Genomic DNA, 94,410 nt, shown 5'->3' on the forward strand with positions numbered 1-94,410 from the left:
CAAAACTAAAAGGATTGTCCCCTGTGCAATACAGAGTTCAATCCTTAGTAGCTGCTTAATATATTTGTCTAATTTTTTGGGTTCAGTTCAATTAGTGTGGGCTTTTTTACATAGAATATATTTAATACGGAATTTTACTATGTTCCTTACATATTAAAGTTTTTAGAAAGAATCATATGTAAGCATAATAAGGGAGAAAAGTTGATTTTTTATTTCTAAAAACTGTATATTGAAGAGGAATATTCCTATATACGTAAAGGAGGGCTATAAATGAAACTAATGGAACAACAACTACATGAGTTAGATGGTTTGCGCGTACATATTATTCCGACTGATAAATATAAAACGAATACCTTTGTATTTCGTTTTAAAGCGCCTTTAAATGAGGAGACGGTGACAGAGCGTGCCCTATTGCCATACGTATTGCAAAGTGCGACAGAAAAATTACCTTCTGTAATTCGTCTTCGTCAATATTTAGAAGAATTATACGGATCTTCTTTAGCGGTAGATGTAAGTAAAAAAGGGGAAGACCATATTATCTCCATTTATGTAGACATTGCAAATGAATTTTACTTACATGATGCACCACCGTTATTTGAAAAAGCGCTTTCTATGTTGTCAGATATTGTGTTACATCCAGCAACGGAGGGCAACGGTTTCCTATCTTCTATCGTAGAAAGTGAAAAAAGAGCACTGTTACAGAGAATTGAAGCTACTTATGACGATAAAATGCGTTATGCAAACGAGCGTTTAATTGAAGAAATGTGCAAAGTAGAACCGTATCGTTTAAGTGCAAATGGAAAAAAAGAGAGTGTTATGTCTATTACAAATGAAAGTCTGTATCAATATTATCAAAAGGTGTTAGCGGAAGATGAAATGGATCTATATATTATTGGTGATATTTCAGAAAACGCCGTTGATCTTGTAAGTAAGTATTTTTCTATTTCAGCTCGTCCAGTGAGAGAAAGAAATGTACTCCTTCATAGACGAAATAATGAAGAAAAAGAAGTTGTTGAAAAACAAGAATTAAAACAAAGTAAATTACACATCGGTTATCGTACATTTGTCACATATAAAGATGAAGATTATTTTGCATTGCAATTGTTCAATGGATTGTTTGGTGGCTTTTCTCATTCGAAGTTATTCGTAAATGTGCGTGAAAAAAATAGTTTAGCGTACTATGCAGCATCGCGCTTTGAAAGTCATAAAGGTTTATTATTTGTTATGTCAGGAATTGAAGCGAAAAATTATGAAAAAGCAGTTGAGATTATTAAAGAACAAATGCTTGCGATGCAAAACGGAGAGTTTTCTGAAGAAGAAATACATCAAACAAAAAGTGTCATCCAAAATCAAATATTAGAGGCAATTGATACACCACGTGGCTTTGTAGAAATGCTATATCATGGTATTATTTCAGATCGTACACGTCCAGTTGAAGAATGGCTTACAGGTATAGAAAGTGTGACAAAAGAAGAAATTGTAAAAGTTGCTAAAAATATTGAACTAGATACAATTTACTTTTTACAAGGAACGGAGGGAGAGTAAATGGAGAAAATTGTTTATGAGCAATTAAAAGAAACACTCTATTATGAAAAACTTCCTAACGGATTAGATGTATATGTTTTACCGAAACAAGGATTTAATAAAACATTTGCGACGTTTACGACGAAATATGGTTCTGTAGATAATACATTTGTACCATTAGGGAAAGAAGAAATGATTCGTGTGCCAGATGGGATTGCACATTTTCTTGAGCATAAATTATTTGAAAAAGAAGATCACGATGCTTTCCAATTGTTTAGTAAACAAGGAGCATCGGCAAATGCTTTTACATCCTTCACACGAACAGCTTACCTTTTTTCAGGTACTTCAAACGTAGAACAAAATTTAAATACATTGCTAAACTTCGTACAAGAGCCCTATTTCTCTGAAAAAACGGTTGAAAAAGAGAAGGGGATTATTGGGCAAGAAATTCAAATGTATCAAGATAACCCAGATTGGCGTTTGTACTTTGGGTTAATTGATAGCTTATTTGTAAAACACCCAATTAAAATTGATATTGCGGGGACAATCGAATCTATTAGTAAAATTACGAAAGATTTATTATATGAATGTTATGAAACATTTTATCATCCGAGCAATATGTTATTATTTGTTGTGGGTGCAATTGATCCAGAGAAAACAATGGATTTAGTACGTGAAAATCAAGCGAAAAAAGATTATAAAAACGAGCCAGAAATTGTGCGTTCATTTGAAGAAGAACCAAATGAGGTAAATGAAAAGAAAAAAATTATTTCAATGCCTGTGCAAACGCCGAAATGTTTAGTTGGTATTAAAGCGACTAATTTAAAAGAAAAGGGGCAAGCGCTTTTAAAACAAGAAATTGCGCTTACGTTACTTTTAGATTATTTATTTGGAAAAAGTTCGGTTCATTACGAAGCTTTATATAATGAAGGACTTATTGATGATTCATTCTCGTATGACTATACAGAAGAAAATAACTTCGGTTTTGCAATGGTTGGTGGTGATACGAAACAACCTGATGAATTGGCAGATCGTTTAAAAGATATTTTATTAAAAACAGATTATGATCAATTAGATGCGGCGGCATTAGAACGAGTGAAGAAAAAGAAAATTGGTGGTTTTTTACGCTCTTTAAATTCACCAGAATATATTGCAAATCAATTTACACGATACGCGTTTAATGAATCTAGCCTATTTGATGCATTGACTGTATTAGAAGGACTAACCGTTCAAGACTTACAAGAAGTAGCGGGATTATTGTTATCAGAAGAAAAAATGAGTGTTTGTCAGGTGTTACCGAAAAAATAAAATTTTAAAGATACCCTCATCTTATCATTGAAAAATTGTAAGATGAGGGTATTATTTAGTTGTGTGAAAATTGAAGTTGTAGAGATAAGAGAGGGAATTTATGAAAAAGTATGCGTTAGTAACTGGAGGGAGCGGAGGGATTGGCTCTGCTATTTCGAAACAATTAATTCAAGATGGATATACAGTTTATGTTCATTACAATAACAGTGAAGAAAAGGTATTGGAATTGCAGAAGGCATGGGGAGAAGTTATCCCTGTTCAAGCTAATTTAGCTTCTAGTGATGGAGCAGAACGATTGTGGGGACAAATTGAACATCCTATTGATGTTATTGTATACGCAGCGGGGAAGAGTATTTTTGGATTAGTAACAGATGTAACAAACGATGAATTGGATTATATGGTAGAACTTCAAGTGAAGAACGTATATAAATTACTTTCTATGGCACTTCCGCCTATGATCGGGAGAAGAAGTGGTAATATTGTAATTGTTTCATCTATATGGGGACAAATAGGGGCTTCTTGTGAAGTACTTTATTCAATGGTAAAAGGGGCGCAAAATTCATATGTGAAAGCTTTAGCGAAAGAAGTTTCTTTAAGTGGATTACGTGTGAATGCAGTAGCACCAGGAGCAATTGAAACGGAAATGTTAAGTGTTTTTTCTGAAGAAGATAAAATGGGAATTGCTGAAGATATACCATTAGGTAGAATAGGATTACCAGAAGAAGTAGCGAAAACAGTTTCATTTCTCGTATCACCAGGAGCGTCTTACATAACTGGACAAATTATCGGAGTGAATGGCGGTTGGCACTGCTAAAAAATTCTTACATAAAAAATGAATAGTTGCACAAATTAAGGATGATTTTATTACTCAATAGTGAGGTGCTTAATTATGTCAGTATTAGATAATTTTGATCAGTGGAAGAGCTTTTTAGGAGAACGTTTAGAGCAAGCGCAAGACAAAGGTTTAGATGGCGGTGCGGTATCAGATATGGCATTTCGTGTTGGCGACTATCTTGCTAATGAAGTAGAAGGACGCAATGACCAAGAGAAATTATTAGCTGAGCTTTGGAAAGTTGCTGATGAACAGGAGCAACATACAATTGCAAATTTAATGGTTAAGTTCGTACAACATAAGTAAAAGTAGAGAGGAGATTCTCCTCTCTACTTTTTTTGTATAATAATTACACAGGATAGATTATACATTTAGCTTCCCTATTAGGGTGAAATCATATAATATAGTACGTAGGTGTAAAGTAAGCAAGGGGAGTGATCTTGGATGATTGAATGGTATTTTGAATATGAAATACATAAAAACCGACCTGGCTTGCTTGGTGACGTTTCTTCGTTAATCGGTATGCTCGGCATTAATATTGTCACAATTAATGGTGTAGATAATGCACGACGTGGGTTACTCCTCATGTGTGATAATCAAGAGCAAATCTCTAGACTTGAATCAATTTTAAATACGATGGATAACATAACGGTAACGAAATATCGTCCGCCCAAGCTAAGAGATAAGCTAGCGGTTAGGCATGGTAGGTATATACAACGAGATGCAGATGATAAGAAAACATTTCGATTTGTGCGTGATGAATTAGGCTTACTTGTAGACTTTATGGCAGAAATCATGAAAAAAGAAGGCCATAAACTAATTGGGATACGCGGAATGCCTCGTGTCGGAAAAACAGAATCCATTGTTGCTGCAAGTGTTTGTGCAAATAAAAGGTGGTTATTTGTATCATCTACTCTTATTAAGCAAACTGTTCGCAGTCAATTAATTGAAGATGAGTATAGCGATGACAATATTTTCATCCTAGATGGAATTGTGTCAACGAAGCGTGCTAACGAAAGACATTGGCAGCTCGTTCGTGAAATTATGAGATTGCCTGCAACGAAAGTTGTGGAACATCCTGATGTATTTGTGAGTCAGTCAGAATACACATTGGATGATTTTGATTATATTATCGAGTTGCGTAACGATTATGATGAAGAAATTCAATATAATTTAGTAGATGAAATTGAGCAAGGTACGCAAAATAATTTCTCTATGTTTGACTTTTAAAGAAATATTGAGGTGTTAGTAGTGACGGAATTGGGACAAAAGCTGAAAGAAGCAAGAGAAGCGAAAGGCTTGTCTATTGATCAGCTGCATGAGATTACAAAAATTCAAAAACGCCATTTAGTGGCAATTGAAGAAGGCAATTATGATGTATTGCCAGGAGCTTTTTATGCGCGTGCATTCATTAAACAATACGCAGATGCGGTTGGATTAAATGGAGAGGAACTGCTTGTAGAACATCAGAGTACGATACCACAATCTGAAAAGCGTGAAGTTCCACAAGTATCAACGGGACAAAAAACACAAGAAACAATGCAAAAATCTTCATCATGGCCAATTGCAGATCACATGCCGAAAATCTTAGTTGCGCTGTTAGTTATCGCAGTTGGAGTGGTAATCTGGTTTGTGTTTCAAGCGTTAACTGGAAAAGATGATGAAAAAGTCCCAAGCGCTCAAAGTGAGAAAATTGAAGTTCAAAAAGCGAAAGATTCTCCGTTAGATACGAAGAAAGATGAAGTGAAAGCGGAAGAGCCAAAAAAAGAGGAACCAAAGAAAGAAGAACCAAAGAAAGAGGAGCAACCAGCACAACCAATTGGACAGCAAGAAGTGAAAGTAGTTGGAACAACTGGAAAGGTATCTACTTTGGAAATTCATAATAATAAAACATTAGAACTGGAAATTTCAGCTAAGGGTACAAGTTATGTAGATGTTAAGGATGATGCGGGTAACGAAATTCTAAACACTACAGTACAAAGCGGTCAAACAGAGAAACGCGATGTATCAACATTAAAAGAAGTACGACTTAATATTGGAAGTGCACCGAATGTTGAAATTAAACTGAATGGCCAAGTGCTTGCTTTCCCGCTAGATCCACAAAAAGAATATCACCAAAGATTGGTGATTAAAAACCAAGGGATAGAGCAACCAGCACAATAACAGTCATCGCTTCGATGACTTTTTTTCGATGAACAAATGTTTTTGATATGATGGAGGAATAGCTGTGAATTTACCAAATAAAATTACAATATCTAGAATCTTCTTAATTCCAATTTTTATGGTAATTATGTTAGCGCCCTTTGATTGGGGTTCATACAAAATTGGTGATGTTGATTTGCCAATTCAACATTTAGTGGGGGCACTTATCTTTATCATTGCTTCAGCTACAGATTGGATTGATGGACATTACGCAAGAAAGTATAATCTTGTAACGAATTTAGGGAAGTTTCTTGACCCGTTAGCTGATAAATTGCTTGTTTCGGCAGCACTTATTACATTGGTAGAGATGCAATATGTACCGGCTTGGATTGTTATTGTAATTATCAGTCGTGAGTTTGCTGTAACAGGTTTACGTCTTGTACTTGCTGGAACAGGGGAAGTAGTTGCAGCAAATCAGCTAGGAAAAATTAAGACATGGACACAAATTATTGCGATTGCAGCATATTTATTACACGATGTACCTTTAAATTTAATCCATATTCCAGTTGCGGATATCTTCATATGGATTGCATTAATCTTTACTGTTATTTCAGGATGGGATTATTTCTGGAAAAATAGAGCTGCTTTTGTAAACTCAAAATAGAAGTTTATGGGGGAATTGGGATGAATGCTGAGATTATTGCGGTTGGAACTGAATTATTACTTGGACAAATTGCAAATACAAACGCCCAGTTTTTATCTGAAAAGTTAGCTTCAATCGGAATTAACGTGTACTATCATACTGTTGTTGGTGATAATAATAAGCGACTGCAAAAGGCGATTGCAGCTGCGGAAGAACGTGCTGATATACTTATTTTTACAGGTGGATTAGGACCGACAAAAGATGATTTAACGAAAGAAACGATAGCTGCTAGTTTAGATGAAGAGCTTGTGTATGATGAAAAGGCATTAGCCTTAATAAGTAATTACTTTAAGCGTACAGGCCGTGAATTTACGGAGAATAATAAAAAGCAAGCGCTCGTTTTAAATGGAGCAACAGTATTTGCAAATAACCACGGTATGGCGCCAGGTATGGGGGTAAATAAGAACGGAAAAGTTTATATTTTATTACCAGGGCCGCCAAAAGAAATGAAACCAATGTATGTAAGTTATGTAGAGCCTTTTTTACGTAATTTTACAACAGGAGAAAACATTTATTCTCGTGTGCTTCGTTTCTTTGGTATTGGGGAGTCCCAATTGGAGGTGAAAGTGCAAGATTTAATTGATGGACAAACAAACCCAACAATTGCCCCATTAGCAAATGATGGAGAAGTGACATTACGTTTAACCGCTAAGCATGAAAATGTTAGGGAAGCGGAGAAACTAATTCAACATGTGGAAGATTTGATTTTAGAAAGAGTAGGAGAATTTTTCTACGGATATGACCAAGAATTTTTGCATTATAAGGCAATCGAGTTATTGAAGAGAAAAGGGTTAACTTTAGCGTGTGCAGAAAGTTTAACAGGTGGTCTTTTTGGAAATCAAGTAACTGAAAACGCTGGTGTTTCTTCTGTATTTAAAGGCGGTGTCATTTGTTATCATAATGATGTGAAGCAACATGTTTTACGTGTGCCTGAAGAAGTATTGCATACTGATGGTGCAGTTAGTAAAGAATGTGCTCGTTATCTTGCTGAAAATGTTAAGGATGTACTAAAAGCGGATATCGGAATTAGTTTCACTGGGGTAGCAGGGCCAGATGCTTCAGAACAGAAAGAACCAGGAACAGTATTTGTTGGGCTTTCGATTAAGGATGAACCAACTGTAGTCTTTCCTCTTAATTTAAGCGGAAGTCGTCAACAAATTAGAGAACGAACAGCAAAATATGGATTTTATCATTTATATAAAAAGCTAGAAGAGATATAAGTTTCTTCTAGTTTTTTTTTTACGGTTAAATTTAGATATTATTTGATAGAAAATAAAAAAATCGAATAAATGTTCGATTTTTGTTGGCAAATTGAATTGAAAATAGGTATAATAAGATTAGCAATTCAGTTAAGGAGGAATTTTGAATGAGTGATCGTCAAGCGGCGTTAGATATGGCGTTAAAACAAATAGAGAAGCAATTCGGTAAAGGTTCAATTATGAAATTAGGAGAACAAGCAGAGCGTAGAGTTTCTACGGTTTCTAGTGGTTCTTTAGCACTTGATGTGGCACTAGGAGTAGGCGGATATCCACGTGGCCGTATTATCGAAATTTACGGACCTGAAAGTTCAGGTAAAACGACAGTTTCATTACATGCAATTGCAGAAGTACAACGTCAAGGTGGACAAGCAGCATTCATCGATGCGGAGCACGCAATGGATCCTGTATATGCACAAAAATTAGGCGTTAACATAGATGAATTACTATTATCACAGCCTGATACAGGGGAACAAGGATTAGAAATCGCGGAAGCACTTGTACGAAGTGGTGCGGTTGACATTATCGTAATTGACTCTGTAGCAGCTCTTGTACCGAAAGCAGAGATTGAAGGCGACATGGGTGACTCACACGTAGGTTTACAAGCACGTTTAATGTCACAAGCACTTCGTAAGCTTTCAGGAGCAATCAACAAATCAAAAACAATTGCAATCTTTATTAACCAAATTCGTGAAAAAGTTGGGGTTATGTTCGGAAATCAACTACAAGTTGCTTAATCGAAAAGATTAAGGAGTTTACCATGGGTTTCCCTTGCTAGTGATAGCATGTTAAAAAACCTTGTGAACCTTATTGCCTAAGGGTGTAACTATCCATATAGTTGCTAACGGTGAAGCCCACCATTATTTAGGGTAATACCGTGCCAAGCTCCATAGTGATATGGGGAAGGTGTAGAGACTACCGAAAAGGACTTTTAGTTAACTGAGTAGGGTACGGCAGATGATAGGCTACTGCTGGAAGTGCAAGGCTCTCTGTAAAGAGATGAAGAGATAGTCCGGACTATAGAGATGGAAAATCTATAGATAGTGCCAGAAACAACTCCAGGTGGTCGTGCGTTGAAATTCTATTCAACTGTCCGTCTTGAAGTGCGTCGTGCGGAGCAATTAAAGCAAGGTAACGACATCGTTGGTAATAAAACAAAAGTAAAAGTAGTAAAAAATAAAGTAGCACCACCATTCCGTGTTGCGGAAGTTGATATTATGTACGGAGAAGGTATTTCAAGAGAAGGTGAAATCTTGGATATGGCTTCTGAGCTTGATATTGTTCAAAAGAGCGGTGCTTGGTATTCTTATAATGAAGAACGCCTAGGACAAGGTCGTGAAAATTCGAAGCAGTTCTTAAAAGAAAATACAGATTTAAGAGAAGAAATTGCCTTCTTTATTCGTGAGCATCACGGAATTAGTGAAGATTCTGGTGCTGAGGGCGCAGAAGATTCAACTCTTCTTGATTAAAAAAATAAAAGACACGGCCTCGGGTCTTTTATTTTTTTATCTACTATTAAGGAGCATAATACTATAGATAAAAATATTTTTTTACTTCAAATGGGTTGTGTAAAGAGGGATATTTTAATATTTTAAGGAAAAGAAATGGGAATTACTAAGGTTTTCCAGTATAGTAGGCTCCTTACTTTTTAAATTTAGGTCACATTCAAGGCTGAAGGTAAAGAAAGTAAAAGTAGACAACGCTTGACAATGAAAATTACGATAGATACAATGAGAATGTATATTTTTTCTTATATACAATATACTCTTCTCAAGAAGAGAAGTAATATTCGGAGTAAGGTTTAAATCTTACCGAAATAATAATATGACATTTTAATTGTGAAATGAAGAAAGTCCCTTAAAAAAGCGGGACAACGGTCTTTGCTGTATGTTGTAATTCAATGTACATGCCGACAGTCTTTTTTCATTCATAGCAAGGGGAGGTGAAATCATGACGAGTACAGTTTGGATACTCATCTCCATTTTGCTTGCAACAGTCGGTGCAGTTGTTGGCTTTTTTGTTCGAAAGTCTATTGCTGAAGCGAAGATTAATGGTGCGGCTAATGAAGCGAGACGTATTTTAGACGAAGCGAATCGTGATGCTGAAGCACTTAAGAAAGAAGCGCTTTTAGAAGCAAAGGATGAAATTCATACACTTCGTACAGAAGCTGAATTAGAAATTCGTGACCGTAGAAGCGAATTACAAAAACAAGAAAATCGTTTAATGCAAAAAGAAGAGAACCTTGATCGTAAAGACGAAACGCTCGATAAACGTGAGCAACAGTTAGAGAAGAAAGAGGAATCTCTTGTAGCGAGACAACAACAGATTGAAGAGTTGGAAAGCAAAGTGGGAAAGTTAGTTCAAAAGCAACAAACAGAATTAGAGCGCATTTCCAATCTGACACGCGAACAAGCGAAAGCAATTATTCTTGGTAAAGTAGAAAGTGAAGTTTCTCATGAAATCGCTGTTATGGTAAAAGAAAGTGAAGTTCGCGCGAAAGAAGAAGCGGATAAGAAAGCAAAAGAGATTTTATCTCTTGCAATGCAAAGATGTGCAGCTGATCATGTTGCTGAAACAACCGTTTCGGTTGTAAATCTTCCAAATGACGAAATGAAGGGACGTATTATCGGGCGTGAAGGTCGTAATATTCGTACGTTAGAAACGTTAACGGGTATTGACTTAATTATCGATGATACACCAGAGGCGGTAATCCTTTCTGGATTCGACCCAATTCGTCGTGAAACAGCTCGTATCGCTCTTGATAAATTAGTACAGGACGGACGTATTCACCCAGCGCGTATTGAAGAAATGGTCGAAAAATCAAGACGTGAAGTGGACGAGTATATTCGCGAAGTCGGAGAGCAAACAACGTTTGAAGTGGGTGTTCACGGATTACACCCAGATTTAATTAAAATTTTAGGTCGTTTAAAATACCGTACAAGTTATGGTCAAAACGTCTTAAAACACTCTATGGAAGTTGCATATTTAACTGGACTTATGGCAGCAGAGCTTGGCGAGGATGAAAAACTAGCAAGACGTGCTGGTCTATTACATGATATCGGAAAAGCGATTGACCATGAAGTAGAAGGTAGCCACGTTGAAATTGGTGTTGAACTCGCAACGAAATACAAAGAGCATCCTGTAGTTATAAACAGTATCGCATCTCACCATGGTGACACAGAACCAACTTCTATCATTGCAGTTTTAGTTGCAGCAGCAGATGCTTTATCAGCTGCAAGACCGGGAGCTCGTAGTGAAACACTTGAAAACTATATTCGTCGTCTTGAAAAGTTAGAAGAGATTTCAGAGTCTTATGAAGGCGTTGAAAAATCATTTGCAATTCAAGCAGGACGTGAAGTTCGTATTTTGGTAAAACCAGATACAATCGATGACTTAGAAGCTCATCGTTTAGCTCGTGAAATCCGAAAACGTATTGAAAATGAACTGGATTACCCAGGACATATTAAAGTAACTGTTATTCGTGAAACACGTGCAGTGGAATACGCAAAATAAAGTGGTGAAACACCACTTTATTTTTTTGTGTTGGAATTGGATAAAATAAAGACAGTTAGTTATATAGCATAAAAGTGAAACAAACTTATAATAAAGATATTATAAGGAATTTACTTGATGCTATAGCAATAAAAAATGCAGTACATAGAAAGGGTAAGACCTATGAGAATATTATTTGTTGGGGATGTAGTAGGATCTCCTGGTAGAGGTATGATTCAACAATACGTACCGGCATTAAAGAAAAAATATACACCTACAGTAACAATCATTAATGGAGAAAATGCAGCAGGTGGCCGTGGGATTACAGAAAAAATATATCGAAACTTTTTAGAGTGTGGGGCGCAGGCAGTTACACTTGGAAACCACGCTTGGGATAATCGTGAAGTATTTGAATTCATCGATGATGCAAAATATCTTGCAAGACCAGCTAACTTCCCAGAAGGAACTCCAGGAAAAGGACTTATCTTTGTGAACTGTAATGGAACAGAAGTTGCAGTTATTAATTTACAAGGACGTACTTTCCTTCCTCCAATTGATTGTCCATTCCGTAAAGTGGATGAATTAATTAATATTGCGAAAAAACGTACGAATATTATATTTGTTGATTTCCATGCGGAGACTACAAGTGAAAAACAAGCGCTAGGTTGGTATGTAGATGGACGTGCTACAGCAGTAGTAGGTACGCATACGCATGTCCCTACAGCGGATAACCGTATTTTACCAAGCGGAACGGCATACATTACAGATGTTGGGATGACAGGGCCGTATGACGGAATATTAGGTATGGACAGAGAAGCAGTATTGAAGAAGTTTTTAACAAACTTACCAGTACGATTTGAAGTAACAAATGGTAGAACGCAATTAAGTGCAGTGTTAATTGATGTGGATCCAAATACAGGAAAAGCAAAGAAAATTGAACGTATTTTAATTAATGACGATCAACCATTTTTTGAGTAAATTTTCGTTAAATTTTAGATGAGTTATTATATTTTAATTTTTTAGAAAAATTACGAAAATTTAGCAGGAATACGCGCCATTCCTCGTGAATATAAGTTAAAGTGAAATAATTGCTAATACTTTTTAAAGAAACGAGGAGGAAACGCGGAATGGAAATATTAAAAGTTAAAGCAACGTCGGTCCCTAATTCTGTAGCTGGTGCACTTGCAGGTGTTATTCGCGAACGCGGAACAGCAGAAATTCAAGCTATTGGTGCAGGTGCATTGAACCAAGCTGTAAAGGCAGTAGCAATCGCAAGAGGATTTGTAGCGCCTAGTGGTTTGGACCTGATTTGTATCCCAGCGTTTACAGATATTATGATTGATGGCGAAGAGCGTACAGCAATAAAATTAATTGTAGAACCTCGTTAAGTTTAAACAACCTGTTTGCAGTATGCAAACAGGTTGTTTTTATAATGGAGGAATGAAAATGAAAATTTTTGATGCTCATTGTGACGTGCTTCTTCAGTTATGGAATGCACAAGGGAAAAGGAATTTTAAAGATGATTCACAATTACATATTACATTTGAACAGTTAAAGAGAAGAAAAGGAAGTATACAATGTTTTGCTATATATGTACCAGAAACAGTGGCATATGAAAACCGATTTGAAGTAGCATTACAAATGGTAGATATTTTTTATAATGAAATTTTATCCCTACAAGGTGTGAAGTTTATTCAGACAAAAGATGATATTAACATATTAAAACAGGACGAGATTGGAGCGATATTAACAATTGAAGGATGCGAAGCAATTGGAAAAGATGCAATGAAATTACGGTTGTTGTATCGCCTAGGAGTACGTTCTTTTGGACTAACATGGAATTATGCCAATCTCTTAGCTGATGGTGCGCTAGAGACACGTGGGGCGGGTTTAACGACTTTTGGTAAACATGTTGTACAAGAACTGAATGCATTACATGTATGGACTGATGTGTCTCATTTGAATGAAAGAAGTTTTTGGGATGTTATAGAGATTGCAAAAAATCCTATTGCTTCCCACTCAAATTGTATGAAACTTTGCGAGCACCCACGTAATTTAAACGATGAACAACTTAAAGCTCTTATAAAGCGAAATGGCATGATTGGTGTCAATTTTGTACCGCAGTTTCTAACAAAAGAAAAACAAGCGAATGTAGCAGATATAGTAAGACATATCGAATATATTTGTTCATTAGGTGGAGAGCGCAATATAGGATTTGGTTCTGATTTTGATGGGATTTTAGAAACAGTTGTAAATGTATCAGCGTATCGAGATTATGAAAATGTAATGAATGAGCTTTGTAAACACTATGCTGCATCTACTGTAGAACGATTTTTATATGATAATTTTGTAGAACATATGAGTTTTTAAATTTCGATTTAAAATTCAGAAAAATCAAAATTAATTCATTTGATTTTATTGCTTTTTTTAAGACCTAATACTAGAATGAAAAACAAAATAGCTTTATACTAAAGATTCAGGGAAATCAGAAGAGGCATAATTTGCGTCCGTTGTAGTTTATTTGCATAAAAAATGCTAAACTATTACTGTAAAAAAATACACTACAATGAATGCAGCCAAAAGGGGTGTAGGAGATGATTAGTCAACTTTCATGGAAAGTTGGAGGCCAACAAGGTGAAGGAATTGAAAGTACAGGAGAAATTTTCTGTATTGCATTAAACCGATTAGGATATTACCTATACGGTTACCGCCACTTCTCATCACGTATAAAAGGCGGCCATACAAATAATAAAATTCGTGTAAGTACAACAGAAGTACGAGCGATCTCAGATGATTTAGATATTTTAATTGCTTTTGACCAAGAAACAATTGATTTTAATTTCCACGAACTACGTCCAGGTGGAATTGTAGTTGCGGATGCGAAATTTAATCCAACAATACCTGACAATACAGATGTAAATCTATATGTGATACCGTTTACAGATATTGCTTCAGAATTAGGCACATCATTAATGAAAAACATGGTTGCTGTTGGAGCATCAAGTGCAGTATTAGGATTAGATGAAACAGCTTATTTAGATGTTGTTGAAGAAATCTTTGGTCGTAAAGGAGAGCAAGTCGTTCAAAAGAATATGGACGCAATTAAACGCGGCTCTCAATATATGAAAGAATTACTAGGTGAGAAAGTAAACATGATGCAGCTTGAAAAAGCTGATGGTAAAAAACGCATGTTTATGATTGGAAACGATGCAATTGCATTTGGTGCGGTAGCTGGTGGTGCTCGTTTTATGTCAGCATACCCAATCACACCTGCATCAGAAATTATGGAATACTTAATTAAAAAATTACCGAAAGTCGGCGGAACAGTAATCCAAACTGAGGATGAAATCGCAGCTTGTACAATGGCAATCGGTGCAAACTATGCTGGTGTTCGTACATTAACGGCATCTGCTGGTCCTGGTCTTTCATTAATGATGGAAGCAATCGGTTTAGCAGGTATTACAGAAACCCCATTAGTAATTGTTGATACACAACGTGGCGGCCCAAGTACAGGATTACCAACGAAACAAGAACAGTCTGACTTAATGGCGATGATTTACGGTACGCATGGTGAAATTCCCAAAATCGTAATGGCGCCAAGTACAGTTGAAGAAGCTTTCTATGACATTGTAGAAGCATTTAACTTATCTGAAGAATATCAAGTTCCTGTTATTTTCTTAACAGATTTACAGCTTTCGTTAGGAAAACAAACAGTAGAACCACTTAAATTAGATAAAGTGGAAATTCGTCGTGGTAAGCTTGATTTAGAAGCAGAATTACCAGAACGTGAAAATAAAGCATACTTCAAGCGTTATGAAGTAACAGAAGACGGCGTTTCACCACGTGTTTTACCTGGTATGAAAAATGGTGTTCACCATGTTACAGGTGTAGAACATGATGAAACTGGAAAACCATCGGAATCAGCAATAAACCGTAAAGATCAAATGGACAAACGTTTCCGTAAAATGGAGAACTTGAAGTTTAATACCCCTGTTTATAAAAATGTTAAGCATGAAGAAGCAGACGTATTGCTTGTTGGATTTAACTCAACTCGTGGTGCGATCGAAGGGGCAATGACGCGTTTAGAACAAGAGGGTATGAAAGTAAACCATGCTCATGTGCGTTTAATTCACCCGTTCCCAACAGCTGAAATCGATCCACTTGTGAAAAAGGCGAAGCGTGTTGTAGTAGTAGAAAACAATGCAACAGGTCAGCTTGCTAACATTATGAAAATGAATCTTGGTAATGGTGAGAAAATTTCTAGTCTTTTAAAATATGATGGAAACCCATTCTTGCCGAAAGAGATTTACAACGAATGCAAAAAAGGGGTTGTATTAAATGGCAACATTTAAGGACTTTCGTAACAGTGTAAAGCCAAACTGGTGCCCAGGTTGCGGAGACTTCTCAGTGCAAGCTGCAATTCAACGTGCGGCAGCTAACGTTGGCCTAAATCCAGATGAACTTGCTGTTATTTCTGGTATCGGCTGTTCAGGCCGTATTTCAGGTTATATTAATTCATATGGTGTGCATAGTATTCATGGTCGTGCCCTTCCAATTGCACAAGGTGTGAAAATGGCAAATCGTGATTTAACAGTTATCGCTTCAGGTGGTGACGGTGATGGATTTGCGATTGGTATGGGTCATACAATCCATTCTATTCGTCGTAATATCGACATTACGTACATCGTAATGGATAACCAAATTTACGGATTAACAAAAGGGCAAACTTCACCACGTAGTGAAGCTGGATTTAAAACGAAAAGCACACCACAAGGTTCAATTGAACCATCACTAAATGTAATGGAAATGGCTTTAACAGCTGGTGCGACATTTGTGGCGCAAAGCTTTTCGAGTGATTTAAAAGAATTAACACAAATTATTGAAGCTGGTATTAACCATAAAGGATTTTCATTAATTAACGTATTTAGCCCATGTGTTACTTACAATAAAGTAAATACTTACGATTGGTTTAAAGAGAACTTAACGAAACTAAGCACGGTAGAGGGATATGATCCATCTAATCGTATGATGGCTATGCAAACGTTAATGGAAAATAACGGTTTAGTAACAGGTTTAATTTATCAAAATACTAAGCAACCATCATATCAAGAACTTGTTAAAGGTTATAGTGAAGAGCCTTTAGTGAAATCTGATTTAAATATGGATCAGAAAATGTTTGATGAGCTTGTTGCTGAATTTATGTAATGTAAGAAGAGGAGGTTGCCGATTTGGCAACCTTTTTTTATGTACAAAAATATAGGGTAGCCTTATTTACTTGGAAAATTCAGAATGATAAAATAATATATAAATCGTTGTATGAAAATGGCAAGTTCATTGCTTATGAAATGTAAGATAATAAAGGGCCTCTTTATTGTTAAAATTGGCGAAACACGTCATACTATGGTAATGTTTATAGGGATAAAGCAATATGCTTTTGGGTAGGACAACAAGAAATGATAAAAAGGGAATGTCTATTTGCGTGGGGAAGACTTCATTCTTATGAATGATTAGATTGATTACTCAAGTTTCAAAGGACAAGTTATCTCTCAAGCTATCTAACCATTTTTGAGGTGAGTCTAAGCGCATTAAAATGGACTATAGAGTGTGTATAGTTAAGGGTGAAAGGAGATTACCGATGAACGAGCAACAACGATTAGCAAGTCAACAAGCAAAGTCCTCTACGAAAAAAGAAGAGAAAGATTATAGTAAATACTTTGAAAGTGTATATCAACCACCTTCCTTAAAGGATGCGAAAAAGCGTGGGAAAGAAGAAGTTAAAATTGAACGGGATTTTGGCTTACCTGAAGAGTTTCGCAATTTTGGTACAGGAAGAAAGTTCTATATTCGTACATATGGTTGTCAAATGAATGAGCATGATACGGAAGTAATGGCAGGTATTTTCACAGCACTTGGATATGAACCAACTTTTTCAACTGAGGATGCAGATGTAGTTTTATTAAACACTTGTGCAATTCGTGAAAATGCTGAAAATAAGGTGTTTGGTGAGCTAGGCCATTTAAAGTCACTCAAACGAAGAAATCCAGACCTTTTAATTGGTGTATGTGGTTGTATGTCTCAAGAGGAATCTGTTGTAAATAAAATTATGCAAAAAAATCAGCATGTAGATATGGTATTTGGAACGCATAACATTCATAGATTACCGTACATTCTAAAAGATGCGATGTTCTCGAAAGAGACGGTAGTTGAAGTATGGTCAAAAGAAGGTGACGTAATTGAAAACCTTCCGAAAGTACGTCGTGGTGATATTAAAGCTTGGGTAAATATTATGTATGGCTGTGATAAATTCTGTACGTATTGTATTGTACCGTATACACGCGGAAAAGAGCGAAGTAGACGTCCAGAAGATATTATCCAAGAGATTCGTCATTTAGCTGCAAATGGTTATAAAGAAATTACTTTACTTGGACAAAACGTAAATGCATATGGTAAAGACTTTGAAGATATAGAATACGGTCTTGGCGATTTAATGGACGAACTTCGTAAAGTTGATATTGCCCGTATTCGTTTTACAACGAGCCATCCACGTGATTTCGATGATCACTTAATTGAAGTGCTTGGAAAAGGTGGCAACCTAGTAGAACATATCCATTTACCAGTTCAATCTGGAAGTACAGATACGCTGAAAATTATGGCACGTAAATATTCGCGTGAGCATTATTTAGAACTTGTAAGAAAAATTAAAGAAGCAATTCCAGATGTAGTATTAACAACAGATATTATCGTTGGTTTTCCAAATGAAACAGATGAGCAATTTGAAGAAACGATGTCGTTATATCGTGAAGTAGGGTTTGATACTGCCTTTACATTCATTTATTCTCCTCGCGAAGGTACACCAGCTGCAAAAATGAAAGATAATGTACCGATGGAAGTAAAGAAAGAACGTCTTCAGCGCTTAAATACACTAGTAAATACGTTGGCAATTGAAAAGAATAGTCGTTACAAAGGTCAAATTGTAGAAGTGTTAGTTGATGGGGAAAGTAAAAATAATCCGGAAGTACTTGCAGGTTATACTCGTACGAATAAACTTGTAAACTTCGTCGCTTCAAAATCTTTAATTGGTCAGCTTGTGAAAGTGAAAATAACGGAAGCAAAAACTTGGTCTCTTAACGGGGAATTAGTTGAAGAGCCGATTGAGGTGAAATAATAGATGAAAGTATATTCGAAAGATGACATTGTTGAACAAGCGAAAGAATTAGCAAAAATGATTTCTGAAACAGAAGAAGTTGATTTTTTTAAGAAAGCAGAGGCGCAAATTCATAAAAATGAAAATGTAAAGCGCGCAATCGATGAAATTAAAGCACTGCAAAAACAAGCAGTAAACTTGCAACATTACGGGAAATGGGAAGCTTTAAAAAAGGTAGAAGCTGAAATTGATGCATTGCAAGATAAGTTAGACAGTATTCCAGTCGTACAACAATTTAAATCTTCACAAACATACGTAAATGACTTATTACAGTTAGTTGCTAGTACAATTTCTAACAACGTAACAGATGAAATATTAATTTCAACTGGTGGCGATGTACTAAAGGGTGAAACTGGCGCAGCGGTAGAAAGTAAAAAAGGAAATTGTGGTTGTTAAAGAGATGTCATATTGACATCTCTTTTTTTTTGTGGATTAAACGTAAGTTCTTCTCAAAAAAAGAATGACACATTCCGCTATTGTCACGCATATGATTAAGTGAATAGTGATTGAGGAGGGTTACGAATGTCCGAATTTAGAGAGATTATTACAAAAGCAGTGGTTGGAAAAGGACGTAAGTATACAAAGTCAACGCATACATGTGAATCGAATAATGAGCCAACAAGTATTTTAGGGTGCTGGGTAATTAACCACTCGTACGAAGCAAGAAAGAATGGAAAACATGTGGAAATTGAAGGTTTCTATGATGTGAACACTTGGTATTCATTTGATGGAAATACAAAGACTGAAGTTGTAACAGAACGTGTGAACTATACGGACGAAGTAAGTATTGGTTATCGTGATAAAAACTTTTCTGGTGACGATTTAGAAATTATTGCTCGTGTTATTCAGCCGCCAAATTGTTTAGAAGCACTTGTATCACCAAATGGTAATAAAATTGTTGTAACTGTAGAACGTGAATTTGTAACAGAAGTAGTTGGAGAAACGAAAATTTGTGTAAGTGTAAATCCTGAAGGCTGCGTAGAATCAGATGATGATTTCCAAATTGCTGATGATGAATTTGAAGAATTAGATCCGAACTTTATCGTTGATGCAGAAGAAGAGTAATAGAAAGCTAGGGAGAAGTTCTTCCTAGCTTTTTACTTTACATAAGTGGCGCTGACTGAACATGATTCTTTATGAAATATGTTATAATGAAGAAAGACTCCTGAAATAGGAGATAAGAGTGTCCGTGAAATGCGACATATATGAAAATAGATTATCATGTAAGAATTATGGAGGAAAAGTATGACTCAATATACGCCTATGATACAGCAATATTTAAAGGTTAAGGCAGATTATCAAGATGCCTTTTTATTTTTTCGCTTAGGCGATTTTTATGAAATGTTCTTTGAGGATGCTGTAAAAGCAGCTCATGAACTTGAAATTACATTAACGAGCCGAGATGGCGGTAGTAGTGAACGTATACCAATGTGCGGTGTACCGTATCATGCGGCTAAAAACTATATTGAACAACTTGTTGAAAAAGGATATAAAGTAGCTGTTTGTGAGCAAGTAGAAGATCCGAAAACAGCTAAAGGTGTAGTACGTCGTGAAGTAGTACAATTAATTACGCCAGGAACGATGATGGAAGGGCGTACAATTGATGAGAAAGAAAATAACTTCTTAGCCGCATTAACACATTTTGAAGATGGATCGTATGCATTAGCTTGTAACGACTTAACGACTGGACAAAATACAGTAACGTTATTGACTGGTTCAGTAGAAGATATTTTATTAGAAGTGTATGCAACTGGTTCGAAAGAAATTGTTGTTGATTCTTCATTTTCTAAAGATGAACTAAACAAGTTAACTGAAACATTGAAAATGACGATTTCGTATGAAGATGCAACGGCAATTCCGGAAGGATTAGAACATCTTGTGAAAAATGTTTCACAAGCAAAATTAATTAAAGCAGTTGGACGCTTATTTAACTATGTAATAAGAACACAAAAACGTTCTTTAGATCATTTGCAACCAGTAGAAATTTATTATACGAATCAATTTATGAAAATTGATGTACATTCAAAGCGGAATTTAGAACTGACAGAAACACTTCGAACGAAAGAGAAAACAGGATCACTATTATGGTTATTGGATAAGACGAAAACAGCTATGGGTGGTCGTATGTTAAAACAGTGGATGGAACGTCCACTTATACAGAAAGAAAGAATTGAAGAGCGTTTAGAAATGGTTGAAACGTTTGTAAATGATTACTTCTTACGTGAAGATTTAAAAGAAAAGTTAAAAGAAGTATATGATTTAGAACGCTTAGCAGGAAAAGTTGCATTTGGTAACGTAAATGCAAGAGACTTATTACAATTAAGACGTTCATTGCTGCAAGTACCAGCTATTTTAGAAGCAATTAGTTTGTTAGATAACGCTTATGCATCGAGATTAATTCAAGGTGCAGATCCATGTGAAAGCTTAACAGAATTACTAGGAAGAAGTATTCAAGAAAACCCACCGCTTTCGATTAAAGATGGAGATATTATTAAAGATGGTTATAATGACAAGCTTGATCAATATCGTTACGTTAGTAAAAACGGGAAAACGTGGATTGCTGAGCTTGAAAAAAGAGAACGTGATATTACCGGAATTAAATCATTAAAAATCGGATACAACCGTATTTTCGGTTACTACATTGAAGTAACGAAAGCGAATCTTGCAGCACTTCCAGAAGGTCGCTATGAGCGTAAACAGACGCTTGCTAATGCTGAACGTTTCATTACAGATGAACTGAAAGAAAAAGAAACGTTAATCTTAGAAGCTGAAGAAAAAATTGTACAGCTAGAATACGATTTATTTACAGCACTTCGTGAAGAAGTAAAAGTATTTATTCCGAAATTACAACATTTAGCGAAAGTAATTAGTGAATTAGACGTACTGCAAAGTTTTGCGACAGTTAGTGAAGAAGAACAGTTTGTAAAACCTGTACTGACAACGAAGCGCGAAATCTTTATTAAAGATGGTCGTCATCCTGTTGTTGAAAAAGTATTGAACGGGAAATTGTATGTACCGAATGATTGTATTATGCCAGAGAATATGGATGTCTTTTTAATTACAGGTCCGAACATGTCTGGTAAAAGTACGTATATGAGACAATTAGCACTTGTAACGGTTATGTCGCAAATCGGTTGTTTCGTACCAGCAACAGAAGCAGTATTACCTGTATTTGACCAAATCTTTACGAGAATTGGTGCAGCGGATGATTTAATTTCAGGTCAAAGTACATTTATGGTCGAAATGTTAGAAGCGAAAAATGCAATTGCAAACGCATCAGAAAGAAGTTTAATTTTATTCGATGAAATTGGACGCGGTACATCTACGTATGATGGTATGGCACTTGCACAAGCGATTATTGAACATATTCATGACCAAATTGGTGCAAAAACGTTATTCTCTACGCATTATCACGAATTGACGGTGTTAGAAGAGAGTTTAGATCAACTGAAAAATGTACACGTTTCAGCAATTGAAGAGAATGGAAAAGTAGTATTCCTTCATAAAATTCAAGATGGAGCAGCTGATAAAAGTTACGGAATTCACGTTGCGCAACTTGCGGAGCTTCCAGATAGCCTAATCGCTCGTGCGAAAGAAGTGTTAGCACAGCTAGAAGGACAGGAAGAAATTATTATTCCAAAACGAGTAGAAGTAAAAGTACAAGAAGCTGCTCCAGAACCTGTAGTTGTAAAAGAGGAAATAGCAGAAATACAGGAAACGAAAGTAGAGACTGAAGAAGAATCGCAACTATCTTTCTTTGGAGGAGAACAGTCTTCGAAGAAACAAGAAAAGCCTCTGCTAGATCAAAAAGAAACAGCAGTACTGGCGCAAATTAAAAAAATCGATTTACTTGATATGACACCTTTAGAAGCGATGAACGAATTGTATCGCTTACAGAAAAAGTTAAAGAAAGGATGAGTAAGTAGATGGGGAAAATTCGCAAACTCGATGACCAACTCTCTAACTTAATTGCGGCAGGGGAAGTAGTAGAGCGCCCTGCTTCAGTCGTAAAAGAACTTGTGGAAAATTCTATCGATGCGAATAGTACATCTATTGAAATCCACTTAGAAGAAGCTGGGTTATCGAAAATTCGTATCATTGATAACGGTGATGGTATTGCAGAAGAAGACTGTATCGTCGCTTTTGAACGCCATGCAACGAGTAAAATTAAAGATGAAAACGATCTGTTCCGCATAAGAACACTCGGTTTCCGCGGTGAGGCATTGCCAAGTATTGCCTCAGTTAGTGAATTAGAATTAATTACTAGCACAGGTGATGCGCCTGGTACACACCTTATTATTAAAGGTGGAGACATTATAAAGCAAGAGAAGACTGCGAGCCGAAAAGGAACAGATATTACAGTACAAAACTTATTCTTTAATACACCAGCGCGTCTTAAATATATGAAAACCATTCATACAGAGCTCGGAAATATTACAGATATCGTGTATCGTATTGCAATGTCACATCCAGAGGTATCGTTAAAACTGTTTCATAATGAAAAGAAATTGCTTCATACGTCAGGTAACGGTGATGTAAGACAAGTACTTGCATCGATTTACAGTATTCAAGTTGCGAAGAAGCTTGTTCCAATTGAAGCCGAATCTTTAGACTTTACAATTAAAGGCTATGTAACATTACCAGAAGTAACGAGAGCATCTCGTAATTATATGTCAACGATTGTAAATGGTCGTTACGTTCGAAACTTTGTATTAATGAAAGCAATTCAGCAAGGATACCATACATTACTGCCAGTTGGCCGGTATCCAATTGGTTTCTTATCGATTGAAATGGATCCAATGCTAGTTGACGTTAACGTACATCCAGCGAAGTTAGAAGTTCGTTTTAGTAAAGAACAAGAATTGCTAAAGCTGATCGAAGAAACATTGCAAGCTGCATTTAAAAAAATACAGCTTATTCCAGATGCAGGTGTAACAACGAAGAAAAAAGAAAAAGACGAAAGTGTGCAAGAACAGTTCCAGTTTGAGCATGCGAAGCCGAAAGAACCATCTATGCCGGACATCATTTTACCGACTGGCATGGATGCAAAACAAGAAGAACCGCAGACTGTGAAACAGCCAGCGCAGCTTTGGCAACCACCGAAGCAAGAATGGCAACCACCACAGTCGCTCGTGAGAGAAGAACAAAGTTGGCAACCATCCACTAAACCGATAATCGAAGAACCAATTCAAGAAGAGAAATCGTGGGACAGTAATGAAGAGGACTTTGAACTAGAGGAATTAGAAGAAGAAGTTCGGGAAATAAAAGAGATTGAAATGAACGGGAATGACTTACCACCGCTTTATCCAATTGGACAAATGCATGGAACATATATTTTCGCTCAAAATGATAAAGGCTTATATATGATTGACCAGCATGCTGCGCAGGAACGTATTAATTATGAATACTTCCGTGATAAAGTAGGAAGGGTAGCGCAAGAAGTACAAGAGTTACTTGTACCGTACCGTATTGATCTATCTCTTACTGAATTTTTACGTGTCGAAGAACAGTTAGAAGAACTAAAAAAAGTCGGGCTATTTTTAGAACAATTCGGCCATCAATCCTTTATCGTCCGCTCGCATCCAACGTGGTTCCCGAAAGGACAAGAAACAGAAATTATCGATGAAATGATGGAGCAAGTTGTTAAACTAAAAAAAGTTGATATTAAGAAGTTACGTGAAGAAGCAGCTATCATGATGAGCTGTAAAGCATCCATTAAAGCAAATCAATATTTAACGAACGATCAAATATTTGCTTTACTGGAAGAACTTCGTACAACAACAAACCCATACACATGCCCACACGGAAGACCGATTCTTGTGCATCATTCTACTTATGAGTTGGAGAAGATGTTTAAGAGGGTTATGTAGAGTGAATAGATTACATTTCAAAAGGGAGCAACATTTACTGTTGCTCCCTTTTAATATGTAGATTTAATAGTTAAACGAGAATATGCTGAAGTAATTTTACAGTTTATTTCTTGGTTGCATTAGCTTAAATTTATCTATGTATAAAAAAGCGCTGTATACAGCACTTTTTAAAAGGTGCATGAATTGTATAATAAAGATTTCTACATTACTAACCAAATAATTATGGATGGTTAAATGTTGCTTCTTATTTGGCTAATTGTTATAAGGATCTATACAATTACTTATTTTGATTATTATTGATTTTTTCAGTGTATAGAACTTGCTCTTTATAGTGCTTCTTAATTGGGAAGTTATGTGTATCTGTACCGTTCTTGAATTTTTTGTCAATGGGGTTCTTTAGAGGAACTGTTGTAGTTTCAGTAAATTCATATGGGTAATTTATTTTAGATTTATCTTCAAACATGAAAATGCCTCCTTTTAGGATCTCCTAAATTCTTTACTATAACATGATATGCATATAGATATTTTTTGGACTAGTTATTTATATAGGTTAATGGAATTTAATTACATAACTACTGAAACATTTTAAAGGAAAACAATTTAAGAAAGAAATGGTATGAATAGCTGTTGGCTCCTATTGTTGTTTTTTTGTTTGATAGTACAGTGAATTATGCATATAAATTCAATATAGATTGTTTTTATAATATGGTTTATATGGGGTTTTCTTGATAATATAATGTGGAATATTATAGTGTTATTAGGTTATTAGGAACATTTAATGCTGTTTCATAACTGAAAGGGAATTGAAAAAAAACTGAAACTTTTCTCATAAAAATTCAATCTAACTTGAAAAATGAAAGGAAAATGAAATTTTCCAAAAGATATTCTTTGTTAAGATAAAAAGCATACATACAAAAAGCATTGACATATCTTAAAAATTTATTTTCAAGATATAGTGGGGGAAAAGATGAGATTAGAAAAACAATTAATAAAAAAGATGTATTATGAAACGTTCCTAATGGAGAATGAAACAAAACCAACTCTTGACGTACTTGGACAAGCTTATGTAAACGAAGAAAAAAATGAGATTTCTGATGGGTCTTATATTCGTTTTGCGCAAGGTGAATTTTATTATCGTCATCAAGATTTTGAAGCAGCTATTTTTAAATGGGAGAAGGTTAGTAATGAATTAGCACCATGGGCACAAAAAAATATTGCGGATGCTTATTTCGAACTTAATCAATTACCAGATGCTGAAAATATTTATACTTCCATTACTACTGATAATAAAATATTGATGACCGAAATTAGACTACAATTACTTTCTCTTTACATTGAGCAAAATAATTTTGACTCAGCTTTCGGTGTTATTAAAGAAGCAGTTTCTTTAAATCCTGATTATCCGAATGTCACAAAAATTGCCCGTTCCTTTTATGAGGAACAGCAAGATTTTGATAGTGCAGTAGAGCTTGCTGTGAATGAGTTAATTCGAATAGAATCGTATCCTTGGTTTCTGGTGTGATTTTGTAATCAAGTTCATTATAGTAACGGTCATAACCAAGAGCGGAGTACATAATATTACGATTCCAAAATGTTGCGTTATTTGCATGAAATACAGAAGTGAAATAACCTTGTTGACGTAAAATTTCTGGAGTTGCAGTATAATCATTGTTACCGTGTGTGAAGAATACAGCTCCTCGATTTAATGGATACAACGACGTATCGATTAGAAATTCTGAATCGGATGTTTTCCCTTGACCAGTTTGATGGAAAAAGTTATCAAAGTAATAACTTTCATTTATGAATTCATTTAGGAATGGTGTAACTTCTTGCCCGTTCACTGATGCGCCTATTAAGAAGGTTTGCAAGGATTCAAGAGTGACGACAATTACGTTTTTTCCTTTCGCTGCACCAAACATATTAGGGTTTGGCTCGCTTTGATTTGCTTTTACGTAGTTTTCAGTTTCTTGTAATTTACTACTATCAGCAAGTGCTTTTTGTGACCCAGCTTTTACTTGCAGTGTTAAGTCATATACTTGGTGAGTATATAAGCCTAAATTTTTGACAAGCATGACTCGGTCGAATGATCTTGTTAATAATTCAGGGCGCTCTTTTTCTGCAAGATGTAGATTCGCAAAGAATACACCAATCGTTAAAAGAAAGTATAAAAAGCGCGTAGAATGAGTTACACGTTCTGTTTTAAAGACCAATGATTTCTTTTTTAATAAAATAAAGAAGAAAACAATGTCTACGAATGCGAGTATAATTTTGTAGTTTAATATTTCTATAATACTGCCGCCTAATTGGCCAAAGTTTGAGGTTTGTCCAAGTACTGGTAATGTAACGAAATCACTATAAAAATCATAGAACATTACATTTCCAACAAGTACGATTGTTAATAAGAAATTAATACAGAGCGCTATATAATTTCGCTTTTTACCAGTTGCAAATAATGCTAATCCAACAAACGCTAATGATGCGGCTAGAGGGCTAATAAATAAAATAAGCTCTTGCGTTGAAGACTCAATTTTTAAATCAAAACTGAATCGCGTAATAAGATATGTTTTTAACCATACTGCTAAAGCCATTATTATAACAAAACTTATATTTTGCATCTGTAAATTTATTTTGTTCTTCATTTTTACACCTTCTTTATATAATTTATTTAACTAAAGTTATATATTATGTTTTTATAACTATTAGAATGGAATGAACCATGTAGACTTTGTTTTCTAAAGGGAATAATTTGAAGTATTCATATACATACAATGGGGATTTTTAAAGCGTAGTAGCATAAATATAACTCTTTTTGAGAAACGGGCAGAAAAAGTCATAGTTGTAGTGAAATTGACTTATAGACATCCTACCATATTAAACACTATGATGATGTTACAAAATATCGAACAAATAAAAGTAAAAATGGATAGAGACTTTTAAAACTGTTGACATTCAATTTATTAGAATTGAATGCCAATCGTTTTAAATATACAGTTATATTACATATGTATTTTGTAAAATCCTGATTTTTTGTCGGTTAATCATTAGCCGGGAAGGATAGGGGGCTTATTAATATACTTTTACTATATATGAGTAAAGTGTTTTGAAATTAAAAATATTTGACTGACATTTTAATGATAGAAATTAAATGTCAGATAAGTACTTTCCAACATACAGACCACTTGCAGCTGCTTGAGATAATGAATGCGTAACGCCTGAACAATCTCCAATTAAAAATAGCCCATGCACACTTGTTTCAAAATAGTTATTGAGTTTTATCGTAGGAGCATAGAACTTTCCGTCAATTCCATATAACAAAGTATCTTTATCAATCGGTTCTTGTATAAATTGTTCTAAGCGTAATAAAAACTCTTTGAGCCCTTCAATATATAATTGAGGGATTTCTTGATTCAAATCTCCATAATCCCCCTGTAGTGTAGGGTGTATACGATTATGCTCCATGCTGTTTTCCGCCGTAGGTTGTTTCTTTAGTAAGTCCTCTAAGCGCTGTATAACAATCCGATCTCGTCCTTGGTTAATGTCTTTAATAATTGAACTTGCGTATACATTTGCTTCTTTGAGAGTTGGAAAATAGCGAGGAATAAATAAAGTGAAATTTAAATTAGAAGTGCCAGTTCCTTGCTCTCGAAAATTTTGACCGTCAGGCATAACTAAACCTTCTTCGTACTTTCGAATGATGCGGCCTTGTGGATTCATACAGTAAGTAGTTGCTGTGAAATGCTCACCTTGATAAGAAAGTTTTGTTTCAAAAGTATCTTTTAATATAGAACGTAATTGATGTTCTTTCATTTCTACTCTAATTCCTAAATCTAAACGTGTTTGCTCCTGAGAAATATTTAGGGAACTGCATATTTCTTTTAACCAATCGGCCCCAGAGCGCCCAGTTGCAAATACAAGTTGCTTAGTTTGAACTGTTCCTTGATTTGTCTCTATTGTAAAATGATCTTCCTGTTTCAGAATATGTTGTACATCTATATGAAATTGGATCTTTATTTTCGTCAGTAAAAATTCATAGAGCTGCTGAAAAATGTTACTGGAAAGTGTAGTACCAAGATGTCTTACTTCTGTTGTTAGCATTTGTAAACCACACGCTTCAGCTCTCTTAGTGAGACTTGAATTTTCAGTAGAATATTTTGAAACCAAACTTCCACCAAACTGACATAGAATTTCATCTACTTCAGCCATGAGTTGTATAAAACCCTCTTTACCGACTTTTTTCTCAAGTTCTCCGCCAAATCCGTTTGTATAATTAAATTTCCCTTCAGATTTTCCTAAACCACCAAACCCGAAATATTTATCACATGTAGTACAATTACACACTTTTCCTTCGTCTAAAGGACAATGGCGATCTTCTAGCGCTTTACCTTTATCAAGAATTAAAACTTTTTTGTTACTTTTAGCTAGTGAATAAGCCATAAAAATGCTACTTACTCCAGCGCCGATAATCGTAACATCATACATATTCTTCCACCTGCTAACGAATAGTTTGTTTTTTATTTTTCTAGTGTATAACAATTTTATGAAGTTAAGAAATAGCTTTTATTAATAAAGTGGGAGTTTTCGAACTTGATGCTTTATTAATTTCTACGAGTGGTGGAGTAAATACAAAAATTTTTATTTGAAAGAAGAAACAGTTTAAAAAATAACTATGTCATATGATTAATAACATCTTACATAGAAAAAAACAGACCTTTTAAGTGAAGAGGTCTGTTAATGATTTTAAATCTTATTTAGCAAATACATGGTTACCAATTACTGCTACTGTTTGACGTGTCGTAATCCACTTGTCTGTTGATGTTTTTGGATTGTAGAAATAAAGCCAGTCAGAATGTACTCCATTTGTGGAGATAGCCTCTTCTACAGCCATTTTTGCTTCTGCGCTTGCAGGCTGATTAATTCTTCCATCTGTAACAGGAGTAAATGCATATCCGTATTTAATAGGTTCATAAATAACGCCTGTTATTGTATTTGGAAAACCTTTTGCATTTACACGATTTAGTATAACTTTCGCTACTGCTACTTTTCCTTTATAGGATTCACCACCTGCTTCAGCGGTAACTAAGCGTGCCATTAAGTCTTTTTCTTTTTGTGAAATGCTTGAGTTGATTTTTAAATGTTGTCCTGTATAAAGCTTGTTTCCGACTGTATTGTTCATTTGTTTTATAGATTGGACAGTGACATTGTAACGCCTTGCTATCGTTTCTAATGAATCTCCCGGTTGTACTTGATAAATAATTTGTCCAGAAATGTTGGCTGGCTTGGCGTTTTGAGGAACAGTGATTTCATTTGATTTCACGGACCCTGGAATATGTAACTGTTCGCCAATAAAGGTTTGATCGTTTCCTTTATTATTAGCCTGTTTAATGGATTGTATTGAAACTCCGTATTGTTTACTAATGCCCCAAAGTGTATCGTTCTTTTTTACTGTATGAATGGTAGAAGCTTCAGCTGTGCTTTGACTACATACGAATGTAATTGCAGCTGCAGATAAAGGGATTATATGTTTTAGTTTTAGTAATTTCATTGTAAATCCTCCTAAGAAAAAATTAAGGTGAAACTATTAAGTAATGTAGTTTGAAATGTATATATGCGTAATATATTAATGTAAGTATATTAGCACATATAAAATAAATAATCACTATAAGTTTCATCTTCGTGTAGTGTAGAGTCCGAATATGAAATATTGCATATGAAAATACATTGAAGTTCATATTTCTGATTACTATAATCTATTTAGTAGAAAGGGAATACGTTATAGAAATAAAATCATTATAGATTAATATAATGATTAATTATTAATTATTAATAGGAGGATTAATGCAATGAAAATATTTCAAAAAATGTGTGCGTCAACTGTAATCATTACAACACTTTTAGGAACAGGGGGTACTATCAATAGTGTACATGCTGATTCTATAGAACAGCAGATTAAATCAGGGATAGAACAAGAAACAGATAAGCAAATCATTGTAAAATTTAAAGCGGATTTGGATTTGCCATATGAAGATGGTATTGAAAAACAAATACAATCTCAAACGAATGATAAAGTAATAAAAGATTTTTTGAAAGAATATCCAGATGTAACATTTACTCGTTTATTCACATCTGTAAGCCCGGAACAAATACAAAACCTTGAAGTGAAAGCACCTAATCATGTATCTACAAGTTTATTAAACTACTATATTCTTCAAAATCAAAATAGTAGATAAGTTAAAGGCATCTTCTTTAATAGAAGATGCGTATATGAAGAAACAAGAGAAAATAATGCCACCTGAAGTGCAATCATCAAGTGTAGCTCTTAATCCTAGTAACAATCCTAGATTTAAAAAACAAGGTTATCTTGAAGCGGCCCCATACGGTATTAATGCGCCTTTCGCCTGGGGAATTCAAGGCGGTAATGGAAATGGTATCACTTTTGTTGATATGGAATACGGATGGTTATTAAATCATGAGGATTTATTACATCAAAAAATTGAGTTAATGTCTGGAAGAAATATAGATCAGCATGTCGGTCATGGGACGTCTGTACTAGGAATTGTATCCTCTGAGGACAATGAAGTTGGGAATATTGGGATTGCGCCAAAAGCGAAAGCAAAGGTTATCTCTCAAATAAGAGATAATGGACAGTATAATACGGCTGATGCAATATTAAGCGCTGTAAATCAGTTAGGAGCTGGGGATGTTTTATTGTTAGAGGCGCAAGCATCTTTCGATGGATATGGTGATAAATATTTACCTGTTGAAGTACAACCAGATATCTTTGATGCAATTCGTGCTGGTACAGATAAAGGGATTGTAATTATAGAGGCCGGAGCAAATGGGTGGAATGATTTAGATGAGTTCAAAGATAGAAAGGGTAAGCAAGTCTTAAATCGTAATAGTAAAGATTTTAAAGATTCGGGTGCAATTATGGTAGGAGCTGGCTCTTCATCTTTCCCTCATGAACGTATGTGGTTTTCGAATTATGGAAGCCGTATTGATGTGTACGGATGGGGAGAAAATGTAGATACAACTACAGCTGAACAAAGTAGAAGTGCTGTAAACCTTTATACTTCAAGCTTTAGCGGAACATCTAGTGCTTCGCCAATTATTGCTGGGGCAGCGACTTTAGTACAAAGCATTGCTAAAGAAAATTTAGGACAACCATATAGACCTAGTGAACTAAGAGCAATATTAAGCAACCAGAGTACAGGAACAAAATCTAAAGATCCATATGCAGATAAAATTGGTGTTTTACCAGATTTGAAGTCTATACTAGTAAACTTAGGCTATGAACAAAGAAAACCAAACGTTGGGAATGAATTACAAGTAACAGAAAATGAACCAAATAATGAGCCTAGACAGGCAAATAAAGTTAACTTTCATACACCGGTGAAAGGAACGCTACATAATAATGATAGAGTAGATGTATTTACTTTCCAAATTGATTCGCCGGAAAATATTAATATTTCTTTACTAAATGAACAAAATATCGGAATGACATGGGTACTTCATCATGAATCAGATTTAAATAACTATGTAGCATATGGTGAAAATGAAGGCAATGTAGTTAAAGAAACTTATAATGCAAAGCCAGGTAAATATTATTTATACGTCTATAAATATGAGAATAAAGATGGTTCATACGTATTGAACATAAAATAAGTAAAAGGAACTTCAGATGAAGTTCCTTTAAATTTTTCTAATTTAGTATATGTGAATGATTTTTTAACTTTACTTCTATGCAATATTTCATATTGATGAAATGTTATTTATTTTTTCTGAACTAGCTTATATTATATTCAATAAGTTTGATGTAAAAACAGAAAAAGAGAGGGATAATAATGAGCAATAAGAAGTTAATTTTGAAATTATTCATATGTAGTACAATATTTATCACATTTGTATTTGCTTTACATGATAAGAGAGTAGTTGCAGCTAGCTCTGTTAATGAGCTTGAAAATTTATCAAAATGGATGCAACCTATACCTGATAGTATCCCGTTAGCACGAATTTCAATTCCAGGAACACACGATAGTGGGACGTTCAAGTTGCAAAATCCGATTAAGCAAGTATGGGGAATGACGCAAGAATATGATTTTCGCTATCAAATGGACCATGGAGCTCGCATTTTTGATATAAGAGGACGTTTAACAGATGATAATACGATAGTTCTTCATCATGGGCCATTATATCTTTATGTAACACTGCATGAATTCATAAACGAAGCGAAACAATTTTTAAGAGATAACCCGAGTGAAACGATTATTATGTCTTTAAAAAAAGAGTATGAGGATATGAAAGGGGCAGAAGGTCCATTTAGTAGTACGTTTGAAAAAAATTATTTTGTTGATCCTATCTTTTTAAAAACAGAAGGAAATATAAAACTTGGAGATGCTCGTGGGAAAATTGTACTACTAAAAAGATATAGTGGTAGTAATGAATCTGGAGGATATAATAATTTTTATTGGCCAGATAATGAGACGTTTACCACAACTGTAAATCAAAATGTAAATGTAACAGTACAAGATAAATATAAAGTGAGTTATGATGAGAAAGTAAAATCTATTAAAGATACGATGAATGAAACGATGAACAATAGTGAGGATTTAAATCATCTATATATAAATTTTACAAGCTTGTCTTCTGGTGGTACAGCATGGAATAGTCCATATTACTATGCCTCTTATATAAATCCTGAAATTGCAAACTATATAAAACAAAAGAATCCTTTGAGAGTGGGCTGGGTAATTCAAGACTATATAAATGAAAAGTGGTCACCATTATTGTATCAAGAAGTTATAAGAGCGATTAAGTCATTAATAAAAGAATAAAGATGATGAGAGTAAGAAGCGATAAAATATATCGCTTCTTTTTATTTTCCAATAACCAACAATATAAATTGTACTTTTATAATAGAAAAAAATAAAAACATAAGATATAATCATATATATAAAATTTGTACCAATAAATTATAAATGTATCATTAAATTTAATTTGTTGTAATGAAATGGAGGTATATACTATGAAGTTTCCACATGATTTTTTATTCGGAGCTGCTTCAGCTTCTTATCAAGTAGAAGGTGCATGGAATGAAGATGGAAAAGGTGTTACGAATTGGGACGAGTTTTCAAAAGTTCCTGGCAAAACATACAATGGAACAAATGGTGATGTAGCTGTTGATCATTATCATCGATATAAGGAAGATGTTCGCTTAATGGCTGAGATGGGATTAGAATCGTATCGTTTTTCTATTTCTTGGGCAAGAATATTGCCGACTGGAGATGGAGAGGTAAATGAAAAAGGGATTGAATTTTATAACAACTTAATTGATGAATGTTTAAAATACGGGATTGTACCGTTTGTCACTTTATATCATTGGGATTTACCATTACCGTTAGAAAAAGATGGTGGATGGACGAATAAAAGAACAGCAGAGGCTTTCGTAAAATATGCAGAAACTTGTTTTAAGGCATTTGGTGACAGAGTTAAGCATTGGATTACTTTTAATGAGACAGTAATGTTTTGTGGACTAGGTTATTTAAAAGGTGCACATCCACCAGGAATACAAAATGATGTTCCAAAGTATTTTCAAGCGACTCATTATGTATTTTATGCACATGCGAAAACAGTTGCGGTATATAAGCAGCTGAAACAATATGGTGAGATTGGGATTACACATGTTTTCTTACCTGCTTATAGTGTGGATAACCAAAAAGAAAATATACAAGCAGCAAATCATGCGAATGAATATGAAACGTATTGGTATTATGATCCAGTTTTAAAAGGTGAGTATCCGTCTTATGTTGTACAACAATTAAAGGAAAAAGGGTGGACTCCTAATTGGACGGTTGAAGAATTAGAAATTATTAAACAAAATGCAGAAGAAAATGATTTTATTGGTTTGAATTATTATCAACCAATACGAGTAGAAAGATACGATATGGATATAAAGAGTGAGGAACATTCTCGAGAAAACTCAACGCTTGCTCCAGGTAATCCTTCTTTTGATGGTTTTTATCGAACAGTTAAAATGGATGATAAAACATATACAAAATGGGGATGGGAAATATCTCCCGAAGGTTTCTTAGAGGGATTGCATATGTTGAAAGCGCGTTACGGTGACATAAAGATGTATGTAACGGAAAATGGACTTGGTGATGAAGATCCAATCATTGACGGAGAAATTGTAGATGTTCCGAGAATTAAATTTATTCAAGCGCATTTAAAAGTAATGAAGCGTGCAATTGAAGAGGGAATTAATTTAAAAGGTTATTATGCATGGTCAGTGATTGATCTTTTAAGTTGGTTAAATGGATATAAAAAGCAATATGGCTTTATTTTTGTCGATCATAATGATAACTTAAAACGTAAGAAGAAACTTTCGTTTCATTGGTATAAACATGTGATCGAAACGAGAGGGGAAGAGTTATAACAGATAAAAGAGTATTTTAGGAGAAAGTGTATGAGTGCAAAGTATAAACAAATTGCAGATATGTTAGAGCAAAACATTCGAGATGGGCTTTTTAATGAAACGAAAAAACTACCTACAGAAGAAGCGTTGATGAATCGATTTGAAGTAAGCCGTAATACGATACGTAAAGTAATTAGTCAGCTTGTGAATAGAGGTTATATTTTTCAAGTACAAGGTAGTGGTATGTTTTTACGCGAAACTTCTGTAACAGATTACATTAATTTAGGAAGTTTACGTGGATTAACGAAAAATCTTGTTTCACAAAATATTGAAACGAAAGTGTTAGAGCTTGAAGTAATAGATGCGGACGAAGAAATAGCAAAGCGAATGCAATGCGAAGCTGGAACTAGGTTGTATTTTTTGAAGCGCTTAAGAATTGTAGATGCTAAGCCGTTCTCTATTGAAGTAAGTTATTTCAAAAAGGATATTATTCCATATTTGAACGAAGAAATAGCATTAAGCTCTGTATACAGTTATTTCATTGAAGATTTACGATTAAATATTGGTTTTGCTGATAAAGTTATTAGTTGTGAAAAAGTAAATAAAGAAAATGCACAGCTTTTAGAATTAAATGAAGGTGATCCGGCGCTTCTTATTGAAAATACAGTGTATCTTGTAAATGGAACAATTTTCGAGTTATCTCAGTCGATGTTTCATTATGAAAAGACTAAACTTTTAAATCGAATTAATTTTAAATGAAAAATTATCGTGTGAAAAAAGCAACTGATCCTAAGTGATCAGTTGCTTTTTATTTTTAAAGTGGATGAGCAAAAAAACACGAAAGTGGTTGGTCCGCTTTTTACAAACATCTATTATGATAAGAGAAGAAAGGTAGTATGTTATCAACGTTTTAAAGAGGAAGGTTTTTATGTAAGTTCTTTAATTAAAATAGATGGGGCTTAGAGAGGTGAAAAGACAATGAGTTTTGCAATTTCACTAGTCGTTATTATTGTAATTGTATCGCTATTTGGGACTGTACTAGTTGCAAGAAACGTGGAGGATAATTATGGTAAGTCTACAAAAAGAAATGTGAAAAACTTATCTGCAATCTATATTCTTCTTCTTTTTGTTCTACTGCTTGGGGTAACATGGTATGCGGTAATGATCTGATAGTTTGTAAAAGAACTGAAATGAGAGTATGAAGTTGGAATTTTAGAAGGTATCGAGTAATCAGAAAGAGAGCCATTTTGGATATATCTATTTGCGGATAAGAAGATGTGACTAATTAATACTATTTTTAGAGTAAATACTGTTAGTAATAAATTGAGATTAGTTTGTTTTGAGAGGGAGCAACTATATGGAATGGAAACCAAATCGTGCAGATAAGACACCTGTATATAAACAAATCGCGGATTATATTGAAAGAGGCATTTCTTCAGGAGAATTACCTTCTGATAGTAAGTTACCTTCTGAGCGTATGTTAGCAAAGGAATTACAGGTGAACCGGAGTACAATAGTAGCTGCGTATGAAGAATTAAAATCACTTGGAGTAGTAGAACGACAAAAGGGAAGCGGAACACGGGTCAATACGGACATATGGGGTGTCTTACATAAACGAATACCGAACTGGGGTAGGTACGTGGAGGATGGATCGTTCTTACCTAACGTACCACTCGTTCAACAAATTCGAACGGAAACACAAAAAGATGATTTAATTAATTTAGCAAGCGGTGAACTGTCACCAGAATTAATTCCAAGTGATAGATTTCGAACAATTTTGTCGGAGAAAACATTTATGGAAAACCTCGGTTATGACCATCCACTTGGAAATGAGATGTTGAGAAAAACAATTGCAGCACATGTTCAGCAATATAAACAAATTGAAGCAGATTCAAGCTCTATTCTTATTACGTCAGGAGCACAACAGGGGCTTAATCTTATCGTTCAATGTTTATTAAAACCTGGTGATGCGATTGCGATTGAAGATCCTTCGTATTGTTTTTCGCTCCCAATGTTTAAATCGGCCGGTTTAAACATATTTCATTTACCTGTTGATAAGGATGGAATGAATCCAGATGACTTAATCGATTTGCACAAAAAGCATCGCATTCGTATGGTGTTTTTGAATCCAGATTATCAAAATCCAACGGGTACTGTGCTTTCATTAGCGAGACGTAAAAAAATTTTAGAACTGTCTTCTGAGTTCGGTATACCAATTGTAGAAGATGATCCGTATAGTTTAATTTCTTTTAATGGAGAAGTGAACCCGACATTAAAATCAATGGACCAAAATGGAAATGTTCTTTATATAAGTTCATTATCAAAAATTGTTGCATCAGGATTACGTATTGGATGGATAATTGATCCTACACGCGTAATTGAGCGTTTAGCAGATGCAAAGCAACAAGTTGATTTTGGCCATAGTGTATTTACGCAGTGGGTAGCAAATCAATTTTTAGAATCAAAGGATTTCCATACACATATTACGATACTTCGTGGACAATTGAAGCAAAGAAGAGATGAATTAATTGCAGAGCTTGAAGGAACATTGGGAGAACGAGTTGAATGTTTCGTGCCAGAGGGTGGAATACATGTATGGTGTAAAGTAACAGGAAAATTTGATGAATATCACTTATTAGGTGAATCTATACGGAATGGTGTCGCATTTGTTCCGGGCAGTGTTTTAGGTTCGAAAAATGAATATATACGATTTACGTTTGGTAGAGCGAATATAGAACAAATTCAACTTGGAATTAAACGGTTTGCCGACACGCTAAATGAGATTTCATAATATGGATGTGTGATAGTGAAATGAGGGAAAGAAATGAAGTACGTGACGCTTTTACTTCAAGTAGGCGTGCTATATGTATTTAGCCTAGTGGGTACGTGGATTCAGGAAATATTCCATCTATCAATACCGGGGAATTTAATAGGGATGTTAATACTGTTCCTGCTCCTTTCCACTCGCGTTTTACCGTTAAAATGGTTTGAGTTAGGTTCGGAAAAGTTAATCGTATTTTTACCGTTATTTTTAATCCCTTCGACAACAGGGCTCATGGAATACGGGTTTTTTCTTTTCAGTAAGGGAAGTATTATATTCCTTTTAGTAGTTGCAAGTACTGTAGTAACTTTGATTGTTTCAGGGTATATAAGTCAATTATTAGTCACATCAAAAAAATAAAATCGACAAGGTGCACGATTCAAATGGTCTTAATTATTATTACTGTAGCAATTTATTTCTTGGCGACAAAGCTATATAAAAAAATTACGTTTGCATTTACGTTACCAGTGTTAACAGTTACGGCAATTATGATTTGTTTATTTTTGATTTTTGGTATTTCTCATCATGAGTATAGGGAAAATGGGGGAAACATTCTTTCAAGCTTATTGAGCCCTGCAATTGTAGCATTGGCCATACCTCTATTTAAAGAGCGAAAGATACTGATGAAAAATTTTTCATCGATACTAATCGGAGTAGTGATAGGTATAGTGGCTGTAACGAGCATGAATGTAGTGATTGGCGGAATTTTAAATATAGATAAGGAACTTATATTAACCACTTTACCACAGGTAGCGACAATGCCAATTGCCCTTTCAATAGCGGATCAAATTGGTGGTATTCCATCTATGACTTCTAGTTTTGTAGTTGTTGCAGGAATAACAGGCGCTATTATGGGACCAACAGTACTTAAGTTTTTCCGTATAACAAGTACGATTGGAAAAGGAGTTGGAATGGGCTGTGCATCACATATTATCGGTGTGAGTCGTTTAGTGAAAGAAGGCGAGAAAGAAGCGACTATCGGTTCGGTAACGATGATTGTAACTGGAATACTTATTAGTATACTAATACCGTATGGAACGAAATTTATTTTTTAAATGTAATGGAGATGATAACAATGACAACATGGTTTATAGTTACATTATTTGTTTTTGGGGCTATTAAAGTATTAGTTTCTAGCATGCCCACTTCTGTTGTAGAATCAATTATTAGTAAATTTGAATTGCATCAAAAGCTTGAGGTGGAAAATACTTCTATATCGATAGATGGAAAAAATATAGAGGGAGAAATGAAACTACAAGTTATTCATGAATTTAATGAGGCTTTGTTTTTAGATAAACATTATTTCCCGCCGCACGGAGAAGGAACACCGATCGTTATTAACACGAAGAAAGGGAATAAAGAGATTAGATTTTCGCTATATAGCTATGAGGAACATGTTGATGTCATTAAGCAATATAAGAAGAAAGTCGTTGCCTATCGTTTACGCTCTAAAAGCCTTCAAACATTGGCACCATTAGTAATAACGGAAGAGTATGCTTAAGAAGAGACCTATAATGGTCTCTTTATTTTTTTATCCAATTATATACGTTCCAAATAAAAGAATGAAAAATCATATAACCAAATAAAGAATATGCATGGTTCCAATTCGCACTATGTACAAATAAACCTAAACTTTCAGCAATCTGTTCAAAAAGGCTAGCACAAATACCGATTGAAATAATAAATAAAATTCTAGAAACTTTAGATAATTTTTTTGAAATGTGTATAAAGATAACTGTTAAAATCGGCAGTACGAACAATGTAAAAGCTATATTCACCGAAAATGTGGATGAGAAGGGCCTAGCCGGAAAAGAATATATTTGTTTATGAACAAAAAAGGCATCTAAGCAAGTTCCAATAATAGAAGAGAGAAAGATTGTAACTACTAATGCTAGAAACTCATTCTTCTTCTCGGAGGAGGACATTTTTCTTTGCGAGAATGGCGAGTTCAATTTTTTCGAGTGTTTTGCAGTAGTCTTCTGTAATTTGTCCATTTATATTTTCCTCCTTATCAACTAAGTAATTTACAACTTGCCAATCGGTAAACCAATCTTCACTGTCAACTGCTTCATGCTTCATATCTCGCCATGCATAGATGAGTGCAGGGCTGTATATGCGATAAGCGCCATTTCGTAACTGGCATTTCTTTATTCGGCGCTTATAAAACTCACGGGAAAAAGATTCATTTACACTTGAAAATAAATGGGGCCAGTAATCTTTCCTAGATCCTGTATGTGGATGGTGTTGAGCCCAGCTTATTATTTGAGATAAAACATGTGTATCTCGAAATAATAATGAGTACAATCTTTTTCCAATTAATATCCGTTCATGTAAGGAAGTGAAATGTTTCATTGTATCACCAAATAGTAATACTTTTTGGTTCTTATCATTTTCGTAGAATGGGAAAAGGATATGATTAAACTGAAAGAAATCAAAGAGTTTAAATCCAATACTATTTAGTACAGTCTTTTTAAATTGTACATTTTGAATCACTCTTTTTTCTAAGTAGTTTTGTTCATTAATAATAGTTGCAATTGCTAAAGTTTTTTTGTTACCTGTTTTCCAAAAATGGTTCCACATCGTTTCCATAAATGTAGAAACATTTAGGTGAGGGAGAAGGTGAAATAACTTTTGTGATCTCTTTACACTTTGTTCGTAAAGTAAAAATTGAGGGTATACATCTTGGAAAATAAGCCAATTCCCTCTTTCTAAAAAAGAAAAAAATATGAATTGATCTTTCTCTGATAAAATTCTCGTATATAAATCGCCCTTTAAATCAGTCATATTCCAACCGCCGTTACGTGATACCATATGCCCAAGCAGTGCCCAATGTATTTCTGGATATTGAATGTAAAATTGGTAGTATGCGCGTGTTCTTGTAACATTATTTTTATTTAGCTGTTCTGTTTGTATTTTTATTTTGTTGATGATGAGTTGTTCTTCTTTCGTTAATTTATACATGGTGCCAGAAGGAATAAGTTTGCTTTTTTGTTTCAATTCATTTTTTACGTCGAATAGGGAGAGAGGCAGTGCTTTGGAAGGTCCGTTATATGTATGATTTGAATTGCTTCGGTCCATTCCGTTACCTCCCTTTTTCATAAATTTAAACATGATTATTGGCTATGAATCATTCTATTTATTTTATTACGAGTATAAGAAATAAATGAGCGGTGTTTTTTACAAGGAATTTATTTATCATGAAAACCGTATAGAAAATCTTACTGTTGTGAGATGAAATGAAAAACAGAAACTACGTTTAATAGTTTCTGTTTTTTTATTTTGTCAATTAAATGTAACAAACGACGATTATGATTTGAATCAATTGAAAATAATTCAATAAATATTATTTAAATTGAGATGTTTCGTAGGAGGAAAAAGAATGTTAAATAAAATAATTTTAATTACTGGTGGGACAGGTTCGTGGGGGCAGGAACTTATAAAACAACTATTAGAAAAATCACCGAAAGAAATTAGAATTTTTTCAAGAAATGAAACGGTTCAGTTTGAAATGCAGCAACAGTTTATAAATGATGATAGGTTAAAATTTATTATTGGAGATATTCGTGATAAAGATCAACTAGTCTATGCTTGCCAAGGTGTACATTATGTGTTCCATCTGGCAGCTTTAAAACATGTTCCAGTATGTGAGTATTATCCTTATGAAGCTATAAAAACAAATATACATGGTACGCAAAATGTAATTGAAGCCTCTATACAGATGCAAGTTGAAAAAGTTATATATGTTTCAACGGATAAAGCAGCTGATCCATCAAATACGTATGGGATGACAAAAGCAATTGGTGAAAAATTAATGGTTCATGCGAATATACAAACGAAGAAAACAAAATTCATTTGTGTTCGTGGTGGAAATGTTTTAGGAACGAGTGGAAGTGTAGTACCACTTTTTAAACAACAAATTAAAAAATCTTCAGAAGTAGGGATTACCGATGCGAATATGACTAGATTTTTCTTAACAGTTGAGGATGCTGTTGGATTGTTATTTAAAGCCGTATCTCAAGGTAGAGGCGGGGAAATCTTTGTTATGAAAATGCCGGCATGTAAAATAACAGATTTAGCAGAAGTATTAATTGAATATTCTGAAAAAGAAAAAGTTAAGGTAAAAGAGGTAGGGATAAGACCGGGTGAAAAATTAAGTGAAATGCTTCTATCTGAGGTAGAGAGTAAAACAAGTATAAGTTTTGATCAAAATTATTTTGTGGTACTACCGACTATTCCTATAGAAGGACTTCAAGAATATTATTCTAGCTATCCTCTAGTGGATGTGAAGAGTTTTAGTTCTCAACAAGACTTACTTGAAAAACATGAGGTGAAACAAATGCTATTAAAAGGAGGATTTTTGCGATGAAAAAAAATGCGATCCTTTTAATAACTGGTGCAAATGGTTTCACAGGACGCCATGCTTGCCACTATTTTTTAGAGCAGGGCTTTCATGTAATTCCTATGTTTCAAAATCGTGCACATAGAGAAAAATTAAAAATGGTATTACTTGTAATTTAACTAATAAGAGCGAAGTAATGAAGGTAATGAAACAAATAAAGCCAGACTACGTATTGCATTTAGCAGGAAGGAATTCGGTCATAGAATCTTGGACAGCTGCCCTTGAATATATAGAGATTAATGTAATAGGAACGTTATATTTATTAGAAGCAATTAAGCAAGAAGCCTCGCATTGTAGAACATTAGTTATAGGATCTGCTTTGCAAGCAAATAGTATGAACGAAATAAAAATTTCGAATCCATATAGTTTAAGTAAAACGATGCAAGTCATTATTGCAGAGGCTTGGGGAGGATTAATGGATTCAAATATTATCATTGCAAAGCCCTCAAATTTAATTGGTCCAGGGGTATCGAATGGTATTTGTTCGATTCTCGCAAAGAAAATGATAGATATAGAATCAGGTAGAAGTAAGGCTATTATCGAAGTAAACAGTTTGAAAGATAGTAGAGATTTTCTAGATGTACGTGATGCGGTCAAAGCGTATCATGTGTTATTACGAGATGGAATAAATGGAAAACAATATAATATCGGATCAGGAGTAAAACGATCTTTATTAGATGTACTAGAACAATATAAAGAATTAACACAGCTAAATTTTTTTATAGAGGAAACAGAGAAAAGTGGGAGCGACTCAAATGAGAGTTTAGCAACAGAGGAAATAAAAAAGTTAGGTTGGATCCCAGAAATTGAATTTCATCAATCATTAAAAGATGTACTTGAGTATGCGAAGTGTAGTGACATCTGCATGCAATGAAAAACAAAAAAGGGTGTAAGAAATATATGAATGGTTATGAAGTAATAGATAATCAAAATACGCTATTTCTTTCAATTGTTGATACGCTGGACTGGAGAGATGAAGAAGCGCATGTATTGCTTATTTATGAGGCAATACATAAATATCAAGCGTATGTAGAAGAAAAAAGGGTCAATCGAATAAAGTCAGCATTAGAGACGGAAACTAGGTATGTGATTCAAATCTTTGCTCAATATGAGTGTAGTGAGTATGGAAATGATTTTTATGAACTCATTAACGATCTTTTAAAAGATATAGAGGTGGAGTTAAAGATTTATATAAAAAATAATAAGTTCATTTACATTTAAAAGGTAAATATAAAGCTAGATTTTTAATAATAAAGGTGGGTATAAGTTATGAGCAAAACGATTCTTTTTACTGGGGGCGGTACAGCCGGACACGTTATGATTAATATTGTATTAATTCCTAAATTTATAGAGAAAGGATGGAGAGTCGAGTATATTGGATCTAAAAATGGAATTGAAAAATCATTAGTGCAAAATGTTAAATACAATAGTGTTTCAACGGGAAAGCTTAGGAGATATTGGGATTGGGAGAATTTTAAAGATCCTTTTAAAATTATACGCGGTTGTTTACAAAGTTATAATTTAATTAAGAAAACAAAGCCTGACGTTATCTTTTCAGCAGGAGGATTTGTTTCAGTTCCTGTAGCTATAGGAGCATGGTTAAATCGTGTGCCTATAATTATACGTGAACCAGATAGCACATTAGGGCTTGCCAATAAAATAGCATTACCTTTTGCTACAAAGCTATGCACAACATTTCCTCAGACAGGAGAAAATGTAAATAATGAGAAGAAGGTTTATGTAGGACCAATTGTAAGGGAAGAAATTGAGAAGGGTAACGTATTACGAGGAAGAAGATATTGTGAATTTCAGCAAGATAAACCAGTATTATTAATTATGGGTGGGAGTCAAGGTGCTAAGTGGATAAATGATATGGTAAGGAAATGTTTAGATACAATACTATTAAACTTTAATATTATTCATATATGTGGTAAAGGGAAGGTAGACCCATCTATTGGCAAGGAGGGGTATATGCAATTTGAATATATAGGCGATGAGTTGCCGCATATACTAAATATGGCAAGTGTTGTAGTTTCAAGAGCGGGTTCTACTGCTATTTCTGAATTGTTATTTTTGAAGAAACCGATGTTGCTTATCCCGTTAACTAACAGTTCCAGTAGAGGAGATCAAGTTTTAAATGCTGAATATTTTTCACAGCAAGGATATGCGGAAGTTATACTCCAAGACAGAGTAAGTACGAATACATTTATACATGCAGTAAATAAGTTGTATACAAATAAGGATAAATATATTCAAAACATGAATGGATATAAGAAAACAAATGATGAGGGGATTCATCAATTAATAGATATAATAAATGAAGTGGTGAAGTAATAGAAATGTAAATAGTAAAAAGGAAAGAAGGTATCTTCTTTCCTTTTTACTATATTTGTTCCAATTCATTATTATTTATTCCAATTAGCTATGTACTATCGGTGAATGCCATTTTCTAATAGCTCAGTAAATGCATGAATATGAATAGGTTTACTGTAATAATAACCTTGAATAAACTGACATTTATTTTTTTGAAGGAAATTTACGTGCTCTTTCGTTTCTACACCTTCAGCAATGACAGACATTCCTAATGTATTTGCTAATGTGATGATCGTTTTAATAATTTCCATTCCATCATCACATGTTTCAGACATTGTAATAAATTCTCTCGGGATTTTTAACGTATCAATTGGATACAAAGGTAAGTAGGCTAGCGAAGAATAACCTGTACCAAAATCGTCGATAGAAATGTGAATCCCTAAACTTTTTAGTGTACGCAGTTTTATCAATGTTTCTCGCTCATCCATCATTGCAATTCGCTCTGTTAATTCAAGATCAAGAGAGCTTGCTGGTAAACCTGTATTTGTTAAAGTAGAAGAAATAGATTTTACAAAATCCTCTTGTTCAAATTCCTTAGCAGATAAATTCACACCTATTTTTAAATGTGAATATCCGAGTGCGTGCCAACGTTTCATTTGCTTGCAAGCCTGCTCTAATGTCCATTTACCTATTGAAATAATTTGTAGTGTTTCTTCTGCAATCGGAATAAACTCGTATGGAGAAATAATACCTAATTCAGGATGATTCCACCTAATTAAAGCTTCTGCACCGATAATTTTATTAGATTCACTATCAACTTGAGGTTGATACAAAAGGAACAATTCTTCATTTTGTAGTGCGTTTGGTAAATCTTTTTCTAATCGCAATCGTCTTTCAATTTTTTTAGCGATTACATCGTCATAAATAGATACAGAGTTAAGTTCTTTTGCTTTTGCATCATACATTGCAACATTAGCGTTTTTTAGAAGTGTAGCGGTATCGATTCCGGAATGTGGATAAATAGCGATGCCGATACTCAGTGATAAAGTTAATTTATGCTCATGTATGATAAATGACTTTTTCATGCATTTAAATAATTGGTTACATAATTGGAATAAGTAATCTTCGTCAGTATAGTTTTCAATTATGATTGTAAATTCATCGCCACCGATTCTTGAAAGATGAGTATGTGATGGAAGACATGATTGGAATCGCTTTGCTACTTCTTCTAATATGTAATCTCCTGATGAATGTCCAAGTGTATCGTTAATTGCTTTAAAGCGATCTAAATCTAAATATAATAATGCAAACTCGCTTTCTGTTATTTTAGCATTTTTTATAACTCTCTTTAATTTCTTATGGAAAAAGGCACGGTTCCCAATTTTCGTTACAGTGTCATGGAATGCTAAATATTTTATTTCTTCTTGCTGTTTTTTTAGTGCAGTAATATCTTTCACCATAATATAGCTTCCTGAAATTTGTCCGTCTATTATAATAGGAATGATTGTAACGTATAAAAAATAAGTAAAGCCATCTTTATATTGAGAACTAAGTTGTAAGAATGCCGATTCTTGTTGTTTCACTTTTTCTAATGCCATTGCTAGCTTATGCTTATCTTCATCTAAAATGATCGAAAAACAAGTTTCACCTAGTAACTCATCTGTTGGTGCCCCAAGTAGTACACTCCCAGCCTTATTTACATTTAAGAATATTCCATTTAAATCAATGGTGAAGATAGGGTCAGGATGATATTCATATAATGATTTAAACTTTTGCTGTTTTTGAGAAAGAGCCTCTGATTTATGAACTAAATCAGACGTCCGTAAAGTAACTTTTTCTTCTAGTTGGGCATTAAATGCCTGCAAACGTTTTGTTAAGGAATTGTTTTGCATACGTACGATAGAATGACGAATGAGTACGAAAATAAAAGTAATACAATTTCCTGTAATGAGAGTTGAAGATGATGTTTGTTCTTTTAATGTAAACCCGATTAGTATTGCAACAGCAAGATAGGGAAATACAACTAAAGCTTTTTTTCCTATTATAGGGTTTACAAGGAAATAATTTTTATGGCTATTATGATCTTCTGAAATAGAGCCAGCTATTGCAATAAGTAATATAGGTATTCTATATAAAAGACGTAATAATATTATCGTTTCAGTTGATAAGTGGTTATTTAAGTAAAAATAAATATAGTTAAAAGTTGCAGAACTTATTAATACAAAAATAAAGATATAAATTTTCCGTTTGGAATTAAAAATTGTTGGACGGAAAAAGAGACTAACACCTAGTAGTAGAAATAATAAATCTGCAATTGGGTATAAAAATGAAAGGAAAACATCTCCTAGTGAAAGAGCGAATATATTTAAATTTGGTTGATTAAATAAATACCATTCTAATGTAAATATGGAAGTAAGCACTATGCATATATCACAAATAAAGAACGCTTTTTCCCATTTATTGCATTCCTTTAAGATTTTATAGCAGAAAGCGATAAGACAGAAAAATAGAAAAAACATATAAAATACATCAGAAACCGTAAAACGATGTATTGGAATTTCGAAGAAGCTATCTTGATATGTATATACTATTTTCCCTAATAAAAAACTACCAATTGCTATTGTAATACATATCCAAAACGGATTTGAACTGACTTTTTTAGAATATATAGAGTAAATCAGTGATACAAATGTAATGGCTTCAACGACAAGTGAAGCGAAGCGTACATCTGAATTTGAAAAATGAGTAGGGAACAGATAGAAAAATATAAAATAGATTGAATAGCATATTAATGTTCCGATTAATATACATAATTGTAAATTTTTATTTAATTTCAATGAAATCACCTTCTTTAATTATGCACTATGTTCGTTATATCTATACATAATAATATTATTTAAGAATTGTATCAGATTTCCTTATAAAAATCATGTTTATAAGGAAAGTGTTAAAGAGTGTAAGTATTCTTAAGGTTTAAAAAATATTGCGGTTGATAGTATAGACTGCATCAAGACTTTAAATAGAAATTGTATATTTAGTCATCCTTTGAATTGTAAAGTTTTTTTAGTGATTTGTAAGTGGAGATGCAAAATTGCATATAAAATGATGAGTATCCTTTTTTGGGGAACTTTTTATTATTTAATCTGAAAATTAACATTTGTGAAAATGTTGAGAAAGGATATAAAATAAGAACGTGTATTCTTACAGAGTGGAATAGTATTGCCACTAAATAGGGAGGCTTTTTTATGATATATCGAATTAAAGATGCAGAAATATACTATGAAATTGTGGGAGAGGGTAAACCGGTCATTATCATACATGGCTGCGCCCCTGACCATAGGTTAATGATGAAATGTATGGAATCAGTATTTCAGAAATATGAAGGTTATAAGCGAATATATATTGATTTACCTGGAATGAGAAAATCGAATGCTCCAAATTGGATAAATAGTTCAGATCGTATAGTAGAAGTGCTTATCACATTTATTGAGGAAATCATTTCTACTGAAAAATTTTTATTGGTAGGAGAATCATATGGAGGCTATTTAGCTAAAGGTATACTTGCAAAGATGTTTGAGAGAGTTAGCGGATTACTATTAGTATGTCCTGTTGTTGTAGCGGAGCCAGAAAAAAGGATTCTTCCAGATAAACAGGTAATTGTACAAGATGAGGAATTTTTAAATACGCTCACTTCCACAGAAAGAGAGGAATTTTGTGAGTTAGCTGTAATAGCAAATGAATATACATATAAGCGATTTAAAGAAGAAATTAAGCCTGGGTTAGATGTTGCTAATGATGAATTTATTGAAAGGTTGCAAAAGAATTACTCTCTTACTATGGATTTTCAGCGTGAAAAATATGAAAATCCCGTGCTTTTACTGACTGGAAGACAAGATATATCAGTAGGTTATCAAAATATTATAGAAATTATTGAAGAATATCCAAGGGCAACATTAGCAGTGTTAGATATGGCAGGGCATAATTTGCAAATTGAGCAGCCTGAATTATTTGAGAGTTTAGTAGGAGAATGGATTAGACGAACAAATCAGCACAGTTTATAAAGTATTTTAGTATTACGCCTAAGTGTTGAAATGGGATAAATGAACGTGATTTATTAACTTATCTCGCTATTTTCCTGTAAAAGCCCGATTAGTAAGGGCTAATTAAAGTTTCACTTTATAAAAAATTTTAAGGAGAAATTATGAGCACATATATTTATATGGTTAGACATGGTGAATCACCAAAACTAGAAGGAAATGAAAGAATGCGCGGGTTAACTGAGAGGGGACATATGGATGCCCGTAGAGTAACTGACATATTAAAAGCGGAGAGGATTGATACTTTTATTTCAAGTCCTTATAATCGGGCTATGCTAACGATAGAGGAGTCAGCTAATTTCCATGAAAAAGAAATAGTAGTATATGAAAATCTTAAAGAGTGTATGTTTTCAAGTGAGGATCAGGTTATATCAGACAAAGAGGTGTATCCACTTGTACAGAAGATGTTCTCTAATCCGGACTTTGCACGAACGGAAGGAGAGTCATATGCAGATTGCCAGAGAAGAGTAGTGAAAGTATTAAAAGAAATCTTAATGGATTTTCAAGGATGCAAAATTGTAATTGGTACACATGGGCTTGTCATGACATTAATGATGAACTATTTTGATAAACAATATGGTTTTGAATTTTTAATGAATACGTCAAAACCGGATATATATAAGATGGAGTTTAAAGAAGAACAATTAATGAATGTAGAGAGATTATGGAAAGAGGAATAAAATTAGTTGCATGGATTTTGTTGTAAAAGTTACTTTTATAGCAAAGTCTTTTTTTTGAATAGAAAGCATCTTTATCAACTATTTTTAGAATGTTAAATCAATAAGTAATTATTCAGTCTTTGAATAAATTATGGAGAAATTGGTTTAGGGAAACAATTTTAAATGTGTCAAAACTCCAAACGTTGGATTTATATTCAATAGGAGAAAAAGATGTAGAATTTTGTCTTACAGTCCCCGTTTACTTTTCATTTCATTACATATAGGCTTTGTGGTGTAAGGGAGACATTGCCTTTACGCAAAATCTATAAGGAGGTCATTGTAATGAAACAGATTAAAAAGTTTGCGGGAGTTGCTTTAGCGGGGACGATTGGATTAAGTGGACTACTGTTTTTAGAACCAAGTGTAAGCGTTGCGGAAGCACAGCAAGTGAAAATAGAAAATTTCAATACAATTGATGTAACGATGAATCTAAATGAATTGTATGTATTAAGTGGCAGAAGTATTGATATTCTTTCTGGAGATAAAGAAGCAATTCAGTTAAATAAATACACAATTAGTTTTAATAAACCTGGGAAGTATGTGATTAAAGTAAATGGCTGTATTTATGATGATGTATATACTTTTATTGTAAATGAGTAGTATATATTCTTAAATTGCGAGATAAAAACAGAAACACCCTATTTACGGTGAGAGTCGTAAATAGGGTGGATTTATTTGTATTAAGCTGTACTTTAAAGATGTTCAATAATTTTCTTTTTGCCATGTAAAGTATGTAAAAGTGTTTGAAACATCTTAAATGATTGCTGAAAGATTGGACTTTGAATAAAGGTGTACAGAAAAGTTACGATGAAAACAGGACCTCCTAGCATAAATCCAATAACTAGTACAATACATTCTACTATGATTCTAGCACGGCTAATAGAAAGTCCTGTTTTGTCTGAAATAGTAAGCATGAATCCATCACGGGGTCCAGCGCCAATCCCAGCTGCAACGTACATACCTCCACCGATACCTGTAATGGCAATACCAGAAAATAAAATGAGTAAGTTTATCCATAAATAATTACTAGCTTCTGGAAGCATGTTTGATTGTAAGAAAAAGTCCATAATGGGACCGATAAGTAGTGCATTCAAAAATGTCCCCACATTTATATATTTTCGATCTACTAGTAAAGATATTAGAACGAGACATAACCCACATATGACACTCCACGTACCGACGGTCCATCCAAACTTTTGGTAGAGAGCCATATTTAAAACTTCCCAGGGGTGCAAGCCGAGAAATTTAACTTTGACTGCGAGAGCGTTTCCAAGGCCAAAGAAAATTAATCCTAAGAAAAAAAGAAAATAGCGAAAGAGAGTTAGCCTCATCTTTAAAACCTCCCATATTTTATAATTATGTATGTTACCTGTTACGGTTTTAATGTACAAATATTATGTCTTTTTATCATGCGTTTAAAAGTGTTAACAATGTAAATGAAATATACATCTTCACAGTCAAAAAAGTTAAAATATTTCGTTTTAAGGATTATAATGGAGGGAGAAACATAAAAGGGAGTGAATGAACTTGAAACAAGAACTTATTGAAAGATTTACGAGATATGTAAAAATTGATACGCAATCAAATGAAGAAAGCCATACAGTACCAACAACACCAGGACAAATTGAGTTTGGTAAGTTATTAGTGGAAGAGCTAAAAGAAATTGGTTTAACAGAAGTAACGATGGATGATAATGGCTATGTAATGGCAACACTTCCAGCTAATACGGACAAGGATGTTCCTGTAATTGGATTTTTAGCCCATTTAGATACAGCAACAGACTTTACAGGGAAAAACGTCAAACCACAAATTCATGAAAATTTTGATGGTAATGCAATTACGTTAAATGAAGAGCTAAATGTTGTGTTAACACCAGAGCAGTTCCCGGAATTACAATCATATAAAGGACATACCATTATTACAACTGATGGTACAACACTTCTAGGGGCAGATGATAAAGCTGGTCTTACAGAAATTATGGTTGCAATGAACCATTTAATACATAATCCGCAAATTAAGCACGGGAAAATAAGAGTAGCATTTACACCGGATGAAGAAATTGGTCGTGGGCCAGCGCATTTTGATGTAGAAGCGTTTGGTGCATCATTCGCTTATACGATGGATGGAGGTCCATTAGGTGGTTTAGAGTATGAAAGTTTTAATGCTGCAGGTGCTAAGTTAACGTTTAACGGAACGAATACACATCCTGGAACAGCGAAAAATAAAATGCGCAATGCTACTAAACTGGCTATGGAGTTTAACGGGTATTTACCAGTAGAAGAGGCGCCAGAATATACAGAAGGCTATGAAGGATTCTATCATTTACTTTCTTTAAATGGTGATGTTGAGCAAAGTAAAGCGTATTATATTATTCGAGACTTTGATCGTGAAAATTTTGAGGCGCGTAAAAATAACGTTAAAAATATTGTGAAGACTATGCAAGAAAAGTATGGCGAAGATGCAGTCGTTTTAGAAATGAACGATCAATACTATAACATGCTTGAAAAAATTGAACCGGTAAGAGAAATTGTTGATATTGCATATGAAGCAATGAAAAGTTTAGACATTGAACCAAATATTCATCCGATTCGCGGAGGCACAGATGGATCACAATTATCATATATGGGATTACCGACGCCGAACATTTTCACTGGTGGTGAAAATTATCACGGTAAATTTGAATATGTTTCGGTAGATACTATGGAAAAAGCCGTTCAAGTTATTGTGGAAATTGCAAGACGTTTTGAGGAGCAAGCTTAAAAAAGAACCAAGTAGTACGAATGTGCTACTTGGTTCTTTTTAATATAGTACTCGCCACAAATAAAAAGTCGCATAAGACTCCCAATTAGCCCAGTTTGCCGCGAAACCTTTTATTTCATTTTTAGTCGGTTTATTTTCGGAACCTGTTATAAATTTAATTGCATTATGGAGACCAACATCATCAATTGGAAAAGCTGAAGGAAATCTTAAACAACGCATTAAAACATAGTTGGCAGTCCATGGTCCTATACCATGGATAGCGGTTAATTGTTTCTCAGCAACCTTTACATCTTGTGTTTGCAGTAAATCCTCTTTTGATAGTTTTCTCTCTGTAATAAGCTTCGCAATACCGATTAAATATTCACATTTTCTAGTCGTCATTTTTAATTGTTGGAGATCTTCTACATGTAGATTTGCAATTGTTTCAGGTGATGGGAATATCTAATGCTTTCTACCGTCCCATTCTACATAACTGCCAAATTGCTCAACTAATCTTCTTTTTAGCGTATAAGCATATGTTAAGTTAATTTGTTGACCGATAATTCCCCAGGAAAGTGCCTCAAATAAGTCTGGAATACCTAAATTACGAAGGCCATAATATTGTTCAATTGGTCCTTGAAGGAGTAAATCATGTTTAGCTAATGTATAAAAGGGAGCTAAATCAGTAGTTAAATCAAACCATTCTTTTACATAGTTAGCTACAGCATCGCTTACCCATCTTTCATGAGTATATAACTCTCCTAAAAAACGTATTTGAATATTGCCATCAGTATTCAAACTAATTTCAACTAAAGGATTTACATCTTGAACAGGGATAACTTTATAAATTTTATTGTCTTCAATATGAAACATACATTCATTGTTAGAACGTGATAGATAACGTAAATTTTCTTGGAAACAAAATTCTTTTGGAACTGCTATAGATAATGCGCTATTATATTCTGCTGTCATATGAATTCCACCTATAACTTTTCTAATGTAAGCAATTTTTTCTTCATTTCTAATCCACCCCTAAATCCGGTTAGTTTCCCATTCTTCCCAATAACACGGTGACAAGGAATAGTAATAAGGAGAGGGTTAGCAGCAATAGCAGAAGCAACGGCGCGCACAGCTTTAGGTTTTTGAATTTTTTCAGCAATTTCTGTATAAGAATATGTCTTTCCATAAGGAATTTCACGTACCGTATTCCAAACAGATAATTGAAAATTAGTTCCATAAGCATCGATAGGAAATGTAAAAGTTTCTCGCTTGTTTTCTAAATACTCGATAACTTCTTGCGTATATATTTGCAAGTAATCTGGACTATGAATCAATATATGTTGGGGCAGTTTTTTTCTAGCCCATATATTTAATTCTTCAAAATTTTCGTCTTGTGATCCAATGAAACATAGTCCATTTTCAGTTGCAGCAATATGAAATCGCCAATTTTTATGTGTAAGTAGCGTCCAATATATATAATTATTTTTGTAGGAATTCATTATCGTATCCCTCTTTCATTTCGTTCTTTTTTCGATATTCAGTAGGAGTAAATCCGGTTTTCTTTTTAAATAAAGTTGCGAAATACTCTGGGTTTTCTATCCCGACAGCAGTACTAATTTCTTTAATAGATTGATTTGTGTGTAAAAGGTATTTGGTTGCTTTAAGAACCCTGAATTGTTGTATATATTCTATAGGAGTTAGCCCTATTATTCTTTTGAAAGTACGCTGTAAATGAAAAGGGCTACCGTGACACATTTCCGCAAGCATGTCGAGAGTTAAGGATTCGTCATAATGCTTTTCGATATAGTCTTTAATTTGTTCTACCCACTCTTCATTAGGTAAAGTGATCCCATTTGGCTTACAACGTTTGCACGGGCGAAAGTTTTCGCTTAATGCTTGCTCTGCATGATGAAAAATTCGTACATTGTTTCTATTCGGTATTCTTGATTTGCATGATGGCCTGCAAAAAATTCCAGTTGATTTCACAGCATAAAAGAATTTGCTATCATAGGAAGAATCATTATGAATAATTGCTTGCCAATACTCATTTGTTAATATAACTCCTTCATTATGCAAAGAACATCACCTCTGAAATTAGTATAACCTGAATAAAGTGCGTATGTATGTATTCATAAATGTAAGAGCAAGATTACAAAGGTGAAAATATGATTGTTTTTCTATTTTGTGATAGCATGAAATTTGGAAATAAACATCAAGAGGAGGGCTAAAAGTGAAGTTAATTTCATGGAATGTAAATGGTTTGCGAGCAGTTATCGCAAAAGGTGGATTCTTGGAATATCTCGAGGAATCAAGTGCTGATATATTTTGTCTACAAGAGATTAAATTACAAGAAGGGCAAATTGATTTAAATCTAGAGGGATATTATACATACTGGAATTATGCTGTGAAAAAAGGATATTCAGGAACTGCTATTTTTTCGAAAAAAGAACCGCTTTCAGTTACATATGGTTTAGACATTGAAGAGCATGATCAAGAAGGGCGACTTATTACTTTAGAATTCGAAGATTTTTATATGATAACGTTATATACACCAAATTCAAAACGTGGATTAGAACGATTAGATTACAGAATGAAATGGGAAGATGATTTCAGGTCCTATATCAAACGATTAGATGAGAAAAAACCAGTTATTTTTTGTGGAGACTTAAATGTTGCTCATAAAGAAATCGATTTGAAAAATCCAAAAAGTAATCGTAAAAATCCTGGATTCTCTGATGAGGAGCGAGAGAAATTTTCATGTATTTTAGAAGAAGGATTTACTGATACATATCGTTACCTTTATCCTGATCAAGAAAGTGCATACTCGTGGTGGTCGTATCGTATGGGCGCGAGAGCGAAAAATATCGGATGGCGTTTAGATTATTTTGTTGTTTCGGAAAGAATGAAAGACCAAATAACAGAAGCGAAAATTAATAGTGAAGTGATGGGATCAGACCATTGTCCAGTTGAATTGCATATAAATTTCTAAAAAAAGAAGTATCTCCCTAATATTAGGGAGATACTTCTTTTTTTAATTCAGTTTGTTAAAATTTTTCAAATCATTCTTGAAATAATTTCATATTAAATATATACTTAGTAACGATAATCATTATCAGTGAAAGAGATTATCAAGTGATGAAGGCGTAAAAGAATTATAGTCTAGGGGAAGTGAACGTGAATGAGTTCTGGATAAAATTATTAATCTAATGAAATATATATATGGGATAAGATTCATATAGTTAAATTCTATTGAGAATATAGTTTGAAAATTTGAGAGGAGACATATAAAGATGAACAAGAAATTATTTACTTTAGGGATGGTTACAGTTTTAAGTGTAGGTTTAGCGGCATGTAATAGTGCGGATAAAACTTCAGGCGAGCAAAAACAACAGACAAAAGCTACGGAAACGAAAAAAGATGAAAAACGAAAAATTACATATTTAGGTAAAGAATATACAGTGCCAGCAAAAGTAGATAAAATTGCGACAGCTAGTTTAGAGTCAATGGAAGATGCGGCAGTACTTGGAATTAAACCAGTTGGTGCCATTACTGTAGGTGGTAAACTACCAAAGTACCTGGAAAAAGAGTTAGAAGGTGCGAAATCTGTTGGTGAGAAAATGCAACCCAATTTCGAAACATTACTACAATTAAAACCAGATGTGATTACATCAAGTACGAAATTCCCAGCAGAAACAGCTGAAAAGTTTACGAAAGTAGCTCCTACATTCCCGGTATCACACGTTTCAACAAATTGGGAAGATAACTTAAAGTTAATGGGAGAATTAACTGGTAAAAAAGATAAAGCAGAAAAAATTATTAAAGACTACAATTCAGACGCTGAAAAAGCAAAAGCAAAACTAGGAGATAAGTTAAAAGATAAAAAAGTACTTGTCATTAGACTAAGAGCAAACGAATTATTCCTATATCCAGAAGGAGTATACTTCAACCCTGTAATTTATAAAGATTTTGGACTAACTGCTCCAGAACAATTGAAAACTGTAAAAGCACAAGAGAAAATTTCATTTGAAAAACTTGCTGAACTTAACCCAGATTATATTTTCTTACAATATGAGGCAAGTGAAAATAAAAATCCAAAAGTGTTAGAAGAAATTGAAAGTAATCCAATTTGGCAAAGTATGAATGCTGCGAAGGAAAAGAAAGTATTTGTAAACGTTGTAGATCCAATGGCACAAGGTGGTACTGCTTGGAGTAAAACTGCCTTCTTAAAAGAAGCAGTGAAAAATTTATCTAAATAATACAATAAGTAAGGTGCGTTGAATGATATGCAGAAAACAAATGCAGTACCAGTAACTATATTATGTATAGCACCCATACTCATCTTATTTACAGTTATACTTTCGATTTTGTATGGGGCGAAAAGTATTGATGCTGAAACAGTGTGGAACGCATTATTTCATTTTGATTCAAGTGATGTAAATCATAATATTATTATTACTTCACGTTTACCAAGGGTAGTTGCAGCTCTTTTAGTCGGAGCATTTCTAGCCATATCAGGAGCACTTATGCAGGGGATGACAAGAAACTATCTTGCATCCCCTTCTATTATGGGTGTGACGGATGGTGCTGCCTTTGTTATTACACTTTGTATGATTTTTCTTCCAGGAATGTCATCAATTGGTATGGTTGTATGTTCAATGATTGGTTCTGCACTCGGAGCCGGTATCGTGTTTGGTTTTGGTTCGCTCCTTCAAAATGGCTTATCACCAGTTAGGTTAGCAATTATCGGAACAGTTATTGGAACATTTTTAAGCAGTGTATCGGCTGCCATGGCTTCGTATTTCCAAATTTCTCAAAATGTTAGTTTTTGGTTTAATGCAAAGTTAGATCAAGTAGATCCTAATATAATTAAAATTACGATACCGTTTGGGATAATTGGAATAATTTTAGCATTGTTAATATCAAAATCTATTACCATTCTTTCATTAGGCGAAGAGGTTTCTATTAATTTAGGACAGCGTACAAAACTAGTTAAAGCGATGGCAATTTTATCGGTAATTTTTTTAACAGGAACAGCAGTTGCTTTAGTAGGAAAAGTTGGTTTTGTAGGTTTAATTATTCCGCACATTACCCGCTTTATAATTGGAGTAGATTATAAATGGATATTGCCATGTGCAGGCGTTATTGGTGGGGTTTTCTTAGCGTTATGTGATGTTTTAAGTAGATTTGTAAATTATCCATTTGAAACGCCAATTGGAGTCGTAACATCTTTAATTGGAATTCCTTTCTTCCTTTATTTAATCCGTACAAGAGGAGGAGAGAGACATGCTTAAAAGTTCAAGTCAACGTTTCGGAATGACGATGGGGATTATTATATTTTTAATACTATGTGCTATTTATATTAGTTTAACAAATGGTACGTTCGACATTACGATTACAGATGTGTTTAAAACACTTTTTAGAATTGATCCAGTACCAGAACATGATTTAGTTATTTTTGAGTTTCGTCTTCCACGTATCGTAATTGCTGGATTAGTAGGATTAGGCCTTGGTGTTGCGGGTGCCGTTATTCAAGGGATTACGAGAAATGGATTGGCAGACCCAGGTATTTTAGGAGTAAATGCCGGTGCGGGAACAGCGATCGTCATTTTTATGTTTTTCTTTCAAGGACAATTAAAAAGCACAGACTGGGTTTCTATTATGATGATGCCAATGTTTGGTTTAGTCGGCGGATTAGGTGCTGCTATTATCATCTATCTTTTTTCTTGGAAAAACGGTAAGTTAGATTCGCAGCGACTTTTATTAACAGGGATTGCAATTGGATCAGGATTTGGGGCCTTTTCTATGTACTTATCACTCAAAATGAAGTCAACTGATTTCGAGATGGCTGCAGTGTGGGTTTCTGGAAGCATATATAGTGCGAACTGGAAGTATATTGTGGCTATGTTACCATGGCTTATTATTTTAATTCCACTTATACAAAAGAAAGCATATTTACTAGATTTATTTCAATTGGAAGAAACGAGTATTACAAGTTTAGGTGTTTCAGTAGAAAGAGAGAAATCGATTTTATTATTAAGCAGTATCGGGCTTGTGAGTGCATGTGTTGCTGTTTCAGGGAGTATCGGTTTTATTGGCTTAATGGCACCGCATATAGCGAAAAGACTTGTCGGTATTCAACATAAGTATATAATTCCCACGTGCGGCGTAATCGGAATGTTTCTTGTAGTTGCCTCAGACTTTATTGCAAAAACAGTTTTCACACCTGTAGAGTTACCAGTTGGAATCGTTATTTCTATTGTCGGTGTACCGTATTTCTTATATTTACTTTATAAGGCGAAAGCGTAAGAGGAGGAATAAAAGTGAGTATTTTAAGTGCAAAAAATTTAGAAACAAGTTATGAAAAGCTTACAGTGTTTCGCGATTTAAATGTGGAAATACAAGAAGGAAAAGTAACGACAATTATAGGTCCGAACGGTTGCGGTAAATCAACATTGTTAAAAACAATGGGAAGAATTTTAAAACAAAAAAGCGGAAAAGTATATTTACAAGGGCAAGATTTACATACAATTTCAACGAAAGAAATTGCGAAGCAGTTAGCTTTACTCCCGCAAACTCCAATTGCACCAGGTGAACTTAAAGTGGAAGAATTAATTTCTTATGGACGCTATCCACATCGAAATAACGTAAATAAGTTAACGACAAAAGATAAAGAAATGATTGATTGGGCATTAAATATAACGAAAACTTCTGAATTTCGAACGAGACAAATTGCAAATTTATCAGGTGGTCAAAGACAAAAGGTATGGCTAGCGATGGCATTAGCACAAGAGACAGAAGTGTTGCTATTAGATGAGCCAACTACATACCTTGATATGTCTCATCAATTAGATGTATTACAAATTGTGGAGAAGTTAAATAAAGAACATAATTGTACGGTTGTTATGGTATTACATGATATTAACCATGCAGCAAGGTTTTCAGATGAAATTATTGCAATGAAGGAAGGAGAAATTGTTACAACTGGTAGCCCAGAAGAAATCATTACAAATGAAGTGTTAAAAGAAGTATTTCATATTGATGCACGTGTCATGATAGATCCGTATAACGGGGCTCCTGTTTGTTTCGGTTATGATAGCGTTGTATCTCAAGAAGAAAAAATCGAAATATATGTAACAAGTTAAAAAGGGGGGGATAGGGTGAATACTACAGTTGAAAAACAGCAGATTATAACATCTAATACAGAACAGTGGAAAATGTATTCAAAATTAGAAGGTAAGGAATATCAAATTCATATTTCAAAGCCGAGGCAACCAGCACCGGATTCAGGATATCCTGTCATTTATGTATTAGATGGCAATGCCTTTTTTCAAACATTTCATGAAGCAGTTAAAATACAATCAGTAAGAGCGGAAAAAACCGGTGTTTCACCAGCTGTTATAGTAGGATTGGGTTATCCAATTGAAGGCGCATTTTCAGGGGAAGAAAGATGTTATGATTTTACGCCTAGCGTAATTTCAAAAGATGCCCCTTTAAAACCAGACGGTAAACCGTGGCCTAAAACAGGAGGAGCACATAATTTCTTTACTTTTATTGAAGAAGAACTGAAACCACAAATTGAAAAGAATTTTGAGATCGATAAAAGTAAGCAAACGTTATTTGGACATTCTTTAGGTGGACTATTTGCTCTTTATATACTATTTACAAACTTAAATGCTTTTCAAAATTATTTTATTAGTAGTCCATCTATATGGTGGAATAACCAATCCGTACTTGAAAAAGAAGAGAACCTTATACATGAATTAAACAATGCTAAGTTTGAAACAGGAGTGTTCCTTACAGTTGGGTCACTAGAACGAGAGCATATGGTTGTAGGCGCAAATGAATTATCAGAGCGCCTTCTCCAAGTAAACCATGATAAACTTAAATTTAAGTTTTATGAAGCTGAAGGGGAGAATCATGCATCTGTTGTGCCGACTTCTTTAAGTAAAGGATTGAGATTTATTAGTTACGTATAGGAAAAAAGGTTATGGATGAAACATTCCATAACCTTTTTTGATATGTAGAATTGTCCTTTTTGAAAGTTTTGTTTCAACTTTTCGTCTAAAGAGACAAAAAGTTGTCACAAAACGGTCACAATTAGCATAAACATAAAATAGACGAAATGAACTTATTTCCAAAAAGGCTTGGTTTATTCCGATCATGATTTGTAGAGCTGAAAAAGTATGGATTAAAAGTTCACTATATTCCCAAGGAGGTAGATCGTATGAAAACTATTCTTGCTATCGCTGGACTTATTTGGGTTTTATCGCATGGCATCCCAATTTATGAAGGAGAACAAATTCGCAGTGCTCTGAATAAAAATTTTAATGAATATCATATCATTGATCGGCAAGATAATGTTGTAACAGTTCGAGTAAATGACTGTTTTCATACGGTAACCGTTGAAGGAACTTCAGTAGTGAATGATACAAAAGTATGCGATCAGTAATAATCATATATGGAAAGAAAAAATTCTTGGATTAAATAGCTGAAAATTAAGTTTTTAATATTATAGACAAAGAATAAGCGGGGGCGGGTAATCCCCGCTTATTCTTGTTTCTTTTTATTGAACTTTGATGAGAGATATAATGATTTTTTTGACAAAAAGAAAGGGTATACTGAAAATTGAGATTAAGAAGCTAATGAGTTGTTAAGAATAATCATAAAGCGGAAATATACTCATATGGGGTATCATACATAGATAATTAATGCTATAATTGGTATACTCGTAAAAGCAATTGTTTTATTGGATGAAGAGAAACTTTAAGAAGGTGATAATATGGGTCATAAAGAGCATGAAGCGGTAACACATAGATCAGAAAAAGAAAAAGAACAAATTATAAATAGATTAAAGAGGATTGAAGGACAGGTCCGCGGTATTCAAAATATGATTGAAAATGATCGCTATTGTGTGGATATTTTAGTGCAAATTTCAGCGATTAATGCAGCGATGAAAAAAGTAGGAATGGGTGTATTAAAAAACCATACAAGTCATTGTGTTTCAGGTGCTATTAAAGATGGCAATGGTGACGAAGCAATTGAAGAATTAATGACTGTATTTGAACGTTTTTCAAAAGCGTAAAAACAAGCTAGTATGTCACTGGCTTGTTTTTTTTGTTTACCTTCATAATAAGATTTCGGGGTATTGATGTGAAAAGGTGTGTGTAAAATAAACTTTTAGAAAATAATTGAAAAATCATGATACAAAACCATTGATTACCTTAGGGGGGTATGGTAAGATGTAATTGTGATTAACAAATAATGAAGAAACAAGAGGAGGATTTTAAATGGAACAGTTAACATTACAAGTTGAAGGTATGTCTTGTGGACATTGTGTAAATGCTATCGAAAGCAGTGTGAAAGAGCTAAACGGTGTTGAACAAGTGAAGGTTCAATTAGCAGAAGGAACTGTTGAAGTTACTATCGACTCGTCTGCCGTAACATTAAAAGATATCGTTGCTGTAATCGAAGACCAAGGATACGATGTTCAGTAATTATTTTTAGATATGGAAATAAATCGTACTTTAAACGAAGTACGATTTATTTTGCTAATAATTATACCTCATAAGGGTATATAGAGGTGAGAGACATGAATGAACAAAAAGAGGCCAATCTTCAAATATCAGGAATGACATGTGCGGCATGTGCAAATAGAATTGAAAAAGGTCTAAAAAAAGTAGAAGGTGTTCATGAGGCAAATGTAAATTTTGCGCTTGAAAAAACAAAAATAATGTACGATCCAACTAAAACAAATCTGCAACAATTTAAAGAAAAAGTTGAATCGTTAGGATATGGAATTGTAAGTGATAAAGCTGAATTTACTGTTTCAGGAATGACATGTGCAGCATGTGCAAATAGAGTTGAAAAGCGTTTAAATAAGTTAGATGGTGTGAACAAAGCGACAGTAAATTTTGCTTTAGAATCAGCTACAGTAGACTTTAATCATGATGAAGTTAATGTAAATGAAATGAAGAGCGCGATTACGAAGCTAGGATATAAATTAGAAGTGAAACCAGATGATCAAGATGCATCAACTGATCATCGATTACAAGAAATTGAAAGACAAAAGAAGAAGTTTATTATTTCGTTTATTTTATCTTTCCCATTATTGTGGGCAATGGTTAGTCATTTCTCATTTACGTCGTTTATTTATTTACCAGATATGTTAATGAACCCTTGGGTGCAACTAGCACTTGCAACTCCTGTTCAATTTATCATTGGTGGGCAGTTTTATGTTGGGGCTTATAAAGCGTTACGTAATAAAAGTGCGAATATGGATGTTCTCGTGGCGCTTGGAACGTCGGCCGCTTATTTTTATAGTGTATATTTAAGTATTCAATCTATTGGTTCTTCGGAACATATGACAGATTTATATTTTGAAACGAGTGCGGTACTTATTACATTAATTATTTTAGGTAAATTATTTGAAGCGAAAGCAAAAGGGCGCTCATCAGAAGCAATTAAAAAATTGATGGGTTTACAAGCGAAGACAGCTACAGTTGTGCGAGGTGGAACAGAAATAAAAATTTTGATTGAAGAAGTAGTAGCTGGTGATATCGTCTATGTAAAGCCTGGTGAAAAAATACCAGTAGATGGTGAGATTGTCGAAGGAAAGTCAGCGATTGATGAATCGATGTTAACGGGTGAAAGTATTCCTGTTGATAAGTCAATTGGGGATGTAGTAATAGGTTCTACAATAAATAAAAATGGATTTTTAAAAGTGAAAGCAACTAAGGTAGGAAGAGATACTGCATTAGCTCAAATTATTAAAGTAGTAGAAGAGGCACAGGGTTCAAAAGCTCCTATTCAAAGGGTAGCAGATCAAATTTCAGGTATTTTCGTACCGGTTGTAGTTGTGATTGCGATTATCACATTTGCAGTATGGATGATATTTGTTACACCTGGTGATTTTGGCGGAGCACTTGAGAAAATGATAGCAGTACTTGTTATCGCTTGTCCATGTGCATTAGGTCTTGCAACGCCTACATCTATTATGGCAGGATCAGGAAGATCAGCAGAGTATGGTATTTTATTTAAAGGTGGAGAGCATTTAGAAGCAACGCACAGATTAGATACGGTTATTTTAGATAAAACGGGTACAGTGACAAATGGGAAGCCGGTGTTAACAGATGTAATTGTAGCAGATGGATTCAATGAAAATGAACTGCTTAGATTAGTAGGGGCAGCAGAAAGAAATTCTGAACATCCACTTGCAGAAGCGATTGTAGAAGGAATTAAAGAAAAGAAAATTGATATCCCAAGTTCAGAAACGTTTGAAGCGATTCCGGGATTTGGTATCGAATCAGTTGTAGAAGGAAAACACTTATTAATTGGTACACGTCGATTAATGAAGAAATTCAATATTGATATTGAAGAAGTTTCTAAATCAATGGAAGCGCTAGAACGAGAAGGAAAAACAGCAATGCTTATTGCAATCGATAAAGAATATGCTGGTATATTTGCCGTTGCAGATACTGTGAAAGATACTTCAAAAGCAGCTATCGCAAGACTGAAAAAAATGGGTCTAGACGTTGTGATGATTACAGGAGATAATACACAAACTGCTCAGGCAATTGCAAAGCAAGTTGGTATTGATCACGTAATTGCAGAAGTATTGCCAGAAGGAAAAGCAGAAGAAGTGAAAAAACTGCAAGCAAATGGTAAGAAAGTAGCGATGGTTGGAGACGGGATAAATGATGCTCCTGCTCTTGCTACAGCGAACATTGGTATGGCAATTGGAACGGGAACGGATGTAGCGATGGAAGCAGCGGATATAACGTTAATCCGCGGTGACTTAAATAGTATTGCTGATGCGATCTTTATGAGTAAAATGACGATAAGAAATATTAAACAAAATTTATTCTGGGCATTAGCTTATAACGCGTTAGGAATTCCAATTGCGGCATTAGGTTTTTTAGCCCCTTGGGTTGCTGGAGCAGCGATGGCATTTAGTTCTGTATCCGTTGTATTAAATGCATTACGATTACAAAGAGTTAAATTAAAACCTTAAAAAGCTACATTAAGTAATTGAATAGAATTAAAAAACAATACTTGAATAAGTATTGTTTTTTTGTTCGTATAGAAATTAAAACGATATAATAAAGCAGAAATATAGAATCGTATGTAGTAGAAAAGTTAAGAGGTAGTTTCGTAAGGAGACTTATATATGTTAAAAGATATTATAATTAGAACATTCCAGAAAGAAGATTTAGATCAAGTATTACAATTGTTCTATGAAACAGTTCATACGGTTAATGCAAAAGATTATAATGAGTTACAGCTACAGGCGTGGGCACCGGAGCGACTAGATAGAGAAAATTGGTTACAGTCTTTAGAAAAGAATATTAGCTATGTAGCGGATCATAAAGGTGTGATAGTCGGGTTTGGGGATTATAACGATGATCGTTACGTAGATCGTTTATTTACGCATAAAGATTATCAAGGGAAAAGAGTCGCTTCATACATACTACAGAAGTTAGAAAAAGAAGCAGTGAATTTGGGACATAGGGAGATATATACAGAGGCGAGCATTACCGCAAAACCTTTTTTTGAAAGTAAAGATTTTATTTGCATAAAAGAACAAAAGAAACAACATAATGGTCAGATTTTTATTAATTATGTTATGAAAAAAATATCCTTCTCATAAATGAGAAGGATATTTTTCATTATTTTACAGCTTCTTTTAGTTCTTTACCAGCTTTGAAAGCAGGTACTTTAGAAGCTGCGATTTGCATTTCTTCACCAGTTTGTGGGTTACGGCCTGTACGAGCAGCTCTTTCGCGAACTTCGAATGTACCGAATCCGATAAGTTGTACTTTTTCACCAGCAGCTAAAGTGTTAGTGATTGATTCTACTACAGTTTGTACAACTACAGTAGCTTCTTTTTGAGAAATCTCAGCATTTTGTGCTACGTTTTTAATTAATTCTGTTTTGTTCATGTTTTTCACCTCATATGTAAATAATGCTATTTAAGTTGTTATTATAACGTATAAAACATTCGAGAACAAGTGTACGTACATATATTCGCAAAAAAAATGAAATTTGTAATATTTTTTAGGGCACTTTATAGACATTCCATTTAAGCGGACAGAGATTTGTTCTTCATTTCAGTCTTCTCTTGATGAGCAGGTAGTTTCTTATTATAAGATATGAAGTAAGGTAGTGCTACAAATAACATACCTCCTACTAAATTTCCAAAGAAAACAAAAATAAAGTTTGGAAAATATTCAGCCCAAGTGAAATGACCGGCAAAAATCGCGGCTGGGATGACAAACATATTGGCTACAACGTGTTGAAATCCAATCGCAACAAAAGTCATAACCGGGAACCAAATACCGATAATCTTTCCGATAAATTCTTTACTTCCCATACTGAGCCAAACAGCTAAACAAACGAGCCAATTACATCCGATTGCAGAAATAAATGCTTGCAATGGCGTATCTTGTAGTTTCGCTTGAGCGATAGAAATAGTTTTCGCTAAAAAAGCTCCCTCAGTTAAGCCAACGATATGACCGAAAAAGTAGGCTACAAATACAGCCCCTATGAAATTGCTAAATGTAACAATAACTAAATTTCGTATGAAATAAAATAAAGTAATTTTCTTTTGGAGCCAGGCCATAGAAACTGTCATCATGTTACCGGTTACTAGTTCACCGCCTGCAAGAATAACGAGAATAAGACCAATAGGAAATACAGCAGCGCCTAGAAAACTAGAAAATGATCCCCAATATTTTGGCATTGTCCCAATAACATGAATATCGAGTAAATACCCTAATGCGATAAAAGCACCACCAAAAAAACCAAGAATTAGCATAGGGAGCAATGATAAATGAGCTTTTTTCCTTCCTGAATTCGCAGCAAGTTCCGTAATTTCTTCTGGTGTAAATACAGACATGAATAACCCCTCCGTAATAAAATAATGGAATGAATAGAAAAAGATTCAAAAATATATGTATTATAAAAATATGTTATGACTTCTGTATAAAATTGTCAAAGTGAATAGGGAAGGAATTACATAATAAGAATAGTATTCATGTTGTCACATTAATGTAACAATAAGGATTTAAAGTGTTTCTAGAGGTGAAAACATGAATACGAATCATGTAAAAAAAGAACGAAAAAAATCAATCATAAAGATATTTATTATTAGTTTTATAAGTATATTAATGATACCAGTAAGTTTGTATTATTATGCGACAGAAATAGAAAGAAAATTAGTAACAGTTACGTGGAATGAAATAGAAGCTTCTGCAATTCCTAAAGAATTTAATAATAAAAAAATATTACAGTTTTCAGATGTACATTTAGGGCCAGAGTTTACACTGAAGCAACTTGAACATTTAGTGGAGAAGATGAATGAATTACATTCAGATATAGTAGTTTTTACCGGAGATTTAATAGATAAATTTGGGTCTTATAGTGCGGAAAGAGAAGAAGCGAAGGCTATTTTGCAGAAAATTCACGCTCCCTTAGGGAAATATGCTGTGTTTGGGAATCATGATAGGGGCGGGGGCGGTAGTCTATTTTACAAAAAATATATGGAGGAAGCTGGTTTTTCTGTATTAGTAAATGAAGTGCAGAAAATTAAAGTGGAAAACGGCAAATATATTACAATATCAGGTTTGGATGATTTTCTATTAGGGAAGCCGAAAATAGATTTAACTTTAAAAAACTTGAAACAAAATGATTTCAACATGTTATTAGTACATGAGCCGGATGTTGTAACCAAAATAAATCGTTACCCAGTTGATCTTCAACTGTCAGGACATAGTCACGGAGGACAAGTCCAAATCCCTTTTGTAGGTCCGTTAATTACTACCAAACTAGCTGAGAGCTATGTTGAAGGTATGTATGAAGTAGAGGGGAAGAGTAAGCAGTTATATTTATATGTAAATCGTGGCATTGGGACTACTAGGATGCCTGTTAGATTTTGTAGTGTACCTGAACTTTCAGTTTTTGTGTTGAAGCAAAAGAGTGACTAGAATATTTAACAATATGATTCAGAGGAACGTGCGATGTTGGTCGATGGAAAACAGTTTCTTAAAACTTTAGATGTGACAAAGTAATTTTCATAAATAAAAAACAACAATAGGACCTATAAAGGGACCTATTGCTGTTTTTATCCTGCATGGATTGCCCATAAATGTCCGATTGATGAGGGCTAATTATAGTTTTACTTTGTTATTTTTGCAAGGAAAGACTATCAAAATATGTTCTATAGTTATTTGAGAATTCGAAGTTGTTTTTTGCATCCCAATTAATAGACCAAGACATTAGGCCGCGGAATGCAGGATAGCCACTCTGATTAGAAAGTTTATACTTTCCTCCGAATGGAACTCCTTTAATGATATAATTTAAAGCTTTTTTCATTTCAGTTGGCGAAATGTATCCACCACTTGGAGCTGCCGCTGGTGCTGCTGGAAGCCCAATCATGACTTGATCTGAACGAAGAGCTGGGAAAATGTTATTTGCATTACCACCTACAGGAAAACCATGTAAGAGCATATCTGCCATAGCGACCTCGTAGTCTGCAGTACCTTGATTGTAGTTATTACCGTCCATTCCAATCCCGCTACCAGCGTTGTAGTGTTGAACGTGAATGTATGTTAGTTTATCTTTCACTCCGTAAATAATTGGTAAATATGCACCCCATATGCTTCCATATGCGCTATATCCGCCTTGAACATAAGCTGTTTCAGGGGCCATGCTTAATAGAAAATCTGGACCATAATGATCTGAGATTGTTCGAATAGCTGAAATAAGATTTACGATTTGAGGGGTAGTTGGGTTTTTGAAGTTAGTGTCATTTCCGTTTAAGTAAATACCTGATTCAAGGTCAATATCTATTCCGTCAAAACCGTATTTATCGATCAGAGATTGTATGGAATTAATAAAACGATCCTTAGCGGCATTGTCAGGAAGTAAAACGACCCCATTTTGTCCACCTATTGAAAGAACTACTTTCTTTCCTTTACTTTTTAAATAAGAAATATCTGATTTGAATTCTGCATCTGTACCATACACAGGAGAAAATTCAACAGTGGAACGATCACCACCAGTTTCACCAAAAGATACATTGATTACATCCCATTTTGGTGAAACGTCTTTTAATTTAATAATGCCAGTACCGTTATCAAAATTATGCCAGTATCCAACGAGTAATTTTGAACCTAAATTGTTTGCTGCTTGTGCTTGGAAAGGGGATAGCGGTAGAAGTAAGAACATTACTAAAATACAACAAAAAAATTTGAACTTGTTTAACATATCAACACTCCTATACAAAAAGTTGTCTAGATGTATAATCTTGTTTATTCAATGATATCTGAAAATTCTTTCTTTTGTAAGGAGAATATAATTTTCTCAACAATTGTGTATGGGAAAGTATTAAACCTAATGTAATAATTTTTGAAGGAGGTTGAATTATAATTGTTAAATTCAGAATATTTTGATATATTTTAAAGTATAGGACAAAATCTTTCGCACAGTACTCTTACATAAATTTCAAAATTTAGTTTGGAAGGGGATGTACAAGATTTGGATAAAAATCTAAAGAAAGACCTCAAAATACGCCACATTACAATGATTTCAATTGGCGGCGTAATAGGGGCTGGTTTGTTTGTTGGAAGTGGTGCAGTTGTACATTCGGCAGGACCAGGTTCTATCGTTTCATATGCATTAGCAGGACTTCTAGTCATTTTCGTCATGAGAATGCTAGGAGAAATGGCAGCTGTTAATCCGACAAGTGGTTCATTTGCAACGTATGCAAGAGAAGCAATTGGTCCTTGGGCGGGTTATACAATAGGCTGGTTATACTGTTTTTTTTGGGTAATTGTTATTGCAATAGAAGCCACAGCAGGTGCTGGTATTATCCAATATTGGATTCCACAAATACCGCTTTGGTTATTAAGTTTAATATTAACAATTTTATTAACGCTGACGAACGTTTTTTCGGTGAAATCATTTGGAGAGTTTGAATATTGGTTTTCTTTTATTAAAGTAATAAGTATTGTTTTGTTCCTTTGTTTAGGTCTTGCTGTTATTTTAGGATTTGTTCCAGGAACAGAAGCACCCGGCACTTCGAATTTAATTGGACAAGGTGGATTTATGCCAAACGGTATAAGTTCGGTACTGCTTGGAATTACTGTCGTTATATTTTCATTTATGGGATCAGAGATTGTAGCAGTAGCCGCAGGTGAATCTGCAGAACCTGTAAAAGCAGTAAAAACAGCAACAAACAGTGTGATTTGGCGTATTCTTGTATTTTTTATTGGGTCTATAGCGGTAGTTGTTACGCTACTGCCATGGAATTCAGCAAACATATTAAAAAGTCCATTTGTAGCTGTACTGGAACATATAGGAATACCAGCTGCGGCACAAATTATGAATTTTATCGTTTTAACAGCTGTACTCTCTTGTCTAAATTCGGGTTTATATACAAACTCAAGAATGCTTTTTTCGATGGCAGAAAGAGGAGATGCTCCAAAGGCGTTTTTGAAATTGAACAGTAGTGGTGTTCCAGTTCGGGCCGTTTTATTCGGAACGTTCTTCGCTTATATTGGCGTTGTTTTTAGTTATATTTCTCCAGATAAAGTCTTTTTGTTTTTAGTGAATGCATCTGGCGGGATTGCGTTACTAGTTTATCTCGTTATTGCAGTTTCGCATTTAAAGATGCGTAAAAAAATGGGAAAAGTAGAACAACAAAATTTGAAAGTGAAAATGTGGCTTTTTCCGTATGTAACGTATGTTACAATTGCTGCTATTATAGCAGTTTTAGTTGCGATGTTCGCAATTGATACTTTACGTTCACAAGCACTTTTAACAATGTTTGTTACTGTTCTTATAATACTTTCTTATTTTATTTTTAATAGAAATAAAAATAGCACAATTTTGAAGCCTAAAAGTAAGAATGAGGAATCCGTTCGATTCTAATTTTCTTATTTTCGAAGAGAGTTACACCAAAGCATTACTATAAAAGAATCATATATAATCATAGAAACAAGTAATTACTATTGTCATAGTGAATATAAACTTTTTTCTTGACTTTTTATACGAAGGCGAGCAAAATGGTAAAAAAGGAAGGGGGGATGATGATGGAAGAGTACGTATTAGAGCTGTATAACCTGTTATATACGACAGAATGGCAAGATATTGTTTCGTTTCTAGGAATCGTATTTTGCATGAAAATTGTAATTGTATATATGGAAGAGCAAGGTATGTTCTATTCCTTCTCATCCCCGTTCGATATGCAGCGCGAGCCGTTGCTAAACTATGCCAATGTGAATTACGAACAAATTCCTTTTGTTATTTTCTTTATGATTCGATTTATTACAGCAATTGTAAGGAAAAAGGAAAGTGACGATGAAGAGTGCCACTCAACTTGTAATATAGCGAATGTTTTTTAAGCTAAATACAAGGAGGAGATTTATATGTGGTTTCGATTTCTTATGATTGGTTTCTTTTCATTAACAGCAATTTCTTTAATGGGATATCAAGTGTCTGAAATTTTTCAAGCATATAGCGATACATTTTTTAACAAAAACTAATCTCGTTGCTATTTGAATAATAAAGCGATAAAATCCTTCTTAAGAAGTTTTATTAAGAAGGATTTTTTTCTTTGTCTTATCTTGCTGTGTCAAACTATTGTCACATTTACACTGTGAATAGTATGTTAAAATAGTGAGGTTACGTATACATATTTGAAGGAAGAGGGAGTGACCATTTTGGTGGATCAATCAACAAATCAGAAAAGCTATGCTCCTATTGTGATAACGCTTTCTGTAATTGTAAATGCGATTATTTTATTTTTGTTCTTTGGACCTGTTGGCTATGAAGGAGAATTACATTTTGATGTAACAATTTTACCAATGTTAAATGCAATTTTTAATAGCTTTACGTTCGTATTCTTATTAGCAGCTCTATACTCTATTATTAAGAAGAATGTGAAAATGCACCGTGGTTTCATCCTGGCAGCATTTACAACGACGTTGCTATTTTGTGTTTCTTATTTATCGTATCATTACTTAGCGCCAGCAACACATTTTGGCGGAGAAGGATTCATTAAATATGTATATTTCATCATTTTAATTACACATATTATCCTGGCAGCAATTATTGTACCGCTTGCATTGTTTGCACTTGTATTTGGTTTTACAAATCAATTAACACGTCATCGTAAAATTGTACGTTGGACGATGCCGATTTGGTTATATGTAAGTTTATCTGGTGTTATAGTTTACTTAATGATCTCACCTTATTATCAATAAAAAATCTCAGCCTGTAGGCTGGGATTTTTTTGTATACCATATTTTTGTGAAATGAAAAAAATATGGTATACAAAAGTATAGTTACTTTTCATATAGAAGGGATGGTAAAGGAATATGCAAAATTTTGTATTTCGTAATCCAACGAAACTTATTTTCGGTAAAGGGCAATTAGAACAGTTGAAAACTGAAATTCCACAGTTCGGTAAAAAAGTTCTTCTCGTATACGGGGGAGGCAGTATTAAAAGAAACGGTATTTATGATAATGTAATTTCTATTTTAAAAGATATAAATGCAGAAGTATTTGAATTGACAGGCGTTGAACCGAATCCTCGTGTATCGACTGTAAAGAAAGGGATTCAAATTTGTAAAGAGAATGGTGTTGAATTTATTTTAGCAGTTGGCGGAGGAAGTGTAATCGACTGTACGAAGGCAATTGCTGCTGGTAGTAAGTACGATGGAGATGTATGGGATATTGTAACGAAAAAAGCTTTTGCTAGTGAGGCATTACCTTTTGGTACTGTACTTACTCTTGCAGCAACAGGATCTGAAATGAATGCAGGCTCGGTAATTACAAACTGGGAAACGAATGAAAAGTATGGATGGGGTAGCCCGGTTACTTTCCCGCAGTTTTCAATTTTAGATCCAGTTCATACTGCGTCTGTGCCGAGGGATCAAACAATTTACGGTATGGTAGATATTATGTCGCACGTATTAGAGCAATATTGCCACAACGGAACGAATACAGAACTACAAGATCGTTATTGTGAATCTGTTTTAAAAACAGTAATTGAGACAGCTCCTAAGCTTTTAAGTGATTTAGAAAATTATGAGCATAGAGAAACTATTTTATATTGTGGTACTATGGCGTTAAACGGCATTTTAGCGATGGGAGTTAAAGGAGACTGGGCAACTCATAATATTGAGCATGCAGTTTCTGCTGTTCATGATATACCGCATGGAGGCGGCTTAGCAATTCTATTCCCTAACTGGATGAAGCATGTCGTAGATGAAAATGTAAGTCGTTTTAAACAGTTTGCTATTCGCGTATTCAATGTAGAAACAGATGGAAAGACTGAGCGAGAAATTGTGTTAGAAGGAATTCAGGCGTTACGTCAATTTTGGACTTCAATTGAGGCACCAGTAACATTATCTGATTATGCTATTGGAGAAAATGAAATTGATTTAATGGCGGATAAAGCAATGGCTTATGGTGAATTTGGTAACTTTAAAAAATTAAATAAAGACGATGTTTTAAGCATATATAAATCTTCTTTATAAGTGAATCGAGTAAAGAAACCCGTTTGATATAACGATCAAATGGGTTTCTTTTTTTGTTATTTATAACTGTTTGTGATTGATTTCGGTTATTTATGAATGTTTATGGTTGATTTTTGTGATCGTTTTCATTATACTGTAATCAAAGAAGAGGTGAATAAAATGTTAACTCCTGAACGTCATCAAATGATATTGCAACTTGTAAAAGAGCAGAAGATTGTTAAATTACAACAATTGGTGGAAAGAACAGAAAGCTCTGAATCAACAATTCGTCGTGATTTAGCGCAATTGGAAAAACAAAGGTTATTAAAGAGAGTTCATGGTGGTGCCGCTGTTTTAACAGGAAAAGGGCAAGAACCAACGATGGTTGAAAAATCATCCAAAAACATTCAAATAAAACAACAAATTGCTAATTATGCGGCTAGCGTTGTTGAACAAGGTGATTGTATTTATTTAGATGCAGGAAGTACAACATTTGAAATGATTCCATTTTTAATAAATAAAGATGTGACTGTCGTTACGAATGGACTTATGCATATTGAAGCTTTAGTTGAAAATAATATTCGTGCGTATTTACTAGGTGGAATGATGAAGAGTAGGACGAAAGCTTTAATCGGTGCTATGGCACAGGAAAGTATGCAGAAGTATCGTTTTGATAAATGTTTTTTAGGTGCAAATGGTGTACATGAACAGCTTGGCTTTACAACGCCAGATCCAGAAGAAGCGCTCTTAAAACAAATGGCATTAACATTAGCAAACGAAGGATATTTCTTAATTGATGAAAGTAAGTTTTCAGAAGTTGCATTTGCGAAAATTGCAAATGTTGAAGAAGCAAATATTATTACAAACCATTTAGAAATTGATTTAGAAAAATATAAAAGACAAACCAATGTAATTGAGGCTGATAAACAATGATCTATACAGTTACTTTAAACCCATCTATTGATTATGTAGTACAAGTTAATTCCTTTGATTTAGGCGCAGTCAATCGAGCAGAGAAAGATATGAAGTTTCCTGGGGGAAAAGGGATTAATGTTTCTCGCGTTCTCCATCGTTTAGGCGTGGAAAATGTAGCACTTGGATTTACTGGTGGATTCACCGGTCAATTTATTAAAAGTGTATTACAGGCGGAAGGCGTAATGACAAACTTCATCCAAGTAGACGGAGATTCCCGAATTAATGTGAAAATAAAAGAGCAAGAAGAGACAGAATTAAATGGGCAAGGTCCTAATGTGACAAATGAGCAATTTGAACAATTAATGAAACAAATCGAAAGTATGAAGCAGGGAGATTGCGTTGTGCTAGCTGGAAGTGTACCTGCATCTATCCCAACTACCTTTTATGAATCAATCGCAGCGCTCGGAGCTGAAAAAGGTATTCGAGTAGTAGTTGATGCGAGCGGAAGTGCACTGCAGCATGTAATTAAAAATAAGCCATTTTTAATTAAGCCAAACCATCATGAACTTGGTGAGTTGTTTGATGTGGAGCTTTCAACAGTAGAGGACGTTTTACCTTATGGAAGAAAATTAATTGAACAAGGTGTAAAACACGTTATCGTATCGATGGCTGGAGAGGGAGCTTTATTATTTACGGCAGAAGGTATATATGAAGCGACTGTTCCAAAAGGTGTTGTAATTAATTCAGTTGGGGCCGGAGATTCTCTTGTTGCAGGGTTTGTAGGCAAATATGAACAGACAAAAGATATTGAAAAGGCATTTCAATACGGCGTTGCAACAGGGAGTGCAACAGCATTTTCAGCTGATTTATGTAAGAAGGAAAAAGTAGAAGAATTATTGTCGCAAGTAATTGTAGCTAAGCGATAGGGGGAAGCAACATATGAAAATTACAGAACTATTAAAAAGGGATACAGTCATTATGGATTTGACAGCTTCAAATAAAGAAGCTGTCATAGATGAATTAGTTGAGAAATTAAATGGGGCAAATCGTTTAAATAATAAAACGGAATTTAAAGAAGCTATTTTAAAGCGGGAGTCCCAAAGTACGACTGGAATAGGGGAAGGTATTGCAATACCTCATGCGAAGACAAAGGCTGTTAAACAACCATCGATTTGTTTTGGTAGAAGTGTAAGCGGTATCAATTATGAGTCGCTCGACGGACAGCCTGCACACTTATTCTTTATGATTGCTGCAAGTGAAGGAGCGAATAATACTCATTTAGAAACGTTGTCGCGTTTATCGACATTATTAATGGATGAAGGGTTTCGCAAGCAACTATTAGAAGCGAAGGATGAAAGTGAGCTTCTTCAACTATTTGATGAAAAAGAGAATGAAAAAGAAGAAGAGATTGAAGTCGCCAAACCAGAAGGAAATGAACCGTACGTATTGGCAGTTACGGCTTGCCCAACTGGAATCGCTCACACGTATATGGCCGCAGATAGCTTGAAAGCAAAAGCAGCAGAGCTAGGAATCGCAATTAAAGTTGAAACGAACGGATCAACAGGTATAAAAAACGGTTTAACAAAAGAAGACATTGAACGAGCAACAGCTATTATCGTAGCAGCAGATAAACAAGTAGAAATGAACCGTTTTGCTGGGAAGCATGTCATTCAAGTACCAGTCGCTGATGGGATTAGAAAAACGGAAACACTTCTTAATCGAGCTGTAAAGCAAGATGCACCAATCTTTAAAGGTGTAAAAGAAGATGGAAAGGCAGAAAGTACGGAAAAAGAAAAAGGATTAGGAATTTATAAGCATTTAATGAATGGCGTAAGTAATATGCTTCCATTCGTTGTTGGCGGCGGGATTTTAATAGCGCTAGCGTTTTCGTTTGGTGGTATAAAGGCGGAAGGTCCTTTAGCTGAATTGTTCATGTCAATTGGTGGGGGAAAAACAGGTGCGTTTTTATTCCTTGTACCAATTTTAGCTGGATTTATTGCAAGTTCTATTGCTGATCGTCCTGGTTTTATGCCTGGTGTTGTAGGTGGATTTTTAGCGGCGAATGCGAATGCTGGCTTTTTAGGTGGATTAATTGCTGGTTTCTTAGCTGGATATGTTGTTTTAGGGTTGAAAAGATTATTTTCAGGACTACCAGTACAATTAGAAGGAATTAAACCTGTTTTGTTATATCCAGTCTTTGGATTATTGATTACAGGAGTTGTAATGCAAAAAGCAGTGATTCCGCCTGTAGTAGCATTAAATGAAATGTTGACAGGGTGGTTAAATGGTTTAAACGGTACGAATGCTATATTACTAGGTCTTATTTTAGGTGGTATGATGGCAATTGATATGGGTGGTCCAATTAATAAAGCGGCATTTACGTTTGGTATTGCTGCAATAGAAGCACAGAATTTTGGAGTGCACTCAGCAGTTATGGCTGGTGGTATGGTACCGCCACTTGCGATTGCATTTGCAACTACATTCTTTAAATCAAAGTTTACAGAAGCGGAACGTAAATCTGGTTTAACAAATTATATTATGGGAGCATCGTTCATTACAGAAGGTGCGATTCCGTTTGCAGCTGCAGATCCGGTTCGAGTAATCGTAAGTTGTGTTGTTGGTTCAAGTATTGCAGGTGCGTTATCTATGTTATTCCAAATTACATTACCAGCACCGCATGGTGGATTATTTGTAATAGCGTTAGTAAATAAACCGTTACTATATATTTTCTCTATATTAATTGGAACGATTGTCTCGGCTATTATGCTAGGTGTTTGGAAAAAGAAAGTTCAATAACAAGTGAAAAGAGAGCAGCTTTAGTAGCTGCTCTCTTTTTATTACAAAAAAATAGGTTAACAATTAAATATTAATGTTTTTTGGTAAAAGATGTAATAAAACCTGAATTTTTTGTAACAAAAAAGTAACACTGTAATTTTTTCTGGAAAAAAGTTCTTGTGCTCGTATATGAAAAATATATGAACACCATTGGAGATTGTATTAGAAATACATTTTATTAATATGGAAATTTATGTTACAACTCGTTAATCGTATATTACGAATGCTTTGTAATTGTGTGATTTCTAAAATTTCTAAAATTTCTAAAAATCTGTTGCTATAATGAAAATACGAAAACAAAGCAAATGGAGGCTATTCATGAAAAAAATATTAGGTATAGCAACAGCAGCAGTTTTTGGTCTTGGGATTTTTGTGGGTTCTGCTAAAGCGGAAACAATTGTAACAACAGACGTATTAAATGTTAGAGAAAACCCAAATGTAGAGTCAAAGCTTGTAGGTAAAGTGTTAAGTGGGAATACACTAGATGTTATAAATACAGAAAATGGATGGAAAAAAATTAAGTTGAACGGCAAGGAAGCGTTTGTAAGTGCCGAGTTTACAAAGAGCACATATTATGTAACGGCGGGCGTATTAAATATTCGTGCTGGAGCGAATACTGATTCTGAAATTTTAGGTAAACTTAATAAAGATGATGTGATTGAAACGACGAATCAAGTTCAAAATGAATGGTTACAATTCGACTACAATGGAAAAGTCGGATATGTTCACGTGCCATATTTAACAGGAACGGCACCTGTAATCGAAAAGAAAGAGGTTGTAGCTCAAGAAGAAGCGCCAGCTAGAACCAATACGCCGGTTAAAAATAATACAGTAGTTAAGAATAAAGAGTCTGTTAAGAGTAACGATTCTATTAAGAATGTAGAATCAAGTAAACCTGTGGTAAAAGAAAAACCGGCTGCAAAACCAGTTGCAAAATCTACTGAAACAAGTGCGCCTACTGGTGGTCGTGAAATTACAGTAGAAGCGACGGCATATACAGCAGATCCGAGTGAGAATGGTTCGTATGGTGGTCGTGTATTAACTGCGATGGGGCATGATTTAACAGCAAATCCAAATATGAAAGTAATTACTGTTGATCCGAAAGTAATTCCGCTTGGATCAAAAGTATGGGTAGAAGGATATGGAGAAGCGATTGCTGGAGACACTGGTGGTGCGATTAAAGGAAACCGTATTGATGTATTAGTCGGTTCAGATGGTAGTGCTAATAGCTGGGGGCGCAAATCTGTAAAAGTGAAAGTTATACAATAGGTTATCGATATTAATATAAAAAGCGGTTGCTTGAATTTATGTAAGCAGCCGCTTTTTATGGATTATTGAAATGGATAAATAGTTTTACCTGTAATAATTTTATATGCACTGCAAAATTGCGTTTGTATATATTCTGTATTTTTATTTTCTGGATGCAATGTTGTTTCATGGAGAGTAGAATGAAAAGCCCGTAGTAAACAATTTAGGGCGAAGTATAATTCCTCTTGTGAACAATTTTGTTCTTTTGTAGAAGTAGCCAAAATGAGGTCTTTTGTCAAAGATGAAAAATTGATGGTGGATTGTTTCATAGTTAACTCATCCTCTCGAAACTATTTTTATCATGTATATGCAGAATTGGACAAACTATGTTCTTTTTTCTATATAATTTCATGTACCGAAATGAAAGAACTTGCAATCATGCCGTTAAAATTGGTAAGATTGGGTATAATCAATAGATGGAGTATATTACATAAAGAGAGTTGAATGATATGGTAGAAGTGCAACGCGAAAAAGTTGCTGTCATCATTGGACCAACTGCTGTTGGAAAGACGAAGTTAAGTATCGATCTTGCCAAAGCGTTGAACGGTGAAATTATTAGTGGTGATTCCATGCAGATCTATCGAGCGATGGATATTGGAACTGCAAAGGTAACAAAAGCAGAGATGGACGGAATTCCACATTATATGGTCGATATAAAAAATCCGGAAGATTCATTTTCTGTCGCGGAATTTCAAGAACGTGTTCGCAAGCATATTCGAGAAATTACAGAACGTGGTAAATTACCAATTATAGTTGGTGGGACCGGTCTTTATATACAATCTGTTTTATTCGATTATCAGTTTACAGATGATGCTGGTGATGTGATATACCGAGAGCAAATGGAAAAGTTAGCTTTAGAACGCGGTGTGGAATATGTACATAAAAAATTGCAAGAAGTAGATCCAGAAAGTGCGGAGCGTATTCATGCAAATAATGTACGACGTGTCATTCGGGCGTTAGAAATTTTCCACACAACGGGTGAAAAAATGAGTGACCAAATTGAGAAACAAGAAAAAGAGTTACTCTATGATGTTTCATTAATTGGCTTGACAATGGATCGAGAAATGCTATACGATCGCATTAACTTACGAGTGGATTTGATGATGGAACAAGGCCTATTAGAGGAAGTAGAAGGGCTGTATAATAGAGGGATACGAGATTGTCAACCTATTCAAGCGATTGGATATAAAGAAATCTATGATTATTTTGAGAATCGAGTCTCTTTAGAAGATGCGGTATCACAATTAAAGACGAATTCGCGTCGTTATGCAAAGCGTCAATTAACGTGGTTCCGTAATAAAATGGATGTCACGTGGTTTGATGTTACAAACGGTGAAAAAACGTCAGAAATTTTACGATACATAGAAGGAAAGTTACAAGTAAAGTCGAATAATAGTAAGTAGAGAAAAAGAGGAGGATTCGACATGAAGCAATCAATCAATATTCAAGATCAGTTTTTAAATCAACTCCGTAAAGAAAATACGTTTGTTACGCTGTACTTATTAAATGGTTTCCAGCTTCGTGGACTAATTAAAGGATTTGATAATTTTACAGTCCTGCTGGAAACAGAAGGTAAGCAACAGCTTATTTATAAACATGCAATTTCTACATTTGTACCACAAAAAAATGTTTCAATTGAATTAGAATAGTAATGAATTATTGTACATAACAAAAAAAGAGCGAGTTTTCTCGCTCTTTTTTTATTTGTCATAAACAATATATGATGAAATTTAAGCGATTCTAAATACAGTAAGGCGGATGTTAGTATTTCCTGTCGCAGGGATCGTAATCTCATTAAGAGTAGATTGAACAGAAATTCTTGCACCAGCTGCTAATGTTTCTATTGTAGTAAATGAAAGTGAGTCGCCTATTAAATTTGAAGAGAAATTATCAGTTGCGACTGCTCCATTAATTGAAATTCCTACTCCGAGTGGAGCGCATCCTGGCGCAGTTGTAGAAATGGATACGCTAATTACATAAATACCACCATTAATAACAGTAACTGTATCTGTGCCGTTGAAGATAATATTGTTTACGTTAATTGCAGTACTAAAAATAAAATTATTAAATTGCAGTACTGTTTGCTGAATATTGTTTGTTACAACAATTGTTGCTATAGGGAAGCTAGGTCCAGTAGGCCCAGTAGGTCCAGTAACTCCTATGCCAGTAGCGCCGGTAGCACCCGTTGGTCCTTGAATGCCTTGAGGTCCGGTAGCGCCAGTGTTACCTTGAGGTCCAGTAGGTCCGGTAGCGCCAGTGTTACCTTGAGGTCCAGTAGGTCCAGTAGGTCCAGTAGGCCCGCCAGAAGGTCCGGTAGGTCCGGTAACTCCTATACCAGTAGCGCCAGTGGCACCGGTAGCACCAGTGTTACCTTGAACACCTTGAGGTCCAGTGGCACCAGTAGCACCAGTGTTACCTTGAACACCTTGAGGTCCGGTAGCGCCAGTAGCACCCGTGTTACCTCGAGGTCCAGTGGCACCGGTAGCGCCCGTGTTACCTCGAGGCCCAGTAGCGCCAGTAGCGCCCGTGTTACCTCGAGGCCCAGTGGCACCAGTAGCGCCTGCTGGTCCAGTAGGTCCGGTAGGTCCTTGAATGAACGAAGCAGAATTAACTAGAGCAGTTTGTAATGCTGCTATTAATTTAAGGAGCTCTTGAAGTGTGCAAGGGTCAATTCGGAATAATTTTGTAATGTATAGTAAATAGTTAATGAGATTTTGAAGCTCAATAAATACAGCGCTTGCTACAAAGGTTGGATTTCTTAATATAGTTATTAAGTTTTTAATAATAGCTAACCCTTGTGCTTTCAGGGAGGAAGTAGCATCTAGTGAACAAATAAATTTACTTAGTAGGTTCAATGTATCGATTAGATCTTCAATATTTTGGGGAGATGGATTTGCGAAAAGTTTTGGGATTATTTTTGTTAAATCAATAATAATCGCACGAAATGTTCTAAGCTGAGCTTTAGTAATTGGGATTGATGGAGTATTTGGGATTCGTCCGGCGCTACTTGGAAAGCATGGTTTGGAGAATTTGTTTTGATTGTCGTTATAACGAGACATTAAATCTCTCCTTTCTCACGAAAATGTGAACGAAACTCATCATAGTAGATGCAGAAATTAGTTAAATGGTCATAGTAAAATCGTTTGTTTAAAGAAAAAATAGAAAAAACGCCTTACAATAAGGCGTTTTTTCTATTTTCTGCGTATTGATAATATCGCTTTAAGGAAATTTTTGATTTGAATCCAGCGAGTTTTATAATTTCTGATTCAGGAGTTTCTTTTTTTATTAAGTTTAAAATATAGGTGTTACGAAAATGTTGTCCTGAAATTCCTTTACGTAAATTGGCTCTAGCCACTTCGAGGCGAATCATTTTTTGTATAGCAATTTCCGTTAATGCCTTTGGTGCATCATTTTCATATACCCACCTGTATGTTCCACGGTTAAAATCGAATGCGACAAATAATGGATCATCACTATGGTATTTAGGACGAACTGGTTCTGGGATGCTTTTGTAATAATTATATAGTTGTTTTTTGTCTTCTTTTGCTAATGTAATTGTTCTTTCTACACCTGCGGTTGCTGGGATTGATAATGTATTAGTTTCAAAGTGAACGTGATGCATTGTTAATGCTGTAAGTTCCTGTAAGGATAAACCGTAGTCAATCAATAGATTTAAAATAGCAATATTGCGATCCATTAATAAAGGGCGCACAGGAAGTTGTTTTTCTGAAAGTCCTTCTAATGAAGTGACTATATACTTTAACCTTTTTTCTTCATCAGGTGAAATGAAATCTTCGTTACGAAGTGTACGGTCTGGTTGAATAGATATTTCCATATTCTTCAATGGATTAGGAATGTTTAGAAAATGATGCATTCTATTTAGTACAATAAATACACGATGTATCGTTTTTTCTGAGTAATGTCGATTCGTTTTTAAATCGGAAAAGTAATCTTCGTAGTCTTTTGTACAAAGTGTAGCCCATATATTACTGGAAGGGAGCTTTTTGTTTTTTTCTAACCAATGTCCGAAGTCTTCAATGTCATAAACATAACGTTTAATAGTTGAGGGTTTTCGGCCTTTATTCAATAAAAAAATAGAAAAGGCTTGTATTGTATCATGGAATTCAGTTGTCTCCATAGTCCCACCACCTTAATTATTTCTTATATTATAGCAAACTTTTCTGAAAATAGGCATTTACAAGGGGGACAGGAATAATAATATTTGGTGAGTGGATAAAATGAGGTGATTGTATGGAACAATCGATGCGAAAGAAAAACAACAATCAAATTAATATTGTGTTAAACCATCGAAAGAAAATTTCTTTGCCAGCCGCAGAAAATAAAACGGTAATTTCAAATGAAACTGCAATTAAACATGAAATGCTGCAGAGAATTGAAGAAGAGATGGGGAAGCTTGTTGGGATGGAGGATATAAAAAAGATAATAAAAGAAATATATGCTTGGATTTATGTGAATAAAAAAAGACAAGAAAAGGGATTGAAGTCAGAGAAGCAAGTACTTCATATGCTGTTTAAAGGGAATCCAGGTACAGGGAAGACAACTGTTGCTAGAATGATAGGAAAATTGCTGTTTGAGATGAATATTCTATCGAAAGGCCACTTGGTTGAAGCTGAACGTGCTGACCTTGTAGGAGAGTACATCGGCCATACAGCCCAAAAAACAAGAGATTTAATAAAAAAAGCAATGGGAGGTATTTTATTTATTGATGAGGCGTATTCTTTAGCTCGAGGAGGAGAGAAGGACTTTGGAAAAGAAGCAATTGATACGCTTGTAAAACATATGGAAGATAAACAACATGGTTTTGTATTGATTTTAGCTGGATATTCAAGAGAGATGAATCACTTTCTTTCATTAAATCCAGGGCTTCAATCTCGTTTTCCATTTATTATTGAGTTTGCGGATTACTCGGTAAATCAGCTATTGGAAATTGGGAAGAGAATGTATGAAGATCGTGAATATCAGTTATCAAAAGAAGCTGAATGGAAATTTAGGGATCATTTACATGCGGTGAAGTATTCGTCGCAAATTACATCGTTTAGTAATGGGCGATATGTACGGAATATTGTTGAAAAATCAATTCGTACACAGGCGATGCGGTTGTTGCAAGAAGATGCGTATGATAAAAATGATTTAATTGGAATATCGAGTATGGATTTGATGCTCGAAGAGGAGACGCACAGTACATAAACTGTGCGTCGATTTTTGTGTATAAGTTCGTTTACTCTTTTTTTGCTTTTTCTTGGTGTGTTTTATGGAAGTGTTCCATTTTAGCGCTCTTTTCGTGTGCTGAATTAGGATCGTGTCCAAATTGATTTACTGAGCTTTTTTGAGCTCCTTTATTAACGTGGTTTGTCATTTGTATTCACCTCACTTTAAAAATTAGTATAAACATTATATAAAGAAAAAATCGTTAGAAAAGAAAAACCTCTTTACGATATGTAAAGAGGTTAGATTGCTATTTATGCATTGAACGTTCTTTCGTTTCGATACGTCTGTGCGGTAAATGCCATTTGTAATGAATAGAAACCATGCGGAAGCAAACAATTAAAATGAATAGAATGTAAAGAGCCCAATCGCTAACAATAATTTGAGCTCCAATTAAGAAACCTGCTAAAATTGTCCAAAAGGCATATACTTCAGCTCGAAGAACGAGAGGTTTTCTGCGGGCTAAAAGATCGCGAATGATACCGCCGCCGATACCAGTTAAAACAGCTGCTACAATTGTGGCGCTAATTGGTAAATTTAATTTTTGGGCATATAATGCTCCTTGTACAGCAAATGCTGATAAACCGATAGCGTCAGTGATATTTTCCCACTTTTTCCAATGTCTAATTAACTTATTTGGAAAAAGAAAAATAATAGTCATTGATAAAAGTGCGATTTGGAATAACATGTCTTGTTGCCAAAACGCGACAATCGGATAACCGATTAATAAATTACGAAGGGCACCTCCCCCAAATGCGGTTGCCATTCCTAAAATATACACCCCGAAAATATCATAATCCTCTTCCATTGCAACAATGGCTCCGCTTAGTGCGAAAGCAATTGTGCCTATGATGCTAAAAATCTCCCATGCCATGAATTTTCTCCCCCGCTAACTAGATGAAATGTGCTTCCTCTGCTATTATATTAGAAGGTTTAAATTTCGAAAAGGATGAGTGAACATATTTGATGGAAGAAAAAGAAAAAGTCATATTAGTAGGCTGTCAATTGCCACAAGATGATGATGAGAAATTTATGCATTCCATGAAAGAGCTTGCATCACTAGCGAAGACTGCACGAGCAGAATTGTTAGTGTCAACAACGCAAAAACGACCAAAGTTTCATCCGGCAACTTACATAGGTAAAGGGAAATTAGAAGAGCTTACAATGTTAACTGAAGAGTTAGAGCCGGATGTTATTGTATTTAATAATGAATTAACGCCGAGTCAAATTCGGAATTTATCCTCAGTATTAGATGCGAGAGTAATTGATCGAACGCAACTAATACTGGATATTTTTGCGCAACGTGCGAAGTCGAGGGAAGGTAAGCTTCAAGTAGAATTAGCTCAGTTGCAATATACAATGCCGCGTCTTATGGGGCAAGGATTGTCCTTATCGCGTCTTGGTGGTGGTATTGGAACGAGAGGACCGGGTGAGACGAAATTAGAGACGGATCGTCGTCATATTCGATCCCGTATTGATGAAATAAAGAAACAACTTGCAGTTGTTGTGGAACATCGAAAAAGATATCGTGAGAGAAGAAAAGATAATAAAGTATTTCAAGTTTCGTTAATAGGGTATACAAATGCAGGGAAATCGACACTGTTTAATAGATTAACGGAAGCTGATACGTTTGAAGAAAACCTTCTGTTTGCAACATTAGACCCAACGACGAGGAAGATGCCGTTACCTTCTGGTTATACAGTATTACTAACTGATACTGTTGGTTTTATACAAGATTTACCCACTTCATTAATCGCTGCTTTTCGTTCAACGCTGGAAGAAGCGGGGGAAGCAGATGTCATTTTACATGTAGTTGATTCCGCGGATCCTAACTACATAGGGCATGAAAAAACAGTAAAACAATTATTATCAGAACTTGAAATTAACCATATTCCTATTATTACGTTATATAATAAAAAAGATGAATTACATCAAAACTTTATTCCGTTTCCGAAAAGTGATTTCTTAATGACTAGTGCTTTTGAAGAAAATGATTTATTGCGTATAAAAGAAGCGATAGAAACGAAGATGAAGAAAGAAATGGATTGTTATCGAGTGGAAATCCCTCCGAGTGAAGGTAAGTTGTTAACGCTTTTAAAGACGGAAACTCTATTAGCAAAGATGGAGTTTCTAGAAGATAAATTTGTATATGATTGTGCAGGGTATATTTTTACTCATTCATCGCTTAATGTGCAATTAAAGAGATTTTTAGTGGAAGAAGGAGACAATAAAAATGTTTGATCGTTTGAAAAATGGAGAAAAAATTGCTCCAATCGTAAAAGAAGTAGAGAGTCAGATTACAGAAGTACATAAACGTGCGGATGAAGTAATTGAAAGCAATCAGTTTCGTGTATTAGAAAGTTTTCGTAAACATAAAATTAGTGACTCGCATTTTATCCCGACAACAGGTTATGGTTATGATGATATTGGCCGTGATACGTTAGAAAAAGTGTATGCTGATGTATTTGGGGCGGAAGCTGGACTTGTTCGTCCGCAAATTATTTCAGGTACTCACGCTATCTCTACAGCTTTATTTGGTATTTTACGCCCGGGAGATGAGTTATTGTATATCACTGGGAAACCGTATGATACGTTAGAGGAAATTGTTGGTGTACGTGGGAAAGGTGTAGGTTCATTTAAAGAATATAATATCGGTTATAATGCAGTTCCGCTAACTGAAGCTGGGCTTGTTGATTTTGAGGCTGTTGCAGCAGCGATTCATAATAATACGAAAATGATCGGTATTCAGCGCTCGAAAGGTTATGCTACTCGTCCGTCGTTTACTATTTCTCAAATTAAAGAGATGATCGCGTTTGTTAAAGAAATTAAACCTGATGTTGTTGTGTTTGTAGATAACTGTTATGGCGAGTTTATTGAAGAGCAAGAGCCATGTCATGTTGGTGCAGATTTAATGGCGGGTTCGCTTATTAAAAACCCGGGCGGCGGAATTGTTAAAACTGGTGGTTATATTGTCGGGAAAGAACAGTATGTTGAAGCGTGTGCATATCGTTTAACATCTCCGGGAATTGGCGCTGAAGCTGGAGCGTCTTTATACAGTCTGCAAGAAATGTATCAAGGGTTCTTCTTAGCGCCACATGTTGCAGGACAAGCGCTGAAAGGTGCAATTTTTACAGCTGCGTTTTTAGAAAAGTTAGGAATGAACACGTCACCAGCGTGGAATGCACCAAGAACAGACTTAATTCAATCTGTTCAATTTGATGATAAAGACCGTATGATTGCCTTCTGCCAAGCGATTCAATATGCATCTCCAATTAATTCGCATTTTACTCCGTATGCAAACTATATGCCAGGTTATGAAGATGATGTAATTATGGCTGCGGGAACATTTATTCAAGGTGCAAGTATTGAATTGTCTGCTGATGGTCCAATTAGACCGCCATATGTTGCGTATGTGCAAGGTGGCTTAACGTATTCGCATGTTAAAATTGCGATTTGTTCTGCGATTGACGAATTGATTGAAAAGAATTTATTAACAATTTCTTAAAGGGAAGCTGTCGATTTCGGCAGCTTTTTTCGTATAAAAGTAATGATTTATGCGATTAGAAAAAAGAATGAAAAAATTCATAAAAAAATTCATAAAAAATCATGTAAGAAAAACTAACATCTATTGACACTAAACATAACATGGTATAAAATGAGAAGCAGTTAAGGCGAAGGAGGAACTGAAAAATGAAAGAAGATAGACGTTCTGCCCCGCTGTTTCCTATTGGTATTGTTATGGATTTAACACAATTGTCTGCACGTCAAATTCGCTACTATGAAGAGCATAATCTTGTTTCTCCAACCCGTACAAAGGGGAATCGTAGATTATTTTCATTTAACGATGTAGATAAGTTGTTAGAAATTAAAGATTTGTTAGATCAAGGCTTGAATATGGCTGGTATTAAACAAGTGTTACTAATGAAAGAAAATCAAACAGAAGCAGTGAAAGTAAAAGAAGAAACGAAAGAAATTTCAAAAACTGAGCTTCGCAAAATACTTCGAGACGAACTACAACATACAGGTAGATTCAATCGAACTTCATTGCGACAAGGTGACATTTCAAGATTTTTTCACTAAAGATAACTGATTCTGAAGGCGATTAGAGGGACTAAGGAGGAATTTATAATGTCTAGATACACAAAAGAAGATATTTTCCGTTTGGCGAAAGAAGAGAATGTAAAGTATATCCGTTTACAATTTACGGACCTTTTAGGGGTAATTAAAAACGTAGAGATTCCAGTGAGACAATTAACGAAAGCTCTTGATAACAAAATGATGTTTGATGGATCTTCGATTGAAGGTTTCGTACGTATTGAAGAATCTGATATGTATTTATATCCTGATTTAGACACTTGGGTAATTTTCCCTTGGACAGCTGAAAAAGGTAAAGTAGCTCGACTAATCTGTGATATTTACAATGCAGATGGCACTCCATTTGATGGAGACCCACGTAACAACTTAAAACGTGTGTTAAAAGAAATGGAAGCTTTAGGATTTTCAGACTTCAATCTTGGACCAGAGCCAGAATTCTTCCTATTTAAGGTTGATGAAAAAGGAAATCCAACATTAGAACTAAACGATAACGGTGGATACTTCGACCTTGCGCCGATGGATCTAGGGGAAAACTGTCGTCGTGATATCGTTCTTGAACTTGAAGAAATGGGATTTGAAATTGAAGCATCTCACCATGAGGTTGCTCCAGGGCAGCACGAAATTGACTTTAAATATGCAAATGCAATTCGCTCATGTGATGACATTCAAACATTCAAACTTGTTGTAAAAACAATTGCTCGTAAACATGGTTTACACGCAACGTTTATGCCAAAACCACTATACGGTGTGAACGGTTCAGGTATGCACTGTAACTTATCATTATTTAAAAACGGTGAGAACGTATTCTTTGATGCAAACGGTGACTTACAATTAAGTGATGATGCTCGTCACTTCATCGCAGGTATTTTAAAACATGCACCAGCATTTACAGCGATAGCAAACCCAACTGTAAACTCATACAAACGTCTAGTACCTGGATATGAAGCGCCTTGTTACGTAGCATGGTCTGCACAAAACCGTAGCCCGTTAGTACGTATCCCTGCATCTCGTGGTATTAGTACACGCGTAGAAGTGCGTAGTGTTGACCCGGCTGCAAACCCATATTTAGTAATGGCTACATTATTAGCTGCAGGTCTTGATGGAATTAAAAACAAATTAACTCCACCAGCAGCAGTAGATCGTAACATCTATGTAATGACAAAAGAAGAGCGCGAAGAAGCAGGTATCGTTGACTTACCAGCAACATTAGCGCAAGCATTAGTTACATTACAATCTAATGAAGTAGTATGCGGTGCACTAGGAGAACACTTACTTGAGCACTTCATCGAAGCGAAAGAGATTGAGTGGGATATATTTAGAACACAAGTTCACCAATGGGAACGCGATCAATATATGTCTCTATACTAAGAGGCTTGAACCCTTGATACAACTCGTATCAAGGTTTTTTTAATTCCCAATTATTACACTTTTATGTGGTTATAAAATGAAAAACAGCCACATAAAAGCTAATAATTAATAACAAGTAGTGAAATCATAGAAAAACATTATCAGATAAACGTAAGTTTTATATAATTTGTGAAATAAAAAAGCCTTGATACTACGGTATCAGGGCTTTTTTAAGTGAACTTATTGGATATATTAACTACTAGATAATGGATTATTTTTGGTTATTTTGAATCATGTTACTAAGAAAATTTTTTCAAAAGAATTGATTTTATCTTTTTTTAAATCACTTGTGCTATAACTTAATAATTCTTTACTGCCTGTACAACGCGACCAATTATTTTTACATCTTCAGCTGAAAGGTCGTAAGTTTTTGGTTCGTGGATAGGGTCATTACTCAATGGTATTAAAGTAATGATGCTTCCGGATTTTGAAATCTTTTTCACGGTAGCATCATAACCATTGACTTTTACAACGGCAATTTGTCCGTTTTCAACATAAGGAGTTTCCTCTACTAAAACATAAGAACCATCAGGGAATTCGAGATTCATGCTAGTGCCTTTTACAGTAAGATAAAAATACTTTTTACGCTTGTTTAAAAATGTACTTAGCATTGGTAAATAGCCTTCAATATTTTCTTCGGCGAATATAGGTGTACCGGCGGCTACCGAACCAATGATAGGAATATGAATAATATTTGATTGATCGTTTTGGATGGTTTCATAAATAGAAACTTCTTCTTTAACAGTATTGTCCTCTTGAGTTGCGAGTCTTTCTAAATCATCAGTAGTGATTCCTAATCCCTTACAAACTTTTATCACATTATCAACAGATGCTTTGCCAATCCCTCTTGATAACATGGATTGCAGTGTTGTGGGGGGGAGACCTATTTTTTCGGCGAAGGCTCTTTTGCTATAGCCAGCTTCTTTTATTAAGCGTGTTACAACCTCTGCTTTTTTCATTACTTTCACCATCTTTCTTATTAAAATGTATACGATATTGCGTATTTCTGTATATATCATAACCTAACTAGATTTGTTAGTAAATAGAAAAGTATACGAAATTGAGTATTTTAATACGTTATTTTATTGACTAAATACGAAATTGAGTTTATATTTAAATGGAAATGAACGCAATATCGTACAAAAAGGTGGTGAGTCAATGTATCCGAATTTGCGTGCAGAGATGGCGAGAAAAAGAATTATGATTACACAAATTTCTTCGCATCTGAAACTTCGCCACGCAACAGTGAGCGACAAAATAAATGGTAAATTTCGTTTTTATTATGATGAAGCTTTTGAAATTAAGAAAACTTTTTTTCCAGAACATAGTTTGGAATATCTTTTTGAATTTGAAGAAAATGAAGCGAATTGAAATCGGAGGAGATTTACTTAAAATGTAACGCTATAATCGAATTATTGAATGATGATTTAATAAGAGGGTTCATATCAAAGTATTTAATTTAAATTTGGATAACTAGTTAATCTGTAAAAAGAAAGTAACGAATTATGGGTAGTGCGAAATTATCTCAATGCAATAAAGATAGCCCAAAATTAGTAGTGAGGAGGAGATGAGGATGGGGCAATTAACTGACTCATCAGTACATAGTTCATTAGTATTTGAAGTTGATGGCAAAGTAGTAACGGATAGTTTGGTAATTGCGAAGATATTCAAAAAAAATCACTTGGACGTTTTGAAGGAAGTTCGAAAACAAATTGTATATGTAGATGAAGAGTTTGGAGGAGAAAATTTTCACGAGTCCACTTATGTTAATTCAAAGAACAGGCGAATCTCTAAATATGATTTAACAGAAGAAGCATTCACGTTACTTGTTATGGGATATACCAGTAGAGAAGCGGTTGGAATGAAAATTAAATTTATGAAAGAGTTCAAACGAATGAAGCAGTATATACAAAATCAACAAAATGTGCCAAAGGATCCAATGGGGGTTTTAAAGTTAACATTTGCTGCGTTAGAAGGGCATACTCAGGAGATACAAGAGATTAAGTCTGAGGTGAGGGGATTGCGAGAAAATACGCCGCTTTATGCTATCGAGTGTGAAGAAATAACAAGGGCTGTAAAAAGGTTAGGTGTTATGTTATTGGGAGGTAAAAATTCAAATTCTTATCAGGATATCGGCCTTAGAAGGAAGTTATATAGAGACATTTACAGTCAGTTACATCGGGAATTTGGTGTGAATAGTTATAAAGCTATTAAGCGTCATCATCTGGATAGAGCAATACAAATTATTAATGAAGAATATTCAATTCCAACTGTTTTAAATGAAGAAATTACAGTTAAAAACTCACAAATAAATATGGCAGACATTCAGTAGGAGGAAAGAACATGCAAAGAAAGATTTTAGTGATTACTAGCAGTTTAGCAGGGTTACCAACTGTCAGTGAATTTAAAACAAAGGAAGATGCAAAAGAGCAGGTTAGAAAGCTTATTCAAAAAGGAATGAGTCAAAATGTGATTCGTATAACACAAGAAATTCCAATGAATATCGAAATTCAAGTGGATGTTGAATTTGAGGAATAAGAGAGGTTTAGAAGAAAATAGATATGGATAGCATGATTGTTTTGAATGAATGCATAAGAAAAGAATCCGTTGCAGCGGATTCTATAAGAAAAAATATCTCTAGATAAGTATAACATTGAATACCGTTTTTGAGAATTTATGAGGTGGCTAGTATGGGGATTATTCGAGTGAAAAAAGATAGTAATTATTCCGTTATAAATAATACTGGTTTAAAAGATGAAAGGTTGTCATGGAAAGCGAAAGGAATCTTAGCCTATGCGCTTACATTACCAGACGATTGGACTTTTCATATTAGCGAATTAGCTCGACATGCTAAGGATGGAGAAGATTCGCTCCGTACAGGTTTTAAGGAATTAAAAGAATTAGGTTATGTAAAACGTTATCCTGTTCGTGATGGGAATACCCAAAAATTACAAGGTGGGATACGGAAATTTACGAAACGCCACAAAGGAACATGCCACAAGTGGAAAACCAAGATGTGGTAAAGCTATATGTGGAAAATCAGACACTACTAAATACTAATAGACTAATTACTAATAAACGAAATACTAATATACAAAACACTAATCATTATGATGATATGGATAAATTAGACTCTCGTGTATTCATCAATGAGAGGGTTAAAGTAAGTTGTAACTTTATTAAGGGGATGGGCATTCCGTTAAGTGAAATTGCAATTGCAGAGTTGGGTGATTTTTGTAATTTGTTTAGTGATGAGTTAATTCAGCAGGCAATTAATAAAGCCGTTGATGCGAATGCACCAAGATGGAACTACATTAAGGCTATATTGAGGAATTGGAAGGAGCAAGAAGTTAAAACATTAGTTGATGTGGCTACACTAGATAGACGTTTCGAAATGAGCAAGAAAAAGAAATATAACGAGACAGGTAGGAAGTATTCAAATAGAAAAGAGATTGCACCCGATTGGTTATATAAAGATGATGAATCAACAAATCTAGAAGGGGAAAGAAAAACCGTGCAGTCTACTGATGAAGAGCGTGAGAGATTACAAGAAGTGTTAAATAAATATAAGTCATAAGAAAAAATGTTAGGTGATTTTGTTATTTTAAAATATATTATGTTAATAAAATAATAATACAATTATATTCTTTAAAGATTCCCAATGCATAGTGAACAGTATTATAAAGATAGTAGTGAATGTTTGGATCAAGTATGAACCATTTGTAATTTCAGTTTCTTTCTTAAGGTTCTATGGGGACTGTTAGAAGTTTTTTCAAAAGGATTCAGGAATTACTTACGATATCGGAATTCTAAAGATGTAATGAACTTATCAATAGAGGGTAAAAAATGTTAGGAAAGGGTTGTGTTTATAAAATGAAAGATAATTTACAAGTAATAAAGATTGAAAAAGCTAATAAGCATATTCATTCTATTAAATTAGTGTTAAGAGACTTTGTAAAAAGAACGGAAGTGGGTGAATCAGTAAGTGTTCGAATGGCTCAAAGATTATAAGAAGTTAGAAGAAGAAATTGCTTATTTAGAATACAACTTAGATAAATCAAAAGCCGAATTGAAGCGTTGGATTAGCGGTGATTTGCAAAATGTAAGATTAACCGCTGAATCGGAAGGGGCTAAGGTAGAAGGGCGTATTGAAGCAATTGAATATGAATTAGCTCATAAAATGAATGAAGAGTGTGATTTAAAGCTTTTGATTAATAAGTTTACAGGACTGGATCATCAAATACTTAAAATGAAATATGTTGATGGAATGACTTTAGAGCAAATTGCGTTTGAATTATATTATAGTACAGGCTATATACGCCGAAAACACGCTGAAATAAGGAAGATTGTCAAGTTTTTAGATGGATTTTAGTGTTACCTTTTTGTAGGATACATGCAGTGTACAGAAAGTATTGAAAAAGTGATTTATAGTAGTAATATAAGATTTCGACGAAAGGGCAACTATTTTTATGGTTGCTCTTTTTGTTGTGAAAGAAGGTGAGTAACATGAAGTGATTTTATAGATAAATGGGCATTTAGCTTCCGGTTATATTTAGTAAAGTAGTAGGTTTACAGGCGAAAATAATAGCAAATAAGGAGATGTTTAATGATGAATTTATTAGCTGCTTCAGTCAAAACAAAGAATTTGCCACAACAAGTGTTACGTTGGCAATCAATGGTAGAAAGTGAATGTTCCGCACAAGGAGTACCTGAGTTAGTTCCTTACGTACTTGGAATTATTATGGTGGAAAGTGGAGGGAACTCTGAAACAACCCCCGATATTATGCAGTCCAGTGAATCACAAGGTTGGCCAATGAATACAATTAAAAATCCTAAGGATTCAATTTATTACGGAGTAAAGCATTTAAAGGGAGCTTTTGATGATGCAAAGAAAAATGGTATTACAGATTTAAGTGCCATTGTTCAATCGTATAATTTTGGACGAGCTTACCTTCGCTGGTTAGCTTCTAACAATAAACAGCATTCATTACCGGTAGCAGATTTGTATTCTAAAACGGTTGTTGCTCCATCACTCGGAAATACAACTGGTGCTATGGTGAAATATAGTCACCCTATCGCTGTTGCCTACAATGGTGGTTATCGATATAAAAATGGGGGGAATTTCTTCTACTCTGAAATTGTTAAGCAATATGTTGATTTTAACGGAGGAACTGATGGTGGTGACAATAAACCGTTACAACCAAAAGGACTAGGAATTGCAACGTCTAAATACCCAGAAGGATCGGGTATCAATTTATATAGTGGCCCTGGAAAAGATGCTTGGTTCACAGGTCATGTCATTAATACAAAAATGCCATATTTAATTATAGATGCTGCTTGGTATGGTGGGAATGAAAATATGTTGTGCCTAGGCTGGGAAGCATGGGCAAAAGAAGAACACTTTGAAGTAGAGTGGTTCCATGCTTATTCAAAATATCCAGCAGGTTATGGTATTAACACATATGATGGTCCAAATGGAAATTATAAAGGAAATGTAGATGGATCTTATCCATATGGCGTTTTTGCGAGAAAAGATGGCTATATCGATATTGGACAAAATACATGGGTAAAAGAAGAACATTTTAATGTAAGGTAATAACAAAGGGTTTCTTATTCTGCGATTATAAATATTAAATTTAAATATAAAGAAAAAATGTTATGAAAGGGTGCTTTTTTAAGTGCCTTTTTATATCACTTATAAATAGGAAGGAAGATTATTATGGCAAAATTTATTTATCCAACCGATACAACGAGAGTAACAAGTGGTTTTAGGGGGAGTAGACCAGATCATCATGGGATAGATCTGGCTGAATCGGGTTATCATCCGATTTATGCAGCGGCTAGCGGACGAGTTAGTCGTTCTTATGTTTCATCTAGTTATGGTGAATGTATTATGATTGTGCACACTATTGATGGGGTTACATGGGAAACAGTATATGCTCATATGCGTAGCGGTTCTCGAACGGTGAAAGAAGGTGATTATGTTACGCAAGGACAAACTATTGGAGTTATGGGTAGCACGGGAGAAGTTACTGGTCAACATCTACATTTTGAATTGCATAAAGGGTCTTGGAACGTTAATAAGAGTAATGCTGTGAATCCATTAGATTACTTAGGAAAAGGAGACGGTGGTGGTACAACAGATCCTTCTAATAAACCACTACAACCAAAAGGGCTAGGTATCGCAACGTCTAAATACCCAGAAGGATCGGGTATCAATTTATATAGTGGCCCTGGAAAAGATGCTTGGTTCACAGGTCATGTCATTAATACAA

The 94,410-nt window shown here is 34.5% G+C and carries 86 protein-coding genes and 8 pseudogenes; 74 read left to right on the plus strand and 20 right to left on the minus strand.

Annotation, left to right across the window (positions count from 1 at the left end; genetic code table 11):
* The first annotated feature begins 270 nt into the window (after nucleotides 1–270).
* From yfmF to mutL, 21 genes and pseudogenes are all read left to right on the plus strand, one after another.
* Nucleotides 271–1,545, plus strand: coding sequence for an EF-P 5-aminopentanol modification-associated protein YfmF (gene yfmF / locus MR169_RS11950; RefSeq protein WP_000772404.1), 1,275 nt, complete (start codon nucleotides 271–273; stop codon nucleotides 1,543–1,545).
* Complete coding sequence (yfmH, locus tag MR169_RS11955) at nucleotides 1,546–2,832, plus strand: EF-P 5-aminopentanol modification-associated protein YfmH (RefSeq protein ID WP_242319446.1); 1,287 nt, start codon at nucleotides 1,546–1,548, stop codon at nucleotides 2,830–2,832.
* Nucleotides 2,833–2,932: 100 nt separating this feature from the next.
* Complete coding sequence (gene ymfI / locus MR169_RS11960; RefSeq protein WP_000759607.1) at nucleotides 2,933–3,646, plus strand: elongation factor P 5-aminopentanone reductase; 714 nt, start codon at nucleotides 2,933–2,935, stop codon at nucleotides 3,644–3,646.
* Between the two features lie 75 nt (nucleotides 3,647–3,721).
* Nucleotides 3,722–3,970 carry a DUF3243 domain-containing protein gene (locus tag MR169_RS11965; RefSeq protein WP_000114450.1) on the plus strand — a complete coding sequence of 83 codons (249 nt, stop codon included), beginning with the start codon at nucleotides 3,722–3,724 and terminating at the stop codon, nucleotides 3,968–3,970.
* 138 nt (nucleotides 3,971–4,108) lie between these two features.
* Entirely contained in the window at nucleotides 4,109–4,894 is a 786-nt protein-coding gene (locus tag MR169_RS11970) for a DUF3388 domain-containing protein (RefSeq protein ID WP_000574107.1), read from the plus strand.
* 21 nt (nucleotides 4,895–4,915) lie between these two features.
* Nucleotides 4,916–5,827 carry a helix-turn-helix domain-containing protein gene (locus MR169_RS11975; protein WP_016118519.1) on the plus strand — a complete coding sequence of 304 codons (912 nt, stop codon included), beginning with the start codon at nucleotides 4,916–4,918 and terminating at the stop codon, nucleotides 5,825–5,827.
* A gap of 64 nt (nucleotides 5,828–5,891) precedes the next feature.
* A complete protein-coding gene (pgsA, locus tag MR169_RS11980) occupies nucleotides 5,892–6,470 on the plus strand; it encodes a CDP-diacylglycerol--glycerol-3-phosphate 3-phosphatidyltransferase (protein ID WP_001052967.1) in 579 nt (192 codons plus the stop codon).
* 20 nt (nucleotides 6,471–6,490) lie between these two features.
* Complete coding sequence (locus tag MR169_RS11985; protein WP_016118518.1) at nucleotides 6,491–7,729, plus strand: competence/damage-inducible protein A; 1,239 nt, start codon at nucleotides 6,491–6,493, stop codon at nucleotides 7,727–7,729.
* A 146-nt stretch (nucleotides 7,730–7,875) separates the two neighbouring features.
* Nucleotides 7,876–8,484 (plus strand): annotated as a pseudogene (gene recA / locus MR169_RS11990) (recombinase RecA); the annotation flags it as partial.
* A 327-nt stretch (nucleotides 8,485–8,811) separates the two neighbouring features.
* A pseudogene (locus MR169_RS11995) lies at nucleotides 8,812–9,234 on the plus strand (recombinase RecA family protein); the annotation flags it as partial.
* A 481-nt stretch (nucleotides 9,235–9,715) separates the two neighbouring features.
* On the plus strand, nucleotides 9,716–11,278 hold the full coding sequence (gene rny, locus MR169_RS12000; protein WP_242319447.1) for a ribonuclease Y: 1,563 nt from the start codon (nucleotides 9,716–9,718) through the stop codon (nucleotides 11,276–11,278).
* Between the two features lie 162 nt (nucleotides 11,279–11,440).
* Nucleotides 11,441–12,235 carry a TIGR00282 family metallophosphoesterase gene (locus MR169_RS12005; RefSeq protein WP_001221095.1) on the plus strand — a complete coding sequence of 265 codons (795 nt, stop codon included), beginning with the start codon at nucleotides 11,441–11,443 and terminating at the stop codon, nucleotides 12,233–12,235.
* Nucleotides 12,236–12,384: 149 nt separating this feature from the next.
* Nucleotides 12,385–12,645 (plus strand): stage V sporulation protein SpoVS, encoded by a 261-nt coding sequence (gene spoVS / locus MR169_RS12010; protein WP_000404341.1) that lies wholly within the window; start codon nucleotides 12,385–12,387, stop codon nucleotides 12,643–12,645.
* Nucleotides 12,646–12,703: 58 nt separating this feature from the next.
* Complete coding sequence (locus tag MR169_RS12015) at nucleotides 12,704–13,627, plus strand: dipeptidase (protein WP_242319448.1); 924 nt, start codon at nucleotides 12,704–12,706, stop codon at nucleotides 13,625–13,627.
* A gap of 224 nt (nucleotides 13,628–13,851) precedes the next feature.
* Nucleotides 13,852–15,609, plus strand: a complete 1,758-nt coding sequence (locus tag MR169_RS12020) for a 2-oxoacid:acceptor oxidoreductase subunit alpha (protein WP_242319449.1) — start codon at nucleotides 13,852–13,854, stop codon at nucleotides 15,607–15,609.
* On the plus strand, nucleotides 15,596–16,462 hold the full coding sequence (locus tag MR169_RS12025) for a 2-oxoacid:ferredoxin oxidoreductase subunit beta (protein ID WP_000190155.1): 867 nt from the start codon (nucleotides 15,596–15,598) through the stop codon (nucleotides 16,460–16,462). The genes MR169_RS12020 and MR169_RS12025 overlap by 14 nt, the downstream gene beginning before the upstream one ends.
* Before the next feature lie 430 nt (nucleotides 16,463–16,892).
* Complete coding sequence (miaB, locus tag MR169_RS12030) at nucleotides 16,893–18,422, plus strand: tRNA (N6-isopentenyl adenosine(37)-C2)-methylthiotransferase MiaB (RefSeq protein ID WP_242319450.1); 1,530 nt, start codon at nucleotides 16,893–16,895, stop codon at nucleotides 18,420–18,422.
* Between the two features lie 3 nt (nucleotides 18,423–18,425).
* Nucleotides 18,426–18,857, plus strand: a complete 432-nt coding sequence (locus tag MR169_RS12035; protein WP_000870461.1) for a YlbF/YmcA family competence regulator — start codon at nucleotides 18,426–18,428, stop codon at nucleotides 18,855–18,857.
* Nucleotides 18,858–18,983: 126 nt separating this feature from the next.
* Nucleotides 18,984–19,526, plus strand: a complete 543-nt coding sequence (gene cotE / locus MR169_RS12040; RefSeq protein WP_001288799.1) for an outer spore coat protein CotE — start codon at nucleotides 18,984–18,986, stop codon at nucleotides 19,524–19,526.
* 180 nt (nucleotides 19,527–19,706) lie between these two features.
* Nucleotides 19,707–22,379, plus strand: a complete 2,673-nt coding sequence (gene mutS, locus MR169_RS12045; protein ID WP_000196027.1) for a DNA mismatch repair protein MutS — start codon at nucleotides 19,707–19,709, stop codon at nucleotides 22,377–22,379.
* 8 nt (nucleotides 22,380–22,387) lie between these two features.
* The gene (gene mutL / locus MR169_RS12050) at nucleotides 22,388–24,331 is read left to right on the plus strand and encodes a DNA mismatch repair endonuclease MutL (protein WP_000516456.1); all 1,944 of its coding nucleotides are present in this window, start codon (nucleotides 22,388–22,390) and stop codon (nucleotides 24,329–24,331) included.
* A gap of 277 nt (nucleotides 24,332–24,608) precedes the next feature.
* On the opposite strand, the gene MR169_RS12055 is transcribed toward mutL, so the two are convergent.
* Nucleotides 24,609–24,794: a hypothetical protein gene (locus tag MR169_RS12055; RefSeq protein WP_000461136.1), complete on the minus strand. Its 186-nt coding sequence runs from the start codon at nucleotides 24,792–24,794 to the stop codon at nucleotides 24,609–24,611.
* Nucleotides 24,795–25,298: 504 nt separating this feature from the next.
* On the opposite strand from MR169_RS12055, the pseudogene MR169_RS12060 reads away from it, so the two are divergent.
* Nucleotides 25,299–25,850, plus strand: a pseudogene (locus MR169_RS12060) (tetratricopeptide repeat protein); the annotation flags it as partial.
* Here MR169_RS12060 and MR169_RS12065 read toward each other — a convergent pair.
* The 3 genes and pseudogenes from MR169_RS12065 to MR169_RS12075 all read right to left on the minus strand — a co-directional run.
* A pseudogene (locus MR169_RS12065) lies at nucleotides 25,840–26,970 on the minus strand (LTA synthase family protein); the annotation flags it as partial. The pseudogenes MR169_RS12060 and MR169_RS12065 sit on opposite strands and share 11 nt — an antisense overlap.
* Before the next feature lie 502 nt (nucleotides 26,971–27,472).
* Nucleotides 27,473–28,810 (minus strand): NAD(P)/FAD-dependent oxidoreductase, encoded by a 1,338-nt coding sequence (locus MR169_RS12070; protein WP_242319451.1) that lies wholly within the window; start codon nucleotides 28,808–28,810, stop codon nucleotides 27,473–27,475.
* A 265-nt stretch (nucleotides 28,811–29,075) separates the two neighbouring features.
* Nucleotides 29,076–29,873 carry a cell wall hydrolase gene (locus MR169_RS12075; RefSeq protein WP_000771175.1) on the minus strand — a complete coding sequence of 266 codons (798 nt, stop codon included), beginning with the start codon at nucleotides 29,871–29,873 and terminating at the stop codon, nucleotides 29,076–29,078.
* A gap of 298 nt (nucleotides 29,874–30,171) precedes the next feature.
* Between MR169_RS12075 and MR169_RS12080 the strand changes: the two are divergent.
* From MR169_RS12080 to MR169_RS12120, 9 genes and pseudogenes are all read left to right on the plus strand, one after another.
* A pseudogene (locus MR169_RS12080) lies at nucleotides 30,172–31,993 on the plus strand (S8 family peptidase).
* Between the two features lie 179 nt (nucleotides 31,994–32,172).
* Nucleotides 32,173–33,162, plus strand: a complete 990-nt coding sequence (plcA, locus tag MR169_RS12085; protein ID WP_242319452.1) for a phosphatidylinositol diacylglycerol-lyase — start codon at nucleotides 32,173–32,175, stop codon at nucleotides 33,160–33,162.
* A gap of 191 nt (nucleotides 33,163–33,353) precedes the next feature.
* Complete coding sequence (locus MR169_RS12090) at nucleotides 33,354–34,763, plus strand: glycoside hydrolase family 1 protein (protein ID WP_242319453.1); 1,410 nt, start codon at nucleotides 33,354–33,356, stop codon at nucleotides 34,761–34,763.
* 30 nt (nucleotides 34,764–34,793) lie between these two features.
* Entirely contained in the window at nucleotides 34,794–35,501 is a 708-nt protein-coding gene (locus tag MR169_RS12095; RefSeq protein ID WP_001274901.1) for a GntR family transcriptional regulator, read from the plus strand.
* Nucleotides 35,502–35,720: 219 nt separating this feature from the next.
* Nucleotides 35,721–35,912 (plus strand): hypothetical protein, encoded by a 192-nt coding sequence (locus tag MR169_RS12100; RefSeq protein ID WP_000006452.1) that lies wholly within the window; start codon nucleotides 35,721–35,723, stop codon nucleotides 35,910–35,912.
* Nucleotides 35,913–36,099: 187 nt separating this feature from the next.
* Nucleotides 36,100–37,533, plus strand: a complete 1,434-nt coding sequence (pdxR, locus tag MR169_RS12105) for a MocR-like pyridoxine biosynthesis transcription factor PdxR (protein WP_242319454.1) — start codon at nucleotides 36,100–36,102, stop codon at nucleotides 37,531–37,533.
* 33 nt (nucleotides 37,534–37,566) lie between these two features.
* On the plus strand, nucleotides 37,567–37,923 hold the full coding sequence (locus MR169_RS12110; RefSeq protein ID WP_193533106.1) for a CidA/LrgA family holin-like protein: 357 nt from the start codon (nucleotides 37,567–37,569) through the stop codon (nucleotides 37,921–37,923).
* 23 nt (nucleotides 37,924–37,946) lie between these two features.
* Complete coding sequence (locus MR169_RS12115) at nucleotides 37,947–38,618, plus strand: LrgB family protein (RefSeq protein WP_044796956.1); 672 nt, start codon at nucleotides 37,947–37,949, stop codon at nucleotides 38,616–38,618.
* 20 nt (nucleotides 38,619–38,638) lie between these two features.
* The gene (locus MR169_RS12120; protein ID WP_044796957.1) at nucleotides 38,639–39,064 is read left to right on the plus strand and encodes a YfmQ family protein; all 426 of its coding nucleotides are present in this window, start codon (nucleotides 38,639–38,641) and stop codon (nucleotides 39,062–39,064) included.
* Nucleotides 39,065–39,086: 22 nt separating this feature from the next.
* Here the strand turns inward: MR169_RS12120 and MR169_RS12125 are convergent, their stop codons facing one another.
* Nucleotides 39,087–39,488: a CBO0543 family protein gene (locus tag MR169_RS12125; RefSeq protein WP_242319469.1), complete on the minus strand. Its 402-nt coding sequence runs from the start codon at nucleotides 39,486–39,488 to the stop codon at nucleotides 39,087–39,089.
* Complete coding sequence (locus MR169_RS12130; RefSeq protein WP_242319455.1) at nucleotides 39,463–40,641, minus strand: DUF2515 domain-containing protein; 1,179 nt, start codon at nucleotides 40,639–40,641, stop codon at nucleotides 39,463–39,465. The genes MR169_RS12125 and MR169_RS12130 overlap by 26 nt, the downstream gene beginning before the upstream one ends.
* Before the next feature lie 301 nt (nucleotides 40,642–40,942).
* Here MR169_RS12130 and MR169_RS12135 point away from each other — a divergent pair, with 301 nt between their 5' ends.
* The 4 genes and pseudogenes from MR169_RS12135 (at nucleotide 40,943) to MR169_RS12150 (ending at nucleotide 44,296) form a co-directional block, all read left to right on the plus strand.
* The gene (locus MR169_RS12135; RefSeq protein WP_242319456.1) at nucleotides 40,943–41,929 is read left to right on the plus strand and encodes a UDP-N-acetylglucosamine 4,6-dehydratase family protein; all 987 of its coding nucleotides are present in this window, start codon (nucleotides 40,943–40,945) and stop codon (nucleotides 41,927–41,929) included.
* Nucleotides 41,926–42,836 (plus strand): annotated as a pseudogene (locus MR169_RS12140) (SDR family oxidoreductase). The gene MR169_RS12135 and the pseudogene MR169_RS12140 overlap by 4 nt, the downstream one beginning before the upstream one ends.
* Entirely contained in the window at nucleotides 42,833–43,183 is a 351-nt protein-coding gene (locus tag MR169_RS12145; protein ID WP_002098140.1) for a DUF6572 domain-containing protein, read from the plus strand. Before MR169_RS12140 ends, MR169_RS12145 begins: the two are co-directional and overlap by 4 nt.
* A gap of 48 nt (nucleotides 43,184–43,231) precedes the next feature.
* Entirely contained in the window at nucleotides 43,232–44,296 is a 1,065-nt protein-coding gene (locus tag MR169_RS12150; protein WP_098616346.1) for an undecaprenyldiphospho-muramoylpentapeptide beta-N-acetylglucosaminyltransferase, read from the plus strand.
* Between the two features lie 95 nt (nucleotides 44,297–44,391).
* On the opposite strand, the gene MR169_RS12155 is transcribed toward MR169_RS12150, so the two are convergent.
* Entirely contained in the window at nucleotides 44,392–47,112 is a 2,721-nt protein-coding gene (locus tag MR169_RS12155) for a bifunctional diguanylate cyclase/phosphodiesterase (protein ID WP_000773536.1), read from the minus strand.
* A gap of 408 nt (nucleotides 47,113–47,520) precedes the next feature.
* Here MR169_RS12155 and MR169_RS12160 point away from each other — a divergent pair, with 408 nt between their 5' ends.
* The 3 genes from MR169_RS12160 (at nucleotide 47,521) to MR169_RS12170 (ending at nucleotide 49,691) form a co-directional block, all read left to right on the plus strand.
* Nucleotides 47,521–48,336 (plus strand): alpha/beta fold hydrolase, encoded by an 816-nt coding sequence (locus MR169_RS12160; RefSeq protein WP_242319457.1) that lies wholly within the window; start codon nucleotides 47,521–47,523, stop codon nucleotides 48,334–48,336.
* A gap of 140 nt (nucleotides 48,337–48,476) precedes the next feature.
* Nucleotides 48,477–49,052 (plus strand): histidine phosphatase family protein, encoded by a 576-nt coding sequence (locus tag MR169_RS12165; protein ID WP_000109178.1) that lies wholly within the window; start codon nucleotides 48,477–48,479, stop codon nucleotides 49,050–49,052.
* A 321-nt stretch (nucleotides 49,053–49,373) separates the two neighbouring features.
* Complete coding sequence (locus MR169_RS12170; protein WP_000809492.1) at nucleotides 49,374–49,691, plus strand: hypothetical protein; 318 nt, start codon at nucleotides 49,374–49,376, stop codon at nucleotides 49,689–49,691.
* A 92-nt stretch (nucleotides 49,692–49,783) separates the two neighbouring features.
* Here MR169_RS12170 and MR169_RS12175 read toward each other — a convergent pair whose 3' ends face one another.
* Nucleotides 49,784–50,422 carry a YczE/YyaS/YitT family protein gene (locus MR169_RS12175; protein ID WP_242319458.1) on the minus strand — a complete coding sequence of 213 codons (639 nt, stop codon included), beginning with the start codon at nucleotides 50,420–50,422 and terminating at the stop codon, nucleotides 49,784–49,786.
* Nucleotides 50,423–50,618: 196 nt separating this feature from the next.
* Between MR169_RS12175 and pepT the strand changes: the two genes are divergently transcribed.
* Nucleotides 50,619–51,851, plus strand: a complete 1,233-nt coding sequence (gene pepT, locus MR169_RS12180; protein WP_242319459.1) for a peptidase T — start codon at nucleotides 50,619–50,621, stop codon at nucleotides 51,849–51,851.
* A gap of 39 nt (nucleotides 51,852–51,890) precedes the next feature.
* On the opposite strand, the pseudogene MR169_RS12185 reads toward pepT, so the two are convergent.
* The 3 genes and pseudogenes from MR169_RS12185 to MR169_RS12195 form a co-directional block, all read right to left on the minus strand.
* Nucleotides 51,891–52,802: pseudogene (locus MR169_RS12185) on the minus strand (DNA-3-methyladenine glycosylase 2).
* A gap of 11 nt (nucleotides 52,803–52,813) precedes the next feature.
* Complete coding sequence (locus MR169_RS12190; RefSeq protein WP_001089837.1) at nucleotides 52,814–53,329, minus strand: methylated-DNA--[protein]-cysteine S-methyltransferase; 516 nt, start codon at nucleotides 53,327–53,329, stop codon at nucleotides 52,814–52,816.
* Nucleotides 53,310–53,906, minus strand: a complete 597-nt coding sequence (locus MR169_RS12195; protein ID WP_000551300.1) for a bifunctional transcriptional activator/DNA repair enzyme AdaA — start codon at nucleotides 53,904–53,906, stop codon at nucleotides 53,310–53,312. Before MR169_RS12195 ends, MR169_RS12190 begins: the two co-directional genes overlap by 20 nt.
* Nucleotides 53,907–54,060: 154 nt before the next feature.
* On the opposite strand from MR169_RS12195, the gene MR169_RS12200 reads away from it, so the two are divergent.
* The 11 genes from MR169_RS12200 (at nucleotide 54,061) to MR169_RS12250 (ending at nucleotide 64,476) form a co-directional block, all read left to right on the plus strand.
* Nucleotides 54,061–54,819: an exodeoxyribonuclease III gene (locus tag MR169_RS12200; protein ID WP_000767617.1), complete on the plus strand. Its 759-nt coding sequence runs from the start codon at nucleotides 54,061–54,063 to the stop codon at nucleotides 54,817–54,819.
* A gap of 301 nt (nucleotides 54,820–55,120) precedes the next feature.
* The gene (locus tag MR169_RS12205) at nucleotides 55,121–56,086 is read left to right on the plus strand and encodes an iron-hydroxamate ABC transporter substrate-binding protein (RefSeq protein ID WP_242319460.1); all 966 of its coding nucleotides are present in this window, start codon (nucleotides 55,121–55,123) and stop codon (nucleotides 56,084–56,086) included.
* Between the two features lie 27 nt (nucleotides 56,087–56,113).
* A complete protein-coding gene (locus MR169_RS12210) occupies nucleotides 56,114–57,121 on the plus strand; it encodes a FecCD family ABC transporter permease (RefSeq protein ID WP_001173058.1) in 1,008 nt (335 codons plus the stop codon).
* Nucleotides 57,114–58,136 carry a FecCD family ABC transporter permease gene (locus MR169_RS12215; protein WP_000920451.1) on the plus strand — a complete coding sequence of 341 codons (1,023 nt, stop codon included), beginning with the start codon at nucleotides 57,114–57,116 and terminating at the stop codon, nucleotides 58,134–58,136. The genes MR169_RS12210 and MR169_RS12215 overlap by 8 nt, the downstream gene beginning before the upstream one ends.
* Before the next feature lie 14 nt (nucleotides 58,137–58,150).
* Nucleotides 58,151–58,972, plus strand: coding sequence for an ABC transporter ATP-binding protein (locus MR169_RS12220; protein ID WP_000025773.1), 822 nt, complete (start codon nucleotides 58,151–58,153; stop codon nucleotides 58,970–58,972).
* Between the two features lie 15 nt (nucleotides 58,973–58,987).
* Nucleotides 58,988–59,806, plus strand: coding sequence for an alpha/beta hydrolase (locus MR169_RS12225; RefSeq protein ID WP_001098703.1), 819 nt, complete (start codon nucleotides 58,988–58,990; stop codon nucleotides 59,804–59,806).
* A gap of 248 nt (nucleotides 59,807–60,054) precedes the next feature.
* The gene (locus tag MR169_RS12230; RefSeq protein ID WP_086408993.1) at nucleotides 60,055–60,279 is read left to right on the plus strand and encodes a hypothetical protein; all 225 of its coding nucleotides are present in this window, start codon (nucleotides 60,055–60,057) and stop codon (nucleotides 60,277–60,279) included.
* 330 nt (nucleotides 60,280–60,609) lie between these two features.
* Entirely contained in the window at nucleotides 60,610–60,912 is a 303-nt protein-coding gene (locus tag MR169_RS12235) for a metal-sensing transcriptional repressor (RefSeq protein WP_000509876.1), read from the plus strand.
* A 205-nt stretch (nucleotides 60,913–61,117) separates the two neighbouring features.
* Nucleotides 61,118–61,324 carry a copper chaperone CopZ gene (gene copZ / locus MR169_RS12240; protein WP_000436973.1) on the plus strand — a complete coding sequence of 69 codons (207 nt, stop codon included), beginning with the start codon at nucleotides 61,118–61,120 and terminating at the stop codon, nucleotides 61,322–61,324.
* Nucleotides 61,325–61,419: 95 nt separating this feature from the next.
* On the plus strand, nucleotides 61,420–63,840 hold the full coding sequence (locus MR169_RS12245) for a heavy metal translocating P-type ATPase (RefSeq protein WP_001005323.1): 2,421 nt from the start codon (nucleotides 61,420–61,422) through the stop codon (nucleotides 63,838–63,840).
* Nucleotides 63,841–63,996: 156 nt separating this feature from the next.
* On the plus strand, nucleotides 63,997–64,476 hold the full coding sequence (locus MR169_RS12250) for a GNAT family N-acetyltransferase (protein ID WP_016118499.1): 480 nt from the start codon (nucleotides 63,997–63,999) through the stop codon (nucleotides 64,474–64,476).
* Between the two features lie 19 nt (nucleotides 64,477–64,495).
* Here the strand turns inward: MR169_RS12250 and MR169_RS12255 are convergent, their stop codons facing one another.
* Complete coding sequence (locus MR169_RS12255) at nucleotides 64,496–64,768, minus strand: HU family DNA-binding protein (protein ID WP_001043904.1); 273 nt, start codon at nucleotides 64,766–64,768, stop codon at nucleotides 64,496–64,498.
* A gap of 140 nt (nucleotides 64,769–64,908) precedes the next feature.
* Nucleotides 64,909–65,724, minus strand: a complete 816-nt coding sequence (locus MR169_RS12260; protein ID WP_000110537.1) for a formate/nitrite transporter family protein — start codon at nucleotides 65,722–65,724, stop codon at nucleotides 64,909–64,911.
* Nucleotides 65,725–65,917: 193 nt separating this feature from the next.
* Here MR169_RS12260 and MR169_RS12265 point away from each other — a divergent pair, with 193 nt between their 5' ends.
* On the plus strand, nucleotides 65,918–66,811 hold the full coding sequence (locus MR169_RS12265; protein ID WP_098783578.1) for a metallophosphoesterase: 894 nt from the start codon (nucleotides 65,918–65,920) through the stop codon (nucleotides 66,809–66,811).
* Nucleotides 66,812–67,010: 199 nt separating this feature from the next.
* Here the strand turns inward: MR169_RS12265 and MR169_RS12270 are convergent, their stop codons facing one another.
* Nucleotides 67,011–68,093 (minus strand): chitinase, encoded by a 1,083-nt coding sequence (locus tag MR169_RS12270; protein ID WP_065845270.1) that lies wholly within the window; start codon nucleotides 68,091–68,093, stop codon nucleotides 67,011–67,013.
* A 270-nt stretch (nucleotides 68,094–68,363) separates the two neighbouring features.
* On the opposite strand from MR169_RS12270, the gene gabP reads away from it, so the two are divergent.
* The 8 genes from gabP (at nucleotide 68,364) to entD (ending at nucleotide 77,368) form a co-directional block, all read left to right on the plus strand.
* Entirely contained in the window at nucleotides 68,364–69,758 is a 1,395-nt protein-coding gene (gene gabP / locus MR169_RS12275) for a GABA permease (protein ID WP_242319461.1), read from the plus strand.
* A gap of 134 nt (nucleotides 69,759–69,892) precedes the next feature.
* On the plus strand, nucleotides 69,893–70,231 hold the full coding sequence (locus MR169_RS12280) for a hypothetical protein (RefSeq protein WP_002000550.1): 339 nt from the start codon (nucleotides 69,893–69,895) through the stop codon (nucleotides 70,229–70,231).
* Nucleotides 70,232–70,549: 318 nt separating this feature from the next.
* Complete coding sequence (locus MR169_RS12285; protein ID WP_000228314.1) at nucleotides 70,550–71,092, plus strand: DUF420 domain-containing protein; 543 nt, start codon at nucleotides 70,550–70,552, stop codon at nucleotides 71,090–71,092.
* A 114-nt stretch (nucleotides 71,093–71,206) separates the two neighbouring features.
* The gene (locus MR169_RS12290) at nucleotides 71,207–72,370 is read left to right on the plus strand and encodes an iron-containing alcohol dehydrogenase (RefSeq protein WP_242319462.1); all 1,164 of its coding nucleotides are present in this window, start codon (nucleotides 71,207–71,209) and stop codon (nucleotides 72,368–72,370) included.
* A gap of 159 nt (nucleotides 72,371–72,529) precedes the next feature.
* Entirely contained in the window at nucleotides 72,530–73,282 is a 753-nt protein-coding gene (locus MR169_RS12295) for a DeoR/GlpR family DNA-binding transcription regulator (RefSeq protein WP_000957264.1), read from the plus strand.
* On the plus strand, nucleotides 73,279–74,190 hold the full coding sequence (gene pfkB, locus MR169_RS12300) for a 1-phosphofructokinase (RefSeq protein ID WP_000640835.1): 912 nt from the start codon (nucleotides 73,279–73,281) through the stop codon (nucleotides 74,188–74,190). Before MR169_RS12295 ends, pfkB begins: the two co-directional genes overlap by 4 nt.
* 13 nt (nucleotides 74,191–74,203) lie before the next feature.
* Nucleotides 74,204–76,060 carry a PTS fructose transporter subunit IIABC gene (locus MR169_RS12305; protein WP_065845271.1) on the plus strand — a complete coding sequence of 619 codons (1,857 nt, stop codon included), beginning with the start codon at nucleotides 74,204–74,206 and terminating at the stop codon, nucleotides 76,058–76,060.
* Nucleotides 76,061–76,417: 357 nt separating this feature from the next.
* Nucleotides 76,418–77,368 (plus strand): cell wall-binding protein EntD, encoded by a 951-nt coding sequence (gene entD, locus MR169_RS12310; RefSeq protein WP_242319463.1) that lies wholly within the window; start codon nucleotides 76,418–76,420, stop codon nucleotides 77,366–77,368.
* Between the two features lie 62 nt (nucleotides 77,369–77,430).
* Here entD and MR169_RS12315 read toward each other — a convergent pair whose 3' ends face one another.
* Entirely contained in the window at nucleotides 77,431–77,676 is a 246-nt protein-coding gene (locus MR169_RS12315; protein WP_000814429.1) for a hypothetical protein, read from the minus strand.
* Nucleotides 77,677–77,856: 180 nt separating this feature from the next.
* On the opposite strand from MR169_RS12315, the gene miaA reads away from it, so the two are divergent.
* On the plus strand, nucleotides 77,857–78,810 hold the full coding sequence (miaA, locus tag MR169_RS12320) for a tRNA (adenosine(37)-N6)-dimethylallyltransferase MiaA (RefSeq protein WP_242319464.1): 954 nt from the start codon (nucleotides 77,857–77,859) through the stop codon (nucleotides 78,808–78,810).
* Between the two features lie 21 nt (nucleotides 78,811–78,831).
* Nucleotides 78,832–79,056, plus strand: a complete 225-nt coding sequence (hfq, locus tag MR169_RS12325; RefSeq protein WP_000813896.1) for an RNA chaperone Hfq — start codon at nucleotides 78,832–78,834, stop codon at nucleotides 79,054–79,056.
* An 81-nt stretch (nucleotides 79,057–79,137) separates the two neighbouring features.
* Here the strand turns inward: hfq and MR169_RS12330 are convergent, their stop codons facing one another.
* Entirely contained in the window at nucleotides 79,138–80,466 is a 1,329-nt protein-coding gene (locus tag MR169_RS12330; RefSeq protein ID WP_242319465.1) for a Gly-Xaa-Xaa repeat protein, read from the minus strand.
* A 113-nt stretch (nucleotides 80,467–80,579) separates the two neighbouring features.
* Nucleotides 80,580–81,545, minus strand: a complete 966-nt coding sequence (locus MR169_RS12335; RefSeq protein ID WP_242319466.1) for a tyrosine-type recombinase/integrase — start codon at nucleotides 81,543–81,545, stop codon at nucleotides 80,580–80,582.
* Between the two features lie 113 nt (nucleotides 81,546–81,658).
* Here MR169_RS12335 and spoVK point away from each other — a divergent pair, with 113 nt between their 5' ends.
* Nucleotides 81,659–82,615 carry a stage V sporulation protein K gene (gene spoVK / locus MR169_RS12340; RefSeq protein ID WP_000438175.1) on the plus strand — a complete coding sequence of 319 codons (957 nt, stop codon included), beginning with the start codon at nucleotides 81,659–81,661 and terminating at the stop codon, nucleotides 82,613–82,615.
* Nucleotides 82,616–82,646: 31 nt separating this feature from the next.
* Here the strand turns inward: spoVK and MR169_RS12345 are convergent, their stop codons facing one another.
* Together MR169_RS12345 and MR169_RS12350 are read right to left on the minus strand one after the other, a co-directional pair.
* Nucleotides 82,647–82,784, minus strand: coding sequence for a hypothetical protein (locus MR169_RS12345; protein ID WP_000181501.1), 138 nt, complete (start codon nucleotides 82,782–82,784; stop codon nucleotides 82,647–82,649).
* Between the two features lie 99 nt (nucleotides 82,785–82,883).
* Entirely contained in the window at nucleotides 82,884–83,507 is a 624-nt protein-coding gene (locus MR169_RS12350) for a trimeric intracellular cation channel family protein (RefSeq protein ID WP_000312267.1), read from the minus strand.
* A 92-nt stretch (nucleotides 83,508–83,599) separates the two neighbouring features.
* On the opposite strand from MR169_RS12350, the gene hflX reads away from it, so the two are divergent.
* From hflX to glnA, 4 genes are all read left to right on the plus strand, one after another.
* Entirely contained in the window at nucleotides 83,600–84,874 is a 1,275-nt protein-coding gene (gene hflX, locus MR169_RS12355) for a GTPase HflX (RefSeq protein WP_016118491.1), read from the plus strand.
* Nucleotides 84,867–86,138 carry a methionine gamma-lyase family protein gene (locus tag MR169_RS12360; RefSeq protein WP_000460290.1) on the plus strand — a complete coding sequence of 424 codons (1,272 nt, stop codon included), beginning with the start codon at nucleotides 84,867–84,869 and terminating at the stop codon, nucleotides 86,136–86,138. The genes hflX and MR169_RS12360 overlap by 8 nt, the downstream gene beginning before the upstream one ends.
* Nucleotides 86,139–86,323: 185 nt before the next feature.
* The gene (glnR, locus tag MR169_RS12365) at nucleotides 86,324–86,713 is read left to right on the plus strand and encodes a transcriptional repressor GlnR (protein ID WP_000656783.1); all 390 of its coding nucleotides are present in this window, start codon (nucleotides 86,324–86,326) and stop codon (nucleotides 86,711–86,713) included.
* Nucleotides 86,714–86,761: 48 nt separating this feature from the next.
* Complete coding sequence (glnA, locus tag MR169_RS12370; protein WP_000092763.1) at nucleotides 86,762–88,096, plus strand: type I glutamate--ammonia ligase; 1,335 nt, start codon at nucleotides 86,762–86,764, stop codon at nucleotides 88,094–88,096.
* Nucleotides 88,097–88,434: 338 nt separating this feature from the next.
* Here glnA and MR169_RS12375 read toward each other — a convergent pair whose 3' ends face one another.
* The gene (locus MR169_RS12375) at nucleotides 88,435–89,094 is read right to left on the minus strand and encodes a LexA family protein (RefSeq protein ID WP_033683142.1); all 660 of its coding nucleotides are present in this window, start codon (nucleotides 89,092–89,094) and stop codon (nucleotides 88,435–88,437) included.
* A gap of 199 nt (nucleotides 89,095–89,293) precedes the next feature.
* Between MR169_RS12375 and MR169_RS12380 the strand changes: the two genes are divergently transcribed.
* The 8 genes and pseudogenes from MR169_RS12380 to MR169_RS12415 all read left to right on the plus strand — a co-directional run.
* Entirely contained in the window at nucleotides 89,294–89,506 is a 213-nt protein-coding gene (locus tag MR169_RS12380; RefSeq protein ID WP_000283431.1) for a hypothetical protein, read from the plus strand.
* Between the two features lie 202 nt (nucleotides 89,507–89,708).
* Nucleotides 89,709–90,467, plus strand: a complete 759-nt coding sequence (locus MR169_RS12385) for an ORF6C domain-containing protein (protein ID WP_044795394.1) — start codon at nucleotides 89,709–89,711, stop codon at nucleotides 90,465–90,467.
* 11 nt (nucleotides 90,468–90,478) lie between these two features.
* Entirely contained in the window at nucleotides 90,479–90,673 is a 195-nt protein-coding gene (locus MR169_RS12390; RefSeq protein WP_001189064.1) for a hypothetical protein, read from the plus strand.
* Between the two features lie 152 nt (nucleotides 90,674–90,825).
* Nucleotides 90,826–91,712, plus strand: a pseudogene (locus MR169_RS12395) (DnaD domain protein).
* Nucleotides 91,713–91,981: 269 nt separating this feature from the next.
* Entirely contained in the window at nucleotides 91,982–92,146 is a 165-nt protein-coding gene (locus MR169_RS12400) for a hypothetical protein (RefSeq protein WP_000900736.1), read from the plus strand.
* Entirely contained in the window at nucleotides 92,121–92,507 is a 387-nt protein-coding gene (locus tag MR169_RS12405) for a hypothetical protein (RefSeq protein WP_242319467.1), read from the plus strand. Before MR169_RS12400 ends, MR169_RS12405 begins: the two co-directional genes overlap by 26 nt.
* A gap of 237 nt (nucleotides 92,508–92,744) precedes the next feature.
* Nucleotides 92,745–93,731: a lysozyme family protein gene (locus MR169_RS12410; protein ID WP_033668930.1), complete on the plus strand. Its 987-nt coding sequence runs from the start codon at nucleotides 92,745–92,747 to the stop codon at nucleotides 93,729–93,731.
* A gap of 123 nt (nucleotides 93,732–93,854) precedes the next feature.
* Nucleotides 93,855–94,410 (plus strand): M23 family metallopeptidase (locus MR169_RS12415; RefSeq protein ID WP_242319468.1); only part of this gene is annotated, 556 nt, incomplete at its 3' end.

It is taken from the genome of Bacillus cereus group sp. BfR-BA-01349, assembly GCF_022663795.1.
GTDB lineage: Bacteria > Bacillota > Bacilli > Bacillales > Bacillaceae_G > Bacillus_A > Bacillus_A cereus.

Bases quoted from the DNA above. Each gene is read 5' to 3' on its own strand.
- mutL (WP_000516456.1), top strand. From the start codon at position 22,388: ATGGGGAAAATTCGCAAACTCGATGACCAACTCTCTAACTTAATTGCG.
- MR169_RS12020 (WP_242319449.1), top strand. From the start codon at position 13,852: ATGATTAGTCAACTTTCATGGAAAGTTGGAGGCCAACAAGGTGAAGGA.
- MR169_RS12290 (WP_242319462.1), top strand. From the start codon at position 71,207: ATGCAAAATTTTGTATTTCGTAATCCAACGAAACTTATTTTCGGTAAA.
- MR169_RS12100 (WP_000006452.1), top strand. From the start codon at position 35,721: ATGAGTTTTGCAATTTCACTAGTCGTTATTATTGTAATTGTATCGCTA.
- MR169_RS12360 (WP_000460290.1), top strand. From the start codon at position 84,867: ATGTTTGATCGTTTGAAAAATGGAGAAAAAATTGCTCCAATCGTAAAA.
- mutS (WP_000196027.1), top strand. From the start codon at position 19,707: ATGACTCAATATACGCCTATGATACAGCAATATTTAAAGGTTAAGGCA.
- MR169_RS12015 (WP_242319448.1), top strand. From the start codon at position 12,704: ATGAAAATTTTTGATGCTCATTGTGACGTGCTTCTTCAGTTATGGAAT.
- MR169_RS12035 (WP_000870461.1), top strand. From the start codon at position 18,426: ATGAAAGTATATTCGAAAGATGACATTGTTGAACAAGCGAAAGAATTA.
- MR169_RS12235 (WP_000509876.1), top strand. From the start codon at position 60,610: ATGGGTCATAAAGAGCATGAAGCGGTAACACATAGATCAGAAAAAGAA.
- MR169_RS12005 (WP_001221095.1), top strand. From the start codon at position 11,441: ATGAGAATATTATTTGTTGGGGATGTAGTAGGATCTCCTGGTAGAGGT.
- MR169_RS12110 (WP_193533106.1), top strand. From the start codon at position 37,567: ATGAAGTACGTGACGCTTTTACTTCAAGTAGGCGTGCTATATGTATTT.
- hfq (WP_000813896.1), top strand. From the start codon at position 78,832: ATGAAGCAATCAATCAATATTCAAGATCAGTTTTTAAATCAACTCCGT.
- MR169_RS11985 (WP_016118518.1), top strand. From the start codon at position 6,491: ATGAATGCTGAGATTATTGCGGTTGGAACTGAATTATTACTTGGACAA.
- MR169_RS12255 (WP_001043904.1), bottom strand. From the start codon at position 64,768: ATGAACAAAACAGAATTAATTAAAAACGTAGCACAAAATGCTGAGATT.
- MR169_RS12260 (WP_000110537.1), bottom strand. From the start codon at position 65,724: ATGTCTGTATTTACACCAGAAGAAATTACGGAACTTGCTGCGAATTCA.
- MR169_RS12215 (WP_000920451.1), top strand. From the start codon at position 57,114: ATGCTTAAAAGTTCAAGTCAACGTTTCGGAATGACGATGGGGATTATT.
- spoVS (WP_000404341.1), top strand. From the start codon at position 12,385: ATGGAAATATTAAAAGTTAAAGCAACGTCGGTCCCTAATTCTGTAGCT.
- MR169_RS12330 (WP_242319465.1), bottom strand. From the start codon at position 80,466: ATGTCTCGTTATAACGACAATCAAAACAAATTCTCCAAACCATGCTTT.
- spoVK (WP_000438175.1), top strand. From the start codon at position 81,659: ATGGAACAATCGATGCGAAAGAAAAACAACAATCAAATTAATATTGTG.
- hflX (WP_016118491.1), top strand. From the start codon at position 83,600: ATGGAAGAAAAAGAAAAAGTCATATTAGTAGGCTGTCAATTGCCACAA.
- pdxR (WP_242319454.1), top strand. From the start codon at position 36,100: ATGGAATGGAAACCAAATCGTGCAGATAAGACACCTGTATATAAACAA.
- glnA (WP_000092763.1), top strand. From the start codon at position 86,762: ATGTCTAGATACACAAAAGAAGATATTTTCCGTTTGGCGAAAGAAGAG.
- MR169_RS12090 (WP_242319453.1), top strand. From the start codon at position 33,354: ATGAAGTTTCCACATGATTTTTTATTCGGAGCTGCTTCAGCTTCTTAT.
- miaB (WP_242319450.1), top strand. From the start codon at position 16,893: ATGAACGAGCAACAACGATTAGCAAGTCAACAAGCAAAGTCCTCTACG.
- MR169_RS12175 (WP_242319458.1), bottom strand. From the start codon at position 50,422: ATGAGGCTAACTCTCTTTCGCTATTTTCTTTTTTTCTTAGGATTAATT.
- MR169_RS12350 (WP_000312267.1), bottom strand. From the start codon at position 83,507: ATGGCATGGGAGATTTTTAGCATCATAGGCACAATTGCTTTCGCACTA.
- MR169_RS12125 (WP_242319469.1), bottom strand. From the start codon at position 39,488: ATGTCCTCCTCCGAGAAGAAGAATGAGTTTCTAGCATTAGTAGTTACA.
- MR169_RS12250 (WP_016118499.1), top strand. From the start codon at position 63,997: ATGTTAAAAGATATTATAATTAGAACATTCCAGAAAGAAGATTTAGAT.
- MR169_RS12230 (WP_086408993.1), top strand. From the start codon at position 60,055: ATGAAAACTATTCTTGCTATCGCTGGACTTATTTGGGTTTTATCGCAT.
- MR169_RS12210 (WP_001173058.1), top strand. From the start codon at position 56,114: ATGCAGAAAACAAATGCAGTACCAGTAACTATATTATGTATAGCACCC.
- MR169_RS12120 (WP_044796957.1), top strand. From the start codon at position 38,639: ATGACAACATGGTTTATAGTTACATTATTTGTTTTTGGGGCTATTAAA.
- cotE (WP_001288799.1), top strand. From the start codon at position 18,984: ATGTCCGAATTTAGAGAGATTATTACAAAAGCAGTGGTTGGAAAAGGA.
- MR169_RS12315 (WP_000814429.1), bottom strand. From the start codon at position 77,676: ATGAAACAATCCACCATCAATTTTTCATCTTTGACAAAAGACCTCATT.
- MR169_RS12385 (WP_044795394.1), top strand. From the start codon at position 89,709: ATGGGGCAATTAACTGACTCATCAGTACATAGTTCATTAGTATTTGAA.
- plcA (WP_242319452.1), top strand. From the start codon at position 32,173: ATGAGCAATAAGAAGTTAATTTTGAAATTATTCATATGTAGTACAATA.
- MR169_RS12055 (WP_000461136.1), bottom strand. From the start codon at position 24,794: ATGTTTGAAGATAAATCTAAAATAAATTACCCATATGAATTTACTGAA.
- MR169_RS12400 (WP_000900736.1), top strand. From the start codon at position 91,982: ATGTTAGGAAAGGGTTGTGTTTATAAAATGAAAGATAATTTACAAGTA.
- yfmH (WP_242319446.1), top strand. From the start codon at position 1,546: ATGGAGAAAATTGTTTATGAGCAATTAAAAGAAACACTCTATTATGAA.
- MR169_RS12375 (WP_033683142.1), bottom strand. From the start codon at position 89,094: ATGAAAAAAGCAGAGGTTGTAACACGCTTAATAAAAGAAGCTGGCTAT.
- MR169_RS12135 (WP_242319456.1), top strand. From the start codon at position 40,943: ATGTTAAATAAAATAATTTTAATTACTGGTGGGACAGGTTCGTGGGGG.
- MR169_RS12025 (WP_000190155.1), top strand. From the start codon at position 15,596: ATGGCAACATTTAAGGACTTTCGTAACAGTGTAAAGCCAAACTGGTGC.
- MR169_RS12410 (WP_033668930.1), top strand. From the start codon at position 92,745: ATGAATTTATTAGCTGCTTCAGTCAAAACAAAGAATTTGCCACAACAA.
- miaA (WP_242319464.1), top strand. From the start codon at position 77,857: ATGGTAGAAGTGCAACGCGAAAAAGTTGCTGTCATCATTGGACCAACT.
- rny (WP_242319447.1), top strand. From the start codon at position 9,716: ATGACGAGTACAGTTTGGATACTCATCTCCATTTTGCTTGCAACAGTC.
- MR169_RS12160 (WP_242319457.1), top strand. From the start codon at position 47,521: ATGATATATCGAATTAAAGATGCAGAAATATACTATGAAATTGTGGGA.
- MR169_RS12150 (WP_098616346.1), top strand. From the start codon at position 43,232: ATGAGCAAAACGATTCTTTTTACTGGGGGCGGTACAGCCGGACACGTT.
- MR169_RS12265 (WP_098783578.1), top strand. From the start codon at position 65,918: ATGAATACGAATCATGTAAAAAAAGAACGAAAAAAATCAATCATAAAG.
- MR169_RS11970 (WP_000574107.1), top strand. From the start codon at position 4,109: ATGATTGAATGGTATTTTGAATATGAAATACATAAAAACCGACCTGGC.
- MR169_RS12190 (WP_001089837.1), bottom strand. From the start codon at position 53,329: ATGAATTCCTACAAAAATAATTATATATATTGGACGCTACTTACACAT.
- MR169_RS12165 (WP_000109178.1), top strand. From the start codon at position 48,477: ATGAGCACATATATTTATATGGTTAGACATGGTGAATCACCAAAACTA.
- MR169_RS12270 (WP_065845270.1), bottom strand. From the start codon at position 68,093: ATGTTAAACAAGTTCAAATTTTTTTGTTGTATTTTAGTAATGTTCTTA.
- MR169_RS11965 (WP_000114450.1), top strand. From the start codon at position 3,722: ATGTCAGTATTAGATAATTTTGATCAGTGGAAGAGCTTTTTAGGAGAA.
- MR169_RS12130 (WP_242319455.1), bottom strand. From the start codon at position 40,641: ATGGACCGAAGCAATTCAAATCATACATATAACGGACCTTCCAAAGCA.
- MR169_RS12075 (WP_000771175.1), bottom strand. From the start codon at position 29,873: ATGAAATTACTAAAACTAAAACATATAATCCCTTTATCTGCAGCTGCA.
- MR169_RS12145 (WP_002098140.1), top strand. From the start codon at position 42,833: ATGAAAAACAAAAAAGGGTGTAAGAAATATATGAATGGTTATGAAGTA.
- pfkB (WP_000640835.1), top strand. From the start codon at position 73,279: ATGATCTATACAGTTACTTTAAACCCATCTATTGATTATGTAGTACAA.
- MR169_RS12115 (WP_044796956.1), top strand. From the start codon at position 37,947: ATGGTCTTAATTATTATTACTGTAGCAATTTATTTCTTGGCGACAAAG.
- MR169_RS12295 (WP_000957264.1), top strand. From the start codon at position 72,530: ATGTTAACTCCTGAACGTCATCAAATGATATTGCAACTTGTAAAAGAG.
- MR169_RS12095 (WP_001274901.1), top strand. From the start codon at position 34,794: ATGAGTGCAAAGTATAAACAAATTGCAGATATGTTAGAGCAAAACATT.
- glnR (WP_000656783.1), top strand. From the start codon at position 86,324: ATGAAAGAAGATAGACGTTCTGCCCCGCTGTTTCCTATTGGTATTGTT.
- yfmF (WP_000772404.1), top strand. From the start codon at position 271: ATGAAACTAATGGAACAACAACTACATGAGTTAGATGGTTTGCGCGTA.
- MR169_RS12390 (WP_001189064.1), top strand. From the start codon at position 90,479: ATGCAAAGAAAGATTTTAGTGATTACTAGCAGTTTAGCAGGGTTACCA.
- MR169_RS12305 (WP_065845271.1), top strand. From the start codon at position 74,204: ATGAAAATTACAGAACTATTAAAAAGGGATACAGTCATTATGGATTTG.
- MR169_RS12170 (WP_000809492.1), top strand. From the start codon at position 49,374: ATGAAACAGATTAAAAAGTTTGCGGGAGTTGCTTTAGCGGGGACGATT.
- copZ (WP_000436973.1), top strand. From the start codon at position 61,118: ATGGAACAGTTAACATTACAAGTTGAAGGTATGTCTTGTGGACATTGT.
- entD (WP_242319463.1), top strand. From the start codon at position 76,418: ATGAAAAAAATATTAGGTATAGCAACAGCAGCAGTTTTTGGTCTTGGG.
- MR169_RS12245 (WP_001005323.1), top strand. From the start codon at position 61,420: ATGAATGAACAAAAAGAGGCCAATCTTCAAATATCAGGAATGACATGT.
- MR169_RS12380 (WP_000283431.1), top strand. From the start codon at position 89,294: ATGTATCCGAATTTGCGTGCAGAGATGGCGAGAAAAAGAATTATGATT.
- MR169_RS12345 (WP_000181501.1), bottom strand. From the start codon at position 82,784: ATGACAAACCACGTTAATAAAGGAGCTCAAAAAAGCTCAGTAAATCAA.
- MR169_RS12335 (WP_242319466.1), bottom strand. From the start codon at position 81,545: ATGGAGACAACTGAATTCCATGATACAATACAAGCCTTTTCTATTTTT.
- MR169_RS12205 (WP_242319460.1), top strand. From the start codon at position 55,121: ATGAACAAGAAATTATTTACTTTAGGGATGGTTACAGTTTTAAGTGTA.
- ymfI (WP_000759607.1), top strand. From the start codon at position 2,933: ATGAAAAAGTATGCGTTAGTAACTGGAGGGAGCGGAGGGATTGGCTCT.
- MR169_RS12280 (WP_002000550.1), top strand. From the start codon at position 69,893: ATGGTAAAAAAGGAAGGGGGGATGATGATGGAAGAGTACGTATTAGAG.
- MR169_RS12070 (WP_242319451.1), bottom strand. From the start codon at position 28,810: ATGTATGATGTTACGATTATCGGCGCTGGAGTAAGTAGCATTTTTATG.